General features: G+C 63.0%; 95 protein-coding genes and 2 pseudogenes (1 of these 97 running past the window's edge). 54 read left to right on the top strand and 43 right to left on the bottom strand.

Annotation, left to right across the window (positions count from 1 at the left end):
- From ACIPZH_RS18270 to ACIPZH_RS18260, 3 genes are all read left to right on the top strand, one after another.
- A protein-coding gene (locus tag ACIPZH_RS18270; RefSeq protein WP_241803690.1) for an NADP-dependent glyceraldehyde-3-phosphate dehydrogenase crosses the window boundary here: on the top strand, positions 1–1,580 show its 3' portion. 40 nt of this gene lie to the left of the window's left edge; the window shows 1,580 of its 1,620 coding nt (coding positions 41–1,620); its start codon lies beyond the left edge, outside the window; the stop codon is at positions 1,578–1,580.
- A 121-nt stretch (positions 1,581–1,701) separates the two neighbouring features.
- Positions 1,702–2,169, top strand: a complete 468-nt coding sequence (locus tag ACIPZH_RS18265) for a VOC family protein (protein ID WP_349975659.1) — start codon at positions 1,702–1,704, stop codon at positions 2,167–2,169.
- 63 nt (positions 2,170–2,232) lie between these two features.
- Positions 2,233–3,420, top strand: a complete 1,188-nt coding sequence (locus ACIPZH_RS18260) for a hypothetical protein (protein ID WP_267816419.1) — start codon at positions 2,233–2,235, stop codon at positions 3,418–3,420.
- Between the two features lie 96 nt (positions 3,421–3,516).
- On the opposite strand, the gene ilvA is transcribed toward ACIPZH_RS18260, so the two are convergent.
- Positions 3,517–5,079 carry a threonine ammonia-lyase, biosynthetic gene (gene ilvA / locus ACIPZH_RS18255; protein ID WP_400637197.1) on the bottom strand — a complete coding sequence of 521 codons (1,563 nt, stop codon included), beginning with the start codon at positions 5,077–5,079 and terminating at the stop codon, positions 3,517–3,519.
- A 184-nt stretch (positions 5,080–5,263) separates the two neighbouring features.
- Positions 5,264–5,695: a PACE efflux transporter gene (locus tag ACIPZH_RS18250; protein WP_400637195.1), complete on the bottom strand. Its 432-nt coding sequence runs from the start codon at positions 5,693–5,695 to the stop codon at positions 5,264–5,266.
- 310 nt (positions 5,696–6,005) lie between these two features.
- Here ACIPZH_RS18250 and wecB point away from each other — a divergent pair, with 310 nt between their 5' ends.
- From wecB to ACIPZH_RS18225, 5 genes are read left to right on the top strand one after another with little or no spacing between them, the layout of a single operon-like run.
- Positions 6,006–7,160, top strand: coding sequence for a non-hydrolyzing UDP-N-acetylglucosamine 2-epimerase (gene wecB / locus ACIPZH_RS18245; RefSeq protein ID WP_400637193.1), 1,155 nt, complete (start codon positions 6,006–6,008; stop codon positions 7,158–7,160).
- Positions 7,157–9,331 carry a cyclic di-3',5'-guanylate-activated glycosyltransferase NrfB gene (gene nrfB, locus ACIPZH_RS18240; protein WP_400626481.1) on the top strand — a complete coding sequence of 725 codons (2,175 nt, stop codon included), beginning with the start codon at positions 7,157–7,159 and terminating at the stop codon, positions 9,329–9,331. The genes wecB and nrfB overlap by 4 nt, the downstream gene beginning before the upstream one ends.
- Positions 9,328–12,330 carry a phage receptor gene (locus tag ACIPZH_RS18235; RefSeq protein WP_400637191.1) on the top strand — a complete coding sequence of 1,001 codons (3,003 nt, stop codon included), beginning with the start codon at positions 9,328–9,330 and terminating at the stop codon, positions 12,328–12,330. The genes nrfB and ACIPZH_RS18235 overlap by 4 nt, the downstream gene beginning before the upstream one ends.
- Positions 12,330–13,169 carry a DUF4434 family protein gene (locus tag ACIPZH_RS18230; protein WP_400637190.1) on the top strand — a complete coding sequence of 280 codons (840 nt, stop codon included), beginning with the start codon at positions 12,330–12,332 and terminating at the stop codon, positions 13,167–13,169. Before ACIPZH_RS18235 ends, ACIPZH_RS18230 begins: the two co-directional genes overlap by 1 nt.
- Before the next feature lie 26 nt (positions 13,170–13,195).
- A complete protein-coding gene (locus ACIPZH_RS18225; RefSeq protein ID WP_400637189.1) occupies positions 13,196–14,308 on the top strand; it encodes a diguanylate cyclase domain-containing protein in 1,113 nt (370 codons plus the stop codon).
- Positions 14,309–14,329: 21 nt separating this feature from the next.
- Here the strand turns inward: ACIPZH_RS18225 and ACIPZH_RS18220 are convergent, their stop codons facing one another.
- The 3 genes from ACIPZH_RS18220 to ACIPZH_RS18210 all read right to left on the bottom strand — a co-directional run bounded on the left by ACIPZH_RS18220 (position 14,330) and on the right by ACIPZH_RS18210 (position 17,784).
- The gene (locus tag ACIPZH_RS18220; RefSeq protein WP_400637187.1) at positions 14,330–15,577 is read right to left on the bottom strand and encodes a delta-60 repeat domain-containing protein; all 1,248 of its coding nucleotides are present in this window, start codon (positions 15,575–15,577) and stop codon (positions 14,330–14,332) included.
- Positions 15,578–15,774: 197 nt separating this feature from the next.
- Entirely contained in the window at positions 15,775–17,076 is a 1,302-nt protein-coding gene (locus ACIPZH_RS18215) for an ATP-binding protein (protein WP_400637186.1), read from the bottom strand.
- 6 nt (positions 17,077–17,082) lie between these two features.
- Positions 17,083–17,784: a response regulator transcription factor gene (locus tag ACIPZH_RS18210; protein ID WP_241803706.1), complete on the bottom strand. Its 702-nt coding sequence runs from the start codon at positions 17,782–17,784 to the stop codon at positions 17,083–17,085.
- 171 nt (positions 17,785–17,955) lie between these two features.
- On the opposite strand from ACIPZH_RS18210, the gene ACIPZH_RS18205 reads away from it, so the two are divergent.
- Positions 17,956–19,131, top strand: coding sequence for an efflux RND transporter periplasmic adaptor subunit (locus tag ACIPZH_RS18205; RefSeq protein WP_400637185.1), 1,176 nt, complete (start codon positions 17,956–17,958; stop codon positions 19,129–19,131).
- A gap of 11 nt (positions 19,132–19,142) precedes the next feature.
- Positions 19,143–22,271, top strand: a complete 3,129-nt coding sequence (locus ACIPZH_RS18200; RefSeq protein WP_400637183.1) for a multidrug efflux RND transporter permease subunit — start codon at positions 19,143–19,145, stop codon at positions 22,269–22,271.
- A gap of 60 nt (positions 22,272–22,331) precedes the next feature.
- Here the strand turns inward: ACIPZH_RS18200 and ACIPZH_RS18195 are convergent, their stop codons facing one another.
- The gene (locus tag ACIPZH_RS18195; protein ID WP_400637182.1) at positions 22,332–22,673 is read right to left on the bottom strand and encodes an HU family DNA-binding protein; all 342 of its coding nucleotides are present in this window, start codon (positions 22,671–22,673) and stop codon (positions 22,332–22,334) included.
- A gap of 131 nt (positions 22,674–22,804) precedes the next feature.
- On the opposite strand from ACIPZH_RS18195, the gene mobA reads away from it, so the two are divergent.
- The 7 genes from mobA to ACIPZH_RS18160 all read left to right on the top strand — a co-directional run bounded on the left by mobA (position 22,805) and on the right by ACIPZH_RS18160 (position 33,282).
- The gene (mobA, locus tag ACIPZH_RS18190; RefSeq protein WP_400637181.1) at positions 22,805–23,380 is read left to right on the top strand and encodes a molybdenum cofactor guanylyltransferase MobA; all 576 of its coding nucleotides are present in this window, start codon (positions 22,805–22,807) and stop codon (positions 23,378–23,380) included.
- A 284-nt stretch (positions 23,381–23,664) separates the two neighbouring features.
- Complete coding sequence (locus ACIPZH_RS18185) at positions 23,665–24,993, top strand: hypothetical protein (protein ID WP_241803712.1); 1,329 nt, start codon at positions 23,665–23,667, stop codon at positions 24,991–24,993.
- 32 nt (positions 24,994–25,025) lie between these two features.
- A complete protein-coding gene (locus tag ACIPZH_RS18180) occupies positions 25,026–27,257 on the top strand; it encodes an Ig-like domain-containing protein (RefSeq protein WP_400637180.1) in 2,232 nt (743 codons plus the stop codon).
- 15 nt (positions 27,258–27,272) lie between these two features.
- Complete coding sequence (locus ACIPZH_RS18175) at positions 27,273–27,743, top strand: curlin (protein ID WP_241803715.1); 471 nt, start codon at positions 27,273–27,275, stop codon at positions 27,741–27,743.
- Between the two features lie 16 nt (positions 27,744–27,759).
- Positions 27,760–29,205, top strand: coding sequence for a curlin (locus ACIPZH_RS18170; RefSeq protein ID WP_400637178.1), 1,446 nt, complete (start codon positions 27,760–27,762; stop codon positions 29,203–29,205).
- Positions 29,206–29,484: 279 nt separating this feature from the next.
- Positions 29,485–31,902 carry a glucose/quinate/shikimate family membrane-bound PQQ-dependent dehydrogenase gene (locus ACIPZH_RS18165; protein WP_400637176.1) on the top strand — a complete coding sequence of 806 codons (2,418 nt, stop codon included), beginning with the start codon at positions 29,485–29,487 and terminating at the stop codon, positions 31,900–31,902.
- Positions 31,903–32,013: 111 nt separating this feature from the next.
- The gene (locus ACIPZH_RS18160) at positions 32,014–33,282 is read left to right on the top strand and encodes a carbohydrate porin (RefSeq protein ID WP_400637174.1); all 1,269 of its coding nucleotides are present in this window, start codon (positions 32,014–32,016) and stop codon (positions 33,280–33,282) included.
- Between the two features lie 30 nt (positions 33,283–33,312).
- Here the strand turns inward: ACIPZH_RS18160 and argE are convergent, their stop codons facing one another.
- Positions 33,313–34,473, bottom strand: coding sequence for an acetylornithine deacetylase (argE, locus tag ACIPZH_RS18155; RefSeq protein ID WP_400637173.1), 1,161 nt, complete (start codon positions 34,471–34,473; stop codon positions 33,313–33,315).
- Complete coding sequence (locus ACIPZH_RS18150) at positions 34,466–35,143, bottom strand: DUF1028 domain-containing protein (RefSeq protein WP_241803725.1); 678 nt, start codon at positions 35,141–35,143, stop codon at positions 34,466–34,468. The genes argE and ACIPZH_RS18150 overlap by 8 nt, the downstream gene beginning before the upstream one ends.
- A gap of 303 nt (positions 35,144–35,446) precedes the next feature.
- Here ACIPZH_RS18150 and ACIPZH_RS18145 point away from each other — a divergent pair, with 303 nt between their 5' ends.
- Together ACIPZH_RS18145 and ACIPZH_RS18140 are read left to right on the top strand one after the other, a co-directional pair.
- Positions 35,447–36,766 (top strand): flavin-containing monooxygenase, encoded by a 1,320-nt coding sequence (locus ACIPZH_RS18145; RefSeq protein ID WP_400637171.1) that lies wholly within the window; start codon positions 35,447–35,449, stop codon positions 36,764–36,766.
- The gene (locus ACIPZH_RS18140; protein WP_241803728.1) at positions 36,766–37,182 is read left to right on the top strand and encodes a RidA family protein; all 417 of its coding nucleotides are present in this window, start codon (positions 36,766–36,768) and stop codon (positions 37,180–37,182) included. Before ACIPZH_RS18145 ends, ACIPZH_RS18140 begins: the two co-directional genes overlap by 1 nt.
- Positions 37,183–37,220: 38 nt before the next feature.
- Here the strand turns inward: ACIPZH_RS18140 and ACIPZH_RS18135 are convergent, their stop codons facing one another.
- Positions 37,221–38,126, bottom strand: a complete 906-nt coding sequence (locus ACIPZH_RS18135) for a LysR family transcriptional regulator (protein WP_241803729.1) — start codon at positions 38,124–38,126, stop codon at positions 37,221–37,223.
- 186 nt (positions 38,127–38,312) lie between these two features.
- On the opposite strand from ACIPZH_RS18135, the gene ACIPZH_RS18130 reads away from it, so the two are divergent.
- Positions 38,313–38,699 carry a VOC family protein gene (locus tag ACIPZH_RS18130; RefSeq protein WP_400626515.1) on the top strand — a complete coding sequence of 129 codons (387 nt, stop codon included), beginning with the start codon at positions 38,313–38,315 and terminating at the stop codon, positions 38,697–38,699.
- Between the two features lie 76 nt (positions 38,700–38,775).
- Positions 38,776–39,345 carry a hypothetical protein gene (locus ACIPZH_RS18125; RefSeq protein ID WP_400637169.1) on the top strand — a complete coding sequence of 190 codons (570 nt, stop codon included), beginning with the start codon at positions 38,776–38,778 and terminating at the stop codon, positions 39,343–39,345.
- A gap of 64 nt (positions 39,346–39,409) precedes the next feature.
- On the opposite strand, the gene ACIPZH_RS18120 is transcribed toward ACIPZH_RS18125, so the two are convergent.
- From ACIPZH_RS18120 to ACIPZH_RS18110, 3 genes are all read right to left on the bottom strand, one after another.
- Positions 39,410–41,083 (bottom strand): MFS transporter, encoded by a 1,674-nt coding sequence (locus ACIPZH_RS18120; protein ID WP_400626517.1) that lies wholly within the window; start codon positions 41,081–41,083, stop codon positions 39,410–39,412.
- 195 nt (positions 41,084–41,278) lie between these two features.
- Entirely contained in the window at positions 41,279–41,698 is a 420-nt protein-coding gene (locus ACIPZH_RS18115; RefSeq protein ID WP_400637168.1) for a VOC family protein, read from the bottom strand.
- 65 nt (positions 41,699–41,763) lie between these two features.
- Complete coding sequence (locus ACIPZH_RS18110; protein WP_400626519.1) at positions 41,764–42,690, bottom strand: alpha/beta fold hydrolase; 927 nt, start codon at positions 42,688–42,690, stop codon at positions 41,764–41,766.
- Positions 42,691–42,874: 184 nt separating this feature from the next.
- On the opposite strand from ACIPZH_RS18110, the gene ACIPZH_RS18105 reads away from it, so the two are divergent.
- Positions 42,875–47,752: an NEL-type E3 ubiquitin ligase domain-containing protein gene (locus ACIPZH_RS18105; protein WP_400637166.1), complete on the top strand. Its 4,878-nt coding sequence runs from the start codon at positions 42,875–42,877 to the stop codon at positions 47,750–47,752.
- A gap of 7 nt (positions 47,753–47,759) precedes the next feature.
- Here ACIPZH_RS18105 and ACIPZH_RS18100 read toward each other — a convergent pair whose 3' ends face one another.
- On the bottom strand, positions 47,760–50,264 hold the full coding sequence (locus ACIPZH_RS18100) for a UvrD-helicase domain-containing protein (RefSeq protein ID WP_400637165.1): 2,505 nt from the start codon (positions 50,262–50,264) through the stop codon (positions 47,760–47,762).
- Between the two features lie 186 nt (positions 50,265–50,450).
- Between ACIPZH_RS18100 and ACIPZH_RS18095 the strand changes: the two genes are divergently transcribed.
- A complete protein-coding gene (locus tag ACIPZH_RS18095; RefSeq protein WP_400637163.1) occupies positions 50,451–51,149 on the top strand; it encodes a pirin family protein in 699 nt (232 codons plus the stop codon).
- 39 nt (positions 51,150–51,188) lie between these two features.
- Here the strand turns inward: ACIPZH_RS18095 and pgm are convergent, their stop codons facing one another.
- The 7 genes from pgm to ACIPZH_RS18060 all read right to left on the bottom strand — a co-directional run bounded on the left by pgm (position 51,189) and on the right by ACIPZH_RS18060 (position 61,827).
- A complete protein-coding gene (pgm, locus tag ACIPZH_RS18090; RefSeq protein ID WP_400637162.1) occupies positions 51,189–52,826 on the bottom strand; it encodes a phosphoglucomutase (alpha-D-glucose-1,6-bisphosphate-dependent) in 1,638 nt (545 codons plus the stop codon).
- Between the two features lie 86 nt (positions 52,827–52,912).
- Positions 52,913–55,174: an ATP-dependent DNA helicase gene (locus tag ACIPZH_RS18085; RefSeq protein ID WP_400637161.1), complete on the bottom strand. Its 2,262-nt coding sequence runs from the start codon at positions 55,172–55,174 to the stop codon at positions 52,913–52,915.
- Positions 55,171–56,820, bottom strand: coding sequence for a VRR-NUC domain-containing protein (locus tag ACIPZH_RS18080; RefSeq protein ID WP_400637159.1), 1,650 nt, complete (start codon positions 56,818–56,820; stop codon positions 55,171–55,173). The genes ACIPZH_RS18085 and ACIPZH_RS18080 overlap by 4 nt, the downstream gene beginning before the upstream one ends.
- Positions 56,821–56,931: 111 nt before the next feature.
- Positions 56,932–57,423, bottom strand: a complete 492-nt coding sequence (locus ACIPZH_RS18075) for a GNAT family N-acetyltransferase (protein WP_267816486.1) — start codon at positions 57,421–57,423, stop codon at positions 56,932–56,934.
- Positions 57,424–57,485: 62 nt separating this feature from the next.
- Complete coding sequence (locus tag ACIPZH_RS18070; RefSeq protein WP_400637237.1) at positions 57,486–58,832, bottom strand: aminotransferase class I/II-fold pyridoxal phosphate-dependent enzyme; 1,347 nt, start codon at positions 58,830–58,832, stop codon at positions 57,486–57,488.
- On the bottom strand, positions 58,822–60,201 hold the full coding sequence (locus tag ACIPZH_RS18065) for a hypothetical protein (RefSeq protein ID WP_349975691.1): 1,380 nt from the start codon (positions 60,199–60,201) through the stop codon (positions 58,822–58,824). The genes ACIPZH_RS18070 and ACIPZH_RS18065 overlap by 11 nt, the downstream gene beginning before the upstream one ends.
- A 603-nt stretch (positions 60,202–60,804) precedes the next feature.
- Complete coding sequence (locus ACIPZH_RS18060) at positions 60,805–61,827, bottom strand: zinc-dependent alcohol dehydrogenase family protein (protein ID WP_241803742.1); 1,023 nt, start codon at positions 61,825–61,827, stop codon at positions 60,805–60,807.
- Positions 61,828–62,033: 206 nt separating this feature from the next.
- Between ACIPZH_RS18060 and ACIPZH_RS18055 the strand changes: the two genes are divergently transcribed.
- The 3 genes and pseudogenes from ACIPZH_RS18055 (at position 62,034) to ACIPZH_RS18045 (ending at position 64,124) form a co-directional block, all read left to right on the top strand.
- Positions 62,034–62,948 (top strand): LysR family transcriptional regulator, encoded by a 915-nt coding sequence (locus tag ACIPZH_RS18055; RefSeq protein ID WP_241803743.1) that lies wholly within the window; start codon positions 62,034–62,036, stop codon positions 62,946–62,948.
- Positions 62,949–63,345: 397 nt separating this feature from the next.
- Entirely contained in the window at positions 63,346–63,663 is a 318-nt protein-coding gene (locus ACIPZH_RS18050) for a type II toxin-antitoxin system PrlF family antitoxin (protein WP_400637157.1), read from the top strand.
- Positions 63,663–64,124, top strand: a pseudogene (locus ACIPZH_RS18045) (type II toxin-antitoxin system YhaV family toxin). Before ACIPZH_RS18050 ends, ACIPZH_RS18045 begins: the two are co-directional and overlap by 1 nt.
- Positions 64,125–64,361: 237 nt before the next feature.
- Here ACIPZH_RS18045 and ACIPZH_RS18040 read toward each other — a convergent pair.
- From ACIPZH_RS18040 to ACIPZH_RS18030, 3 genes are all read right to left on the bottom strand, one after another.
- Positions 64,362–64,526, bottom strand: a complete 165-nt coding sequence (locus tag ACIPZH_RS18040) for a hypothetical protein (protein WP_400637155.1) — start codon at positions 64,524–64,526, stop codon at positions 64,362–64,364.
- 12 nt (positions 64,527–64,538) lie between these two features.
- Positions 64,539–66,236, bottom strand: a complete 1,698-nt coding sequence (gene leuA / locus ACIPZH_RS18035; protein ID WP_400637153.1) for a 2-isopropylmalate synthase — start codon at positions 66,234–66,236, stop codon at positions 64,539–64,541.
- A 723-nt stretch (positions 66,237–66,959) separates the two neighbouring features.
- The gene (locus ACIPZH_RS18030) at positions 66,960–67,502 is read right to left on the bottom strand and encodes a DUF3237 domain-containing protein (protein WP_349975751.1); all 543 of its coding nucleotides are present in this window, start codon (positions 67,500–67,502) and stop codon (positions 66,960–66,962) included.
- A 638-nt stretch (positions 67,503–68,140) separates the two neighbouring features.
- Between ACIPZH_RS18030 and ACIPZH_RS18025 the strand changes: the two genes are divergently transcribed.
- From ACIPZH_RS18025 to ACIPZH_RS18000, 6 genes are all read left to right on the top strand, one after another.
- Positions 68,141–68,383 carry a hypothetical protein gene (locus ACIPZH_RS18025; RefSeq protein ID WP_267816548.1) on the top strand — a complete coding sequence of 81 codons (243 nt, stop codon included), beginning with the start codon at positions 68,141–68,143 and terminating at the stop codon, positions 68,381–68,383.
- A 400-nt stretch (positions 68,384–68,783) separates the two neighbouring features.
- Entirely contained in the window at positions 68,784–70,325 is a 1,542-nt protein-coding gene (locus ACIPZH_RS18020) for an ABC transporter ATP-binding protein (protein ID WP_400637151.1), read from the top strand.
- 12 nt (positions 70,326–70,337) lie between these two features.
- On the top strand, positions 70,338–71,438 hold the full coding sequence (locus ACIPZH_RS18015) for an ABC transporter permease (RefSeq protein ID WP_400626555.1): 1,101 nt from the start codon (positions 70,338–70,340) through the stop codon (positions 71,436–71,438).
- 58 nt (positions 71,439–71,496) lie between these two features.
- A complete protein-coding gene (locus ACIPZH_RS18010; protein ID WP_400626557.1) occupies positions 71,497–72,423 on the top strand; it encodes an ABC transporter permease in 927 nt (308 codons plus the stop codon).
- A gap of 74 nt (positions 72,424–72,497) precedes the next feature.
- A complete protein-coding gene (locus ACIPZH_RS18005; protein ID WP_400626559.1) occupies positions 72,498–73,607 on the top strand; it encodes a BMP family ABC transporter substrate-binding protein in 1,110 nt (369 codons plus the stop codon).
- A 56-nt stretch (positions 73,608–73,663) separates the two neighbouring features.
- Positions 73,664–74,626 carry a 2-oxoglutarate and iron-dependent oxygenase domain-containing protein gene (locus ACIPZH_RS18000; RefSeq protein ID WP_400637149.1) on the top strand — a complete coding sequence of 321 codons (963 nt, stop codon included), beginning with the start codon at positions 73,664–73,666 and terminating at the stop codon, positions 74,624–74,626.
- Between the two features lie 11 nt (positions 74,627–74,637).
- Here the strand turns inward: ACIPZH_RS18000 and ACIPZH_RS17995 are convergent, their stop codons facing one another.
- The gene (locus tag ACIPZH_RS17995; protein WP_400637147.1) at positions 74,638–75,822 is read right to left on the bottom strand and encodes a M20 aminoacylase family protein; all 1,185 of its coding nucleotides are present in this window, start codon (positions 75,820–75,822) and stop codon (positions 74,638–74,640) included.
- A 1-nt stretch (position 75,823) separates the two neighbouring features.
- Entirely contained in the window at positions 75,824–77,125 is a 1,302-nt protein-coding gene (locus tag ACIPZH_RS17990; RefSeq protein ID WP_267816559.1) for an MFS transporter, read from the bottom strand.
- A 378-nt stretch (positions 77,126–77,503) separates the two neighbouring features.
- Between ACIPZH_RS17990 and ACIPZH_RS17985 the strand changes: the two genes are divergently transcribed.
- A complete protein-coding gene (locus ACIPZH_RS17985; protein ID WP_400637145.1) occupies positions 77,504–78,643 on the top strand; it encodes a porin in 1,140 nt (379 codons plus the stop codon).
- Here the strand turns inward: ACIPZH_RS17985 and ACIPZH_RS17980 are convergent.
- The 3 genes from ACIPZH_RS17980 to ACIPZH_RS17970 form a co-directional block, all read right to left on the bottom strand.
- On the bottom strand, positions 78,620–79,558 hold the full coding sequence (locus ACIPZH_RS17980) for a LysR family transcriptional regulator (protein WP_241803758.1): 939 nt from the start codon (positions 79,556–79,558) through the stop codon (positions 78,620–78,622). The two genes, ACIPZH_RS17985 and ACIPZH_RS17980, sit on opposite strands and share 24 nt — an antisense overlap.
- Positions 79,559–79,804: 246 nt before the next feature.
- Positions 79,805–81,331, bottom strand: coding sequence for a cryptochrome/photolyase family protein (locus ACIPZH_RS17975; protein ID WP_400637235.1), 1,527 nt, complete (start codon positions 81,329–81,331; stop codon positions 79,805–79,807).
- Positions 81,332–81,339: 8 nt separating this feature from the next.
- Positions 81,340–81,645, bottom strand: coding sequence for a DUF6482 family protein (locus tag ACIPZH_RS17970; protein ID WP_400637143.1), 306 nt, complete (start codon positions 81,643–81,645; stop codon positions 81,340–81,342).
- Between the two features lie 258 nt (positions 81,646–81,903).
- Here ACIPZH_RS17970 and ACIPZH_RS17965 point away from each other — a divergent pair, with 258 nt between their 5' ends.
- Positions 81,904–82,395 carry a DUF1543 domain-containing protein gene (locus tag ACIPZH_RS17965; RefSeq protein WP_241803761.1) on the top strand — a complete coding sequence of 164 codons (492 nt, stop codon included), beginning with the start codon at positions 81,904–81,906 and terminating at the stop codon, positions 82,393–82,395.
- A gap of 45 nt (positions 82,396–82,440) precedes the next feature.
- Here ACIPZH_RS17965 and nikR read toward each other — a convergent pair whose 3' ends face one another.
- Complete coding sequence (gene nikR, locus ACIPZH_RS17960) at positions 82,441–82,857, bottom strand: nickel-responsive transcriptional regulator NikR (RefSeq protein ID WP_241803762.1); 417 nt, start codon at positions 82,855–82,857, stop codon at positions 82,441–82,443.
- A gap of 87 nt (positions 82,858–82,944) precedes the next feature.
- On the opposite strand from nikR, the gene nikA reads away from it, so the two are divergent.
- From nikA to ACIPZH_RS17910, 10 genes are all read left to right on the top strand, one after another.
- Entirely contained in the window at positions 82,945–84,519 is a 1,575-nt protein-coding gene (nikA, locus tag ACIPZH_RS17955) for a nickel ABC transporter substrate-binding protein (RefSeq protein ID WP_400637141.1), read from the top strand.
- A 1-nt stretch (position 84,520) separates the two neighbouring features.
- Entirely contained in the window at positions 84,521–85,462 is a 942-nt protein-coding gene (gene nikB, locus ACIPZH_RS17950; RefSeq protein WP_241803764.1) for a nickel ABC transporter permease subunit NikB, read from the top strand.
- Positions 85,459–86,304 (top strand): nickel ABC transporter permease subunit NikC, encoded by an 846-nt coding sequence (nikC, locus tag ACIPZH_RS17945; RefSeq protein WP_400626576.1) that lies wholly within the window; start codon positions 85,459–85,461, stop codon positions 86,302–86,304. The genes nikB and nikC overlap by 4 nt, the downstream gene beginning before the upstream one ends.
- The gene (nikD, locus tag ACIPZH_RS17940) at positions 86,305–87,075 is read left to right on the top strand and encodes a nickel import ATP-binding protein NikD (RefSeq protein WP_400637140.1); all 771 of its coding nucleotides are present in this window, start codon (positions 86,305–86,307) and stop codon (positions 87,073–87,075) included. It abuts the gene before it with no gap.
- Positions 87,072–87,893 carry a nickel import ATP-binding protein NikE gene (gene nikE / locus ACIPZH_RS17935; protein WP_267816576.1) on the top strand — a complete coding sequence of 274 codons (822 nt, stop codon included), beginning with the start codon at positions 87,072–87,074 and terminating at the stop codon, positions 87,891–87,893. Before nikD ends, nikE begins: the two co-directional genes overlap by 4 nt.
- A 188-nt stretch (positions 87,894–88,081) precedes the next feature.
- Entirely contained in the window at positions 88,082–89,128 is a 1,047-nt protein-coding gene (locus ACIPZH_RS17930) for a diguanylate cyclase (protein ID WP_400637233.1), read from the top strand.
- A gap of 314 nt (positions 89,129–89,442) precedes the next feature.
- Entirely contained in the window at positions 89,443–90,852 is a 1,410-nt protein-coding gene (locus ACIPZH_RS17925; protein ID WP_241803768.1) for a circularly permuted type 2 ATP-grasp protein, read from the top strand.
- Positions 90,853–90,855: 3 nt separating this feature from the next.
- Positions 90,856–91,806, top strand: a complete 951-nt coding sequence (locus tag ACIPZH_RS17920; RefSeq protein ID WP_241803769.1) for an alpha-E domain-containing protein — start codon at positions 90,856–90,858, stop codon at positions 91,804–91,806.
- Positions 91,803–92,582: a transglutaminase family protein gene (locus ACIPZH_RS17915; protein ID WP_241803770.1), complete on the top strand. Its 780-nt coding sequence runs from the start codon at positions 91,803–91,805 to the stop codon at positions 92,580–92,582. Before ACIPZH_RS17920 ends, ACIPZH_RS17915 begins: the two co-directional genes overlap by 4 nt.
- A 78-nt stretch (positions 92,583–92,660) precedes the next feature.
- Positions 92,661–93,395, top strand: coding sequence for a proteasome-type protease (locus ACIPZH_RS17910; RefSeq protein ID WP_349975740.1), 735 nt, complete (start codon positions 92,661–92,663; stop codon positions 93,393–93,395).
- Between the two features lie 18 nt (positions 93,396–93,413).
- Here the strand turns inward: ACIPZH_RS17910 and ACIPZH_RS17905 are convergent, their stop codons facing one another.
- Positions 93,414–93,974, bottom strand: a complete 561-nt coding sequence (locus ACIPZH_RS17905) for a hypothetical protein (protein ID WP_400637232.1) — start codon at positions 93,972–93,974, stop codon at positions 93,414–93,416.
- A gap of 185 nt (positions 93,975–94,159) precedes the next feature.
- On the opposite strand from ACIPZH_RS17905, the gene chrA reads away from it, so the two are divergent.
- Positions 94,160–95,386, top strand: coding sequence for a chromate efflux transporter (chrA, locus tag ACIPZH_RS17900; protein ID WP_400637138.1), 1,227 nt, complete (start codon positions 94,160–94,162; stop codon positions 95,384–95,386).
- On the opposite strand, the gene ACIPZH_RS17895 is transcribed toward chrA, so the two are convergent.
- The 7 genes from ACIPZH_RS17895 to ACIPZH_RS17865 are packed head-to-tail and all read right to left on the bottom strand — an operon-like array spanning position 95,361 to position 101,637.
- Positions 95,361–96,725 (bottom strand): sensor histidine kinase, encoded by a 1,365-nt coding sequence (locus ACIPZH_RS17895; RefSeq protein ID WP_400637136.1) that lies wholly within the window; start codon positions 96,723–96,725, stop codon positions 95,361–95,363. The genes chrA and ACIPZH_RS17895 overlap by 26 nt on opposite strands.
- Positions 96,722–97,384, bottom strand: a complete 663-nt coding sequence (locus ACIPZH_RS17890; protein WP_241803775.1) for a response regulator — start codon at positions 97,382–97,384, stop codon at positions 96,722–96,724. Before ACIPZH_RS17890 ends, ACIPZH_RS17895 begins: the two co-directional genes overlap by 4 nt.
- A gap of 2 nt (positions 97,385–97,386) precedes the next feature.
- Positions 97,387–98,028 carry a hypothetical protein gene (locus ACIPZH_RS17885; protein ID WP_400637134.1) on the bottom strand — a complete coding sequence of 214 codons (642 nt, stop codon included), beginning with the start codon at positions 98,026–98,028 and terminating at the stop codon, positions 97,387–97,389.
- Positions 98,025–98,831, bottom strand: coding sequence for an SDR family oxidoreductase (locus ACIPZH_RS17880; protein ID WP_241803777.1), 807 nt, complete (start codon positions 98,829–98,831; stop codon positions 98,025–98,027). Before ACIPZH_RS17880 ends, ACIPZH_RS17885 begins: the two co-directional genes overlap by 4 nt.
- On the bottom strand, positions 98,818–99,498 hold the full coding sequence (locus tag ACIPZH_RS17875) for a TenA family transcriptional regulator (RefSeq protein WP_400637133.1): 681 nt from the start codon (positions 99,496–99,498) through the stop codon (positions 98,818–98,820). Before ACIPZH_RS17875 ends, ACIPZH_RS17880 begins: the two co-directional genes overlap by 14 nt.
- Before the next feature lie 8 nt (positions 99,499–99,506).
- Positions 99,507–100,970, bottom strand: a complete 1,464-nt coding sequence (locus ACIPZH_RS17870; RefSeq protein ID WP_400637132.1) for an AMP-binding protein — start codon at positions 100,968–100,970, stop codon at positions 99,507–99,509.
- Positions 100,960–101,637 carry a thermostable hemolysin gene (locus tag ACIPZH_RS17865; protein ID WP_400626598.1) on the bottom strand — a complete coding sequence of 226 codons (678 nt, stop codon included), beginning with the start codon at positions 101,635–101,637 and terminating at the stop codon, positions 100,960–100,962. Before ACIPZH_RS17865 ends, ACIPZH_RS17870 begins: the two co-directional genes overlap by 11 nt.
- Before the next feature lie 239 nt (positions 101,638–101,876).
- Here ACIPZH_RS17865 and ACIPZH_RS17860 point away from each other — a divergent pair, with 239 nt between their 5' ends.
- Both ACIPZH_RS17860 and ACIPZH_RS17855 read left to right on the top strand, forming a co-directional pair.
- Entirely contained in the window at positions 101,877–102,302 is a 426-nt protein-coding gene (locus ACIPZH_RS17860; RefSeq protein ID WP_267816598.1) for a potassium channel family protein, read from the top strand.
- Between the two features lie 109 nt (positions 102,303–102,411).
- Positions 102,412–102,981 (top strand): GNAT family N-acetyltransferase, encoded by a 570-nt coding sequence (locus ACIPZH_RS17855; protein ID WP_400637131.1) that lies wholly within the window; start codon positions 102,412–102,414, stop codon positions 102,979–102,981.
- Here the strand turns inward: ACIPZH_RS17855 and ACIPZH_RS17850 are convergent.
- From ACIPZH_RS17850 to ACIPZH_RS17840, 3 genes are read right to left on the bottom strand one after another with little or no spacing between them, the layout of a single operon-like run.
- A complete protein-coding gene (locus tag ACIPZH_RS17850) occupies positions 102,960–103,622 on the bottom strand; it encodes a hypothetical protein (RefSeq protein WP_400637129.1) in 663 nt (220 codons plus the stop codon). The two genes, ACIPZH_RS17855 and ACIPZH_RS17850, sit on opposite strands and share 22 nt — an antisense overlap.
- Positions 103,623–103,641: 19 nt before the next feature.
- Positions 103,642–105,009 carry an MBL fold metallo-hydrolase RNA specificity domain-containing protein gene (locus ACIPZH_RS17845; RefSeq protein WP_400637127.1) on the bottom strand — a complete coding sequence of 456 codons (1,368 nt, stop codon included), beginning with the start codon at positions 105,007–105,009 and terminating at the stop codon, positions 103,642–103,644.
- The gene (locus ACIPZH_RS17840; RefSeq protein ID WP_400637125.1) at positions 105,000–105,926 is read right to left on the bottom strand and encodes a universal stress protein; all 927 of its coding nucleotides are present in this window, start codon (positions 105,924–105,926) and stop codon (positions 105,000–105,002) included. Before ACIPZH_RS17840 ends, ACIPZH_RS17845 begins: the two co-directional genes overlap by 10 nt.
- 184 nt (positions 105,927–106,110) lie before the next feature.
- Between ACIPZH_RS17840 and ACIPZH_RS17835 the strand changes: the two are divergent.
- Positions 106,111–106,659, top strand: a pseudogene (locus ACIPZH_RS17835) (GNAT family N-acetyltransferase).
- A gap of 27 nt (positions 106,660–106,686) precedes the next feature.
- On the opposite strand, the gene ACIPZH_RS17830 reads toward ACIPZH_RS17835, so the two are convergent.
- Positions 106,687–107,613, bottom strand: a complete 927-nt coding sequence (locus tag ACIPZH_RS17830; RefSeq protein ID WP_267816611.1) for a universal stress protein — start codon at positions 107,611–107,613, stop codon at positions 106,687–106,689.
- A 243-nt stretch (positions 107,614–107,856) separates the two neighbouring features.
- On the opposite strand from ACIPZH_RS17830, the gene ACIPZH_RS17825 reads away from it, so the two are divergent.
- The 3 genes from ACIPZH_RS17825 to ACIPZH_RS17815 all read left to right on the top strand — a co-directional run bounded on the left by ACIPZH_RS17825 (position 107,857) and on the right by ACIPZH_RS17815 (position 109,741).
- Positions 107,857–108,045 carry a hypothetical protein gene (locus ACIPZH_RS17825; protein ID WP_400637124.1) on the top strand — a complete coding sequence of 63 codons (189 nt, stop codon included), beginning with the start codon at positions 107,857–107,859 and terminating at the stop codon, positions 108,043–108,045.
- Position 108,046: 1 nt separating this feature from the next.
- Positions 108,047–108,838 (top strand): helix-turn-helix domain-containing protein, encoded by a 792-nt coding sequence (locus tag ACIPZH_RS17820; RefSeq protein ID WP_267816615.1) that lies wholly within the window; start codon positions 108,047–108,049, stop codon positions 108,836–108,838.
- A 66-nt stretch (positions 108,839–108,904) separates the two neighbouring features.
- Positions 108,905–109,741 (top strand): universal stress protein, encoded by an 837-nt coding sequence (locus ACIPZH_RS17815; RefSeq protein ID WP_400637123.1) that lies wholly within the window; start codon positions 108,905–108,907, stop codon positions 109,739–109,741.
- Positions 109,742–109,828: 87 nt separating this feature from the next.
- Here the strand turns inward: ACIPZH_RS17815 and ACIPZH_RS17810 are convergent, their stop codons facing one another.
- On the bottom strand, positions 109,829–110,722 hold the full coding sequence (locus ACIPZH_RS17810; protein ID WP_400626615.1) for a PA4780 family RIO1-like protein kinase: 894 nt from the start codon (positions 110,720–110,722) through the stop codon (positions 109,829–109,831).
- A gap of 614 nt (positions 110,723–111,336) precedes the next feature.
- On the opposite strand from ACIPZH_RS17810, the gene ACIPZH_RS17805 reads away from it, so the two are divergent.
- Entirely contained in the window at positions 111,337–111,627 is a 291-nt protein-coding gene (locus tag ACIPZH_RS17805; RefSeq protein WP_400637121.1) for a YceK/YidQ family lipoprotein, read from the top strand.
- Between the two features lie 578 nt (positions 111,628–112,205).
- Here ACIPZH_RS17805 and ACIPZH_RS17800 read toward each other — a convergent pair.
- Positions 112,206–112,790 carry an MliC family protein gene (locus ACIPZH_RS17800; protein ID WP_400637120.1) on the bottom strand — a complete coding sequence of 195 codons (585 nt, stop codon included), beginning with the start codon at positions 112,788–112,790 and terminating at the stop codon, positions 112,206–112,208.
- Between the two features lie 529 nt (positions 112,791–113,319).
- On the opposite strand from ACIPZH_RS17800, the gene ACIPZH_RS17795 reads away from it, so the two are divergent.
- Both ACIPZH_RS17795 and ACIPZH_RS17790 read left to right on the top strand, forming a co-directional pair.
- Positions 113,320–114,051 carry a hypothetical protein gene (locus ACIPZH_RS17795; RefSeq protein WP_400637119.1) on the top strand — a complete coding sequence of 244 codons (732 nt, stop codon included), beginning with the start codon at positions 113,320–113,322 and terminating at the stop codon, positions 114,049–114,051.
- A 466-nt stretch (positions 114,052–114,517) separates the two neighbouring features.
- Positions 114,518–115,060 carry an AAA family ATPase gene (locus ACIPZH_RS17790; protein WP_400626623.1) on the top strand — a complete coding sequence of 181 codons (543 nt, stop codon included), beginning with the start codon at positions 114,518–114,520 and terminating at the stop codon, positions 115,058–115,060.
- Positions 115,061–115,343 lie beyond the last annotated feature (283 nt).

Here is a 115,343-nt window from a genome sequence, read left to right as displayed (position 1 = left end):
ATGTCCCTACCCCCTGGCAGCTGGATGCCCCCCTGGAGCAACGCGATTACCTGGTCAATGGCGAACTGAGGCGCTGGGACGGCCCGCTGGCCACCGTGCGCAGCCCGGTATGGCTGAAGGAAGGCGGCGGCGAGCGCCAGGTGATCCTCGGCAGCGCCCCGCTGCTCGATGCCGATACGGCCCTGACGGCACTGGACGCCGCGGTACAGGCCTATGACAAAGGCCGCGGCGCGTGGCCGAACATGCGTGTGGCCGAACGCATCCAGCATGTGGAAACCTTCCTGGCGCGCATGCGCGAACAGCGCCAGGCCGTGGTCAAGCTGCTGATGTGGGAGATCGGCAAGAACCTCAAGGACTCCGAGAAGGAGTTCGATCGCACCTGCGACTATATCGTCGACACCATCAACGCCCTGAAAGACCTCGACCGCCGGTCCAGCCGCTTCGAACTCGAACAGGGCACGCTCGGCCAGATCCGCCGCGCGCCACTTGGCGTGGCCTTGTGCATGGGGCCTTACAACTACCCGCTCAATGAAACCTTCACCACGTTGATTCCCGCGCTGATCATGGGCAACACGGTGGTGTTCAAACCGGCCAAATTCGGCGTGCTGCTGATTCGCCCGCTCCTCGAAGCGTTCCGTGACAGCTTTCCGCCGGGGGTGATCAACGTCATTTATGGCCGCGGGCGCGAAACGGTCAGTGCCTTGATGGCCAGCGGCAAGGTCGACGTGTTCGCCTTCATCGGCACGCACAAGGCCGCCAGCGATCTGAAAAAGCTCCACCCGCGCCCGCACCGCCTGCGCGCCGCCCTGGGGCTCGATGCCAAGAACCCCGGCATCGTGCTGCCCCAGGTAGACCTGGACAATGCAGTCGAAGAAGCGGTCACCGGCGCGTTGTCGTTCAATGGCCAGCGTTGCACCGCACTGAAAATCCTGTTCGTCCATGAGGACGTGGTCGAACCGTTTCTGGACAAATTCCAGCGCAAGCTCGCTGCGCTCAAGCCAGGCATGCCCTGGGAGCCAGGGGTGGCCCTGACGCCGCTGCCGGAGCCGGGCAAGGTCGATTACCTCGACGCCCTGGTGGCAGATGCCACGGCCAAAGGCGCGCGGGTGGTCAACGAGGGGGGTGGGCACAGCCGCGGGTCGTTCTTCTACCCTGCCCTGCTCTACCCGGTAACCTGCGACATGCGGGTGTACCACGAAGAGCAATTCGGGCCCGTGGTACCGGTGGTGCCCTATCGCGACTTGCAGACGGTGATCGACTACGTGCTCGATTCCGACTTCGGCCAGCAGTTGAGCCTGTTCGGCAACGACCCGAAGACCATCGGCAGCCTGGTCGATATCTTTGCCAACCAGGTCGGCCGTATCAACCTCAATGCCCAGTGCCAGCGCGGCCCGGACACCTACCCCTTCAATGGTCGCAAGAACAGCGCCGAGGGTACCTTGTCGGTGCATGACGCCTTGCGCGTGTTCTCTATCCGTACCTTGGTCGCGACCCGCTTCCAGGAAGCCAACAAGGAACTGATCAGCGAAATCATCCGCAACCGGCAATCGACCTTCCTCACCACCGATTACATCTTCTGACCCGGCCATGCTTATAGACAAACGATCTAGCGAACCTGTCGATCTTCGAGCGGCCTGACCGACTCTATGCAAAAGGGGCGCAACCCGCCCCTTTCGCATTCATCTCAGAGGAGTGTCGAACATGGCAGCCAGCCCGATTCCACAAGGCCAACACAGCATTACCCCGTACCTGGGCATCAAGGATGCCGCCAAGGCCATAGACTTCTACAAGCAAGCCTTCGGCGCGGTCGAAATGTTCCGTCTAGAGGGCCCGGACGGCCGTGTAGGCCACGCCGAGCTGAAGATCGGCGATTCTTCGCTGATGCTCGCCGACCCATGCGACATGGCCGGAGGGCTGGCGCCCAGCCAGTCACTCAACGGTGTCGCCGTTGGCCTGCACCTGTACGTGGAGGACTGCGACAAGGTCTACGCCCAGGCCATCGCAGCAGGAGCAAGCCCCCTGCATGAGGTAAAGGACCAGTTCTACGGCGACCGCAGCGGCACGTTGAAAGACCCGTTCGGCAACATGTGGTTCGTCTCCACCCATAAAGAAGACCTCAGCCCCGACGAAATTCGCGCCCGCGCGGCAACACTGTTCGCCGGCAACTGAGTGATTGGTTGAAAGCGGCGCAACTTTGCCTGAAGCTTGTGGCTCGTAGCTTGGAGCTGCTTCATGCGAATCATCGACAAAACCGCCGCGCAGGTACGTAGCCTGACCCCGGCCGAAGAGGCACTGCTGCAGGCATTCGCCACCGGCACCCTCACAGGCCCCGGCCTGTTACAGGCTAACCAGTTGCTGATGAAGGTGCGCAGCGCCAACCAGTGGCTGGCATGCGATTGCCGCAAGGACGCCCTGCCGGTGCTCAATGTCACCCTCAATGGCAGCACCGGCACGCTGTTTCTCAAGAACAACCCCGGCACCGCCGAGCATGCACCCGGCTGCCCGTTCAGCAAAGACGAGCGTGAGGGCGCCGACCATGAGCAAGACCCTGCCCCGCCCGCCGCCTGGCTGGCGCCCGATACACCATTGCGCCTGCTCGGCGACTTCCGCAAGGCCAGCGACAGCACGGGCGGCGCCGGCGATGGCAATGAACGCCGCGATCAACAGCGCCTGCTCTCGCTGCTGCTGACCTGGATCGAAACCAGCGGCTTGAACCTCTACGCCACGCACCTGAAGAAAGACCTGACCAGCCAGTTCGCCGAACTGCGCAGCGTCGCCAGCCGTTACCCGCTGCTCGAACGCGTGCCCGCCAGCAACTACCTGGAAACCCGGCTGGACATGAAGCACATGATGATGCTCAAGGCCCGCCTGCGCGAAGCCACGGTGTTCGGCAGCCACCGCCGCCACGGTTTGCTGCTGGACTGCGTCGACCAGATCAAGGGTCGCAAGCTGTTCAACAACCGCAGCGAGGACGGTTTCGACTTCCAGGGGCACCATCTGTACTGGGGCGGCAGTCGGGCATCCGGGCCGCTGCTGGCGCTGACCCTGTACTCGCCCACCAGCGCAGGCAGTCACTTCTATGAACTGATCCACGTGGCCAGCGTGCCGGTGCTGTCGCGCGCTCACCTGTTCCCGGTTTACCGCGACGAGGAACGTGAGCCGCTCAAGGCCCTGGTGTCGTTGATTGACTGGATGGCCAGCAAGGGGGTGAAGGTGCAGATGCGCAGGCCGGTGATCGGTGGCCAGGTGATGGATGAACTGGTGCTGACCTCCGACCAGGACCGCGTGCTGTCGGTGTCGCTGCTGGAGCAGCCGGTGGGGCCGGAACCGGACGCCGAGAACTTCAAGCGCTACGCCGACTTCAAGAGCCTGGAGACATTCCGCAAGTTCGTGGCCGGGTTCTTCATGCGCGAGCGCTGAGCCGGCCGTTGTGGCGTGCCGGCCCATGGTCTGGGTGTTGCGGGGCTGTCGAGATCGCGCGCCCCGTGCGGGGCCTTCGATCTCAACAGCGCCCGATCATCCAAGAAACAGCTTGTAAGCCGGGTTGTCGGTTTCATCCCAATACCGATAGCCCATCTCATCCAGTGCCAGCGGCAGCCCTGCCTGCTCATCCTCTGGCACCTCCAGGGCGGCAAACACCCGCGCCTCGGCCGCGCCATGGTTGCGGTAATGGAACAGGCTGATGTTCCAGCGCTTGCCCAGCCGCTCCAGGAAGCCCAACAACGCGCCCGGCCGTTCCGGGAACTCGAAGCGCAGCACCCGCTCATCGGCCCCCGGCGCCGCATGGCCACCCACGGTATGGCGCACATGCAGCTTGGCCAACTCGTTGTCGGTCAGGTCGAGCACGCTGTAACCCTGCTCGGCCAGCTGTGCCAGCAGGTTCTCCCGCGGGTCGTGCAGCGGGTGCGTCTGCACGCCGACAAAAAGCCGCGCTTGCTTGCCGGGGTAGTAGCGATAGTTGAACTCGGTGATCTGGCGCTTGCCCAGTGCCTGGCAAAAGGCGCGGAAACTGCCGGGCTGCTCGGGGATGGTCACGGCGATGATCGCCTCGCGCTGCTCACCCAGCTCGGCGCGTTCGGCCACGTGGCGCAAGCGGTCGAAGTTGACGTTGGCACCGGAATCGATCGCTACCAGCGTCTGCCCCTGCGCGCCTTCGCGGGCCACGTACTTCTTGATGCCTGCAACAGCCAGAGCGCCAGACGGCTCGGTGATGGAACGGGTGTCGTCATAGATGTCCTTGATTGCCGCACACAGCTCATCGCTGCTGACGGTCACCACCTCATCGACAAAATGCCGGCACAGTTCGAAGCAGTGCGCGCCGACCTGGGCGACCGCCACACCATCAGCGAAGGTGCCGACCTGCGGCAGGATCACCCGCTCCCCGGCAGCCATGGCGGCCTGCAGGCAATTGGAGTCCTCAGGCTCCACGCCGATCACCTTGACCTCAGGGCGCAAGTACTTCACGTACGCGGCGATGCCTGCCACCAGGCCCCCGCCACCGACCGGTACGAAGATGGCATCCAGCGCACCGGGCTGCTGGCGAAGGATTTCCATGCCCACCGTGCCCTGCCCTGCGATCACGTCCGGGTCATCGTACGGGGGGACGAAGGTGGCGCCTTCGCTGTCGGCCAGGGTCAGTGCATGGGCCAGCGCATGGGGGAAGCTTTCACCGTGCAGCACCACATGCCCACCCCGTGAACGCACACCCTCGACCTTCAGCGATGGCGTGGTGGTCGGCATCACGATGGTCGCCTTGATGCCCAGATGCGAGGCCGCCAGCGCTACACCCTGGGCGTGGTTGCCTGCCGAAGCGGTGATCACACCGCGCTCGCGCTGCGCGGTGTTCAGACGCGCCAGCCGGGTGTAGGCACCACGGATCTTGAACGAGAACGTGGGCTGCAGGTCTTCGCGCTTTAGCAACACCTGGTTGCCCAGGCGTGCAGACAACGCCGGCGCCGCTTGCAGAGGGGTCTCGATGGCCAGGTCGTACACCGGCGCGGACAAAATGCGCCGCACCTGCTCCGACAGCAGCTGCTGAGGGCTAAGCGGGGTACGGGGGCTGACGTTGAGGCTGGTCATCGGGTGCAACTCCTTGGCTGTTTTCACGTTGCCCAGGAGTCGAAGAGTGGAAACCCGCCTCCAGGGCGGGTTCGGTGCACGTACGCGCTAGCCCGCCAAACTGATAATGGCGGTAATAATAATGGCGTTCACGTGCGGGAAAGTGTTCATGGGGTGGGAACTTATCCCGCTGTACGTCGGCGTGTCAACACTTGGCTTGCTGTGCCGAGAGCGGCACATCGAAGACCTTGTCGAACCCCCACTGGAACACGAAAGCATAAACGAAGAAGAACACGAACAACGCCATGTTGGTGAGCAACGCTGCCCATAGGCTGACATCCAGCCAGTACGCCACCAGCGGCAGCAGGATCACCACCAGCCCGCCTTCGAAGCCCAGTGCGTGCAGCACCCTGCGCAAGAACGTGCGCTCGCGTTTGGGCTGGCGTGCTTCCCAGCGCTCGAACACCCAGTTGAAGCCCATGTTCCAGCTCATGGCGATGCCCGACATCAGGATCGACAGCACGGTCGATTGCGCCATGCCGGCCCCGAATGCCAGCTGCAGCGCCGGCGCCACGCAGGCCACGGCAATGGCCTCGTAGAGAATGGCCTGGACGATCTTGCGTGCCTTGCCTTGCATGTTCAGATCCCTCTAGAAAAGGCCTCCCAAGTTACAAGAAGCCGCCAGCAAGAAAAAGTCAGAAATACTTTTTTGACTGACCATCCAGTCAAGAAAAACTAGCATGACCGTTTCCGCACCACCCCATCCCCCCCTGGAACTCGGCCGCCTGGCGGCGTGAATCGACCTCGCCTTGATGCGCTCAACGCAGGCCGTTGGCTGCGAACGCGCGTGCATTGGACAACCCGGCACCTGCCTGCTTGTATCTACCCATTGCAGGCGGCGCAAGGTCGTACACCTTCGTCCAGGGAATCGTACGAGGAACTACACGATGGCCAACACCGTCATGATGGTATTCGGTACTCGCCCAGAAGCGATCAAGATGGCCCCGCTGGCCAGGGCTCTGCGTGAGTGGCCCGACATCGATCTGCACATCTGCTCGACCGGCCAACACCGGGAGATGCTTGAACAAGTGCTGACCGCCTTTGGCCTGAGCGTCGATCAGGACCTGAAGGTGATGACCCAGAACCAGACCCTCAATGGCCTTGCCCGCGACCTGCTGGGCTCGATCGACAAGGCCTATGAACAGGTCAAGCCAGCGATCGTGCTGGTCCACGGCGATACCACCACCAGCTTCATCGCCGGCCTTGCCGCCTTCCACCGGCATATCCCCATCGGCCACGTCGAGGCCGGGCTGCGTACCGGCAACCTGCAGCAACCCTGGCCCGAGGAAGCCAACCGGCGCCTGACCGGGGTGATCGCCGACCTGCACTTCGCGCCCACCACCAAGGCCCGCGACAACCTGCTGCGCGAAGGCGTACCGCTGGAACATATCGAAGTCACCGGCAACACCGTCATCGACGCCTTGCTGTGGATGCGTGAATACCTGAAGGAAACCGCATGGCACCCCGCCGCTGACTCGCCCTTGCACAACCTGCAGGACGATCAGCGCATGGTGCTGATCACTGGCCATCGTCGGGAAAACTTCGGCGCCGGTTTCGAACGTATCTGCCTGGCACTGGCCGAACTGGCCCTGCGATACCCCGATGTGCAGTTCGTTTACCCCGTACACCTCAACCCGCAAGTGCAGAAAGCGGTCTACGGCCTGCTCTCGGGGCGTGACAACATCCACTTGATAGCGCCACAGGACTATCAGCACTTCGTATGGCTGATGAACCGCGCCCACATCATCCTCACCGACTCCGGTGGCATCCAGGAAGAAGCCCCGGCCCTGGGCAAGCCAGTGCTGGTGCTGCGCAAGGTCACCGAACGGCCATCAGTGCTCGAAGGCGGAACGGTGAAGCTGGTCGGCACGCAGACCGAGCGCATCGTCAAGGAAACCAGCCTATTGCTGGACGATGACCAGGCCTACGCGCGCATGGCGCGCGTATTCACCCCATTCGGTGACGGCCACGCCAGCGAAATCATCGCCGGGCGCCTGAGCCGCTGGTTCGAGGAAAGCCTGAGCAAACGGGATGACGCATGAGCCTGGCTTTCATCGATTTTCTCACCTACGTACTGTTTGGCCTCAAGATCCTGGCGATCATCCTCGCCGCACTGATGTTCCTGCTCGGGCTGGACGACCTGTTCATCGACCTGTGCTACTGGTGCCGCAAGCTGTTTCGCCATTTGCGTATCTATGACAAGTACGCCAGGGCCGACGAGAAGCGCCTGTTCGAGGTGCCGGAAAAGCCCCTGGCGATCATGGTCCCGGCCTGGAACGAAGTGGGCGTGGTGGGTGAAATGGCGCGCCTGGCGGCCTCGACCATCGACTACGAGAACTACCAGATCTTTGTCGGCACCTACCCCAACGACCCACAAACCCAGGCCGACGTCGATGCCGTGTGCCTGCACTACCCCAACGTCCACAAGGTGGTCTGCGCCCGCCCCGGCCCCACCAGCAAGGCTGACTGCCTGAACAACATCATCGATGCCATCCTGCGTTTCCAGAACGACGCGCGTATCGAGTTCGCAGGCTTCATCCTGCATGACGCCGAGGACGTGATCTCGCCCATGGAGCTGCGGCTGTTCAACTACCTTCTGCCCGCCAAGGACATGATCCAGATCCCGGTGTACCCGTACGCGCCGCAATGGCGCGGCTTCACCGCCGGGCATTACGTGGACGAGTTCGCCGAAAACCACGGCAAGGACGTGATCGTCCGCGAGGCACTTACCGGTCAGGTGCCCAGTGCCGGGGTGGGTACCTGCTTCAGCCGCCGTGCCATCAGCGCCCTGCTCGAGGACGGTGACGGCATCGCCTTCGACGTGCAGAGCCTGACCGAGGATTACGACATCGGCTTTCGCCTGAAGCAAAAAGGCATGAAGTGCATCTTTGCCCGCTACTCGGTCACCGACCCAGCACTGGCCCTCAAGCAGCAATGGCGCCCCGGCATGAGCCGCGAGTTCGCCCAGGTGATCTGCGTGCGCGAGCACTTCCCGCGCGATTGGCAGCATGCCATCCGGCAAAAATCCCGCTGGATCGTCGGCATCGTGTTTCAGGGCACCAGCAACCTGGGCTGGAGCCGAACAGGCGCGCTCAACTACTTCCTCTGGCGCGACCGCCGAGGCTTGTTCGCCTACCTGCTGAGCTTCTTGGTCAACCTGTTGCTGCTGGTGCTGCTGGCGATGTGGCTGGTGACGGTGATTGCTCCGCAATCCTGGCGCTTCATGTCGATCCTCAGCGACAGCCAACTGCTGACCACGCTGCTCTGGCTCAACGGCCTGCTGCTGATCAACCGCCTGTTCCAGCGTGGCTGGTTCGTCACCCGCTATTACGGCATCGGTGAGGGGCTGCTGTCGGCCCCACGGATGATGTGGAGCAACTTCGTCAACTTCTTCGCCAACCTGCGCGCCCTGCGGCAAGTGATGGAGATGGGCGATTCGCGCCGGGTGGCCTGGGACAAGACCACCCACGAATTCCCTGCCATCGCCTCACCGGCCCGTACTCCGCTGGGGCATCGCCTGGTCGCCAAGGGCTATATCAGCGAAGCACAGCTCGAACAGGCCATCACCAGCCCGGTACGGCGGCGTCTGGGCCGCGAACTGCTGCTGCGTGGCTGGTTGACCAGTGAACAGCTGGTGCAGACCCTCTCCGAACAACTCGACCTGCCCTGGGCCCCCCTGAACCCGTTCAAGCTCGATCGGCAACTGATCGCGCTACTGCCACGCCGCCTGGCGACGCACTATGGCGTACTGCCGGTAGCCGAAGAGGGCGACACCCTGGTGCTGGCCAGCGAAAGCCCGGTCAGCCAGGTCTCGCTGGGAGTCATCAGCCGCCAGCTCAAGCGCCCGGTCAACTACCGGCTGGCGCCACAGGGACGGGTAACGCTGGGCCTGCGCTATCACTACCCCAGCCCCTGGCAGCATGCTGAGACCCAGCAGATGCTGGAAGTGCTGGAAAAGCACCAGGACAACGCCGAACTGATCGAGCAGGTCAGCACTCACCAGGTCATGCTCGGTGCCTTGCTGCAGGTGCGCGGCATGGTGCCGGTGACGCTGTTCAACCAGGCGCTGATCGATTTCGACCCCGAGCAGCAAAGCCTCGGCGAGCACTTGATCGCACGCGGCATCATCACCGAGACCGTGCTGGAGCAGGCGCTCGCCGAACAGGCCAGCGAGCAGCAGGCTGCTTTCGACCTGATCAGGGAGGTGGCATGAAGCCGCGTTTGACCCTCACGTTCACCAGCCTGCTGCTGTGCTCCTGCGCCCTGCCTGCCTTGGCGGCGCCGATGACCGATTTTCAGCGCTTTACCAGCTATCCGTTCATGGAGCGCAGTTACCGCGAAGCCAAGAAGGACAACTGGGCCGAAGTCGAGCGCCTGACCCGCCATGTACTGGGCCGGGTGCCGAACAATGACGAGGCCCGCGCACTGCTGGTCGAGGCACTGGCTCACCAGCGCCGCTACAAGGACGCCCAAGCCCTGGCCGAGCAACTCGGTGGCAGCCCCGAATACGCCAATGCCCTGCTGGAACTGCGCCTGACCTGGATCGAACAGGACCCACCGCCCGCCAGCCAGGTGGAAAGCTGGCTAGCCACGGCCGACAGCATGCAGCGGGTACGCCTGTGGCAAGCCTACAGTCTGAGCCTGGCCAAGTTCGGAGGCGCCGGCCGGGCCCTGGACTGGCTCAACCAGCTGCCGCCCCGAGACGACGGCAAAGTGCTGCGCCTTGCGCGGGCCAACTTCGCCGAGCAACTGCGCAACTGGAAGCAGACCATCGAACAGCTGCAACCCTTGGCCGACCACGGCCAGTTGCCGGCAGAGGACTGGCAGCGGCTGGCCAATGCGTACGTTCAACAACTCGATGAAAAGGGCCTGGGCAAGCTCCTGCAAAGCGCTCCCTCGCCCGAGATCGCCGACCGCACCCGGCTGGCGATGGCCAACCGGGCCATCGCCGTGGGCCATAACGAACAGGCCCAGCGCTGGTTGCAAAGCCTGCCCGCCGAGCAATTGCAGGACCCGGCACTGCGCCAGCAGCTTTGGGAGTTGGCCCGTGAAGGCGACGATGCGGCCTTGGTCCGGCGCTTGAGCAACGAACTGCAGCGCCCGTGCCTGGACACCGTCGATTGGCTGTCACGCCACGACCCCGATGTCGCCCGCGCGCAGTTCAAGGGCTGCCAGATCAGCGCGGATCCCCGCGCCTATGCGGTGCTCAAGCAGCGCCTCTATGGCGACCCTGCGCCAGCGCCGCAACCGCGTACTGCAGCCGAATGGGAACAGCGTTACCGTCAAAGCGGTGACCTGGCGGCACTCGAACAGGCCACGTTCCTGCTGTTGCAGCAAGGCCATGGCGACCGTGCCCGAGGCCTGCTGGAGCAGGCCTACGACCGCCGGCAAGGCCGTCTGACGCCTTCGCTGCTGCAGCGCCTGGGCAATCTGTATGCACGCAACGACGGCCCGCTGGGCAACCGGCGCATGCTCAGCCTGGTGCCCAGGGTGGATGCCAGCACCCGCGCCCAGTTGCTCGGCCGCCTGGCCGAGGCCGGCCAGTGCGACACCGTGCGCCAGGCCATTGCGGCCACCCCCACCGAAGCTGGGCAGTACCGCGCCTTGGGTCGCTGCGCGATGCCTGAGCAACCCGGTGAAGCAGTGGTCTATTACCAGGCTGCCGAACGCTTGGGCGACAGGGGTAGTCGCCTACCGCTGGCCTACGCCCTGGAAGCTGCTGGCGACTCCGAAGCCGCCCTGCCCATCTGGCGCAGCCTGCCGGACAGCGCCTGGACTGACAACGCCCGCCTGACCGCCGCCGCCGGGGCCTTGAACGCCGGCGACATCCAGGCTGCCCGCCGTTACTGGGATGGTGCTGCACACGACAGCGCCGACAACTGGGCGCTCGGCGCCGCGATCGCCCAACGCCAGGGCGACCCACAGACGGCGTTGGGTTTCCAGCGCCAAGCGCTGGCGCACAACCCACGCGCTGAGCACTTCTACGCGGCTGCCAGCACCGCGCAGCTGGCAGGCGACCCCGCCCAAAGCACCGCCTGGCTTGCCGAAGCGGTGCGCCTGGCCCCCGACCAGCCACGCTACCGCGCGGACTACGGCATGCGCCTGGCCAGTTCGCCCGACAAAACCCTGCGGCGCCAGTCGATCCCGTACCTGGAGCAGGCTACCCGCGACTACCCTGAGGATTACCGCATTGGCGAAACCCTCGCCCTGCGTTATGACGAAGCCCAAGACAGCGCCTCGGCCCGCCGCGAATTGCGCCGGATCCTCGATGTGGAGCAGCATCTGGTCGACGCCGACGATGAGTTCGGCAGCCTCGAAGCGCGCAAATACCGCCAGCGTCGCGCCCACGAAACCTTGTCGCGCCGTGACAGTGTCTCCCTGGCCAGCACCTGGTCGCCCGCCGGCACCTCGACCAACGACAAATTCCTCGAAAACGGCGAGCGCAGCGGCACTTCCCGCCGGGCGCAATCGCAGAATGTGCAAATGGCCATGTGGGACCACGCCCTGGGCGAAGAACCCAGCCGCGACGGCAGCACCTTGTCGGTGTACGGCCGGGTGCTGTTCGGTGGCCAAAGCCGCACCGATTACGCGCAAAGCATGGGCACCGGGGTTGGCCTGCGCTACAAACCGCTCGGCCAGGCCAACCTCAACCTGTATGCCGAGCTGTACCACCAGCGGCAGATCGACACCGAGCACTACAGCGGCCTGAGCCTGGGCGAGCTGCTGAGCCCGAGCAAGGTCGGCGGCAACTGGGGCGACTTGCGCACCAATGCCGAGTCGAGCAATGACCTGCTATTGCGCGCGACGGCGTCGTTCCTCGACCAGGGCACCTGGCGCAACGACTGGCGGGTCGACGAAGACGACTGGAACGAACGTTTCCTCTACCTGGACGCTGCCTGGTGGACCCGTGCCGGCGACCATGCCTGGCTATCGCGCTACCAACAGGGCCATGCCTGGAAGCTGCCTGGTAGTTCGCCGCAAACCTTGATGCCATACGGATTCGTCGAATTTTCCAGCCAGGACCCGAGCAACGACTGGCGCCAGGATGCCCGCGCCGGTGTCGGCCTGCGCTGGCAGTGGTGGTTCGACGACGATCGCTACAACGCTTACCGCGGCACGCTGAAAGTGCGTGCCGAATATCAGCAGTCGCTGGGAGGCAACCTCTACCAGCGGGCTGACGGTGTGCTGGTTGGCGCGGAGATGACCTTCTGATGCGTACCTTCCTGGCAATCTGCATGCTCGCCCTGTGCCTGCCGGCGCTGGCAGACCAACGCCTGTTCTATCAGCCGCTGAACCGCGATGCCGAGATCAGCCCGGCCCAGTGGCAGCGACTGTGGCAGGCCACGGCGGCGCAGGGTGGCAAGACCCTGATCGTGCAATGGAGCGCCTATGGCGACAGTGATTTTGGCGGCGCCCAGGGCTGGCTGGCCAACAGCCTGCGCCAAGCCCGCGCCCAAGGCCTGGAGCTGGTGCTCGGGCTTTACATGGACCCGGATTATTACAAGCGCATCGAGCAGTCCGACAGCGAGGGGCTGAGCAGCTACTGGAAGGCTCAGTTGGGACGCTCCTTGAGTCACTATCAGCAGCTACGCCAGGACTGGAACCTCAATGTGGTGGGGTGGTACCTGCCGATGGAACTGGACGACCTGCACTTTCGTGACGCCCAGCGCCGTGAGGCGCTGTACAGCCAGCTGCAGGCATTCAACCGGCAGCTGGACAAACCGCTGCACCTCAGTGCCTTCAGTGCCGGCAGGCTGGCGCCGCGGGTCAACGCCGCATGGCTGGATCAACTGGCGCAGCTGGGCTTGACTGTGTGGTGGCAGGACGGCGCCGGCACCGGGCGGCTGCCGCCCCTGGTGCGCCAGGGGTACGAGCAGGCCTTGCCGTGCCGCGTGGGTGTGGTGCGTGAGGCGTTTCGCCAGGTGAGTGGCCCGGGGCAGGCTTTTCGGGCGCAGGCGGCTGAGCCTGTGCTGACCGGCGGATGCCATGCCGAAGCGGTATTCGCGCTGCGTTATCGGCCTTGGGCTCGCGGTGTTCTGTCATTAGAGTGAGTGGCCGTTTGAGCAGGAACTCAGGCATGTTCAAGACCATCGAGGACCACGTTCGCCAGCAGGTCGCGCCCGCTGCACTGCGCGCCGAGTTCCGCCAGCATGAATTCGACAACTCGCGGCGCTTCTGCCAGCTGATTTTCTGCGTCAGCATCGCCGTCTGGCTAGTCTTCGACCTGATTGTCAGCTACTTGGGCAACCAGGGCTTCACCTGGCGTTCCGGCCTGTTCATGGCATTGCTGTGCAGCCTCACGATAGTCCTGGGCTTCACCCGCCGGAGCCACCATTTCGACGTACTCAACCTGCTGTTCATCACCGTCATCACCCTGGGCATGCGCCTGGTCATCGAAGGCCTGCCTATCGCCCTGCGCCCGGTCTGGCTGGTGCTGGGCACATCCACCGTGCTGTACAGCGTCTCGGTTCTGCCAGTCCGGCGCTGGTCTTTCTTCTGCGCCATGGTCATCACCTGGGCCATGCTCAACCCGTTCTACGGTACCAACATCGACCTCGACGAACTTGAAGCCGCCATGCTGCTCAGCTATGCCGTGTTTTTAAGCGGCCTGGTGATCTACAGCTACCTGCGCATCCGCCAGGCCAAGCTGCACAACTTCTACATGTCCAGGTTGCTGCTCGAACAGGCTTATGTAGATGTGCTCACCGAAATCCCCAACCGCCGCTCGTTCATGGTCAAGGCCGAGCGCCAATTGCACCAGGCGCCGCCGGGGCAATACCTGGCGATGATCGATATCGACAATTTCAAGAAGGTCAACGACCGCTTTGGTCATGACGTCGGCGATGAGGTGCTCAAGCGCGTGGCCGCGCACATCAAGACCACGATGCAGGGATATGAATTTGCCCGGCTGGGCGGTGAAGAGTTCGTCATTTTATTCGCCGGGCTCGACCAGCAAGACGCCGAGCGGCGCGTCGCGATGTTGTGCCAACGGGTGCGCAAGGACGTGGACGCACAACCGGTGACGATCAGCATTGGCCTGACCCGAATCATCGCCGGGGACACCTTGAGCAAGGCGTTGATGCATGCCGACCAAGCCCTTTACCAGGCCAAGCATGCCGGTAAGGACCGCTACGTACTCTGGCAGCAGGAGGCCGACAAGCAAGCGCTCGACCCGCAAGGCAAGGGCTGACCAGCCCCTGCCTGTATCGCGTCAAACGAAGTAGCACACCAGGTAGGCCTTGCTGTTCTCACCCGGCACGTTCGCAGTGCCGCCCAGGATCAGGCGCTGATCGTCCGGGCTCAACGCACAGTGTGCAACGTCTGCGCCCGCTTCGATGTTGGTGCGCTTCAGGCCGGTACCGTTGCCGAAGCCCGGGTCCAGTTGCCCATCTGCCAACAGGCGCCCTACCAGAAACTCGGTCTCGCGCTCGTTGTAAGGAATACCGGTCAAGCCAGCACAGACCGTGACTCGGCCGTCCCGCTGCAGGCTGCGGACCCAACGGGAGCCAAAGCTGCTGGCGGCGGTTACCAGCACATCACCGTGGTTGAAGGACGGATCCAACTGCCCCGACGACGTGACTCGCCCGACCACTGCCAGATAAGGCCGGCTGTCGGTGGCACCGGCAACCACCAGGTCGCCGCCCTCACCCTCGACCACGTCATAGAACTCGATGCTGGCCCGCTGGGTACCACGCGGCGCGGTGAGACGCACGCAGCCACTCTCGCCAAAGCCAGCGTCGGGCAGGTCATCCAGGCCCAGGCGCAGCAACAACCCCGCCGCATCGGTCGAGCCCCAGACCACTACCCGGCCATCCTGTTGCTGCAGGGCCCCCTCGAACCACAGGTTGGACGCATCGTTCAAGGCAAAGACAAACACGCCGTTGTCATGGAACGAGGCGTCAAGACTGCCATCGGCCAGCAAACGCACCAGCAGGCCCACGCTGTTCGCCTCATGGTCGAAGCGGGTGATGGCGACCAGCAGCCGCCCATCGGCCAGTTCGGTCAGGCCAAAGGGTTCATCGTTGGCTAGCAGCCCTGGCAGCTTGAGCGTTACCACCCCCGCCTCGCCGAAGCTGCGATCCGGCTCGCCATTGGGCTTGTAGCGCCCCAGGATGGGGAAGCCAGCCGACTGCGAACGGTCTTCAGCCAGCACCACGAAGTCACCACCGGCACTGGCGATGACCTCGATCGGCTTGGCCGCATGGTCTTTACCGAACGGCGCCATGACAAAGCCCTGCTGGCCGAAGCTTGGGTCCACCTGGCCCTGCTCGGTCAAACCGGCAAAGGCGACCTGGCCCGCAAAGCCGTGGCTGACCCGGGCCACCACGAACAGGCGGCCGTTATTCAACGCCATACCGTGCACGCCGCTGGCGACGTTACCGGGGAAGACAATCTCAACTTTTCCGCTTTGACCGAAAGCCGCATCCGGGATACAGCTCTTGCAGGATAATTCAGACATCTATGGACCTCTCAATCCGTCATTAAGGAAGGCACATAAATCTCATCATCCATTGGAAAAAACTAACCCCGTGAATGATTCTAAAAATTTCGGTCGAGCATTTACGGGGGGCGAGAAAAAAGTTCGTTTATTACTTCAGAAAAGTTACCTTCGCTATTACATCCGCGAAGAAATTATTCGCTATTGAAAGTGTAAGTTTACCAAGCTGCTGGCAGACGAATCCTGAACTGCGCCCCACCCAGCGCCGACTGCGCCACGGTCAGTGTCCCACCCTGCCCCTCGATGGCTCGCCGGCTGATCGCCAGCCCCAGGCCGAAGCCGCCGGTATTTCGGTCCCGGCTGCGGTCCAGGCGGTAGAACGGCTGGAAGATCCGTTCGCGCTCTTCGGCCGGGATGCCGATACCGTCGTCCTCGACCGTCAACAGGCAAGCACCGTCCTCTTCCAGGCGCAGGCACAGCAGCAGGCTCTGATCGCAATAGCGCATGCCATTGCGCACCAGGTTCTGCACGGCCCGGGCCGTCAGACGCGGGTCAAGCACAAAACGGGGCAAACCATCATCGGCGCGCACTTCCCAGCGGATGCCCCGGCTATCGAGCTCTTCGGCAAAGCCACCAAGCACACTGTCGACCAATTCCAGCAACGACACCTCGACCCGCTCACGGGCCTGGTCGGCGCTGTACAGCCGGCTGTAGGACAGCAGTTCGAGTACCAGCTCATCCAGCTCGCGTACGTGACCGACCAGCTCCAGCAGGCGCTTGCGACTGGTGGGCGGCACTTCGTCAAACAACAGCACCAGGCCGAAGTCCAGGCGGGTGAGCGGCGTGCGCAGCTCATGGGACACGGCGTTGAGCAGCTCACGCTGCTGATTGACGTGGCGCTCCAAATCGCTGGCCATGGTGTCGAACACACCGGCCAGCTCACCGATGTTCGAATGCGGGGAAATATGCGTGCGCTCGGCCATCTGCCCCTGGCCCAGGCGCCTGGCCGTTTCCTTGAGGCGCTCGAGGTCGCGCCAGTGAGGCCACAGCCACAGCAGCAGGCAGCCGAGCAGTGCGGCGCCGATCAGCACGGTCACCCCCCAGGACAGCACGTTGATGTCCAGTGGGTCCGGTGGCGAGTGCAGGCTTACCAGCCAGCCCTCCTCCAGCGGCGCCAGCACCGTTTGGTAGTAACCCCAGTCGCCGATGCGCACCGCATACAAGCCCTGCGCCAGACGCGCCTGCTCCGGGGCGCTCAAGTTGGCCTGATCGGTACGCAACAGGCTCACCTGCAGCGGCGCGAACGCCTCGGCCAGGTCCTGTTCGACCGCCGGCCATTGCTCGCGCGGGGCCTGGCGGAACTGGCGCACGATCAGTGACTGCACGCCTTTGGCCTGGTCCAGGTTGTAGGCCATGAACCGGTCATGGAACAGGCCGACGATGGCGTCTGGAATCAACAGCAGAGCACCGGCATAGGCGACGATGATCACCAGGTACAGGCGCACCAGAATCTTCAGCATGCTGCTTCAGCACTCCCATTCGACGCGACTGAACAGGTAACCCTTGCCCCACACGGTCTTGATCTTGCGCGCTTCGCCGGCACTGTCGTCGAACTTGCGCCGCAACTTGGAAATGGCCACGTCCACCGAACGGTCAGTGCCGTTGAACTCGATGCCGCGCAGTTGCTGAAGGATTCGGTCGCGGCTGAGCACCTCCCCAGCATTGCGCGCCAGCACCACCAGCAGGTTGTATTCACCGCTGGACAGTTCCACCTCTTCGCCGCGCCAACTGACCAGGCGCTCGGCCAGGTCGATGCGCAAGCCACCGACCAGGATCTGCTCGCTGTCCAGCCGTGGCTCATGGACGCTGCTGCGCCGTAGCAAGGTGCGCACCCGTGCCAGCAGCACCCGCGGCTCACACGGTTTGGTCACGTAGTCGTCGGCGCCCATCTCCAGCCCCAAGACCTGGTCGTGGCTGTCGTCGCGGGCCGTCAGCATCAGGATCGGCAGGCTTTGCGATTCGTGGCGCAGCAGGCGGCACACCTGCAGGCCGTCGATACCCGGGAGCATCAGGTCAAGGATGACCAGGTCGGGTTTATCTTGCCGCAGCGCGTCCAGTACATGATCGCCCCGGGCGATCACCCGCACATGGAAGTCGTTGCGTTGCAGGTAGCTGGCGATCAATTCAGACAGGGCGCTGTCGTCTTCGACCAGAAGAATGTTTGGCATAGGGCTTGGTACGGGCTGAAGGAGGCCAATGAGGCATGTGCGGCAAGAATATAGAATCCCCAGGAGTGCAGGATTTTTCTTCACACTTTTTCACACACGTCCTACAGGTATTAACAGGCACCCGCGCCCCGCCTGCCTTAGCATACAGCCGGTCATCATCGGAAGATCCGTATGCCTATCATTCTTGTCCATCGCCTGCGCCCCGTGGCGCTCGCGGCGCTTCTGGCCCTGCTCCTAGCCGGCTGCAACGATACCGAAGAGCAGGCTACCCAGCCCCCGGTACCCCAGGTGCGGGTGGAAACCCTGCAGCTTGAACCTTTGGCCATCAGCACGGAGCTCAGTGGGCGCATGCTTGCCCCGCGTACCGCCGAAGTGCGCGCACGCGTGGCGGGCGTGGTGCTCAAGCGGGTCTACCGCGAAGGCAGCGACGTCAAGCAGGGCGAGGTGCTGTTTCTGATCGACCCCGCACCGTTCAAGGCCGACCACGATAGCGCCCGCGCCGCACTGGCCAGGGCCCAGGCCAACCTGTACCAGGCCCGCCTGCAGGAGCAGCGCTACCGCGAACTGGTCGACGACAAGGCCGTCAGCCGCCAGGAGTACGACAACGCCCGCGCGGCCTTCCTTCAGGCCGACGCCGAAGTGGCCGCGGCCAAGGCTGCGCTGGAACGGGCGCGCCTGAACCTGGGTTACGCCACGGTTACCGCACCGATCTCCGGGCGCATCGGCCGCGCCTTGGTCACCGAAGGCGCACTGGTGGGGCAGAACGAGGCCACGCCCCTGGCGACCATCCAGCAGCTGGACCCGATCCACGCCGACGTCACCCAGTCGACCCGCGAGCTCAACGCCCTGCGCCGCGCGCTGCGCGCAGGCGAGTTGCAGCAGGCAGGCAAGGGAGAAGCAAGCGCCACGTTGATCCAGGATGACGGTACTGCCTACCCGCTGCCCGGCAAGCTGCTGTTCTCGGACATCAGCGTCGACCCAAGCACCAACCAGATCACCCTGCGCAGCGAGTTCCCCAACCCAAATCTGGACCTGCTGCCCGGCAGCTACGTGCGCGTGCGCCTGGAGCAGGCCGTGCAGCCCAAAGGCATCAGCGTGCCGCAGCGCGCCATCCTGCGCGATAGCGCGGGTGTGCCGAAAGTGCTGGTGGTCGACGCGCAGGCGCGCATCAGCGAACGCCAAGTGGTACTGGGCAACGCCCAAGGCGACCGCTGGATCATCAATGAAGGCCTGGCCGCCGGCGAACGTGTGGTGGTCGAGGGCCTGCAACATGTCAAGGCCGGTGACCAGGTCCAGGTCGACACGGCCCAGGGCAGCCAACCCATCGCCCAGCACAACGGCCAGTGAGGGCCTGACCCATGCCGCAATTCTTCATCGACCGCCCGGTATTTGCCTGGGTGGTCGCGCTGTTCATCCTGCTGGCTGGCGCCCTGGCCATCCCGCAACTGCCGGTGGCCCAATACCCCAACGTGGCCCCGCCGCAGGTGGAAATCTATGCCGTGTACCCGGGGGCGTCCGCCGCCACCCTGGACGAGAGCGTGGTCAGCCTGATCGAGCAGGAGCTCAACGGCGCCGACAACCTGTTGTACTTCGAGTCGCAGAGCAGCCTGGGCAGCGCCACCATTACCGCCACCTTCGAGCCTGGGACCAACCCTGACCTGGCCCAGGTCGACGTGCAAAACCGCCTCAAGGTCGTAGAGTCTCGCTTGCCGCGCCCGGTGACCCAGCAGGGCCTGCAGGTGGAGAAAGTGTCCACCGGCTTTCTGCTGCTCGGCACCCTGACCTCTGAAGACGGCAGCCTCGATGAAACCGCCCTGTCGGACATCCTTGCGCGCAACGTGATGAACGAAGTTCGCCGCCTCAAGGGCGTCGGCAAAGCCCAGCTGTACGGCTCCGAGCGTGCCATGCGGATCTGGATCGACCCGGGCAAGCTGATCGGTTTCAGCCTCACGCCCAACGATGTGGCCAACGCCATCGCCGCCCAGAACGCCCAGGTGGCGCCCGGCAGCATCGGCGACCTGCCTGCCCGCAGCACCCAGGAGATCACCGCCAATGTGGTGGTCAAGGGCCAGCTGAGCACGCCGGAGGAGTTTGCCGCCATTGTGCTACGCGCCAACCCCGACGGCTCGACGGTGACCATCGGCGATGTGGCGCGGGTCGAGATCGGCGCCCAGGAATACCAGTACGGCACACGCCTGAACGGCAAGCCGGCCAGCGCCTTCAGCGTGCAGCTGGCGCCGGGCGCCAACGCCATGCAAACCGCCACCCTGGTGCGGGCGAAGATGCAGGAGTTGTCGGTGTATTTCCCGGAGGGGGTCCGGTACGACATCCCGTATGACACATCACCGTTCGTCAAAGTCTCCATCCAGCAGGTCATCAGCACCCTGTTCGAAGCCATGCTGCTGGTGTTCGCCGTGATGTTCCTGTTCCTGCAGAACCTGCGCTGCACGCTGATCCCGACCCTGGTGGTGCCGGTGGCGCTGATGGGGACCTTCGCCGTGATGCTGGCGCTGGGCTTCTCGGTCAACGTGCTGACGCTGTTCGGCATGGTCCTGGCCATTGGCATCCTGGTCGACGATGCCATCGTGGTGGTGGAGAACGTGGAACGGATCATGGCCGAGGAAGGCCTGCCGCCGAAGGCCGCGACGCGCAAGGCGATGGGCCAGATCAGCGGCGCCATCATCGGCATCACCCTGGTGCTGGTGGCGGTGTTCCTGCCCATGGCCTTCATGAAAGGCTCTGTCGGGGTGATCTACCAGCAGTTCTCGTTGTCGATGGCGGTGTCGATCCTGTTCTCGGCGTTTCTGGCCCTGAGCCTGACCCCTGCCCTGTGCGCCACACTGCTCAAACCGGTGGCCAAGGGCGGCCACCATCAACGCAAGGGCTTCTTCGGCTGGTTCAACCGCAGTTTCGACCGCGTGAGCGACGGCTACCAGCGCTGGGTGGTGCAGGCCCTCAAGCGCAGCGGCCGCTACCTGCTGGTGTATGGCCTGCTGCTGGCGGTGCTCGGCTACGGCTTCAGCCAGTTGCCCACGGCGTTTTTGCCCACTGAAGACCAGGGCTACACCATCACCGACATCCAGCTGCCACCAGGTGCCAGCCGCATGCGTACCGAGCAGGTAGCCGCGCAGATCGAGGCGCACAACGCCCAGGAGCCGGGCGTGGGCAACACCACGGTGATTCTGGGTTTCAGCTTTTCCGGCAGCGGGCAGAACGCGGCACTGACCTTCACCACCCTGAAGGACTGGGCAGAACGCGGCGCCGACGACAGCGCCCAGGCGATTGCCGACCGCGCCAGCGCTGCATTTTCCCGGATCCGCGACGCGGTCGCTTTCTCCGTGCTGCCGCCGCCTATCGACGGGCTGGGTGAGTCCACCGGTTTCGAGTTCCGCCTGCAGGACCGTGGGGGCATGGGCCATGCCGCACTGATGGCGGCACGTGACGAACTGCTGGCCGGCGCCGCGAGCAGCAAGATACTGGTGAACGTACGCGAGGCTTCGCTGGCCGAAAGCCCGCAGGTACAGCTGGAAATCGACCGCCGCCAGGCCAATGCATTGGGCATATCGTTCGCCGACATTGGCGCGGTGCTGGACACCGCCGTGGGCTCCAACTACGTCAACGACTTCCCTAACCAGGGCCGCATGCAGCGGGTGGTGGTGCAGGCCGAAGGCGACCAGCGCAGCCAGGTCGAGGACCTGCTGAAGATCCACGTACGCAACAGCAGCGGCAAGATGGTGCCCTTAGGCGCCTTCGTCCTGGCCAAATGGGTCAGTGGCCCGGTGCAGCTGACCCGTTACAACGGCTACCCGGCGGTGTCGATTTCCGGTGAGCCGGCAGCCGGCTATAGCTCGGGCGATGCCATGGCCGAAGTCGAGCGCCTGGTCGCGCAGTTGCCGGCCGGTGCCGGCCTGGAATGGACCGGCCTGTCCTTGCAGGAGCGCCTGTCCGGCAGCCAGGCACCGCTGCTGATGGCGCTGTCACTGCTGGTGGTGTTCCTGTGCCTGGCGGCGCTGTACGAAAGCTGGTCGATCCCTACCGCGGTGCTGCTGGTGGTACCGCTCGGCGTGCTCGGCGCAGTCCTGGCGGTGACCCTGCGCGGCATGCCCAACGATGTGTTCTTCAAGGTTGGTTTGATTACCCTGATCGGCTTGTCGGCGAAGAATGCCATCCTCATCATCGAGTTCGCCAAAGGCCTGGTGGACCAAGGCGTGGAACCCTTTGACGCCGCTGTGCAGGCCGCGCGCCTGCGCCTGCGGCCGATCGTGATGACCTCGCTGGCGTTCATCCTCGGCGTGGTGCCACTGGCCATCGCCACTGGCGCCAGCTCGGCGAGCCAGCAGGCGATTGGCACCGGGGTGATCGGCGGGATGCTCAGCGCCACATTGGCCGTGGTGTTCGTGCCGGTGTTCTTCGTGGTGGTGATGCGCCTGGCTCGCACCCGTCATGAAACGCCCGGGGCTAAAGAGGCAAGTGGCGACAATACGTGAGACCAGTGGGGCTGCATCGCCAGCCCCCTTGGCCACCGCTGCACTGGGCGGCGCGAGCAGCTAATGACGGTTCGGATCCTGTTCCGCCACGGCGTCTTTCAACTTTTTACCAGCCTTGAATTTGACAACGGGGGCTGCCTTGATGTCGATCTCTTGACCCGTCCTAGGGTCACGCCCCTTGCGCCCTGAACGTAGATCGCGTTTGAAAGTGCCAAACCCAATCAGCTTGATCTCCCCGTCTTTTTTCAATGACTCATTAAAGGCTTCGATCATGGCGTCGACAACTTTGCCAGCTTGGGCCTTGGTAAGGTCAGTTTTATCTGCTACTTGGGCAATCAATTCAGTTTTATTCATGTCCTTGTTCCTTGGCGTAACGGAATGGGCCTGTGCATTGCCTGCCACTCACTACCATTGAATGAACATCGCCCTGTCAGCACAACTGGCAAATATGCCAGGTGGCGCTTACCGGTCAGCCTGGACAATTGCACTGCAGCGTGGGAGGGTGCGCTGGCCTATCTTCAGGAACCAGACCAATGACCGAACCCCTGCCGCCCTTCACCACGTTGATCCTTGCCGGTGGCCGTGGCCAGCGCATGGGTGGCCGTGACAAGGGGCTGGTACTCTGGCGTGGCGAGCCGCTGGTGGCGCATGTGCAGCGGGTGGTGCGCCCCCTTAGTGACGATGTGGTGATCTCCTGCAATCGCAACCACAACCTTTATCGCCCGTTCGCCGACCAGTTGGTGTGCGATGCACAAGCAGACTTCCCCGGCCCGTTGGCCGGGGTGATTGCCGGCCTGACGGCGGCCAGGCATGCGTGGGTGGTGGTGCTGGCGTGCGATGCACCGCTGATCGACCGCCGCCTGATCGAAGACCTGGTGCAGTTGGCAGTGGCCAATGACAGTGCGGCCATGGTGCGTCAGGGCGGGTATTGGCAACCGATGTTCAGCGTGCTGCCGCGCAGCGTGCTGCCGCTGCTGGAGCAGGCCTGGGCGGCGGGTGAACGGAGTTTGCAGAAGGCCCTGTTGCTGGCGCCGCTGCAGGCCCTGGAATGCCCCGAGGGCGACCCGCGCTTGAACAATTTCAACAGCCCTGACCTGTTGCAGGGGTGAGCCATTGGCCGACTGCAACAGCCCTGTCACCGGCAGCCGGCTAGTGCAGCATCGTTGATCCGGGCTTCGATTGCTTTGACGGCGCTGCCCTGCAAATGATCATCCCCAATCCCCCAACCCTGGGGAACACAACCCACCGAAAACACCTCACCAAACCGCCACACCCAAGCTGGAAGCCAGAGAATACGTGGCCTTGAGCTTGTTTCAAACTTTTGGCACGGCTGTTGCCGATCTCCTGTCAGACGCCCCAAGTCCATGGGCCCGTTTGCAGGAGAAAATGACTCATGCACCGACCGATACCCACTCCGCTGGCAGTGGCGATTTTCGCCAGCATGCTCCAGCTCCCGGCTCAAGCAGCGCTGTACGCTGTCGACCCCGGGCCCTATGACCCCGCCAATGGCAATTTCGCCGCCTGGTACCAGGATACCCACGGGCGAACCCTTGACCTGTGCCTGACCAAGACCGTCAGCTCACGTGTCGCCGGCGCCCCTGGTGCACCGGCATACATGTGTACGCTGCTGCCGACGCCGGGTGTATTCGACGACACCCAGCCCATCGTGTTTCCCAGCAACTTCCCCGATGAAGCCTTCTGGTTCACCGCCGACGCCGCCATCGTCGATGCCGCCCGCGGCATCGACCTGAGTTACGGCACGGCAATCGAAGCGGCGTTCGCCGCCGAGGAGCCGGTCGAAGGCGACCAGGTCAGCTTCGCCCGGGTGCGTATCCGCGTCGATGTGCCGACCGCCGGCACCTACATCGTCACGCACCCCTACGGCGTGGACGTGTTCGACGTGCCCGCCGCCGGCGATCGGGCGATCAATATGACCCGCGACATCGGCATCGCCGGCGCTGGTGATTTCAGCGGCGCGCTCAAAGGTGACGTGGGGCCGTTCCTGCGCAGCGTCAACGGCCCCTACACCGAAGGCAGCGAGCGCTTCATCGGCGACCCGAACCTGGAGGAGCCCGTCACCGGCAGCCCGTACAACACCAACTACGTACGTATCGAGGGCCCCGGCGGCATCGACCTGCGCACCGAGCTGTTCTCGATCTCCGGCAAGCTCTCCGACGTTGCCCGGCCAACCCCGGTGATGCCACTGCGCAGTACCTACTCGCGGCATACCGAGGATGGCGACCTGCGTGCCCAGCAGGATGTGTTCGTCATGGCCCCGCCGCCACCGGCCACCGTCACCCTGACCAGCCAGACGCCAAACCTGAGCCTGACCGAAGCCAACAGTACCGGCGCCTGGTATGCCCAGTCCGTCCTCAACCCGCTGTTGCCGACTTCGCTGACACTGACCGCTGACAACAGTGTGGCGATCCCCACCAGCAGCCTGGCCACCGTCAATCTGCCGCTGACCGATCTGGTGACCATCACCCGTGCCGAATTCAGCCTGGCCAGCGGCCAGCTGACCCTGGTGGCCAGCTCCAGTGACGAGACCAGCCCCCCAGTCCTCACCGCCCACACCGGAAACGGCGCGCTGATCGGCGACCTGGCGGGCAGTGGTGCAGTGAAAACGCTGAGCACCTCGCTCTCCCCCATCCCTCCGGCCACGGTGCAGGTCACCAGTGCCAACGGCGGTAGCGACAGCGAAGACGTGGTGCTGGTGCCATGAACAGACAAAGGCTCCGCCTTCAAGGAGGCAGCATGAACACTTGGCAACGCCGTGCGCTGTTGGCCGCCGGTTTCTCCCTCACTGTGACCAGCGCGGCGTGGGCCGCACTGTCGGAGGTAGACCCGGGCCCCTACACCTTTGCCACCGGTGGTTACCCGATGTGGTACAAGGACGCCGACAACCTGTCCCTGGAGCTGTGCCAGTCGCGCGCTACCAGCACGCGGGCCCCGGGTGCGCCGGGCGCACCCGCTTACATGTGTACCCTGTTGCCTGAACCGGGTGTCTACGACGACGCGTTGCCCCTGGTGTTCCCCGACAACTGGCCCCCAGAGATGTTCTGGTTCCTGGCTGAAACCTCGATCCCGCAGGTTGGCAACAGTGGCTATGAGCTGGAAGTCTACGTAGCAGGCCTGGAAGCCGCTTTCGCTGCGGAAAACCCGGTAGATGGTGACCAGCAAAGCTTTGCCCGTATCCGCATCCGCGCCTCGGTCCCGACTACCGGCACCTATGTCATCACCCACCCATACGGTGTAGAGACGGTCAACGTGACCGCCGCCGGTCGGCGGGCGATCAACATTACCCGCGACATCGGTATCGGCGCCCCGGGGGTCTTCAGCGGAGCGCTCAATGGCAACCTCGGGCCGTGGCTGCGCGGCGTCGGTGGCCCTTATACCGAAGTCAACCCGGACACCGGGGCCAGCGAAACCTTCATCGGCGACCCGAACCTCACCGAGGCCGTCACCGGTAGCCCGTTCAACACCAACTTCGTACGCATCCAAGGGCCGGCGGGGACCATCCAGACGAATGTGTTCACCGTATCGGGCAAGGTACTTGACCAGCGTGCGCAAACGCCGGTCACGCTGGAGCGCGCCACCTACTCGCGCAACGGTGCCGGCACCCGGATCGAAGTCTTCGCCAAGGCGCCGAACGACGCTGATGTGTGCATGCGCAACGGCCTGGCCTTGGTCGGAACGCCGCCCTCGCCCTGCCAGTTCAGCCTGCTTGCGGATAACAACGGGCTGTTCTTCACCCAGCAATTGAGCCAGATCGCGCCGCCGCCAGTGGTGGTGGTGACCGGCAGCACGGCTACCGGTGGCACACGCCCCACTTCGCTGTCGAGCAAGCTGACAGACGTGGTGAAAGTGGACACTGCGCGCTACGACTGGACCAACAAGCGCCTGGTGATCGAAGCGCGCTCCAGCGACGAGGTGGTAGTCCCGGATCTGGTTGCCCAAGGCTATGGCCGCCTGTCCAAATCCGGCACCCTGCAGAGCCTGACCGTCAACGACCTCAGCCAGCCGCCAGCCACTGTCACCATCAAGTCCGCCCATGGCGGCAGCGATGTGGAACCGGTTATCGTGGTCGGCAATGCGCCCGTCGAAGCCGAAAACCAGGCACCGCTGGCCCAGGCCGATACCGGCAGTACCAGCGTCGGTGTGCCGCTGACCCTCAACCTGTTGCAGAACGACAGCGACCCGGACGGTGACGTGCCGCTGACCATCAGCGACCTGACCCAACCAGGTACCGGCCTTGGCGGTGTCGTGCTCAACGGCACCACGTCGGTCACCTACACCCCGCCGGCCGGCGCCACGCAACCCCTGGTCGCCACCTTCAGCTATCAGGCGATGGATGCCAAGGGCCTGAAGTCCACCCCGGCCACCGTGACCGTGAACGTGGCGCCGAACCAGCCGCCAACCGTGGCCGCCCAGACCGTCGCGACACTGGGCGTGCCCCTGAGCATCAACGTACTGGCAGGCGCCGCCGACCCGGAAGGCAACGCGCCACTGGTCGTGGACAACGTCACGCAACCCGCTGCCGGCCGCGGAACGGTCAGTACCGACGGCAGCACGGTGACCTACACGCCACCGGCGACGGTCACCGCGGCGTTCACCACCACCTTCACCTACCAGGTGCGTGACTCGCTCGGTGCGCTGTCCAACCCCGGCACCGTCACCGTCAACGTGTCGCCACGCCCGGCCGCTGAAACCTTCGCGGTCACCGCGGCAACGGTCACGGCGCGCTCCAATAACCGCTTCAACTGGGACATCAGCGGTACCTCGTCGGTGACCACCGGCAACACCGTCACCGTGCGCGTGAGCACCACCACGGGTGAGCAGGTCCTCGGCACCGTCACGGTACCGGTGACCGGACGCTGGCGCCTGGCAGTGGGCAACAGCACCACGGCGATCCCGACTGCCGCGCCTACGGCAACCGTAACCAGCAGCCAAGGCACCACACGCACAGTCAACGTCGTTGTGCGCTAAGGCCAGGAGAACGTCATGAAACGCGTGCACCCACTGCTGCTGTGCCTCGCCCTCGCCGGCCAGGTTCAGGCCGATGATCTGATGGACAACGCCGACCTCGCTGCCGGCAGCGACCTCGGTGACCCGGTGATCATCCGCCTGTTACCGGCAGGTGCCGGGCAAATGGCAGTGATCGAGCAGCTGGGGTCGGGCAACCGCGCCGCCCTCGACCAGAACGGCCAGGCCCTGCTGGGCCGCATCGTTCAGGCCGGGGGCGCGCAGGAAGCCTACATCCTGCAAGAAGGTAGTGACCTGATGGCCAGCATCAGCCAACAGGGAAATGGCAACAGCGCGTCGATCCGCCAGAGCGGCACCAGCAACAACGCCAGCATCGAGCAGATCGGTAACGACAACAGCGCCAGCATCGTACAAGCCGGCTCGGGGCTGAGCAGTTCCGTGACCCAGGCCGGCAATGGCCAGCATGTTCAGATCACTCAATACCGATAGACCTGGAGGCACCACCATGTTCAAGCTTGCTCCCCTAAGTGCCGCTATCCTCCTGGCCGTGGCCGGCCAGGTCATGGCGGATGACAGCACCTCGACCCAGTCGCAGACCGGCAACCAGAACATCGCCGAAGTCAGCCAGACCGTCGCGCCTTTCGCCGCAGCCACCCAGACCCAGACCGGCAAAGGCCACAACCACCTGGCGGTGCAGGACACCAGCACCAGCTACATCGACCAGACCGCCAGTGGCTCGTACAACGCCGCCTACGGCGAGCAGTTGTTCGAAAATGGCAGCCAGATCACCCAGCAAGCCGAGGGCACCTACAACGACGCCTTCGCCAGCCAGTCGTTGGGTGAAAACAACCAGGCGCTGCAGATGCAACAAGGCGCCGAGAACCGCTCGACCGTGTGGCAGGACACCCAGTTGGGCAGCCAGGCAACCACCCAGCAAAGCGGCCAACGCAACGAAGCCTACGTCGAACAGCTGTTCGGCGGCAGCAACAACAAAAGCCTGGTGAACCAGGACGGCCAGGACAACTATGCCGCTGCCGAACACCTGACGCACAACGACGGCAATATCGAAATCTACCAGCAAGGCAAGCAGAACTGGGCCTATGGCGACCAGCGCGACGGCACTGGCGGCTTCATCGGCATCGACCAGAACGGCACGGGCAACTCGGTGGAAGTCTGGCAGGACACTCAAGTCGGCAGCCAGGCCACCGTCAACCAGAATGGCCAGCTCAACGAAGGCTATATCGACCAGAGCCTGGGCCAGGACAACACTGCCAGCCTCTATCAACAAGGCAAGTCCAACGCCAGCTGGTCCGATCAGTTCGAGACCACCAACTCGACCACCAGCATTTCCCAGTCCGGCACCAGCAACCTGCACTACACCTACCAGACCGGCGACAACCAGAGCCTGACCGTGACCACTCAAGGCACCGGCAACAAGGTCATGGCCAGCAACTGGAAAGGCGAGAAACTGGGTGGGCAGTTCGGCAGCGACCAGACCGCCGTGATCAACCAGAAAGGCACGGAAAACACCGTCAACCTGACCCAGAACGGTAGCCTGCAACTGGCCACCCTCGGCCAGAAAGGTACCAACAACTCGATGGAAACCAAGCAGGCCGACAGTAACAACGAGCTGTACTTCGAGCAGAACGGCACCGACAACATCCTGATCGCTGACCAGCGCGGTATGGACAACTATGCCACCGGCGACACCACGGGCACCGGCAACACCATCAACCTGGACCAGTCCGGCTACGCCAACCAGAGCTTCACCACCCAGCTCTACGGCAGTGGCAACAGCGCAACCATCAAGCAGGCCGACACCGCCAACGTCGCCTACGTGACACAGGGCGGCGCCGGCAACACGGCGTTGGTCGACCAAAGCGGCGCCAACCAAGCCGCCACCATCACCCAGATGGGCAACGGCAACATGGCCACCGCCACTCAGCGCTAAACAGCTCCCCCTTGAACCGCAGCGCTTCTCTCCCTGGCGTTGCGGTTCCTTTTTTTGTGCTGCACAACCCAGTCGGAGCCAGGCACTCGCGCGGCAGATAATTTTGGATGCCGATTAGCTGAAGCTTTTATGCACTTTTCACTGCCTGATCTAGACTTTTCGCAACAACACAGCAAGTTCAAGCCTGCGACAATCAGACTCAGAACATAATGTACCAACTTGTTAATTAGCTTGCTAAGGGCTTAAACTGCGCACATTCCACCTGCTGAGATCCCTGGCATGAACGAAACACCGCGCGCCTCTGGCGTCACAAACATCATCCTGGTCGGCTTGGGCGTGATCATCGCCCTGCTCGGCCTCCTCCTGGCTGCCGGCGGCGTCAAGCTCGCGGGCCTTGGCGGCTCCTGGTACTTCCTGATCGGCGGCCTGGCCATGGCCATCGCCGGTGTACTCATTGCCCGGCGCAAGAAAGCCGGTGCCTGGCTGTACGCTGTCTTCCTGGTCGGCACCGCACTGTGGGCGCTGATCGATGCCGGCCTGGTGTTCTGGCCGCTGTTCTCGCGCCTGTTCATGTTCGGTGCGATCGGCCTGGTGGTGGCGCTCGTCTACCCACAGCTGGTACGTGCCAATGGCGGTAGCACCGGCCGTGGTGCCTACGGCATCGCCGGCGTGCTGGCCGTGGTGCTGGTGATCGCTGTGGGCAACATGTTCGTTGCCCATCCAAGCGTCGCACCCACCGGCAAAGGCCCGGGCATGACCCCGGTCGAAGCCGGCAAGGAGCAAAAGGACTGGGCCCACTATGGCAATACCGAAGGTGGCAGCCGCTTCGCTGCACTGGACCAGATCAACCGCGACAACGTCGACAAGCTCAAGGTCGCCTGGACCTACCGCACCGGTGACGTCGCCGTGAGCGACGGCAACGGTGCCGAAGACCAGCTGACCCCCTTGCAGGTTGGCAACAAGGTGTTCATCTGCACCCCGCACAACAACCTGATCGCCCTGGATGCCGACAGCGGCAAAGAGCTGTGGAAGAACGAGATCAACGCCCAGTCCAAGGTCTGGCAACGTTGCCGTGGCCTGGCCTACTTCGACGCCACCGCGCCGCTCGCCCAGCCGACCCAGCCAAACAGCTCGCCGATCACCGTCGGTAGCGTCCCGGCTGGCGCCAACTGCCAGCGCCGCCTGCTGACCAACACCATCGACGGCCGACTGATCGCGGTCGACGCCGACACCGGTGAGTTCTGCCAAGGCTTCGGCAACAACGGCCAGGTCAACCTCATGGCTGGCCTGGGTGACGTGCCGGACTCCTACTACCAGCTGTCGTCCGCTCCGCTGATGGCCGGTACCACCGTGGTGGTAGGCGGCCGTGTCGCCGACAACGTCCAGACCGACATGCCAGGTGGCGTGATCCGTGGTTTCGACGTGTTCACCGGCGCCATGCGCTGGGCGTTCGACCCGGGCAACCCGCAAGACCGCAACGCGCCGGCTGACGGCAGCACCTATGTGCGCAGCACTCCGAACAGCTGGGCACCGATGTCCTACGACCCGGCGATGAACACCGTGTTCCTGCCGATGGGTTCGTCGTCCACCGACATCTACGGTGTCGAACGCAGCAAGCTGGACCACACCTACGGCGCTTCGGTGCTGGCCCTGGACGCCACCACCGGTAACGAGAAGTGGGTGTTCCAGACCGTGCACAACGACCTGTGGGACTTCGACCTGCCGATGCAACCCAGCCTGATCGACTTCACCAAGGACGACGGCAAGTCGGTGCCTGCGGTGGTGATCGGCACCAAGGCCGGCCAGATCTACGTGCTCGACCGCGCCACCGGCAAGCCGCTGACCCAGGTTGATGAAGTTCCGGTCAAGCCGAGCAACATCCCGAACGAGCCTTACTCCCCAACCCAGCCAAAATCGGTTGGCATGCCGCAGATCGGCGCGCAGACCCTGACCGAGTCGGACATGTGGGGTGCAACGCCCTATGACCAGCTGCTGTGCCGCATCGACTTCAAGAAGATGCGTTACGACGGCCTGTACACCGCGCCGGGCACCGACCTGTCGCTGAGCTTCCCCGGTTCGCTGGGTGGCATGAACTGGGGCAGCATTTCCACCGATCCGGTCCATGGTTTCATCTTCGTCAACGACATGCGCCTGGGCCTGTGGATCCAGATGATCCCGTCGCAGAACAAAGGCGCGGCCGCTGGCGGTGGTGAAGCGCTGAACACCGGCATGGGCGCCGTACCGCTCAAGGGCACCCCTTATGCGGTGAACAAGAACCGCTTCCTGTCGGTTGCCGGTATCCCTTGCCAGGCGCCACCGTTCGGCACCCTGACCGCCATCGACATGAAGACCCGCCAGGTGGCCTGGCAGGTACCGGTAGGCACCGTTGAAGATACCGGCCCGCTGGGTATCCGCATGCACCTGCCGATCAAGATCGGCCTGCCGACCCTGGGCGGCACCCTGTCGACCCAAGGCGGCCTGGTATTCATCGCCGGCACCCAGGACTTCTACCTGCGCGCCTACGACAGCAGCAACGGTAACGAGATCTGGAAGGCCCGCCTGCCAGTCGGCAGCCAGGGTGGCCCGATGACCTATGTCTCGCCCAAGACTGGTAAGCAGTACGTGGTGGTCACTGCCGGTGGCGCCCGTCAGTCGACTGACCGTGGCGACTACGTGATTTCTTACGCCCTGCCGTAAACCGCGTCGCCTTCATCGCCGGCAAGCCGGCTGCCCCAGGTTCGGCGCAAGCGCCTGGGGCAGCCGGCTTGCTGGTGATGAGCCCCTGAAAGATCAATTCGAGACCCAGCAATGCCATCCGCTATTCGCATCACCTCCCCCCTTCTGCTGGCCCTGGCCAGCACCGCCGCCCTGGCCGACGGCGACCTGATGACCCGCAGCACCATGACCGGAGACTGGGGCGGCCTGCGCCACCAGCTTGAAGAAGACGGCATCAAGGTCACTGGCGACTACAGCGGTGAGACCGCGTACAACGCCCACGGTGGCCTGCACCGCTCGGCGCGCTATTCGCAGAACCTCAAGTTCGGCGTGCAGTTCGACCTGTCGAAACTGTATGGCCTGGACAACGGCGGCAAGGTCCAGCTGACCATCAACGACCGTCGCGGCAACAGCGCCTCGGAAGACCTGGTAGGCAACCGTCTGCCGATCCAGGAAAACTACGGTGGCCTGTACACTCGCCTGACCGAGCTGAGCTACGAACGCACCCTGTTCACCCCGGCGCTCAACGTCAAGCTCGGCTACATGGCCATGGGCAACGACCTCGGCGGCCTGGACAGTGGCATCCTGTGCAACTTCATGAACGCCGGCTTCTGCGGCCACCCGCTGAACATGTCCGGTGGCAGCGGCTGGGCCAACTACCCCAACGCCCACCTGGGCGTGCGTGTGAAGTACGACCTGTCGCCGGCGTGGCAGTTGCGCGTGGCGGTGTTCAACGTCGACCCCGAAAGCAATGGCAACTCCAGCCGCGCCTGGCACCTGGGGCCCAAGCACACCACAGGCACCGTGGTGCCGGTCGAGCTGATCTACAAGCTGCAGGGTGAACTGCCGGGTGAATACAAGCTGGGCTACTACTACGACAGCTCTGACGTCAAACGCATTGGCAGCGACGACGAGGTGTCCGGCCGTGGCGGCCATTACCTGCTGATTGACCAGGCAGTGTGGAACGATGCCGGTTCGCCGGGCCGCAGCCTGCATGCCTTCGGCCAGTACTCGGCGTCGAGCAAGGCAGCCTCGCCATTCACCAAGTGGTATGGCGCCGGTGTGGTGCTGTACAAGCCGTTCGAAGGCCGCCCGCGTGACACCGTGGCGCTGGGTTATGGCCGCGCCGTGCCGAACCCGCGCAGCCGTGACGTACTGGAAGATGCCGCCTTCGATGCCGGGCAACAGTTCCCCGACATCGACAGCGCCGAGCAGTTGATCGAACTGAGCTATGGCTACCAGGCGACGCCGTGGCTGAACCTGCGTCCGGATGTGCAATACATCATCGAACCGGGTGCTTTCTCCGGGCAGGACATCGACAACGCGCTGGTGGTGGGCCTGCAGGTCAAAGCGACCTTCTGACCCCCCAGGGGCCGCTGTGCGGCCCCTTTTTCAATCCTGCCTGAGGTAATCCACCAGCCTCGACAGCATCGCATCACACCCCTGCAACTGTTCGACACTGACGAACTCGTCCGGTTTGTGCCCCTGTTCCATGCTCCCCGGGCCACACACCACGGTAGGGATGCCTGCCTGATCGAACAACCCGCCTTCGGTACCGAACGCCACCGTGCCGAACTCATCCGACCCACTGAGCAAGGCGACCAACCGCGCCGCCTCACTGTCGGCAGGCGTGGCCAGCCCCGGGTACGCACTCAACGGCTCCAGGCGAATGGCACTGGCGGCGCTCACGGTACGCATGCGTGGCAACAGTTCGGCCTCGGCATAGGCCTGCAACTGATCGGCCACCGCCTGCGCTTCGAAGCCTGGCAAGGCGCGCACCTCGAAGTCGAAGGCACATTCCTCGGGCACGATATTCAGCGCCCTACCGCCCTTGATGGTGCCTGTCTGTACCGTCGAGAACGGCGGGTCAAAGCGCTTGTCGTGCTGTTCGGGCAGCGCCAGCGCGTCACCGATCTCGCCCAGTTTGCCGATCAACCTGGCGGCATACTCGATGGCATTCACCCCATAGGGTGCATAGGCCGAATGGCACGCCGCGCCGTGCACCTGGCAGCGCATGGCCAGCTTGCCTTTGTGGCCGAGCACCGGTTTCAGCTCGGTCGGCTCGCCAATCAGGCAAAGCCGCGGCTTGTCAGGCCGCTGTTCGAGCGCCGCGAGCATCGAGCGCACCCCCAGGCAACCCACTTCCTCGTCATAGGAAAACGCCAGGTGCACCGGCACGCGCAGCGGCTTTGCAACGAATGCGGGCACCGCCGCCAACACCGAGGCAATGAAACCCTTCATGTCCGCGGTACCACGGCCATACAGGCGCCCATCGCGCTCACTCAAGGCAAACGGTTCGACCGTCCAGGCCTGGCCATCCACCGGCACGACATCGGTATGCCCGGACAGCACCACGCCGCCAACATCAGCCGGGCCGATGGTGGCGAACAGGTTGGCCTTGGTGCCTTCAGGGTTATGGAACAGTTCGCTGGCCACGCCCTGTTCGGCCAGGTAATCGCGGATGAAACCGATCAACTGCAGGTTGGAATCGCGGCTGACCGTGGCATAGCCGATCAGCCGAGCCAACAGCGCGCGGCTGCTGAACTCACTCATCACCCGGCACCCCATAGCTCGGTGCAGTGGTGGGGTTCAGCGCGCGGGTAACGTAGTCCTGCATCTGCGGGCGGTACGCCTGCCACAAACCCTCGAGCACGCCGATCGGGTCTTCATCGGCCCAGTCCACGCGCAGGTCCACCAGCGGCCAGGTCAGCTCGCCAGCGATCTTCAGCGCCGCCGAGTGCACCGGGCCTGCCTCGCCCCCTGCCGCCATTGCCGCATGCATGGCCGCCAGCAGGCGATCGGCCAAGTGCCCGCCGGCCTGTTCGAAGGCTTGCACCATGGCTTCGATCACTTGTACCGACGACAACAGGTTGCCAGCCGCCGCGCATTGCTCACCGGCCACCGCATTGTGCACTCCCAACGCCTGCTTGCCGGTAAACAGCGCCACCTGGCCATTACTGTCGATCACCGTGACCTGGCGGTACTCGCTCCAGCCATTGGCGCTGAGCACCCGGTCCAGCGCTGCAGCAGGCGGCAACTGGCCCTGCTCCAAGGCATCGAGGATCTGCGGACCAAGCGCCGGCAAGGTGATGTTCTGGGTGGCAACGGCACCGACGCCTGCACGTACCCAAGGGCAACGCGCCCCTACGGCGATGCTCGACGAACTGATGGCGATACCGACCTGGCCGGTTTCCTGGCAGCGTCCGATGATGGAGAAGGTCATGAAGTGGCTCCTGTTGTTCTGGGCGATTGCAGGCATTCTGGGCAGAACCTTTTAGTGAGCGAAACCACCTTTTTCCTGTGCCTTGAGCAGGAAAAAACTAAGGCCGTGCACAGCCCTGCAAACCCGCCTGAAAACCCTCGCCAACTCCGCTGTAGCCCTTGCGCATCAAGGCCTTCGCCGTTTTATCGGCAAGTACTCGTTAAATACTAATTTCGCGATTTTCCGTGCATCCCTAGTCTGGCCCCAGGTAACGGCGGTCCTCCAAACCGACCTGACAAAAACCGCCTGAACAAGGGCTCGGACATGACAATGAACACAATCGAAATCGACACCCTCGTCGTCGGCGCCGGCCAGGCCGGCGTGGCCATGAGCGAACACTTGAGCAAGCTCGGCGTGCCGCACCTGGTGCTGGAGCGCAAGCGTATCGCCGAGGCCTGGCGCACTGGCCGCTGGGATTCGCTGGTCGCCAATGGCCCGGTCTGGCACGACCGCTTCCCCGGCCTTGAATTCAACCTGGACCCCGACGCCTTCGCCGGCAAGGACCAGGTTGCCGACTACTTCGAGCAATACGTGCGCAAATACAACCTGCCGGTGCGCACCGGCATCGAAGTGAAGAAGGTGGTGCGCAATGCCGACCGCCCAGGCTTCACCGTCGAGACCAATGAGGGGGTGATTCGCGCCAACCGTGTGGTGGCCGCCACCGGCCCGTTCCAGCGCCCGGTCATCCCGGCCATCGCGCCCAAGGACGAGCACCTGCACCAGATCCACTCCGCCGCCTATTTCAACCCCGAGCAACTGCCTGAAGGCGCCGTGCTGGTGGTAGGTGCCGGCTCTTCCGGCGTGCAGATCGCCGAAGAGCTGATGCGCGCCGGGCGCCAGGTGTACCTGTCGGTCGGCGCCCACGATCGCCCGCCACGGGCGTATCGCAACCGTGACTTCTGCTGGTGGCTGGGCGTGCTGGGCGAATGGGATGCCGAAATCGCCAAGCCGGGCCGCGAGCACGTGACCATCGCCGTCAGCGGCGCCCGGGGCGGCCACACGGTAGACTTCCGCGCCCTCGCACATCAGGGCATGACCCTGGTCGGCCTGACCCAATCGTTCGACAACGGTGTGGCACGCTTCCAGGAAAACCTGGCCGACAACATCCGCCGAGGCGACGAAAACTACCTGGCCCTGCTGGACGCTGCCGATGCCTACATCGAACGCAACGGCCTGGACCTGCCGCCAGAGCCTGAAGCACGCAAGCGCCTGCCGGACCCGGATTGCATCAGCAACCCGCTGCTGGCGTTGGACCTGGCCAAAGCCAATGTCACCAGCATCATCTGGGCCACCGGCTACGGCGTGGACTTCAGCTGGCTGCAGGTCGACACCTTCGACGCCAACGGCAAGCCCCAGCACCAGCGCGGCGTGTCCCGTGAACCGGGCGTGTACTTCCTCGGCCTGCCGTGGCTGTCGCGCCGTGGTTCCTCGTTCATCTGGGGCGTCTGGCACGATGCCAAGCACGTCGCCGGGCACATCGCCACCCAGCGTACTTACCTGGCCTACCGCGACCGCGAACAGCGTGAAGCGGATGAGCAGCAACCTACCTCGATCAGCAACGTCAGCACCTTCGGAGCCCACTGATGCCTACCCATACCCGCATCCGCATGTTCAACACCAAGGCCACTTACCCTAACCAGACCCTGGACAACGACTTGTGCCAAGCCGTGCGCGCCGGCAACACCATCTATGTGCGCGGCCAGGTCGGTACCGATTTCGAGGGCCGCCTGGTAGGCCTGGGCGACCCTCGGGCGCAGGCTGAACAAGCGATGAAAAACGTCAAGCAACTGCTTGAAGAAGCAGGCTCCGACCTGTCGCACATCGTCAAGACCACCACCTACATCACCGACCCGCGCTTCCGTGAGCCGGTGTACAAAGAAGTGGGCAAGTGGCTCAAGGGCGTGTTCCCGATTTCCACCGGGCTGGTCGTGGCGGGCTTGGCGCAGCCTGAATGGCTGATGGAAATCGATGTGATCGCGGTGGTGCCGGATCAGGCTTGATCGAGTGAGGTGGCTGGGGCGCGCTGCGCCCCGGTCAGCTACATCCTGCCCAGTTCCTCGCGGCAAAACTCCACGAACAATTGCGCCGGTTTGGTCAACTGCACCCGCTTCAACCGCGCCGCTGCCAGCCCCGACAGCGCCACCGGCTCGACGATGTCCACCGTCACCAGCTTCTGCCCGTCATAGGTGCATTCAGAATGCGGCCGGGTCACCAGCAGCGAAAACCCGAACCCCTGCCCCACCATTCCCCGCACCATCTCGATCGACGGCGAACTGAAGACAATGTTCGGCGTCAGGCCCATCTCGTTGAACAGGCTGACGAAGTAGGTTCGGCTCGGTGCCACATCCAGCAGGATCATCGGCTCCGGGCACAAGTCACGCAGCGACACCTGCGACTGGCCGGCAAAGCGGTGTTTTTCCGGCAGTAGCACGTAGGGCTTCTGAGGGGGCATCAGCGGCTCAGCCTCGATGGTGCCATCCAGGTCATGATCGTAGAGGAACGCCAGGTCGAAGGTACCCGCCGTCAGGCCTTGGATCAGTTCCTGCTGCTCGCCGTCGCGCAGGCGGATATCGACCCCCGGGTAGCGTTCGCGAAACCCGGCGATCAGGCGCGGCAGGTACAACGGGGCCACGGTTTCGAAGCAGCCGATGTCGATCTGCCCGGCCACCGTATCGTTATCGGCCAGCGCGTTCTGCTCGAACTCATGGGCCATCTGCAGCAATGATTTGGTCTTGGCGTAGAAGCGTTTGCCACTGGGGGTGAGCGAAACGCCCTGGGCGTGGTGGCGGATGAACAGCTGTACACCAAAGCTTTCCTCCAGGCTCTTGATCGCTGTGGAGATGGACGGCTGGGCGATGTACAGCTGACGCGAGGCCTCGGCGACGCTGCCGGCCTCGACAGTGGTGACGAAGTATTTGAGTTGTCGCAGGGTATAGGAAGCCACAGGCACCTCTCTGGCGCCGGTGGGGGCGCCTTTGGAATTATCCTGCCACTTTACCGCGCCGCCGCAGCCAAGGGCGCCCCGAGGGTGAAGGATTTGCCTATGCCTTGAACATATTCTCGCTCTGCCACGCCCGGCTGCAAAACGTCTTTACTGAAGGGTGAACAGCCACAGGAACGGTGTGAGCCTATGAAAATCGTTGTCACCAGCATCCTCGTCGACGACCAGGCCAAGGCATTGGCGTTCTACCATTACGTACTGGGGTTCGAGCCCAAGGACGACATCCCCATGGGCCAGCACCGCTGGCTCACCCTCACTTCACCCAACGAGCCCAACGGTGTTCAGCTGCTCCTGGAACCCGATGCCCACCCTGCGGCCAAGTCCTACAAGGCCGCACTGCGCCAGGACGGTATTCCGGCAGCCTCGTTCGGCGTGCGCAACATTCAGGCCGAGTACACGCGCCTGTGCAAGGCCGGGGTGAGGTTCACCAAACAACCCACCGACCTGGGCCCGGTCACCATCGCGGTGTTCGACGATACCTGCGGCAACCTGATCCAGATCGCTCAAAAGCATTGACCGTGGGCAATGGCAGGCCAAGCTGCCATTGGCTACAGTTGCCGCTATTCCCGGTGCGCCAGAACAAGGAAAACCAATGCGCCACGAATTCAGCGAAGTACTCAACGACCTGGTCGATTATTTCCTGGTCGGGGACATTCAGTTGCTTGACCGCTTCAAGCATGACAACGACCTGCCTGATGACCTGGCCAGCGAATTCACCCACACCGACAGCGGCGACAGGGCGGTGAGCGAAGGCATCGTCATACCCATGGCCGGGATCGACAACCTGCCCTACCACATCATCTTCACCCTGGAGGGTGATACCCCCGCCTTGCTCGAGCCCGGCAGCCGACTGAAACACCGGCGTGGCGGTTATGTGCTGCAGGTCAAAAACCGTGCGGTGATGGTGTACACCTGGCGCATCCTCCAGCACTTCACCAACAAGACCCTCGGCGACCTGCTGGCCCGCTACCAAGTGCCGGGGCGGCCGATCATCGAGCTGGACAATGGCTGGTACGACGTCGAGGTACTGGGCGGCGCCGTAGTACGCGACGGGCTGTACGAACCGGCATTCGAGTTCGTGCTGAGCAAACGCCTGAGCCGTGGCCAGGCCCAGAACGTGGATCTGGGCTATGCCTTCAGCCTGCGTGGGTATTTCGACTGATTGTGTTCAGTGACCGCCCCATCACCGGCCAGCCGGCGATGGGGCTTGAAAGCGCTGCATCAGGTCACGTGATATCCCGGTCCTTGGTCTCTGGCAGGAAGAAAATCCCCAGCACCGCTGTCATCACCGCGATCACGATCGGGTACCACAGCCCGTAGTAGATATCACCGGTGGCTGCCACCATGGCGAATGCCACGGTAGGAAGGAAACCACCGAACCAGCCGTTGCCGATGTGGTACGGCAGCGACATCGAGGTGTAGCGGATACGCGCCGGGAACAGCTCCACCAGCCATGCCGCGATCGGCCCATAGACCATGGTCACGTAAATCACCAGAATGGTCAGGAGCAACAGCACCATCGGGTAGTGGATCTTCGCAGGGTCGGCCTTCTCGGGGTAACCCGCCTGCTTCAAGGCGCCCGTCAGGTTTGCGGTAAACGCGTCGCTTTGTGCCTTCAGGTCAGCCGCCGCCAGGCTGCTGCCATCGAAGCTCGGGATCACCCGCTCACCGATACGGATCTGCGCCACGCTGCCCGGCTCGGCCGCTTCGTTCGTGTACGGGATCGCTCGCTTGGCCAGCAGGCTCTTGGCAATGTCGCAGGAGCTGGTGAATTTGGCCTTGCCCACCGGGTCGAACTGGAACGCGCATTGATTCGGGTCGGCCATGACGACCACGGGGTTCTGCTCCTGGGCGACGAACACGTCAGGGTTGCCGTATTCGGTCAACGCTTTGAAGATCGGGAAGTAGGTCAAGGCGGCAATGATGCAGCCTGCCATGATGATCTTCTTGCGCCCGATGCGGTCGGACAGGCTGCCGAAGAAAATGAAGAACGGCGTACCGATCAGCAACGAGCCTGCGATCAGCAGGTTGGCGGTCTGCGGGTCGATCTTCAGCGTCTGCAGGAGGAAGAACAGCGCATAGAACTGCCCCGTGTACCACACCACGGCCTGGCCGGCAGTGCCGCCGAGCAGTGACATGAGCACCACCTTGAGGTTGTCCCAGCGGGCGAAGGATTCGGTCAGCGGCGCTTTCGAAGCTTTGCCTTCGGCCTTCATCTTCATGAACACCGGCGACTCATTGAGCTGCATACGGATATAGACCGAAATCGCCAGCAGCAGGATCGACAGCAAAAACGGGATGCGCCAGCCCCAGGCTTCGAAGGCCTCAGTGCCCAAGGCCGTGCGGCAGGCCAGGATCACCAGCAACGACAGGAACAGGCCCAGCGTCGCAGTGGTCTGGATCCACGAGGTGAAGAAGCCACGCCGGCCTTTGGGCGCGTGCTCCGCCACATACGTGGCCGCCCCACCGTACTCGCCACCCAACGCCAGGCCCTGCAACAAGCGCAGGGCGATCAGAATGATCGGCGCTGCCACTCCGATCGTGGCGTAGCTGGGCAACAGCCCGACGATCGCAGTGGACAGGCCCATGATGACGATGGTGATCAGGAACGTGTGCTTGCGCCCGATCATGTCGCCCAGGCGGCCGAACACAATGGCACCGAACGGTCGCACCGCAAAGCCGGCGGCAAAGGCAAGCAAGGCGAAGATGAAGGAGGTGGTTTCATTGACCCCGGCAAAGAAGTGCTTGGCGATGATCGCCGCCAGTGAGCCATAGAGGTAGAAGTCGTACCATTCGAACACGGTACCCAAGGAGGACGCGAAGATGACCTTGCGCTCTTCCTTGGTGATGCCGCGTTGGGGCGCGCTACTGCCCGTGGATGCGCTGTCGAGAACCGCCATGTGTTGCCTCCGGATTGTGGTTGTCGCAGGCCGGAGTACCTCACACCCATTTCACCGTCGCACCCAGGCCTCAGGGGCTTGCTTTGGTTGCGAAGCACGACGAGGCTGACCGCCTCGGATCGCAGCAAGGTATTTCAAGCATAATCGGCTTTGCCGGGATATCCACTTTGCCAGTATTGGCGAATTCCGTTTACTTCAAACCCGACCCGGCACCGGGCCTTTGAGCTCGACCTGGTTGCCATCGGGATCGTAGCAATACAGCGATAACCCTTCGCCTTCGGCGCCATAGCGCACCTGGGCAGGCTCGACTGCAACGCCTGCCGCTTGCAGGTAAGCGGTCAGCGCTTTTTCATCGAATGGCGCTATACGCAAGCAGAAATGGTGCAGGTTACGCCCTTCTGCTCCCGGTGCAGCGCCACCAGGGCGGCCAAGCGGGCCATCGAGGGTGACCAGATCGATCATGGCCGTACCGGTTGCCAAATGGACCATCCCCAGGTCTTCGCGCTCCCGGCTGACCGTGCAGCCCAACAGGTCACGGTAGAAGGCCACGCTACGCTGCAGGTCGCTGACGCGCAGCACCAGGTGGTCGATGTGCTGGATGGCGAAGGGTCTCATGCCGGCGCTCCTTGAGGCGATTGCACAGAGGTCCCGGCCACCATAGCCCAGCAAGGCCCGCCCCGCTACTCGTTCACCAGGCGCTGAAGCAGGCCGGCATCATGCCGGGCCAAGGTCCGTAGCAGCTGCTCGACCACCGTTCGGTCCGGCGCGTCCAAGTGAAAGTGATGCCCACCGGGGTGCCATGACACCCTGGCTTGGCTGGGCAATGCTGCCTGGCGCTGCGCGAAAGCACCGCCCGCAAATGCCCCCTGCCTGCCCAGCATCAGGTACAGCGGGCAGCGGATTTCCCTGAGAAGGTCGCACGCCTCGCGCTCGGTCAGTGGCATCGGTTCGGGCAGCACCAGCCGGGGGTCATGACGCCAGCAGTAGCCATCGGCCAACTGCAGCAGGTCACGCATGGCCAGCAACCGTGCGGCGTCCTCGGCCAGTTCGGCATCGATGCGCTTGCGCCGCTGCTGCAGGGCGGTTTCCAGATCGTCGAAACGGTTCCCGGCGCTGTCGGCAAAGCCGTGCAACCGGCTGCGTTGCACCATGCGCTTGAGCCGATAGGCACGGGCCAGGTGCTGCACGCGATCATTCTCGGCAACCGTGAACGGCGCCCCCATGCCGTCGAGGAAGGTCATGCTGGCGATGCCACTGGTCATGGCGGCCAGCAGCGAGGCGATGCCGGTACCCATCCCGTGGGCAAGCACATGAAACCGCGCCAGCCCCAGGCTGTCGGCCACCGCCAGCATATCCTCGGCATGCTCCCACACGTAGTAACCGCTGTCATGGCGCCGGTGATCGGAGCGGCCGTGACCGACCAGGTCAGGGGCGACCACGAAGCAACCCTCGAGCAACGGGCCCAGCCGCTCGAACGAGGCGGCATTGTCCAACCAGCCGTGCAACGCCAGCACCGGTATCCCGTCTTCGGCGCCCCACGTGCGTACCGCTATTTCGATACCGTCGAGGTCAAGCAGGTGATCCTTGGGACTGCATAGCGAACGCATTGCACTCTCCTTCGCTGAACACTGGCGCCATGCCTTCACCCCACCATCTCGCAGCGTGGCCTGCCTTGCTGGCCTCTTACCGACCCATGCATGCACGAGACCGACCCTTGCGGGCAACTATCTACCGCACGGCCGTTTCGCCAGCGGTGTCGACTACCGCCTCCACAGATACGAGGCTCATGCCATGCACAACGCGATTGCCCTGCACCACGACCTGATCACCGAGGCCCTGCCCCCATGGGCCCGCACCCTGCATCCCACGCACGCCAGAGGCATCGTGCAACGCGCACGCGCGCCCTACGTGGACGAGAATGGCGCGCCTTACAGCTGGTATGCGACCGCGCTGCCAGCGCATCGTGAGCAGTTGCGCACGCTCATCAGGCAACGTGACACCTGCGTTACCCAACTGAGCAACGCACTTGTCGGTTTCAAGGACATCACTGCGTTCTGCAGCCCGCTGCTGAGCCGCCGGCTGGGCCTCAACGTGGCCGTGGACAAGGCCCAGTACAACTTTCAGCCCTTCGAGACGGTCATCAATTACGGGCCGGGCCCCGGCAGCCTGGACGTACCCGGGGATGGGCAACTGCAGGTAGAGGCCTTCGTCACCCGCCCCGTAGGCCCTCGCCAACCCCGCAGCTTGCTCGAAGCCGCCCTGCACAACTTCGAAAGCGCCCAACAAGTCGGGCCTTACAGCGATCTGACCCGCGCGCCCGATGACGACACGCCGCTGGCCGGTATGTCCGCGGTGCAATTCGCGGGGCACTGCCGGGATCTTAACCTCGGGCAGCACTATCAGGACCACCTGCAGGCCATCTATGAGGGCCCGCTCAAGGGGCAGATCAGCCAGCTGTCGATGCGGGCCAGCCAGGAAGAACTGCGCGTGCAGGCCTACATCGCCTGGCTCAAAGGCCTGCTGAGCGCAGAAGGCCTTGCCGCGATCAGCGAGCTGTGCAATGGCGTACCTCACCCCGTTTACGACGGCCATCCCCTGCACAGCTGGCGTTTGAGCCTGCTCGACGTTCCGTTGCACGAGCTGCTGTTCATCGGCGCCGATACGCCAGGTGCAATCACCCCCTGCATCGTCTACCTCCCAGGCGACAGCGAACACCCGGTGCGCGAATACCCCTCCCGTCAGGCTGCTGCCAAGTATTTCCGACAGCGCCTGGTGCACAGCACCTTCCGCCAAACCGTGATCGGGCTCGCCTATAGGCGCGATCAGCCCAGGCTGGCGGGCAGGCTGCGGGACGCACTGTTCGAGACCGATGAGCAAGGCAGGCAACGGCCACGCACCTCGCCCAAGCTCCACGTCGTGCCAGCGCAAACACGAACCGAGTGGTGGCCCACCCTTTACCGTGCCCACCTCGACCGCCTCAAGGCCGACGCCAGGGTCCTGGCGGTCCCCACAGCCGATGTCGACGCCGAGGTTCATCAGAGACACCTGCGGTACTGGCTGGAGATGGGCATGAACGTGCTGAACATCGCCGCGTTCTTCGTGCCCGGCCTGAACGCGGTAATGACCGGCGTGTTCGCTTATCAATTGATGGATTCGGTATTCACCGGTTTTGAGGCCTGGGAAGAAGGTGACACCGTGCAAGCACTGGCCCAGGTTGAATCGTTGGCCATCAATGCTGCCGCGATCGCAGGTTTTGCCGGCGCCGCCAAGGCCATCAAAGCGTCAGGTTTCGTCGATGCCATGCAAGCGGTATGGCATGAAGACCGTCTGCAACTGTGGCACCCGGACATGGGCCCCTATGCCAGTCCGGTCACGCTGCCAACAGAAGGCCAGCCCGATGCGATCGGGCATTACGAGCTCGAGGGCAAACGCTACGTCGTGCTGGAAGGCACGGCCTACGAGACGTTCCAGGGCCCCGACCAGCAATGGCGCATCCGCCACTCCAGCGCCCCAACCGCCTACGCGCCACTGCTACACCACCAGGGTGACGGGCGCTGGCTACTGGCCCACGAGCAGCCTGTGCAATGGGACGATACGCAGGTGCTGCAGCGCCTTGGCCTCACCAGCCGGGGGCTCGACAGCGGCGAGCTGATCACGGCGATGCGCAGTACCGGTGCAGACGCCAGTGTGCTGCGCCGCATGCATGCCAAAGGGCTGCGCCCCCCGGCCTTGCTGGAAGACATGCTGCTGCGCCTACGCCTGGACAACGAGGTGCAGAGCCTGATCCACCGTGTGCGCAACGGCCTTTCAATGGCTGCCCACAAGAACTTCGCACTGCCGGAACTGCTGCGCTTGCCAGGTTGGCCGCAAGATCACGTGCTGAAGGTATTCACCGGCCCCGAACCTTGGGGCGATGCGCTGCGCTATGGTGCGCCCGACACCCCTGGCCAGGTGGAAATCAGCTTGACCCGCACGGACCTGGAGAATGGTCAATTGGGCCACGCCGTCGTCGCACAGCTGGACGAGCGACACGTGCGTGCCATGCTCGGCGACCTGCCCTTGCAGCAGTGGGGCTCGGCCCTGAACGCCAGGCTGGGCGAACAGCTGCAAAGCCAGCGCGAGGCGATTTACCACAGTATGCTGAACTACCATGCCCAGCCAGCCAGTGAAGCGGCACAGCCATTGCGCAGGCAATTCCCCGGTGTGCCACACAGCGCCCTGGAAGAGATCGTCCAGGCGGCCAGCCATACCGAACGTGCACGCCTGGCAACCGGACGTGTGCCGTTACGGTTAGCCGAAGAAGCGCGGCAGTTGCAAGCCCGCACCCGGTTGGACCGCGCGATCATCGGTCTGTACCGCCCGCACCTGGCCAACAGCGATAGCCAGCGGTTGATCGAAGGCCTGCTTAGCCAGCATCCGCAGGCAAGCGCCGAGCAACTGCTTGAACTTGCCCTTGCCAACCGCGAACACTGCGCCGCGCTGATTGGCCAGCAGCCAATCAAGCCTGGCTATCGTTCACCTTTGCGCCTCGCCGCCGGCCGTATTGGCTACCCGCTCAGTGGCCGCGGCGCCGGGCGCGCGGTGCAACGTCTGACCGCGCTCTTTACTGAACTCGACCAAAGAGCGCTCAGGGCGCTGCAGTCCGAACTCGCAGAGGCGGGCAACCTGGGTACACAGATCAGCCGGCTGGAAGCCGAGCAACGGACCTTGCGCCAGGACCTGAGCAGATGGGTCGATGACGCGTCTGGCCTGGACGATCGCTTCGACCGTTCCCACTTCGCCGAGAAGCTGCTCGCCGCCTGGAGCCGCGAAGGTGGCGCCAGCCGGGACACCTTGAGGCTGGACCGCATGCGGTTGCGCACCCTGCCAGCACTGGTGGCACGACTGCCCCATGTCCGCACCCTGGTGCTGGATGGGCTGGAGCTCGAGCGCCTGGAAGGCGGCTTCCTGTCACGCTTCCCTGGCCTGCGCGCACTGGAGGTGAGCGGCAACCCGGACATAGACGCCGAGGGGTTGTTCCAGGCGCTGAAGTCGGCCCCTGGCCTAGAAACGCTCCAGCTCACCGGCAATGCTTTGCCAGCCCTCTCGCCACTGGCCCATGAGGCGTTGGCCGCCATGCCCGGCCTGCGCGAGCTCAACCTGCGCAGGAACCGTCTGCAACTGGACGCTGCCAGCATCGCCTTGCTGGCTGGCCTTCGCCTGGATGTGCTGGACCTTGGAAATAATGCCATTACCCTCGACCAAACCCTGGCCTCGGCTTTCCAGGCCATGGTTCATCCCCAGCAACTGATGCTGGATTTCAACACCCTGGGTCTCGCCCCCGACGTCAGCTACATGGGCCGCCTGCGCACCCTGAGCCTGAACAATTGCGGCTTGCAGCAATGGCCCGAGGGGTTGACCCAGCTGATGAGCCAGCATCAGTACCAACTGCGTCACCTGGACCTGTCCATGAACCGCATTCGCACCCTGCCCAACCTCGCAGACATTCTACGCACCCCATTCGCCCGGGATGTCGCTGCGCAATTACCTGAACGGCGCTGGCACCTCAATTACAACAGGCTTGAAGCGCAAACCCGTGCGCAACTGCGTGCCAGCGGCGTCCGGGTTTTCGAGCACGCACCCGACATGCCTGAATGGCAATCCCTGTGGCGCAGTACCGCCTCCACACATCAGGACCAGCTTTGGAGCGATCTGTTCGACCAAGGCGAAAACGGTGAGCTGCTGGGGATTCTCGAACGCCTGGTACAGTCAGCCGAAGCGCGGCACGAGCCAGATCACCTACGCAGCAGGCTCTGGGCCCTGCTGGAGAAAGCCGGCCGGGACACGGCGCTGCGCGAACGCCTTGCCGACGTCGCCCGTGCGTACCCGCCGACCTGCGGTGATGCCGGTGCCGATGCCTTCAGTGCACTGGAGATCGAAGTGCTGGCCCACGAGGCCGCAGGCCACAGCAGTGACCAGGCCAAGACCTTGCTCGCGCTCTACCGCAAGCTTTACCGCCGGGAGCTGGTCAATGAACTGGCCGACCGCATCAGCCTGAGAAGGACATTACGCAAGCAGGCGCTGCAAAATGGTGTGTTCGATACGGATCTGCCCCGCTACGACTCACTGGATGATCCGGCGGCCTTTCCTGACGTCGACCTGGAACGGGGGCTGGTCGACGATATCGAAGTCCGCCTTGCTTTGCGCCAATCCCTTGCAACGCGGCTGGGCTTCCCTGAACCCAGCCGCGGCATGCTCTACCGGGACACGGCCAGGATCAACAGCACCATCATCGACAGGGTGCACAGCGCTGTGCTTGCCCAGGACGCCGTAACCGACAGGCGCCTGGTATGGATAGTCGGGCAGGCAGGTTGGGTGCACTACCTCAAGCGTCACAATGGCGAAGCCTTCAGCCTGCTCACCGATTTCTGGAGGGTGGGCCATGACTACCTGTTCCATTGCCTGGACGACAGCTATGAGCCAGTCACCCGTCTGGATGCCTCGGTGCTGCAAGCCCTGGTGCCTGTGCTGCCGCACAACCCGCTGGATGAAAACGGCCTGCTGCGGCGTGTGCCGATCAATGAGGGCCAATTCGACCGAGCCATGCGCGCCTTGAACGAGGAGCAGCAAAAGGTCGAGCATGGCCTGTTGCTCAGCCTCACCCGGCAGGCCGAAACCCTCGCCGGCTAAGCCGTGCTCATTGGCCGCGCAGGTCTTCGAAGAACGCCTGCCGGCCATCCACCTGGCTCGAAGCCCGTGGCGCCGCGGCCGCTTCGCCGCTGGCTGCCTCGACGTGCCAATAGCAGTGCTTGGCGGCGCGCGTGACCGCCACATAGGCCAAGCGCTGTACCTCTTCCTTTTGCGCGGTGTCGAACGGTTGGGCATCACCGGCACGGCCAAGGCCAGCCTGGCGATACACCTGGTTCTTGTATGGCGAGCTGGTCAGGTACTGGCAATCGCCAAGCATGAACACGGCATCGGCCTGCAGCCCCTTGGCGCTGTGGTAGGTCAGCTGGCGAAGACGCCGCTGTTCGGGCGGCAATGCCGCTTCGTCTTGCAGCACGCCGGCCAGGTGCTCGCTCATCAAGGTTTTGTCGGCGCCCTTGCGGTACAGCATCATCACCGATTCGCCACGCTGGTAATGTTCGATCAGCGTCTGGCCAAGCACCGCTTCGTCACGTTCGCACACCGTCACCGGCGATACCGGCAACTCGGCGGCAGGGCCCGCGGCCCGGGCCTTCTTGCCGGTGATCGATGGCGCGCCCTTGACCAGATGCTCGGCAGCCTCGATGACCAGTTGCTGAGAGCGATAATTGTCGACCAGCATCACCCGCGTGTTGGCCGGCGACGGGAAGGCCTTGGTGAACTCCATGAAGTACTTTGGCGAACTGCCACGCCAGCCATAGATGGACTGCCAATCGTCACCCACGCATAGCAGAGAAGAAGACTGGGCGTTGCGCCCCGTGTGCATGGCCGGTCCGCGGCGGCGGATCTCCGCCAGGCTGGCACGCAGCCAGCTGACGATCTGCGGCGAAACGTCCTGGAACTCGTCGATCATCAGATGCGCCAAGGGCCTGAGCAACGGGTCTGGCAACAGGTGCAGGTTTTCCGGATTGTTCTCACCGAACAGGGCGAACATGCGGTTGTAGCTCATCACCGGCGGCGACTGGTCGAGCAGATGCGACTCGAGGGCCTTCCAGTACAGTGCCAGCGCCTCGAAGAACAATGCGTCGCTGTCGCCGGAGGGGAACCGCATCGCCGCCACCGCAGTGCTGACCTCAAGGCCGAGGTTTTCGATGAAGTTGGCAGCACCGACAAAGGCATCGAGCAACGGCGCCGGGGCCAGTTCGCCCTTGACCTTGTACTCGAACCCGGGGCCCGCGACCGCGTCGCCTGCCAGCGAGGCGGCCAGGCGCCGGGCCATCGCATAGTTGTCCAGCCAGATCAGCGGCCGGTCGCAGAACGCCTGCAGCAACGTGCGCTTGACCGCCCATTCGGCACGTACGCCAAGCTTGGCACCCGGGCGCTGGTACTGTGCGCTTTCCGACGGGTCGAACCCAAGCACCACCCAGGCATCCAGGCCTTCCAGGCGGCCATGCACATGGAAACGGCTGCCCCGGATGTCGACCGTTTCACGGCACGGCTCGATACCCTTGATCGGCCACACGCCCGCCGCGAACCACAGGTCCTCGATCACGTCGCACAGCTCTTCGTCACGCTGGGCAGCCAGCTGCGTCACCTGCACGCGTTTCTGCACGTCGGGGTGGTCCGGGTCCAGCGGTTTGAGCTGCAGGGCTTCACGCCGCAGGGTCGCGATGATTTCTGCAAAGCGCGGGCTTTCGGCGAGCAGGTCGCGATAGCACAGATTGAGCTGCTGGCGCTGGGCGTCATTCAGGCGCAGGTCGAACAGGTTGCTCTCGGCCTCTGCCTCACGCCCCGCTGGCATGTCGTTGCCCAGGGTCTCGAATGCACGCACCTGGCCGAAGCCCGGCAGGCTGCGGACCAGCGGCAGGATGCGTGAGTGGAAGGTACGTACCAGCTCGCGGGCACGCGCCGGCGGCAGGTCCAGCTGCCACAGCGAGAACACCTGCACCAGGCGCTTGATGAAGTCCTTGCGAGACTCACGGGTGAAGGTGACGACCGTCATCGCGTCCAGCTCGTAGCCCAGGTAATGGCGCAGCAGCAGGATGCGCAACACCAGCGACGTAGACTTGCCGGCCCCTGCCCCAGCCACCACGCAGGTGGAGGGCGTGTCGCTGAAGATCAGCTTCCACTGGGCGGCACTGGGCTGCGCCTGAGCGGGCAACCGCTGGGCTACATCGGCCTTGAAGCGCTTTTTCAGCTCGGTGGTCAGCGGCAGGCGCCAGTCGTCGAACAACAGGTCATCCCGGCCAGGTACTGCGGCGCTATCAGGGCGCGAATCGCGAATCACCAGCACCTGGCGACCCGCCTCATAACCTTCCACCCGCCCACGCTCGAAACCTTCGCGTACGCCATCAGCGTGACCGCTGCGCTGGCCGGTGGCATGGCCCAGAAACCAGGAGTCACGGTGTTGCGCCTGCAAGCGGCTCAGGCCACGGCCCAAAAGCCGTGCAGCCAGGCGGCGCAGCCAGGGCAATTGTGCGGGCGGGGTCAGGTCGGCAGGGGCCTGGGGTTGCTCGTGGGCCACGGTCACTCCGTTGAAAATCGAAACAGCGTGCATGTTCGCCGCATCGGCAAAAAATCGCCAGCGAATGCTTGCAGATCAGTGGATTAGGCGATGAACCGCACAAATCACATCGGCCAAACCCATCCAATTAAACGATCATAATCAGCCGATATTTACGCTTATTTTCGATCTTTCTTTCAAGCATCATGGCCCCATTACACCCATTCAAGGAGCACGATCATGCTGCAACTGCGACCTTTCGAAGGCCTTGGCCATGCCAACCACGGCTGGCTCGATGCCCGTCACCACTTCTCGTTCGCCGAGTACCACGACCCGGCGCGCATGCACTGGGGCAACCTGCGAGTCTGGAACGATGACCTGATCGGCGCCGGCAGCGGGTTCCCACCGCACCCACACCGCGACATGGAAATCATCACCTATGTGCGTGAAGGCGCCATCACTCACCAGGACAGCCTGGGCAACAAAGGCCGCACCGAAGCCGGCGATGTCCAGGTCATGAGCGCCGGTACAGGCATCGTGCACAGCGAGTACAACCTGGAAGACATCGATACCCGTATTTTCCAGATCTGGATCGTGCCGGAACGCGTCGGCGACGCGCCGTCATGGGGCACTCGGCCATTCCCCAAAGGCGAGCGCGCAGAAGGCTTCGTGACCCTGGCCAGCGGCCGTGCGGGGGATGAAGAAAGCCTGCAAATCCGCACCGATGCGCGCCTGGTGGCGGCAACCCTGCGGGCAGGCGAAACGGCCGAGTATCGCTTTGACACCGGGCGCAGAGGGTATCTGGTGCCGGCCAAAGGCCTGGTCGAGGTCAATGGGCTGCGGGCCAAGGGCCGCGATGGGGTTGCGATCGAGCAGGAAGAAGTGCTGCGAGTGACCGCCATCGAGGACAGCGAAATCGTGCTGGTCGATGTGGCTTGAACAAGCAGGGCCGCGCTGCGGCCCTGCTTCACAGGTCAATCAGGCGATCGCGGCATCAACCAGTTGCTGCGCCTCGGCCACCAGGCGTTGCAGGTGCGCCTGATCGATGAAGCTCTCGGCGTAGATCTTGTAGATGTTTTCGGTGCCGGATGGCCGCGCGGCAAACCAGCCGTTGGCGGTCATCACCTTCAGGCCACCGATGGCCTGGCCATTGCCTGGCGCGTGGCTGAGGATCTGCTCGATGGGTTCCCCGGCCAGTTCGGTCGACTTGACCTGCTCCGGCGCCAACTTGCTCAGCAACGCCTTCTGCCGAGCGTCGGCCTTGGCTTCCACGCGGGTAGCGAACGGGGTGCCCAGCGCCGCCGTGAGGTCGGCATAGGCCTGGCTCGGGTTACGCCCGGTACGTGCCGTCATCTCGGCGGCCAACAGCGCCGGAATCAAGCCATCCTTGTCGGTAGCCCAGACCGTGCCGTCCATGCGCAGGAAGGAAGCGCCGGCGCTTTCTTCGCCACCAAAGCCCAACGAGCCGTCGAACAGCCCCTGGGCAAAGTACTTGAAGCCCACCGGCACTTCATACAACTCACGGCCCAGGCGCGCGGTAACGCGGTCGATCAGGCCGCTGGACACCACCGTCTTGCCCACGGCTGCATCGCTGCGCCAGTGCGGGCGGTGGCGGTACAGGTAGTCGATGGCCACGGCCAGGTAGTTGTTCGGCTGCAACAGGCCATCGGCGGTGACGATGCCATGGCGGTCGTGGTCCGGGTCGCAGGCGAAGGCCACATCGAAGCGCTCGCGCAGGCCGATCAGCCCTTGCATGGCGTGCGGCGAGGAAGGGTCCATGCGGATCTGCCCGTCCCAGTCCACGGTCATGAAGCGGAAGGTCGGATCGACCTCGGTATTGACCACTTCCAGGTTGAGTTTGTAGTACTCGGCGATCGCCGACCAGTAGCGCACCCCTGCCCCACCCAGCGGGTCAACGCCCAGGCGCAGATTGGCGCTGCGGATGACGTCGAAGTCGATGACGTTCGCCAGGTCGGCCACGTAATGGCTGACATAGTCGTGGCGCTGGGTGGTCGGGGCCTCAAGGGCCTGCCCATGGTCCATGCGCTTGACGCCGGCCAGGCCTGCGGCCAGCAATTCGTTGGCCTTGGCCTCGACCCACTTGGTCACATCGCTGTCAGCCGGGCCACCGTTGGGCGGGTTGTATTTGAAGCCGCCGCTCTGCGGCGGGTTGTGCGAGGGGGTAATGACGATACCATCGGCCAGCCCGCCATCGCGGCCGCGGTTGTAGCACAGGATGGCGTGGGACACCGCTGGCGTCGGGGTGTATTCATCGTCCTTGGACAGCATCACCTGCACGCCGTTGGCGGCCAGCACTTGCAGGGCACTGGCGGCTGCCGGCGCGGACAACGCGTGGGTATCGGCACCGATGAACAATGGGCCGTCGATGCACTTTTCCTGGCGGTACAGGCAGATGGCCTGGGTGATGGCCAGGACGTGGTCTTCGTTGAAGCTCAGGTCGAACGAGCTGCCCCGGTGGCCCGAGGTGCCGAAGGCCACGCGCTGGGCCGCTACGGCAGCGTCGGGGCGGCCGGTGTAATAAGCGGTGAGCAGGCGGGGGATATCGACCAGCACGCTGGCCGGAGCCGGCTTGCCTGCCAAAGGACTGAGCGTCATGCAGAAACCTCGAGTTCAACGGATGTTGGGGTTGGAACACGCAGTGTACTGGGAGTTGCAACGAGGTGCGAAGGCCTTGCCGAGGATTATTCGCGGGTTATCTGCCACCAGCCAGGGAACATCTGCTGCACGCGCGGCTCGACGAAGCGCTGGTCGATCAACACCAATACACCGCGGTCCTGATCGCCGCGAATGACCCGGCCCGCAGCCTGGATCACCTTGCGCACCCCGGGGTACAGGTAGACGTAGTCGAAGCCAGCGCCGAACTGACGCCCCAGACGCTGCTTGAACTGTTCGTTGACCGGGTTGACCTGGGGTAAGCCGAGGGTGGCGACGAAGGCACCGATCAGCCGGCTACCCGGCAGGTCGACACCTTCGCCAAAGGCACCGCCCAGCACGGCAAAGCCGACACCCTGGCCGTCTTCGGCAAAGCGCGCGAGAAAGTCCTGGCGTGCGGCTTCGTCCATGCCTGGTGCCTGAGCCCAGGCCGAAATCGCCGGGTGTCGCTCGGCCAGCAGCGCATGCACCTGCTGCAGGTATTCGAAACTGCTGAAGAACGCCAGGTAGTTGCCGGGCTGGCGCTGGTACTGCTCGGCGATCAGCGCAACGATCGGTGCCAGCGAGGCCTGACGTTCGTGATAACGGGTAGAGACCTGGCTGGCGATGCGCACTTCGAGCTGCTCGGCGCGAAACGGTGCGGCCACTTCAAGCCATGCTGTATCCGCTGGCATGCCGAGCAGGTCAGTGTAGAAATGCCGCGGGCTGAGCGTGGCCGAGAACAACGTCACACTGCGCGCAGCCTGCATGCGCGGGCCGAGCAGTTTGGCGGGCGTTACGTTGCGCAGGCACAAGGTGGCCAGGCGTCGCTGGCGCGGGCCGGCGCGCAGACTCACGTCGAACAGAAAATGCTCATCGAACAGCTCTGCGACCCGGCTGAACTGCAGCGCCTGGAAATAGAACTGCAGGATGTGTGCATCCACGTCCACGGGCGACTCGTTCAACCGCTCCTGGATCAGCCCGATGCACTGCTGCAGCGAACGCACAAAGGCGTCCGGCAACTGCTCGGTGGCCAGATAGGGCGCTCGCTGCGCCTTGTACACGGCATTCCATTGGCGGTTCAAGCGGTCCAGCGCGCTGGCCAGCCCTGGCGGTTTGCGCTGACGCAACGCCAGCAACTGCCCCTGATCGAGGCTGGCGCTGTACATGCCACGGCCACGCTCCACCAGGTTATGCGCCTCGTCGACCAGCACCGCTACGCGCCATTGGTTGGCTTGGGTCAGGCCGAACAACAGGGCGTGAGCGTCGAAATAATAGTTGTAGTCGGCCACCAGGACATCGACCCAGCGCGCCATTTCCTGCCCCAGGTAGTACGGGCAAACCTGATGTTCCAGGGCCACTTCGCGCAGGTTTGCGCGGTCCAGCAACGGCAACCGGGCTGCAGCCTCCCGCGCCGCCGGCAGGCGGTCGTAGAAGCCTCGGGCCAATGGGCAGGCCTCGCCATGGCAGGCCTTGTCGGGGTGCTCGCAGGCCTTGTCCCGGGCGATCAGCTCCAGTGTACGCAGCGCGGGCTGCGGCGTAGCCTGGGTGATCTGTTGCAGGGCATCCAGCGCCAGGGCGCGGCCAGGGGTCTTGGCGGTGAGGAAAAACACTTTGTCGAGTTGTTGCGGCACCATGGCCTTGAGCAACGGGAACAGCGTGCCGAGGGTCTTGCCGATACCGGTGCTGGCCTGGGCCATCAGGCAGCGCCCGGTGCTGACCGCCTTGTACAGGGTTTCGGCCAGTTGCCGCTGGCCTTGGCGAAACTGCGGGTAAGGAAAGCCCAGGCTCTGCAGGCCGCGATCACGCTCGGCCAGGCGCTGCGTTTGCGCCTGGGCCCAGGCCAGAAAGCACTGGCATTGGGTTTCGAAAAAAGCGTGCAGCTCGGCGGCGCGGTAATGCTCGCTGATCAAGGTCTGGCCGTCGTTGTCCACGTTCAGGTAAACCAGCGCCACCTCGATGGCGGGCAGCTGCCGTGCCTGGCACAGCAACCAGGCATAGACCTTGGCCTGGGCCCAGTGCAGTTGGCGATGATTGGCCGGTTGCCGGGCCAGGTCACCACGGTAGGTCTTGATCTCTTCAAGCCGGTTTGCGGCGGGGTCATAACCGTCGGCGCGACCGCGCACCTGCAAGCCCTGATACGCACCTTCGAGTGCGACCTCCGCTTCATAGCCGGCGGCCCGCCTGGCCACGACACGGCGATGGCCCTCCATGCCCTCCTGGGCAGTGGGCGACGGTGTGAAGCGCAGGTCGAGATCACCGGCCTTGGCAGTGAACTCACACAAAGCCCGCACCGCCACGCGGTAGTTCATTGCTCTTCGCTCCAGCGCACATGGCAGACCGCGACCGGCAGGCCGTGTTCGGCGCAGAATTCCAGCCACCGCAACTGGTTGTCCTGCAGGCGGTCGCCAGGCCCTTTGACCTCGACCATGCGGTAACGCCCCTGCTCCGGCCAGAACTGGATCAGGTCAGGCATGCCGGTACGGTTGTTGCGGATGTCCTGCAGCAAGCGCAAGAAACACTGCTTGAGGTGCTCCGCCGGGAGGCAAGCCAATGCCTGTACGAGCAAAGCATGGCTGAGCATCTGCCAGAACACGAACGGCGATTGCAGCCCTTGCTTGGCGGCATAGCAGTCGAGGATGGCCTGCTGATGCGAGCCGTCGTCGAGCCGGCCCAGGCACGCCTCGAACTGAGCGGCGCGGCGCAGTTGGAAGTCGCAGTCATGCAGGTCTTGCGGTGCAGCCTGGAAGGGGTTGAAGAACGCGCCGGGAATCGGGGCAAAGATCGCATCCCAGCACAACAACCCGAACAGGCTGGTGAGCAGCGTGTTCTCGACGTAGTGAACCTGCCCGCCTGCTTGCGCCAGGTGCTGGCGAACCGCCTCCTCGACACCCAACGCAGCCTGTTCGCGCGGCAGTTCGAGCTCGATCACCGGCGCGGGTGTAACACGTCGACGGCGCTGCGCCGGCCCGCCCAGCTTGCGCACCAGGCGCGGCACCATGCGCTGCAGCGCCTGTACTTCCAGGGCATTGGCAGGCGCTTGAGCCAGCTGCAATGCCAGGGCATGCGCGTCTTGCCAGCGCTCGCTGCGCTCCAGCACGCGCACCTGGCGGATGCGCGCTTGGGCATGGCTGCTCTGGGCATACACCGTCAGTGCCAGCTCCCAGTCGCCAAGGCGCTCGCACTGCTGGCCCAGGGCAAACAGCAAGCGCGCGTGACGCCGGGCCAGCCACGGGTTGTCGCTGCCCCAGCCCACCAATGCCTCAAGGATCGACGCAGGCGCCTCACCCAGCTCCAAGCGCTCGGCGCACTGGTGCAAGGCCATGGCCAGGTCGACGTCGCTGCGCTGCTGCAAGGCCCGCGAGCCGGGGCTGAATGGCACGTGCTCGAAACGCAGCACGCCCAGGTCGGCCAGGACAAAATCAGACCAGTCCTGGTACAGGTTGCCGAAGAACAGCAGACGCATGCGATCGCACAGCGGCTGCAGGCACCACTGGACGATGCGCACCGGTGCACTGGCGAACCAGTCGGACAGTGGCCTGGGCGCCAGCGCCAAGGCTTGCAGTTGCGCGAGCAGATCGCTTTTGGCCGCACGCGGTCGGCTCAGCAGGCCGGCAAAACCGCTGGCCAGCTCTTCCTTGCGCAGCAAGGCGAACAATTGCTCCAGGCTCAACTGTTCGGGTTCGCGCACCCAGCCCAGCGCCTGCAGGGGCTGCAAGGCCACAGACGAATCGCCGATCTCGGCATAATCCAGCCGGTCGCTGCGAAACAGCTCGCCCTTGCGCATCACCATGCGCACAAGCAGGGCCTGGGCTGGCTCCTCGAGCCTGGCAAAAGCCTGGATGAACGCCAGCTCCTGGATATCGAGCAGGTCGGCATAACGGTGTTCGACCCACAGCAGTACCTGGCGGAAGTTATGCAGGTAGTAGAGCGGGTCGTCGACGGAATGGGCGATCACGGGGCGGGTCGGGCAGCAGGAACGGACACTGTTTATACATACAGATAACGCTTGCTGGCAAGCCCCGTGGGTCAGGTCGGCCAGCGCCCGACGAATGGTGCGTGGGCCACCTCAGAGCGTCATGACCATCTCATGCCAGGCCATGCCGCCGTGGTCCGAGGGCGATGGCTTCACGTAGTGATACCCCATCTTGCGGTACAGCTCGACATGCTGCTGCTTGCACATCAGGTGGATGGTGCGCTTGTGCAGCGCGGTCATCCGCTGCACGAAGGTGTCCATCAGCAGCTTCGCGTAGCCTTTGCCCTGATGAGCCGGATCCACCACAACGGACATGATCACCACGTTGGCGGCCGCCGGGTCGTGGCCTACCAGCTCCTTGAAGGCCTCATCGGACATCACCACGTCGTGGGCGCAGCCACTGTTGATGAAGCCAACGACACGGCCGTCGACCTCAAGCAGGAGAAAACCCTCTGGGTACTGCGCGATGCGGGTGCGGATCTTTTCGAGGGTCGCGGCCTCATCGCCCTCGTACGCGCCGATTTCGATCTCGTAGCAGCGTTCGGCATCCTGTGGAACAGGTTGACGGAAATGTGGGGTGCCCATGCAGATGCTCCTGAGTGTGAACGAACAGGGCGCCATGATACGTGACCTGCCAGGGCAGGCGATCAGCTTTTGCTGTCAGCCTGGCGCCCGCGACGCGGTAGCAACAGCTGCTTCAACCGGCGAAGCTCCTCGCTAAGCGCTTCTGGCCGGTCGCCTGCCCAGGTGAAAGCCAGGTAGTGCTGATAACGCCCCTGCAAACTGAACCGCGCACCTGCCAGGACTTGCAAGGCCGGGCCAGACAATGCTGCCGCGATGCGCTCGAGGGCGATTGGCCCAAGCATGCGCACCCACAGGACATACCCCCCGTCAGGCATGTCGAAGGCCACTTGCCCGCCCAGGCAAACAGTGAGTTGATGGCATAACTGCTCCATACGCTTGCGCAGCTCCAGCCGACGCCGGCTCAACTGTCCGTCGACCTCACCATTGCCGAGCATCTGCGCCAATGCCTGCTGACGCACGGGCGGCAGCTGGAACGCCCGTCGGGAAAACCGTTCGGCAAGGGTGCCATGCAGGCCCAGCACATACGCATAGGGCGCCTCGGCACCGACCAACGCCTGCAGCGACCCCAGCACCAACAGCCAACGTTGGTCGACCCAGTCACGCAAACGTGCCACAGGCGGTGTATCGAAACAGTACTCGCTGTCCAGATCGTTCTCCAGCAGCCACACGGGATGCGCGGCCAGCAAGTGGGCAATCTGCCGCTGGACCTGCTGTGACATCAACCGCCCCGTGGGCATGCCAAGGCAAGACGGTATGACCATCATGCGTACCGACTCACGCCCCAGCAGGCGCGCCAGGCTGCCGAGGTCGGGGCTGCCGTGGTTGTCCACGGGCATCTCCAGCACGTGCAGACCAAAGCGCTGCAAAACCCTCAGCAAACGCCAGCAACACGGCGATGCGACCAGCACCGTGCTGCCATGCAATGCCAATGCTTCCAGCAGCGTTTCCAGCAAAGCCTGCACGTCGGGCCCCAGGTGCACATCCTCAGCACGCCAGGATTGCCGGGACGCTCGGGTATAACGTTCGGCCAGTATGTGCCGCAGGCGAACTTCTCCCGAACTCTGGGCGCCGGAGGATGAACAGGCCCGCTGTCGCGCCAGCCGTCGTTCGTGAGCGAACAAGACACGCTCCATCGCCGGATGCGCCAGCACGGCCTGGTCCGACTCGGCAGTGGCCGCTACGCCGGTAATGACTCCCGCGGGCACGAAGTACCCGGACTTGGGTACCGACAGCACCCGCCCTTCATGTTCCAGCAACCCGTAGGCCGTTTGCACAGTGGCCAATGAAACGCGCAGGTGCCGCGAAAGGGCGCGCAGTGAGGGCAAACGGCGCTGCCCTCCCCGCGCGGCCTCATCGATCAGCGCTTCCAGATATCGATACACCGTCTGGTAGGCGAATTCACGCCCCATCAGGTAAGCCCCCGCAGACAATCGAAGCAGCAGCGGGCCGGCAGGCCAGTAGCCCCAGATGCACATCACGTCGCGCCAGGTTGGCCAGCAAGGCCCAGGTGCTGTGATTCAAACGCCCTTCGTAAATGGCCCGCAGTTGGGCGAGGGACAAACCACTGGTGTTCACCAACCAATCCTTGACAGGGTCGGGACACGGCTTGCCCTGCATGACGCGGTGCAGATAAGGCAGAGCCACCAACATATCGGCGTGGCAGCATTGCAGAAAGCGCTCCAGCCCACGCCCCTTGTTGGCGAACGGGCTGTGCAGCATGCAAACGAGCTGAGTTCGCTCAAGGCCATAGGCCTTGGCAAAACGGCTGTGCTGCGATGCTGGCGCCCTTTCGCAATGCAGACGCTGCGCCGGGCTTGCCTGCACAGGCGCATTGCAGCGCGACAGCAATTCATGCAACTGGGCCAAGGCCAGCGGGTCAAGAAAACTCGCCAGGGGCATGGCCTTGTGCACCGCTTCGAAGCGGCATTCCATCATCGAGTCCAGCTCATCGCCACTCAGCAGCTGGGGCATCAGGTCGTCGATGGTAATCAACCTGATCGGAAACTCCGAGCAGCGCCCGGTGCCCGGCTTTTCGGGCTCGCCAAGTGAGGTGCCGGCAGTGTTGTGCAACTGGCTCAACCGCTCGGCAAGCGTCGCCATGCATTGATGCAGGTTTGCCGTCCCCCCGTCACCCGACTGGCGCAGGCCCCTGCGCGCCCATGCCAGGTAACGCAGCCGCTGCCGCGCAGGCATGGCGGTTACCATTGCATCGACTGCCGGCTGGCCTTCAAGCGCCAGCCACAGCGCTGCGCCGAGCTCCAGGTGCGTGCGGCTGCCCAAAAGTGCTTCAGGCCGCGCATCGACAAGATGGCCGAACACAAGCAGAGCATCGCGCGCCAGCGCCCAGGGTGCGACCTCCAGATAGGGCCTTCGGGTGAACGACACCAACTGCCCGGCTTCGAGCATCTGCAACTGCACACGAGGATCGTCATGCAGAAACAAGGCACTGAACACACGCTCATGTTGCTCAAGAAGCGCGCCGCTGGCCGCAGGCAGGCATACAGCCACCACCTGCAACTGAAAGGTGACAGGTGCACGCTGGGCGATGCTCAACTGGGCCGCACGCAAGACCGCCAGCAGCCGGGCGCTATGGCAGTCTGCGCCTAGCAGCACGAGCAACTTGAAGGTACCGATGTATTCCGGGCCACCTGCGGCTACCAGCAGGCGCTGAATGAACAGCTGTAAAGAGGCCCGCTGGACCTGGGACATATGGCCCAGCACGCGATCCAGCACCTGCTGGTAGATATGGTGCATAGCTTGGTCGTGGATATTGCTCACATGTCACCTCACTACTTCATGCTTTCCACCGCCAACGATGCACTTTTGCATGAATGAATAAGCGGCGAATCAAGCCTGAAGAAACTTCCTACAAGTCTTTAAGAGAAACTGAAGTGACGAATTACTGTCGCCATGACATTGATAAAAATGAACCCCCGCGTGAGCCCGGCGCTGCGCCAGAATACCGAAAGCCAGGGTTGTTCTTCTCCATTGCACGCTCCTTGCGTAAAGCATCATTACGCCATTATCAAGCGTTGCTCAACGATTAAAAGATACAGATGCCGGTAAAAAAACCATTCAGCCGAATGACAAGTCACTGTGCGCCAGAGGCCGGGGAGTTTCAAAGACAATGAATTTTCAAAGGATGTGCGGGCACGCGAAGTGGGAATGACTGTTTATGTAGGATGGGTACTAGTTAGTTGTAGGAATAATCCCAAGCAATAGACTATTCACGGAAAGTTGGAGGTAAGGTACTGGAACTACACGCCCTGGGTTTAATGGCGTTGCGGTCAAGGCATTTGCCCGGTCGCATCTTGAACGAGCGGTGAACCTGCAAAAAAAAACCCGAGCCAAGCCCGGGTTTTCTTGTACATCCAACGCCTGTCACGCCACGCCCAGGTCTAGCACCACTCTGCCGCCACAAGGACACTCATCCATGTACCGGTGCGCTTCAACCACCTGATCAAACGGATACACCTTGATGATCTGCGGTGTCAGCAACTGGTCAGCCGTGAACTGGTTGATATCACGCAGGGCGCGCTGCAACGCAACCTGGTCCTGGCTAATGCCCAGTTCCGGCTTGCCGGTGAAGTTACCGATACAGTGAACGTAAAACTGAATGTTCTTCTGGAACGCCGCACAGGCCGGGAAAGGTGTCTGGTTACCCCCCTGCAGGCCATACAGTACCAGGCTGCCGCGTGGCGCGAGCACGTCGCCCAGGAGCGACATCTGCGGGCCGCCCATGCCATCGAGGACCATATCCACGCCGCGCCCATCGGTGTACTTGCCCACCTGCATGAGCAAGTCCTGCTCTTCGGTGACGATCACCTTGTCAGCACCCAGGCCCAGCAGGTACTCGCGCTGCTCCGGCTCCTTGGTGGCAGCGAACACCTTGAGGCCCAGGGCCTTGCCCAACTGCACGAAGGCGGGCCCTGCGCAGTGGCTGGCATCGGTGACCAACGCGGTCTGCCCGGCCTTGGCCCTGGCCAGGTCGACGTAGGCGAAGTAGGCGATCAGCAGCGGCGTGTAATGCACGCTGGCCTCGATCGGCGTGAGGATATCCGGGTAACGGGTAATCGCCGTGCGCGGCAGGACGATCACATCCCCATACACCGGGTGATCATTGGCGCTGGTCGCCGGGAAGCTGGCCACCCGGTCGCCCACTGCAATGTCATCGACACCTTCACCCACCGCAGTCACCACGCCGGCCATCTCGTGGCCGATCCCCGCAGGCAGACGGGCCTGGGATGGCGCCAGGTTCTGCCGCCAGAGCACGTCGTACCAGCTCACGCCAATGGCCTCGACGCGGATCTGCACCTCGCCGACAGCAGCTGACGGTTCGGCCTGCTCCTCGCAGCGGAGCACTTCGGCAGCGCCGAACTTGTGGAACCGGATCATGCGGGACATCGCATACCTCGCCTTTGTGAATCTCGTATTACCACGGACTTTATCCGGGCTTTAGCCGTTAGACCATCAGTGGCTATTAATAGTCGACATGCCTGTCATCGATTGGGCACCTCACATTTCTGTGCATTGGCCCCCACAAATCGGTGCAGGTTAACAGCCTTTGGCCTTAAGATTCACCCCTGCCCCACTTTAGGCGAAGCGCACCGATGAATCGAAACGACCTGCGTCGTGTAGACCTCAACCTGCTGATCGTGTTCGAAACGCTGATGCACGAGCGTAGCGTGACCCGTGCCGCCGAGAAGCTGTTCCTCGGCCAGCCGGCGATCAGCGCGGCGCTGTCGCGCCTGCGCAACCTGTTCGACGACCCGCTGTTCGTGCGCACCGGCCGCAGCATGGAGCCTTCAGCACGGGCACATGAAATCTTTGCCCTGCTGTCGCCGGCGCTGGATTCCATCTCCACCGCCGTCAGCCGCGCCGCCGAATTCGACCCGGCCACCAGCAACGCGGTGTTCCGCATCGGCCTGTCGGACGACGCCGAATTCGCCCTGCTGCCGCAGTTGCTCAAGCGCATCCGCGCCGAAGCGCCCGGTATCGTGCTGGTGGTGCGCCGGGTCAATTACCTGCTCATGCCTACCCTGCTGGCCTCCGGTGAAATCTCGGTGGGGGTGAGCTACACCAGCGAACTGCCCGCCAATGCCAAGCGCAAGGTGCTGCGCCGCAGCATGCCCAAGCTGCTGCGCGCCGACAGCGTACCCGGCAGCATCACCCTCGATGACTTCTGCGCACGGCCCCATGCACTGGTGTCGTTCGCAGGCGACCTGTCCGGTTTCATCGACGAAGCGCTGGAAGAGATCGGCCGCAAGCGCCATGTGGTCCTGGCCGTGCCGCAATTCAACGGCCTGGGCAGCCTGCTGGCCGGGACCGATATCGTTGCCACGGTGCCCGATTACACCGCTGATGCACTCACGGCTGCGGGCGGCTTGCGGGCTGAAGACCTGCCGATAACGGTGCGCAGCTTCGAGCTGCACATGGCTTGGCGAGGGGCGCAGGACAATGACCCGGCGGAGCGCTGGTTGAGGTCGCGGATTCAGATGTTCTTTGGCGACCCTGACAGCCTCTAGGGCTTTGTCCTAGACCGCCTGAAGTCGGCCGATTGCTGCCTGTGTCCATCGGCAGAAATCGGACAAATGCAGCCGTTTGAGAATGGCCCGAGGCAATTCTAAGTCCTCGGTCAGTGGGTACTTGCTCGCCGTTTCAGCTCTTCCAACCTCCCCGACAACGCATCCCTATACTTCCCTGCCTGGCACGACTCAAGCGCTGCCTCCGTTTGCGCGATCGCAGCGTCTGTCGCGCCCAATGCTTCGTGACATTTACTGGATCGTGTCCCAGGAGGTGGTGTAACTCATCCGGATGTGCTTCTGAGCTTTCACCCTGCTTATGCTTGGTCAGCAGAAAACCAAGATTGACCAAGTAAGGATTATTCCTTACCCTCCAATCAATACATCCGGGAGAACGCACATGCCTGCCATCCACGAAATCGCAACGCTAACCTCGAAGGGGCAGATCACACTGCCCAAATCCGTTCGCCAGCTTTTGGGCATAGACACTGGAGGCAAGATCGCATTCGACGTACGCGGGGGCGAAATCGTGGTCAGCCGCGTAGAGACCACCCACGAAGACCCTGCCATCGGTGCATACCTGGGTTTGCTAGAGGCTGATATCCGAAGCGGCCGCAACCTCACCACCCTGCCGGAAGACTTGGCGCAAACCATGCTCGCCAACGCAAACCACTCCGTAAACCTGGACGAAGATATCGATGGTGAGGTCGCGCTCTGATGCTGCGACATGGCTGGACACTGTTGTTCCATGAAGGTGTGATTTTACAGCTACGCAAATTGCAAGAAGCCGCCGCCCGGGCCGAGCAGAACGACCCGCAAGGTTTTGAAAGCAACGCCAACGTGAAGCTGTTTCGGGCATTGAGCCATCTGATCCTGGAGGCTGTGCCTGCCGATCCGGGCCGTGATGAGTTCCGCCAAGGCAATACGCTGGGCACCGCCTACCGACATTGGCGCCGTGCAAAAATCGGCAGGCGCTTTCGGCTGTTCTTTCGCTATGACTCAAGGTCCAAGGTCATCGTCTATGCATGGGTCAACGACGAAAACACGCTACGCTCCGCAGGCAGTAAATCCGATCCCTAAGCCGTATTCGAGAGGATGCTGGGCCGCGGCAACCCTGCTGATGACTGGGATGCGCTGATTACTGCAACGCGAAGCGATTGGGAAGAGGCCAACCCATAGGTTGCCGCAAAAAGTCTGGCCTGACTGTCGAGTGTGCGGTCCTGCACGGGGTCATCGAAGAAGTGTTCACACCAAGCGCGCAGCCTTGCGGGGTGTGGCACCGCTACGAACGCGTTGATCCGCTGCGCCGTTTCCAGCTCGCGCAACAAGCCGGACACCACGGTCATCTGGCAGGGGTCGACCTGCGAGCTCAGCAGGTGCGCAGGGAGACATCGCCTCCCATACGGATCTCCAGGCTTACCCCGCTGGAACAAACAGCGCGTGGCCGTAGGGGATCACCCAGCTGCCACCGTCGCTGCTCACTCGCATCACACCCCTGGCGGCGTAGATGAGCTGATCATCGGCGTGGCAGTGGCTGGCCACCACCTCACCGTGCCCGTAGTCCATTCCTAACGCTTCCATGCCGCGAGTGCCTCAGGCCGTGACGACAGTGTTGCCCAAAGGCTTGAGCAGGCCCTGGCGAGTTGCCCTGCACACGGCACTGACCAGTGCCTGCAGCGAGGCCTGGAGAATGCTGCTGTCTCTGCCAACGCCGAACAGCATCTGACTGTTGACGCGGATCTCCACGTAGGCAATCGCTTCGGCCTGGGCGCCATCACGTACCGCATGCTCATGGTAGTCAGCGATGTCGAAATGCAAGCCGTGCGCGGCGAAGGCGTTGACCAGCGCGGCCAGCGGCCCGTTACCCTCACCGCTCAATGGCAAACGGCCGCCGTCGACGAGCAATTGCGCAGTCACGTAGGTGGTGGCTTCGTCACTGGTGAGCATGGGCTGGCTCAGGATGTAAGGCTGGCCCTGCTGCAGATAATTCTCGTTGAAACAGGACAGGATCATGTCGCTGGTCACTTCCTGGCCCTTGGCATCAGCAACACGCTGCACCAGGCCGCTGAATTCCATCTGCAGGCGGCGCGGCAGCACGATGCCCTGCTGTTCCAGCAGGTACGCCACCCCGCCCTTGCCCGACTGGCTATTGACCCGTATCACGGCCTCGTAGCTACGCCCCATATCAGCGGGGTCGATGGGCAGATAGGGGATTTCCCAATAGCCATCAGGGTTGTCGCGACGGTGCGCGAAGCCTTTCTTGATCGCGTCCTGGTGGGAGCCGGAGAAAGCGGTGAACACCAGTTCACCGGCATAGGGATGGCGAGGGTGCGTGGGCAGCTGGTTGCAATACTCGACCTCACGCTGGACATGGATGATGTCCGAGAAGTCCAGCTCAGGGCTGATACCACTGGTGTACAGGTTCATGGCCAAGGTCAGGATATCGACGTTGCCAGTGCGCTCGCCATTACCGAACAAGGTGCCTTCGACCCGTTGCGCACCGGCCAGGCAGGCCTGCTCGGCAGTGGAAACCCCGGTTCCACGATCATTGTGCGGGTGCACGCTGATGATCACGCTGTCACGATGGCTCACATGCCTGCAGAACCATTCGATCTGGTCGGCGAACACGTTCGCGGTAGACACTTCGACAGTGGTGGGCAGGTTGAGGACCATCTTGTTGGACGGCGTCGGCTTGAACTCGGCGATCACCGCATCACAGATTTCCAGCCCGAAATCCAGCTCGGTGAAACAGAACGTTTCAGGCGAATACTGATAGGTCCACTGGGTTTGCGCATTGGCCTGCATCAGCGCCTTGATCTCACGGGTGGCTTGGGTGGCGATGTCGATACAGCCAGCGCGGTCGACACCAAACACCACCTCGCGGAATACTGGTGCAGTGGCGTTGTAGACATGCACGATCGCTCGCGGCACGCCTTTAAGCGCTTCGAAGGTGCGCTCGATCAGGTGCGTGCGCGCCTGGGTCATGACTTGAATGGTGACATCGTCGGGGATGGCGCCGCTTTCGATCAGCTCGCGCACGTAATCGAAATCAGTCTGCGAAGCGGCCGGGAAGCCAACCTCGATTTCCTTGAAGCCGACTTTGACCAGCAGGTCGAAGAAGCGCCTCTTGCGCTCGGCGTTCATCGGCTCGATCAGCGCCTGGTTACCGTCACGCATATCGACACTGCACCAGACAGGCGCCTTTTGCTGCACCTGACTTGGCCAGGTGCGGTCCGGCAGGTCGACTACGTTGAAATGGCGGTATTTCGTGGATGGATCCTTCAGCATCATGGCGGCGTTTTCCTTGGCCTGTCGATGATTGTAATGGGCCGCCGCATGGGGCAACCGCTCTAATCAAAGTATTGGATCCAATTTATACCTGTTGTGGTTTGCCAGGATTGCGTTGTTTTCGCGAGGACGCCAGCTTGGATTCACTAGATTGCTAAAAACCTCCTAGGAATGGATATTTATTGCGAATCTCTCAGGAAACGTTTGCGTGGATCTTCAGGTAAATTGCAATTCGGGCGATTCACATTCGGTCATGCCCCAGAAATGGTGTAACTCGTCCTGCATCGCCACGTTGACCTCCAAGTGCCAGGTCACAGCGCCCAGGTCCGTCACCAGCTTTGGGCCACGACTCTGGTGGCAGCATCGCATTCGACGTCCGCATGGGGGGCGTGGTCAGCCGCATAGACGCCACCATGAAGCCACTGCCATCGGTGCATTCCTGGATGTGTGGAGGCTGATATCCGAAGCGAACGCAATGTCACCACACTGCCGGGGGACCTGGCGCAAACCATCCGCGCCAATATGGACAACAGGTAAATCTGCACGAAGATATCGACGGTGAGGTCGGGGTCTGATGCTGCGACATGTACCCAACAACACCGGGATAACCTGCGGCTACGGAGTTCGATGCCTTCTGGCATAAGGCGATTGCGGTATGAACCCGGCAGCGCAGCCGCTCACCTGCAACAAGCTGCACAGCCGCAAAACAATAGTTAATATTTATAGCTACTTAACTTCAAAGGCATCGTAGACCACTGCATTGCCCAAGCGCATTGCGCTACCCACGCCGACCGTGCGGTTAAGCCAGGCGTACTGGGGCGCCGAAGTCTCGAAACGCAGTGTGATGCGGAACTGGTAGAGGCTGGGATCGACATCTTCGCCAGCGGCAACTTTCTTCATGACCTCAGCCGGCCCGTAACGGTAGCCTTCGGTGCGCAGGTAGATCAGTGCACCGTCGTCGGTCTGCAGCAGGTAGCGGGTGTCGATGATTGCCACACCCTCGGGGCTGACGATCTGCCAGTCGGCGCCGTTATTGAGGATTGTGCCCTTGAGCCTGGCCCCCTCGAAATGGCCGCCTGTGATCGGGATGATACGCCGCTTGCCCTGCGCGCTGGTTTCGCCCAGCTCCCACACCGGCGCTACCAGGTCCACCGTGAAGCGCGCCAAGGGTTCGAGCTTGAGCGGGGGCGGAGCGTAACTGGCAGCCTGGGCAAGACCTGTACAAACACCAAGCAGCAGCACGAGCAATCCTCTGCCAAGGCTCATCATGCTGCCTCCTGCAGTGAATGGATATTGGAGTTTGTAGGGTTCAGGCCCCGAGATGCGCCACACCACATAGGCGGGAATCCTTGACAGCACCGAGCGGCGACCGCTGAGGGACGTGCAATAAACGCTTGCATGAGCACAGAATATCCTTTGTTATTGTTAGGTGGATAACATTGTTAACGATTATTTTTGTTAACCAATAATTTGTCAAGGTCATAGGGTCTTGCCGCAGAACCTTCAGTACCTTTGAGCTCAGCGCCATGCGGCTGGCACTCGACCTCAAGGGCACTGCGGTAGCCAGAGGGACGCCGGCCTGTGCTACATGCAGTTACAGACGACGAGTGAAGAATTCAGTTTTATTCCCTTTCCTGTAGTCCATTTCCCAAAGATACTCACGGCGCCTGTTTTTCGTTGCGGTCGTTATTTGTCAGTTTTAGGCTCGGTGGGTCGTTGCACATCAACGACCGACTTTGACAGGTCGCGACGAGATACTTGCAGAGCTTTGCCTTTCATGGCGGCTGTGTATGGGGCACGTTCGCGTGCACCGGTTCTGGTATCCGCCGGTCTGTCAACCTATGCACAGCTGCCACCTAACTGTTTGACAGCAGGTAGCTGGTGGCCCTGAAGATGGATACCAAAGCATGCTGAAGATAGTCCCCGACCCACCCCACACTCTCCACTCCCTTGAAGACACGCTGATGATGGCTGCCGACTACGCGCTTTGCGCCGAGGTCGTTGTCCAGCAGGCGATGTTGATGCAGCCGAAAGCACCTGCGTCCGTGATGATCATGACCTCAATCCACGAACTTGATGCCCTACGCAAATTGCTAGAGTCAGCCTTGGCACAGATACAAAAGCCAGCCGATCCGCAAACGCTGCATTAGTCCTCATCATGATTTGCCTGGGCTGCTCGACTTCGGGCTAGCTGCCTCGCACAGCGCCGCCCCTGAGGTTGCACACGCCCCTCAGGCCCCCGGTGAACCTGTCGGAGCCCGGCTTGCCGGCGATCGGGCCAGCCCAGTCACCCGGAGTTTCAAGGCGCCAACACACCCTTAAAGACGTCACTACCCTACTACCCTGGCGCTCCGCCCAAGCCCCTGCTCCCAGCGCCCCAATTTGGCACCTTGGCGCCCCAAAACCACACATACCGCTGCTTGACCACTCACCAAGCGTGCGCCCTTCCCGCCCTGCAGCCCCTCTAACACAAGCCCTTGAACAATAATCTGACCAATTGGCCATGTTTTTGCTGTGCAACTGCTCATCACCCTGACCCCGAGCAGTCCCATGTCCACATCCCCCTCGCAATTGCGCCTCGAGCTGCGTGCCATTACCAAGCGATACCCGGGCACTTTGGCCAACGACCGCATCGACCTGCGCATCGCGCCCGGTGAAATCCATGCCCTGCTCGGCGAGAACGGCGCGGGCAAGAGCACCCTGATGAAGATCATCTACGGCGTCACGGCGCCGGATGCCGGCCAGCTGCTATGGGAGGGGCAGCCCGTGCGCATGCGTGACCCTGCCCGCGCCCGCGCGTTGGGCATCGGCATGGTGTTCCAGCACTTTTCCCTGTTCGAAACCCTGAGCGTCGCGCAAAACATTGCCTTGGCGCTTGGCCGCGATGCCGGTACGCCAAAGCAATTGGCGCCGCGCATCCGCGAAGTGTCCCAACGCTACGGCATGGGCCTGGAACCTGAGCACCTGGTGCACAGCCTGTCGATCGGGGAACGCCAGCGCGTGGAAATCGTGCGTTGCCTGATGCAGCCGATCAAGCTGCTGATCCTCGACGAACCCACTTCGGTGCTTACCCCGCAAGAGGTCGACGAACTGTTCGTCACCCTGCGCACACTCGCCGCAGAGGGCTGCAGCATCCTGTTCATCAGCCACAAGCTCAACGAAGTGCGTGCCCTGTGCCATGGCGCCACCGTGTTGCGCGGTGGGCGGGTCTCCGGCGCTTGCGACCCGGCGCAATGCAGCGATCTGCAACTGGCGCGAATGATGGTGGGCGATGCCGAAGGGCTGGAGGCAAGTTACCCGAAAAGCGCCGGGGGCTTGCCACGCCTGCGGGTGGACGACCTGACCTGGCGCAACAAAGACCCATTCGGCACGTCCTTCGAACACCTGCGCCTGGAAGTACGCAGCGGCGAGATCGTAGGCATCGCGGGGGTCGCCGGCAACGGCCAGGACGAACTGCTGGCCCTGCTCAGTGGTGAAACACGCCTGCCCGCCAGCGACCGCGAACGCATCACCCTCGACAACCGGCCGATGGCCCACCTCTACCCCGACGCCCGCCGCGCCCTGGGGATGGCCTTCGTACCGGCCGAACGCCTTGGGCATGGCGCGGTGCCGGACATGAGCCTGGCCGACAACGCCCTGCTCACCGCTTTCCAGCAGGGCCTGGTCAACCGCGGCCTGATCCGTTCAGGCAAGGTGTTCGCGCTGGCCGAGCAGATCATCCAGCGCTTCGCGGTCAAAGCGCCGGATGCCCGGGCCACGGCACGTAGCCTGTCCGGGGGCAACCTGCAGAAGTTCATCCTCGGCCGCGAGATCCTGCAGGCTCCCAAGCTGCTGATCGCTGCCCACCCGACCTGGGGTGTGGATGTCGGAGCCGCCGCGGCGATTCACCGTGCGCTGATTGCCTTGCGCGACGCCGGCGCAGCAATCCTGGTGATTTCCGAAGACCTGGAGGAGTTGTTCCAGATCAGCGACCGCATCGGCGCGCTGTGCAGTGGCCGCCTGTCGCCGCTCAAGGCCACCGCGCAGGCCCATACCGTGGAGGTCGGCGGTTGGATGGCCGGCCAGTTCGATGCCCCGCAAGACGCCGCCTGACGAGAACCCCTCATGTTGCTATCCCTCGAACCCCGTACCCAGCAGTCCCGTGCCATGCTCGTTGTGTCACCCCTGCTTGCCGCCCTGTTGACCCTGCTCAGCGGGGCGATCCTGTTCAGCGCCCAGGGGCATGCCCCCTTGCAGACCTTTCACACGTTGCTGATCGAACCCATCAGCGACCTTTACGGCCTCTCGGAACTGCTGCTCAAAGCCTTGCCGATCCTGCTCTGCGCCCTCGGCCTGGCTGTGGCCTACCAAGCCCGCATCTGGAACATTGGCGCCGAAGGCCAGCTGCTGATCGGCGCCCTGGCCGGCAGTGCCGTGGCGATCCACCTCATCGAGTGGGAAAGCCGCTGGGCGCTGGTCTGGGTGTTGCTCGCCGGCACGCTGGCCGGTGCGCTATGGGGGGCACTCGCGGCCTGGCTGCGCACGCACTTCAATGCCAACGAAATCCTCACCACCATCATGCTCAATTACATCGCCTTGAACCTGCTCTTGTACTTCGTTCACGGGCCACTGAAGGATCCCGAAGGGTTCAGTTTCCCGCAGTCGGCAATGTTCGGAGATGCCAGCCGCCTGCCGGCGCTGTTCGAGGATGGCCGGCTGCATATCGGGCTGTACTTCGTGCTGATGGCACTGGTGGCGGTGTGGGTGCTGCTGCACAAGAGCTTCCTGGGTTTCCAGATCAAGGTGCTCGGGCAGGACCTGCGCGCCGCTGGGTTTGTCGGCTTTCGCCACAAGCGCCTGGTCTGGCTGGCGCTGCTGATCAGCGGCGGCCTGGCAGGCCTGGCCGGGGTCAGCGAAGTCAGCGGGCCGATCGGCCAACTGGTGCCGCAGGTATCTCCCGGCTACGGCTACGCGGCGATTACCGTCGCGTTTCTCGGGCGCCTCAACCCCTTTGGCATTCTGATCGCCGGGTTGTTGATGGCCCTGCTGTACCTGGGCGGCGAAAACGCGCAGATGAGCCTGAACCTGCCGCAATCGCTGACCGGGCTGTTCCAGGGAATGATGCTGTTCTACCTGCTGGCCTGCGACGTGCTGATCCTCTACCGGCTACGCCTGAAGCTGAACTGGCGCCGGCGCGCGCCGCTGGCAAAACCTGCCAGTGCCTGACTCCCCATGACCTTTTCGTTTACCTGCCGCCCACCGCGTGCAGGCTGAGGCTTCGACTATGGATCTCGATCTGCTTGGCAACATTCTCTACGCCATGGTGCGCTGCGGTACCCCACTGCTACTGGTCGCCCTGGGCGAACTGGTGTGCGAAAAGAGCGGCGTGCTCAACCTCGGCCAGGAAGGCATGATGCTCTTCGGCGCGGTGGTAGGGTTCATCGCCGCCTACGCCACCGGCAGCCTCTGGCTTGGCGTGCTGATGGCGTGCCTGGCCGGCATGCTGCTGGCTTCGCTGTTCGCACTCGTAGCACTCGGCTGCCAGGCCAACCAAGTGGCGACCGGGCTGGCGTTGACCATCTTCGGGGTCGGCCTGTCTTCTTTCGTCGGCACCGCCTGGGTCGGCAAGCCCCTGAGTGGCTTCGAGCCGCTGGCCATACCGCTGCTGGCGGACATCCCGGTCATCGGCCATATGCTGTTCAACCAGGATGTACTGGTTTACCTGTCCTTCGGCCTGTTCGTGCTGATCGCCTGGACGCTGCTCAAAAGCCGCACCGGGCTGATCCTTCAGGCGGTTGGTGAAAACCCCGACGCCGCCAGCGCCATGGGCCTGCCCGTGCTGCGCGTGCGCACCTTGGCGGTGCTGTTCGGCGGTGCCATGGCCGGGCTGGCCGGGGGTTACCTGTCGCTGGCCTACACCCCGATGTGGGCGGAGAACATGACCGCAGGGCGCGGCTGGATCGCCCTGGCGCTGGTGGTATTCGCCAGTTGGCGGGTGTTGCGGGTGCTGCTCGGTGCCTACCTGTTTGGCCTGGCGAGCATCCTGCACCTGGTGGCCCAAGGTATCGGCGTGAGCTTCCCTGCCAACCTGCTGGCCATGTTGCCCTATGTGGCCACGATTCTGGTGCTGGTGGTGCTGTCGCGCGATGCCATCAAAACCCGCCTGTACGCCCCGGTTTCACTGGGCCAGCCGTGGAAGACCGGGCGCTGAGGCCTCGCGCCTACCGCTATCGATGCCCCTCTGCTCTGTTTTCTTGCATTACCAACGCGCCTTACACAGCCAATATGAAGACCTACAGGAGCCACACCTTGAAACCTCACAATAAAAGCAAACACCTGCTGCGCGCCCTGGCAGCCGCCATTGGCCTGAGCACCGCCCTGACCGCCGCCGCCGCCGATCCACTGAAGGTTGGCTTCGTCTATATCGGCCCGATCGGCGACCATGGCTGGACCTATCAGCATGAGCAGGGCCGCCAGGCCCTGATCAAGCAATTCGGCGACAAGGTCGACAGCAGCTTCGTCGAGAACGTGCCCGAAGGCGCCGATGCCGAGCGGGTCATCCGCAACATGGCCAAGGGCGGCTATGACCTGGTGTTCGCCACCTCGTTCGGCTACATGAACCCCACCGCCAAAGTCGCCAAGCAGTTCCCGAAGGTCACCTTCGAACATGCCACCGGCTACAAGCAGGACAAGAACCTTGGTACTTACCTGGCCACTTCCTACGAAGGCCGTTACGTTGGCGGCTACCTGGCCGCGAAGATGACCAAGAGCAAGAAGATCGGCTATGTGGCCTCCTTCCCCATTCCCGAAGTGCTGCGCGATATCAACGCCATCCAGTTGGCGCTGGACAAATACAACCCCGGTACCGAAATCAAGGTGGTGTGGGTCAACTCATGGTTCGACCCGGGCAAAGAGGCCGATGCCGCCAACGCCCTGATCGACCAAGGCGTTGACGTGCTGTTCCAGCACACCGACAGCCCGGCACCGATCCAGGCCGCCGAACGGCGTGGCATCTACGCCGTCGGCTACGCCTCGGACATGGCCCACTTCGGGCCCAAGGCAGTGCTGACCTCCATCGTCAACAATTGGGGGCCGCACTACATAAAAAGCACTCAGGCGGTCATGGACGGCACCTGGAAACCTCAGGATTACTGGGGCGGGCTTGCCGATGGCACCGTCCAGCTGCCCCTCAGTGACCTGGTACCCGCCGAGGTCAAAAGCGGCGCCGAACAGATCATCGCCAGCATCAAGGACGGCACGTTCCACCCCTTCACCGGCCCGATCCTGGACCAGGCGGGTGCGGTCAAGATCCCCGCAGGCGCCGTGGCCAGCAACGCCGAACTGGCAGGCATGAACTACTACGTCAAAGGCATCACGGCGCAACTGCCCAAGTAAACACGGGTGGGAGCGCCAGCCGCTCCCGCTTGCACCGCCCTTTCACGGAGCCATTCATGAACACCCTGCCGATCATCGATATCAGCCCGCTGTACCAGCAAGATCCCACCGCCCGCCTGGCCGTAGCCCGGCAGATCGACGCCGCCTGCAGACAGTGGGGCTTCTACTACATCAAGGGGCACCCCATCCCGGCCAGCCGCATTGGCGCACTGAAAGCGGCCGCCGAACAGTTCTTCGCCTGCCCTGCCGAGGAAAAGCTGCGCATCGACATCACCCAGAGCGAGCACCATCGCGGCTACGGCGCCATCGCCACCGAACAGCTGGACCCGAGCCGGCCGAGCGACCTGAAGGAAACCTTCGACATGGGCTTTCACATGGCCCCGGATCATCCCGACGTGCTCGCGAAAAAGCCACTGCGTGGGCCCAATCGGCACCCCGCCATCCCCGGGTGGGAGACGCTGCTGCAAGCGCATTACCAAGACATGCACGCCCTCTCACTCACCCTGCTGCGGGCGATGGCGCAGGCGTTGGGCATCGAGCAGGATTTCTTCGACCAGCGCTTCGCCAACCCCATCAGCGTTTTTCGCATGATCCACTACCCGCCGCGCCAGGCCGCCAGCAGCACCGACCAACAAGGCGCCGGCGCGCACACCGACTACGGGTGCGTCACCTTGCTGTATCAGGACAGCACCGGCGGCCTGCAGGTGCAGAGCGTGGATGGCCAGTGGATCGATGCGCCGCCGATCGAGGGCACCTATGTGGTCAATATCGGCGACATGATGGCGCGCTGGAGCAACGACAGGTACACCTCAACGCCCCACCGGGTCGTCAGCCCGCAGGGCGCGCACCGTTACTCGATGCCGTTCTTTGCCGAACCGCATCCGGACACGATGATCAGTTGCCTGCCCAACTGCTCCAGCCCCGACAACCCACCCAAGTACCCGCCGGTTTCGTGCAGCGCCTACATGCTGTCGCGCTTCGCCGAAACCTATGCCTATCGCCGTGAGCAGGCCACGTAGCCTGCGCCACATCAGCTCAGGTAGTCTTCAACCCACTTCACCCAGCAATCGGAACCGATCTTCACCAGTGCGTCGTTGAAGTCATAGTGCGGGTTATGGACCGAGCAGCCGTGGAACTCCCCTGTGCCGTTGCTCAGCATGAAGTAGCACCCCGGCCGCGCCTGTAGCATGTAGGCGAAATCTTCGGTTCCCATCACCTTCTTGGGCATCCGCGCCAGCATCTGCCCTTCGGCAAACAGCGGGCGCAGGCTCTCACGCAGCTGTGCGCTTTGCGCCTCGCTGTTGCTCAGCGCAGGCGCCAGCTGGGTAAAGTCCAGCGCGATCTCCACCCCAAAGCTCTCGGCATGCCCCTTGACCAGCGCCTCGATGCGCTGGTTGATCTTCGACTGGGTTTCGGGCGTATCGGTGCGCACGCTGAGCAACATGCTCGCTTCATCAGGAATGATGTTGTAGACCGTGCCCGCCTGGATCATGCCGATACTGATCACCGCATACTCTTCAACGCTCAGGTTGCGCGACTTGATGGTCTGGATGCCACTGATCAGGCTATTCAAAGCCGAGATGGGGTCCACCGCAAGCTCCGGCATGGCGCCGTGCCCGCCTTTGCCGCTGATGCGAATGCTCACCCGCTGGGAAGACGCCATGGTCGGCCCGCTCTGCACCACGCAAGTGCCCACCGGCATGCCTGGCATGTTGTGCAGCGCGTACACAGAATCACACGGGAAACGCTCGAACAGGCCATCATCGATCATGGCCTTGGCGCCGGCCAGGCCTTCTTCGTCGGGCTGGAAGATCAGGTTCAAGGTACCGTTGAAGTTGCGCGTGGCAGCCAATCGCGAAGCCGCCGCCAGCAGGATCGCGGTATGCCCGTCATGGCCACAGGCATGCATGCGCCCCGGGATCTTGCTGGCATGCGCGAAGGGGTTCTTCTCACTCATGGGCAGCGCGTCCATGTCTGCCCGTAGCCCGATGCTGCGGGGGCTGTCGCCCACTTTAAGCACCCCTACCAGGCCGTGCCCGCCCACATTACGGTGTACCTCATAGCCCCAGGCTTGCAGCTTCTCAGCCACCAGGGCAGCAGTGTCAGGCGTGTCGCCGCCGAGCTCTGGCGCGGCATGGATCTGGCGGCGGATCTTGATGAACGCGTCCAGATCTTCGGCCAGCTGCGGCGTTTGATTTCGTTCGAAGGTACCCATGTCATTCGCATCCTTTGTTTTCAGGGAAGTAGTTGAGGCAGACCAGGCTTACCGCACCACCCACCAACAGGTAGTAGGCCGGTGCCAATGGCGTGCCCATTGCGGCAATCAGCCAGGTAGCGATCAGTGGCGAAAACCCACCGAAAAGCGTGACCCCCAGGCTGTAGCTGACCGAGGTGCCAAAGGCACGCTGTGCCTTGGGGAAGCCCTCCATGATCAACGCGAAGTACGCGCCGGCGCCTATGCAGGTCGGCAGAATCAACGCCGCGACACACATCATTGCCAGGCCCATGTGCTGCACGTGTCCAAGCACGTAGAACACCGGCAGCGTCAGCACCACGGGCGCAAGAATGGTCCAGACCAGCAGGCGTTTCCTGAGCTGGTACTTGTCGGCGAACTTGCCGGCCAGCGGGCATATGATCGCCATGCAGCCGCTGCTGATGCCGGCGATCGCCATGGCACTGCTTTGCGGGTAGTGCATGGCGGTCGTCAGGTAGGTGGGCATGTAGAACACGAACAGGTACATGCCGATGGTGGAACTGGCCATCAGGCCGATGCCCAGGCCGATGCGTTTGAGCAACTCCGGGTCCAGCGGCTGCCTGCCCTCCTGTGCCGCAGCGGCCTCATGGGTTTCGGGTAGGCGGTTGCGGATGTACAAGCCTACCGGGCCGATCAGCAGGCCGAAAATGAATGGAATGCGCCAGCCCCAGCTCTCGAGGCTAGCCGGGTCCAGCAACTGGCTCAGGGTGAAGCCGAACCCCGCCCCGACTAGCGCGGCATACCCCTGGCTGGCCGCCTGCCAGCTCACGCTCTGGCAGCGCTTGGCGGCAGTACTGGACTCCATCAGGTAAACGGATGCGGTACCGACCTCGCCACCTGCCGACACCCCTTGAATAAGCCGCCCGGCGACCAGCATGAACGTTGCAAAGATGCCCACCTGCGAATAGGTCGGCGCGAAGGCGATCAAGGCAGTGCCCAATGTCATCAAACCGATCGTCAGGCTCAAGGCGGCTTTGCGGCCATGCTTGTCCGCGTACCGGCCGATGATGATGCCCCCGACAGGGCGCATCAAAAAGCCCACACCAAAGGTTGCCAGCGACATCAGCAGCGAGGCCAGTGCCGACTCCGACGGGAAGAAGTGCCGGCCGATCAGCACTGCGAAGAAGCTGTAGATCGTGAAGTCGTACATCTCCAGCGCGTTGCCCAGTGAGCACGCTATCAGGGTTCTGCGCGAGGATGATGCCTGCGCATGACGCTTTGGCCCGGCCTCCAGGATCGTAGGTGCAGGTAGCGGTCTGTTCATTGTTATCTCCGATGGCGAATCACGGCATGCAGTGACTATCAGCCAATCGCGCTGCCAACACACTTGCGGTTTTGGCAATGAGCTAACCAATGGTTAATTGACCTGGCGCTGATGTGGCCGCTTTGCCTTGGCATGGCGCACAGATGCCCTGGCATCGTCCTTGTGCCCCGATAGGGGTCACCGAAATCGGCCACGCACTGGGCTGGGAACAGGGATCGCGCACTGCCAGGCAGCCGCTTCGTGGCGATCGTTTCCCGGCCCTGCCAAGTCCAACCCACCTTATTAACCAACAGGCATACGTTGGCCAAACAAGCAATCACGCTGCAACCTGATGTTCATCGAATCTAGCGCGACCGTGTCCTGTGCCTGGAGTCGTGAATGAATACTTGCATCACTCGCACCGTGTCGTTGCTGTTGATGAGCCAAGGGATTTGTCTTGCCACGCAGGCTGAGGCCGAGGGCTTCCCTACCCTCAACCGGCTGGCTTCCGGGTTCGGTTACTACGGGGTAGATCAGGGTTTCGATGACAAGCTGAAGGTCTACGGTACCGTGGATGCATTCGCCAGCTACCACGACTCCGAGCACCACTCAGGTTTCCAACTGGCAGGCGGCGGCGCCTGGACCAACAAGCTCGGGTTGTATGCCCGCAAAGCAGTTGCCCCTGATACGGTGCTGGAACTGGACGTCGAAGAAGGCTTCAATCTGAACGGCAAGGCCATGGAGGGGACCTGGGACACTATCGGCACGCTGCGCCTGGCAACGGTCGCCCTGCGTTCGCGCAGCCTGGGCAGGCTTGAGTTCGGCAAAACCTACGGGGTGAGCACCCCGACCTACGCCGACCCGTTTCTGGCGGCATACGGCTCACCGTACACGTTTCTGTCCATACCTGCTGCCGGCAGAGGCGCCTACTATCTCGACCTGCGGCCCAAGCACACCCTGGCCTACACCAGCCCGAGCATGAACGGCTTCAGCGTCGCAACGGCCGTGAGCTTCGGCTTCGATGATGTCGGCAGCCAGGGTCGTACGGTGCGTGGTGGGGGTGCGAAGCTGCAGTACCGAAACAGCCGTGTGCTGCTGCTTGGGTCTTACAACCTGTATTACAGCGACCCGTGGGACGATGGTGGCAACTCGCGACAGACTGCCAACCACTTCACAAGCCTGTCGGCGTTCTATGATTTCGGCCCGCTGTCCACCAGCCTGACCTGGCAACGCCAGGAGGTAGACCAAGCCGGCACACCCAGTACCACGGTTTACACCTTCGGCCTGATGGCCCCGGTGGGCAAGCTTGACGTGCTCAGGCTGGCGGTGGTCCAGCGGTCGGTGTCGGCCCGCGACAAAGACGCGCTGGGCGTGATGCTGGGCTACGACCATTTCTTCAACCCGCGCTGGGCCGCCTATGCGCGGGTGGGCATGATCGCCAACCAGAGCGCGTCATCGGTGACCTACGCAGGCACCCCTGTCGATCAGGTGGGCGATGACCCAAGCAATGTTTCACTAGGCATGTACTACCACTTCTGAAACGTCACGCGGCAGCGTCTTGAGGACTCTTGCGCGCAAGCTGTGGAAGAGTTCTTGAGCCGGAGCCGTGAGGCTATCGCGGTCGATGCAGACCAGGTTGATCGGATAGTCGGGGACCAACTCCTGCACCGCCACTTGAATGAACTCTGGCCGGATGGCAAAGGTGGTGGCGTCGTTCACGGCCAGTTCACTGATGGTCATCAGCGACTCGGTGTTTTTCAAAAGCTTGAGGGCCATCATTATCGACGTGCACTCCACTGCGTTCGGCGGCACCCGAAGGCCGTTGACTTCGAACAACTGGTGGAACTGCGATGCCTGATCGCTCAACTCGTCCAGGCTGATCCAGTTGGCGTACTGCAGCGAACGCAGCGACTGGGAAAACTTCTGTTGGTTGGACGCATGGCAGATCACCTTGCCCTTGATGCTGCCCACCGCCTCCCAATCCAGATTCAGACGGCTCAAGGGTTGCTGGGAGGTGATGGCAAAGTCCAGGCTACCGTCGCGCAGGCGTTGCAGGATCTGGCTGGGACGCAGGTCGGTGATGGTAATTTTCACCCGCGGGTACTTGCGCCGAAAAGCCAGGATGCTTTCATCCACGCCGTCAAGCATCGCCGTCAGCGAGGTGACGCCGATCGACACCGCCCCCAATGCGGCATCCTGAATGCTTGCCGCCTCGATCTGCAAACGGCGGATACTCTCCACCACCAGGTTGGCATGGCGGATGATGCGCTTGCCCTCATCGGTCAACGCCATGCCCTTGTACGACCGCTGCAGGAGGGTGAACCCAAGCTCCCGCTCCAGTTCCTTGATCGAACGGCTCAGGGCAGGTTGGGTGATGTGCAGGATCTTGGAGGCCTCGAGAATGCTCCCCCCCTGGTGAATGGCGACAAGCGCCTTGAGCTGATGAAGTTTCAAGCGTGAACACCTTATCGAGAGCGGCGGGTTTCAGGTTGCAGCTCACCTTGAACTGCAAAAAGAAGGCCCGGAATCGGTTCATGATCAGCCCTAGCCTGGCGCTGAACGCCCTGCTGCCGGGCTTGGCATCCAGAACCTGCGAGCACTGCGCCGAGCGGTTGATCTGCGACCATCACAAATGTGCATGATGGCTGCCCAGCGGTAGCTGCAGATCATGGAAAAGTGGTCGCTTATCGAACGGTTATTTCACAGGCTCTGGCCATTGTCGAGGCGGGCCAACAAGGCTTCGCCCCGCGCCCACACGCCTTCACGCCTGGCTACCGACATGCGCTCAAGGCTGCGATAGACCAAGGCCAGGCGGGGGTTGCCGGCCAACAGGTCACGATGGCGGATGATGAAGTGCCAGTACAGCGCATTGAATGGGCAGGCATCCTCCTCTACCGCATGTTCGACCTTGTAGCTGCAAGCCTTGCAATGGTCGGACATGCGCTGGATGTAACGGCCACTGGCGCAATAGGGTTTGGACCCCAGGTAGCCGCCGTCGGCGTGCATCACCATGCCGAGCGTGTTCGGCAGCTCGACCCAATCGAAGGCATCCATGTACACCGCCAGGTACCACTCGCATATCGCGCTGGGCACAATACCGGCGAGCAGTGCGAAGTTGCCCGTGACCATCAGCCGCTGGATGTGATGCGCGTAGCCCAGTTGCAGCGTCTGGCCGATGGCCTGCGCCATGCAGCGCATGCGGGTATGCCCGGTCCAGTAGAATTCCGGCAACGCACGGTCGTTGCCAAGGTAGTTGAGCGCGGCATACTCAGGCATGCGTAGCCAGTAGATGCCGCGCACATACTCGCGCCAGCCGATCAGCTGGCGGATGAACCCTTCAGCAGCGTTGAGCGGTATGCGCGCCTCACGCCAGGCATTGTCCACGTCGTCGCACAACTGCCGCACATCCAGCAGCCCGATGTTCAGGGCCGCACTGATTCGCGCATGGAACAGGAACGGCTCGCCTTCGGCCATGGCGTCTTGATAGTCGCCGAACGCGGCCAGGCCGAACTCGAGGAAATGTTGCCAGAGCTGCTGGGCCTGTTCATGGGTCACGGGATAGTCGAACCCTTCGACCGCGCCATAGTGGTCTTTGAAGCATTCGCCGACCAGCGCCACGACCGCCGTGGTGATTTCGTCGTGCTCAAAGCGCGCCGGGAATGGCCCACGCAGCCCCCGTGGCAAGGGTTTGCGATTGTCACCGTCCAGGTTCCAGGTCCCACCCACAGGGCTGCCATCGAGCTCCAGCAGAAGGCCGCAGCGCTTGCGCATGCCGCGGTAGAAATGCTCCATACGCAATTGGCGACGGTCTTTCGCCCAACGTGCGAACGCCTCGCGCGAGCACAGAAAGCGTGTATCGCGATGCCATACCAGCGGTAAGCCGGCATCGTTCAACGCCTGCTCCAGGCGCCACTCACCACACTCGGTCAGGTGGATGTGCGTCGCCCCCAGGGCCTGCTGCCACCGGCGCAACTCACCGACGATGCTGCCGCTGTTGCCGGGTGCGTTCAGCTCCACATATTCCACCCGCCAGCCGCGATCACGCAGCGCCTGGGCAAAATGGCGCATGGCGCTGAAGATGAGCACGATCTTTTGCGGATGGTGGGGCACATAGCGCGCCTCGCCCTGCACTTCGGCCATCAGGATAACGTCGTGTGCAGGGTCCAGCGTGGCCAGGCTCGCCAGGTCGAACGACAGCTGATCCCCCAGCACCAGGCCCAGGCGCATCGCACGGTCTACCACTGGCCGGCCAGCGTCACCGGTACGCGCAGGGGCTCGACAGGGCCGTTGCGCTGGCCGCACATCTCGTCATGCACCACCTGTTGCACCAGCATGCAAGGCACGGGCGGCAGATCGGCCAACAGTTGGCGCAGCTCGGTCGTCGAGCGCAAGCGCAGTGCCTGGCCGTTCGCATCGCTGAGGGTGAGCGGCCCTTCTTCGGTCAGCGCGCGCAGGATGTAAAAGCCGCCTTCCAGCGACAGCAGCTCAAGTTCTCGAACGTTACCGGCTGCGGCCAGCTCCGTCAGGTTGTGCAGATTCATGGCGTGTACTCCATCAGGCAGGCTTCAGCTGCGCAGGGCGGCATTTGCAAATGTCAGACTCAGTAAATCCTATACAATAATAGACTGATGTATAGGTTTTGGTTTTTATTGTATAGATTTCGGCTGATATTTAGTGATCGCCCGTGGGCCGCTGCGACCGGCGCCAGAGCCGGCAGGTAATGGTGAGTCGAGAGACGATGGTCGACCGGCCTCATAACCCGCAGAATAGGTGGCTCCGGCCCTGTGAAGGAATTGCTCATGCTGTACGTAGTCATGCTCGGTGGCCGCCACCCACGGGCCAGTATCGAGGTGCACGACGTGCTGTTCGCGCAGGCGGACTCACTGCAGCAGGCGTACCCGCAACTGCGCGAAGGCTGGTTCGGCAGCCGTGCAGGCCTGCATATCGACTCGTGGCTGGAAGTCGACGGTATCGACCGCTACCGTGTCGCGTTCAGCCCCCTGGCGCCAGGCCCGGACGACATGCGGCTGTTCTTCATCAACCTGGGTGGCTACGAGCCACAGGTGTTCGGTGAGGCGCATCGCTACCTGCTGGTAGTGGCCAGGGACAAGGCCCAGGCCAAGCAACTGGGCAAGCAACGCATGCAGGCAGGCTGGCTCAAGCCGCATACCGATGCAGTGCTTGAGGTCGACGATTGCCTGCCAGTCGACCTGGTGGGCGGGCGCTATGTGCACTTGATAGAAGGTGCGCATGGCGGGCTGCGGCAATACAGCGACTACATCCTGCTCTGAGGTCCCGGCTGCCTGGCCTCGGCGCTGGGGCAGCGATCCCGTTCCTCAGCGCACCTTGGCCTGACCCGGCGCCGGCATCACCTGCACCTGGCCATGCTCCACCCCACGCTCGACCATCAATTGCCGAGACAACTCGCCAATGCGGCCACTTTCGCCCTGCAGCACCGAGACCTCCAGGCAATGGCCGGCGTCCAGGTGCACGTGCAAGGTGGACCGGGTCAGGTCGTGGTGGGCATGCAGGGTCTGGTTGAGCCGCCTGGGCAGTTCGCGGGTGCTGTGGTCGTACAGGTAGCTGACCACGGCCACGCAGGCGGCATCGTCCGGCAACGTTTCAGACTCGCGCATGCCCGCACGCAACAGGTCGCGAATGGCCTCCGAGCGGCCCTGATAGCCTTGGCTCGCCACCCGCCGGTCGATGACGTCGAGCAGTTCCTCATCCAGCGTGATGGTGATCCGTTGCATTTGGTAACTTCCGGTAAGATGATTTTACATAGACATCATACCCACTGCGCTTTAGCCTACGGCCTCCGTGAAAGTGGGGAACGCAGTGTGAAGCAGCAGCCAGGTAAACGAAAGCCCGCCCTCCTGGGCCTCCTTTTTCTCGCTGCGTGCACGGTTGCACCGGCCAGCAGCGCCGCCGAGCAAGGGCCACGGCTGGTGTACTCGTGGCCTGTGAATGCCGGGCCGCTCGACCCGCGTGGCTACTCCCCGAACCAGATGTACGCCCAGGCCATGGTCTATGAACCCCTGGTGCGCTATACCGCGGCCGGTACGCTGGAGCCTTGGCTGGCTGAGGCCTGGCAGGTGTCGAATGACGGCAAGACCTACACGTTCACGCTGCGTGACGGTGTGCGCTTCAGTGATGGCACGCCGTTCGATGCGCCTGCAGCCAAAGCCAACTTCGACGCAGTGCTGGCCAACACTCAGCGCCACCGCTGGATGGAGCTGGTGACCACCCTGGACCACGTTGAAGCACCTGAGCGCCTGACCCTGCGCCTGGTACTCAAGCACCCCTACTACCCGACGCTGATGGAACTGGCCCAGGTTCGCCCCTTACGCTTTGCCTCGCCTCAGGCCAAACCTGGCCAGCCCGCCGGGACCGGCCCGTGGATGCGCGCCGAATCGCGCCTGGGCGAATACGACCGCTTCGTGCGCAACCCTCATTACTGGGGGCCAAAGCCGGCCTATGCCGAGGTCATGGTAAAGGTCATCCCAGACCCCAACAGCCGCGCACTGGCGCTGCAGGCCGGCGAAATCGAGCTGATCCAGGGCGCCGCTGGCGAGATCACGGCCGGCACATTCGTGCGCCTGCGCGAGCAAGGCTTCGCCACCGCACTGTCGGCGCCGCTGGCCACCCGCACGCTGGCGATGAACACCGGCCGTGGCGCCACCCGCGACCTGGCGGTACGCCAGGCGATCAACGAGGCGGTGGACAAGCAAGCCATCATCGACAAGATCCTCTATGGCCTTGAGCCACGGGCAGACACCCTGTTCGCCAGCAACATGCCGTACGCCGATATCGGCCTCAAGCCCTACCCTTATAACCCTGCCCTGGCCGCACGCGCGCTCGACGCTGCCGGGTGGGCCCTGGCGCCAGGCGCTTCAGTGCGTAGCAAAGGCGGCGAAGCGTTATCCATCGAGCTGGTGTTCCTCGGCACCAGTGCCTTGCAGAAGAGCCTGGCCGAAGTGCTGCAGGGGGAGTTGGCGAAAATCGGCATCCACATCGATCTGCGTGCGGTTGAGGAAGGGGCGCTGGTGCGGCGCCAGCGCGACGGCGACTTCGGCATGATCTTCGCCGACACCTGGGGTGCGCCCTACGACCCGCACTCGTTCGTCAGTTCCATGCGCTACGCCGGCCATGCCGACTACATGGCCCAGCGTGGGTTGGCCATCAAGGACGAACTGGACAAGCGCATAGGCCAAGTGCTGGCCAGCACCGATGAGCAGCAGCGTGCCGAGCAGTACCGCTTCATCCTCACCACCTTGCACGAACAGGCCGTCTACCTGCCCATCTCGCACCTCACGGCCATCAGCGTGCGCCGTGACTCGGTGGCCAAGGTCCAGTTCGGCAGCACCTTGTTCGACGTGCCGTTCGAAACCATGACACCGAAACAGGAAGACTGACATGTTGCGCTACATCCTGCTGCGCCTGGCGCTGCTCGTGCCGGTCATGCTTGGCGTGTCGTTGCTGGTGTTCGTACTGCTGCACCTGGGCAGCACCGACCCGGCGCTGGACTACCTTCGGCTTTCGCACATTCCACCGACCGACGCAGCCATCGCCGAAGTTCGCCATACCCTGGGGCTGGATCGCCCGTTGTATGCGCAATACCTGAGTTGGCTGTGGAACGCCGTGCACCTGGACTTCGGCATCTCCTACATCACCGGCCGGCCAGTGCTCGATGACCTGCTCTACTACCTGCCCGCCACCCTGCAACTCGGCGGCCTGGCGTTGGCCTGCACGCTGCTGCTGTCGATCCCGCTGGGGCTGCTGGCGGCCCGTTGGCAAGGGCGCTGGCCCGACCACGCCGTGCGGGCAGTGACCTTCCTGGGGGTGTCCATGCCCAATTTCTGGCTGGCATTTCTGCTGATCGCGCTGTTTTCCCTATGGCTGGGCTGGCTGCCACCGCTGGGGCGCGGGGGGGCCGGGCACCTGGTAATGCCAGTGCTGGCGATCGCCCTGATGTCGATGTCGATCAATGCCCGTCTGCTGCGTGCCAGCCTGCTGGAAGCCGGCGGGCAACGCCACGTCACCTATGCCCGTGCCCGCGGCCTGCCCGAGCGGCACGTCTGGCGCGACCATATCCTGCGCAATGCCTGGTTGCCGCTGGTAACGGCCACTGGCATGCACATCGGCGAACTGATCGGCGGCGCACTGGTGATCGAGACCATCTTCGCCTGGCCCGGCGTTGGCCGTTTTGCGGTGTCAGCAGTGCTGAACCGCGACTTCCCGGTGATGCAGTGCTTCACCCTGCTGCTGACCGGCCTGCTGATGATCTGCAACCTGGTCGTCGATGTCTGCTACGCCTGGCTTGACCCTCGCAGCCGGCTGGAAGGGGTGAACGCATGAGTACGCCGTCTGCCCTGCGTCAGCCCTGGCTGCTGCGCCGCCCCAGCCTGACGATCGGCCTGGTCCTGGTCGGCCTGCTGGCAATGCTGGCGCTGTTCGGCCAGTGGATCGCCCCGCATGACCCCGACCTGGTCGACCTTGGCCGGCGCTTGCAGGCGCCCGACGCCAACCACTGGCTGGGCACCGACCACCTCGGGCGCGACCTGCTTTCACGACTGATCGTCGGCACGCGGCTGTCCTTGGGCAGCGTGATGCTGACCCTGGCGCTGGTGCTGGCGCTTGGCCTCGCGGTCGGCGGCGTGGCCGGGTTCGTCGGGGGGCGCACCGACCTGCTGGTGATGCGCGTGTGCGACATGTTCATGACCTTCCCCACCCTGGTACTGGCATTCTTCTTCGTCACCTTGCTGGGCACAGGTCTTAGCAACGTGATCATCGCCATCGCACTGTCCCACTGGGCCTGGTATGCGCGCATGGTGCGTGGCCTGGTGATTGCCCAGCGCGGTCGCGAGTACGTCTTGGTTGCACGCCTGGCCGGCGCCTCACGCTGGACGCGGCTGCGCCAGCATGTGCTGCCCAACATCGCCGGCCCCCTGCTGGTGCTGGCGACCATGGACATCGGCCACATGATGCTGCACGTCTCCGGCCTGTCGTTCCTCGGCCTTGGGGTGGCGCCGCCCACCGCCGAATGGGGCGTGATGATCAACGACGCCAAGGAGTTCATCTGGACGCACCCGCAACTGCTGCTGTTGCCAGGGCTGATGATCTTCTTCTCGGTGATGGCCTTCAACCTGTTGGGCGATGCGCTGCGCGACCGCCTGGACCCTACACAGGAGCGCCATTGAATGAACCCGTCGGTCCTTGAAATCCGCGGTCTGCGCATAGAGGCGCAGGCCGGCGTGCTGGTGCACGGCGTCGACTTGCAACTGCGCCGCGGCGAAGTCTGCACGTTGGTCGGCGCCAGTGGCTCGGGCAAATCCCTCAGTTGCCTTGGTGCGCTCGACCTGCTGCCACCAGGCCTGTCGCGCACCCAAGGGCAGTTGCTGCTCGATGGCCAGCCGCTGGCTGCCAGCAGTGCCCGTGGCCGCCTGGCCAGCCTGGTATTGCAAAACCCGCGCAGCGCCTTCAACCCGGTACGCAACATGGCCAGCCACGGCCTGGAGACGCTCCGGCAGCGCGGAGTCACCGGTACGCAAGCCCGTGCGCGGATGGCCCAGTGCCTGGATGCGGTGGGCCTGGCAGACCGTGAACGGGTCCTGCAATCGTTCGCCTTTCAGCTCAGCGGGGGCATGCTGCAACGGATGATGATCGCCCTGGCGCTCATGGCCGAAACCCCGTTCCTCCTGGCCGATGAACCCACAAGTGACCTCGATGCCCTGAGCCAGGCGCGTTTTCTCGACTTGTTGATGGAACTGGTGCAGGTCCATGGGCTGGGGGTATTGCTGGTCACTCACGACATGGGCGTGGTGGCGCGCTGCGCAGACCAGGTGGCGGTGATGGAAGCCGGCCGCGTCGTCGAGTACCAGCCGGTGCATGCGCTTTTCCAGCGCCCTGCCAGCGCCACTGCCCGTACCCTCCTCCACGCCCACCAGATACTTTGCGGGAGCCAGCCATGAGCCTGCTGCACGTCCACCACCTGAGCCATCGCTATCGCACCGGGGGGCTGTTGCGCAAACGGGGCTGGCTGCAGGTGCTCGACGGTATCGAGCTGCAACTGCATGCCGGTGAGTCGGTCGGCCTGCTGGGCAGCAGTGGCAGCGGCAAAAGTACGCTGGCGCGGCTGCTGCTCGGGCTGGAAAAACCGACCCAGGGCCAGGTGAGTTTTGCCGGGCAGGATGTCAGCCAGCTACGGGGGGAGCAGGCGCGCGATTTCCAGCGCACCGTGCAACTGGTGTTCCAGGACGCCCCCGGTGCCTTCAACCCGCAGCGCAGCATCGGCTGGAGCATCGCCGAACCGTTGCGCCACCTCACCGGCATGGATGAAGCCCAGCGGCAAGCGCGCACGCTCGAACTGCTGCAGGCCATGGGCCTGCGCGCCGAGCATGCGCAACGGCTGCCGCAGCAGTTGAGTGGCGGCCAGTTGCAGCGTGCCAACATCGCCCGGGCGCTGGCCGCCTCGCCGCAGCTGGTGGTGCTCGACGAAGCGTTGTCGAACCTGGACCGGGTATTGCAGTTGCAAACGCTGCAGCAGCTTGAGGCGTTACGCCAGCGCAGCGGCACCGCCTTCGTGCTGATCAGCCATGACCTGAGCCTGGTGCAGTACTTCTGCCAGCGGGTCGTACTGCTGGACGCTGGCCGCATCGTCGAGGACCGGCCCGTCGAGCACGGCACTGTTTTCGAGCATCCCGTTGGAAAGCAGCTACAGTCTGCCATGTTGCCCGTACGGCCCGACAAGAGGCAGGCAAGACAAGCGCTGCCACTCGGCATGCACTGACACCAACTTGAGGGTGCATCCGGCGTGAACGCCAGAACGCTTTTCCAGTGCGCAGGCAAAGTGCCACAATGCGCCACCGATCACGAATTGCGGCCGATGCCATGACAGAGCTCAATCCAGGCGATGAGATAGCGCACTGCGTTAGGACGGATCGCCTGCACCAGCTGTTCGTCCAGTCGGCACCCGCTGTGCTTGGCAGTTTCCTGGCGGCGGCAATGCTGTGCTGGTTGGGCTGGGAGCGTTTCGACCAGCAAACGGTAGCCGTCTGGATGACAGTGCTGAGCCTGTCGACGGCCCTGCGCACCGCGATGTTCGTCGCCTACCTGCGAGCACCCGCCAGCCAACGCACGGCCGAACGCTGGGAGTGGCGCTACTGGGCAACCCTGGCGTTGTCCGCGGCAGTCTGGGGCTTGGGCGCACTGGCGGTGATGCCTGCCGACGACCTGTTGGGGCAGGCATTGATCATGCTGTTTGCCGTGGGCATGTCCGTCAGCGCAGTCTCGTGTTACTCCTCGTACCGCAACATGACCCTGGTCTCGATCGCCTTGGTACTGCTGCCTTGCACCGGCTGGCTGCTGCTGCAGCCATCCGCGCTGCAACAGGGCATCGCCCTGGCGGTGCTGGTGTTCGCCTCGTTCGTGGTCAATGCAACGAACAGCCTGTCTTCAGCGCTGGTCACCGCCTGGCGCCTCAGGCATGAAATGGAGCGCGCACACCGCCTTGCCATCGTGGCCTCATGCACGGACGAACTGACCGGCTTGAACAACCGGCGTGCCTTCTTTGACTGCGCCCTGGCGCAGCACGCCCTGTGCCAGGAAGCGCAGACGTACGTAGCCGTGCTGATGCTGGACGTCGACCATTTCAAACAGATCAACGACACCGCCGGGCATGCGACGGGCGACCAGGTGTTGCAACGGATCGGTGCAGCCATCAGCGCCAGCCTGCGTGCTGACGATATCGCCGGCAGGCTGGGCGGCGAAGAATTCGCCATCCTGCTACCCGACACGCCTCTGGCCACTGCCAGCGAGATCGCCGAGCGCCTGCGGACCTTGATCGCAAAGCTGAGCGTCAACAGCGAACACGCCGTTACCGCCAGCATAGGCCTGGCCTTCGCCAAAGCCCCCGCCAGTGAACTCGATACCTTGCTCAGCAGTGCCGACAAGGCCATGTACCGTTCCAAGGCATCGGGCCGCAACCGCGTGACGGTTGTCGACCACAGGCATGCAACCGCCTGATGGTACGGCTGGCCAGGGCCTGACGCCTGACCGCTTGCCCTGATTTGGTTCGACTTTTCCAGCAAACCAGGGCGCGCACCCATTTGATGCAGCAACCTGTGGCCGGCGGCGCGCCCTGCCCACGCCAACCTCCGCCAAATCGCCTGATATTGTCGCGATATTGATAGCAACAAGCGCACTCACGCTGTTCCAGAGCCATTTTTGTTCCTGACGCTTGCGACCTGCCCGTTCCGGCATCGTCATTGCAACGCCCTCTCCCGATCGCTTGGCAAGCGAGAAACGAAACTGCCGACGAGTCGTGGCAAGGAGTGGGTATGTCCCGGGCTTTTTTCAATGAAATGTATGAGGCAAACGGAAGTTGCCGCCCGCACTATCAGGAGTTCGCCCGCTGGCTGGCGAACACACCGCTGGAACTGTTGGAACAACGGCGGCATGAGGCCGACCTGCTGTTCCACCGGGCCGGTATCACCTTCACCCTCTACGGTGACCAGCAGGACACCGAGCGGTTGATCCCCTTCGACATCATCCCGCGCAGCATCCGCGCCAGCGAATGGCGCATCGTTGAACGTGGGTGCATCCAGCGGGTTCAGGCGCTGAACCTGTTCCTCCAGGACATCTACCACGATCAGCGCATCCTCAAGGCCGGCATCATTGCGCCAGAGCAAGTGCTGGCCAACGAGGGTTATCAGGTCGCCATGCAGGGCCTGAACCTGCACCGCGGGCTGTACGCCCATATCGCCGGCGTTGATTTGGTACGCGACAGCGATGGTACGTATTACGTACTGGAAGATAACCTGCGCACCCCCAGCGGCGTCAGCTACATGCTCGAAGACCGCAAGATGATGATGCGCCTGTTCCCTGAACTGTTCGCCGCCCAACGCATCGCACCGATCGACCACTACCCCAACCTGCTGCTCGACACACTTAAGAGTGCCAGCCCGCTGGACAATCCGACCGCCGTGGTGCTCACCCCCGGGCGCTTCAACAGTGCCTACTTCGAGCACGCCTTCCTGGCGCGGGAGATGGGCATCGAGCTGGTCGAAGGCGCCGACCTGTTCGTGCGCAACGACCACCTCTACATGCGCACCACCGCAGGCCCGCAGCAAGTGGACGTGATCTACCGCCGGCTGGACGACGAATACCTCGACCCCCTGTCGTTCAACCCTGATTCGATGCTGGGGGTACCGGGGCTGATCTCGGTGTACCGGGCAGGCAACGTCGTGCTGGCCAACGCGGTGGGCACCGGCGTTGCCGACGACAAGTCGATCTACCCCTACGTCGACGAGATGATCCGCTTCTACCTGAGCGAGGAGCCGATCCTGAAGAACGTGCCCACCTGGCAATGCCGCAAGCCACAGGACCTGTCCCACGTTCTGGCCCACCTGCCCGAGCTGGTGGTCAAGGAAACCCAAGGCTCCGGCGGCTATGGCATGTTGGTCGGCCCTGCTGCAACGGCGGCGCAGATCGAGGACTTCCGTGCCCGCATCAAGGCGCGCCCGCACGCCTACATCGCTCAGCCCACGCTGTGCCTGTCCACCTGCCCGACTTTCGTCGAAAGCGGTATCGCGCCGCGCCACATCGACCTGCGTCCGTTCGTGCTGTCAGGCAGCGAAACGCGCCTGGTGCCGGGCGGCCTGACCCGCGTTGCACTGCAGGAAGGCTCGCTGGTGGTCAACTCGTCGCAGGGCGGCGGCACCAAGGACACCTGGGTGGTGGAGGACTGAGCCATGCTTTCGAGAACCGCTTCCGACCTGTACTGGATGTCCCGCTACCTGGAGCGCGCCGAAAACCTCGCGCGCATGCTCGAGGTCAGCTACTCGCTGTCGCTGATGCCGCAAGCCGGCCGTTCGGATGGCCACACAGAGCTCGCCATGTCGCTGCTGGCATCCGGCACGCTGGACGATTACATCCGCAAGCACGCCGAGCTGGACACCGAGCGCATGCTGCACTTCTTTGCGCTGGACGCGAACAACCCCAGCAGCATCTATTGCTGCTTGCAGGCAGCGCGCACCAACGCCCATGCGGTGCGTGGGCGCATAACCGCCGACATGTGGGAAAACATCAACGCCACCTGGATCGAAATGCGCAACATCGCCAGCAATGGCCTTGGACGCTATGGCATCAGCCAGTTCTGCGACTGGGTCAAGGAGCGCTCCCACCTGTTCCGCGGCGCAACCGCTGGCACCATCATGCGTAACGATGCCTACAGCTTCATTCGCCTGGGCACCTTCCTGGAGCGGGCGGACAATACCCTGCGCCTGCTCGATGCCCGCTACGAAATGTTCGGCGAAACTTCCGAGGAGGTCAGCGACGACTCGGCAAGGGGTTACTACCAGTGGAGCGCCTTGTTGCGCGCCCTGACGTCCTACGAAGCCTTCAACGAAATCTACCGCAACGCGCCCAGCGCACGGCCGGTGTCGGAACTGTTACTGCTGCGCGTTGACGTGCCACGGTCATTGCATGCCTGCATCGAAGAGCTCGACCAGATACTCGCCGCGCTGCCTGGCACTACCGGCCGCGCTGCACAACGGATGGCCGCCGAACTCAACGCGCGGCTGCGCTACACCGCCATCGATGAGATTCTCGAGGCCGGGCTGCACGTGTGGCTGACCGACTTCATCGGCCGCATCCACCAACTGGGCCAGACCGTGCACAATTCCTACCTGGAGGTCGTATGAAACTGTCCATTCGCCACGACACCACCTACAGCTACGCCAGTGACGTGTGCAACAGCATCCAGTTCCTGCGCCTGACACCACGCAGCAGCGAGCGCCAGCGCATCCTCGAGTGGCAACTGGACCTGCCCTGCAAGGTGAACAGCCAGATCGACCCGTATGGCAATATCCTGCACGTACTAACCCTGGACAAACCCCATGGCCACCTGGCCCTTACCGCCAGTGGCCAGGTGGAAATCGACCCGGGCTGTGAACACGAGGCCGGCGGCCAGTCGCCCCTGCCTTTTCTGCGCAGCAGCCACCTCACACAGGCCAGTGACGCACTCAAGGCCTTTGCCACCCAGCAGTGCGGCGAGCGCCGCGACCGGGGCGCGCTGACCGCCCTGATGCAAGGGCTGGCCGACCATATGCCCTACAGCCCGGGGGCTACTTCGGTGGGCACCACCGCCAGCGAGTCATTTGCCGGCGCCGCCGGGGTGTGCCAGGACCATACCCACGCCTTCCTGGCCTGCGCCCGTAGCCTGGGCGTCCCGGCGCGCTACGTGTCTGGCTACCTGTGTACCGAAGACGAAACCCACCTGGCCAGCCACGCCTGGGCCGAAGCCTGGATCGATGATGCCTGGTACAGCTTCGACGTCACCAACCGCCTCACCCGGCCCGAACGGCACCTGAAACTGGCGGTCGGCCTGGATTACCTCGACGCCTGCCCGGTCCGGGGCGTGCGCCGCGGTGGCGGCGTCGAATCCATGCAGGCCAGCGTCCACGTGCACCGCCAGTAAGCGCCTGGCGCAACGCTAGCGGGCCCCGTCGCGCCCTGCGCGGCGGGGCCGCTCCATTCCAAGAACAAGGTAGAAAACATGACCTACTGCGTCGCTATGCATTTGGCGGACGGGCTGGTATTCATCTGCGACTCCCGCACCAATGCCGGGATCGACCAGATATCCACGTTTCGCAAACTGTTCGTTTTCAGCGTGCCGGGGGACCGGCTGATCGTCCTGCAGACCGCCGGCAACCTTGCCACCTCGCAATCGGTGGTCAACCTGCTTGAGCAACGTAGCCGAGGTACCGGCAGCCACCTGCTGAACGTCGGCACGCTCTACGACGCGGCGGCACTGGTGGCCGAAACCCTTCGCGAAGTCATCACCCGTGACCGCAGCAAGCTGACGGCGCAGATCGACCTGAGCGCCTCGTTCATGGTGGGCGGCCAGATCGCGGGCAGCGCCATGGGCATCTACAACGTCTACGCCCAAGGCAACTTCTTCCAGGCAACGCCGGACACGCCGTTCCTGCAATTGGGCGAGAGCAAGTACGGCAGACCGATTCTCGACCGCAACCTGACCTACGACACGCCCTTGGACGAAGCGCTGCGCTGCGGCTTGATCTCATTCGACTCGACCATTCGCAGCAACCTGTCGGTCGGCATGCCGCTGGACCTTTTGGTGTATGGCAAGGACAGCCTCACGGCCAGGGAGCCGGTGCGCATCCATCAAGACGACCCCTACTACAGCCATATCCGCAAACAATGGGGTGATGGTTTGAAAAGCCTGCTTGGCGAGCTTACCCCGCCACCGCCGGGCTTCATGGCCAAATGAGCCGGGGCCAACCCTCGGTCACGCCAATAGCGTTATCACCAGATCCGCAATGTTGATAGGCACGAATACCACGGTCAGCAGCGAATAGACCCTCCGCGAGCGGGCTGCGAACACGCACAGGGGAATCACGATCATCACCACGTCAAAAGCGCCCCAAAGCGCCAGCGGCGAGACGCCGAACAGCAAAATGTTGACGATGAGCCCAAGCAGGTAATAGCCCGACAGGAACAGCAGCGCGTACCGGCCATCCTGCTCGAAGTACAGGCGCAGCCCTTCCACTTCGTCCTCGCTTCGGCTGGGCAACATCAGCGCCGAGGAGACGAACAGCGAAAGCGCCAGCAGCACCAGCAGCAGAAATTCCTGGAACGAGAAGGTCGCCCTTACTTGTGGCAGTGCATTGACCGCCCACCAGAAATCCATCTGTGTGGTGAAGAGCATGACCGCCCAGACCAGGGCCACCCAATCAGGGGCAGCGCTGCGCCGAATACGAAAGACCGTCAGCGCGCCCAGCAGCAGGCGGGTGACCGACAGCCCCAAGATCATCGAGAGGACGGTAGCAACGATAGGGAAATTGCTCATGGTGCTTCCTGCCAGCCACTGTTCTGGACAGCGTAGGCGGCGCACAGCAAACTTTGAAAAAATGAGTCGGTAGTTTGGGCTTGGCGTGGGATTTTCAGTGCCTGTGACCCCGAACGCCACCCTGCGCTCGACGCAGGTGGTTGCGCCCCAGGAAAACAGCGGCGACATCAATCCAAGGAGCCTGCATGTCAGAACGCAGCAACAGCGAGGTGAAGTCTTGCGACTCTGCCTGGTCGGTCTTTCTGATTTTCCTGCGCCTGGGGCTGACTTCTTTCGGTGGCCCGATTGCGCACCTGGGCTACTTTCGCGAAGCGTTGGTATCGCGCCGCCAATGGCTCAGTGAACGCAGTTACGCCGAACTGGTCGCCCTGTGCCAGGTGCTTCCCGGCCCGGCGAGCAGCCAGGTCGGGATAGGCCTTGGCCTCTCACGCGCAGGTTTTGCGGGCGCCGTGGCAGCCTGGGCAGGCTTCACATTGCCATCGGCCATCATGCTGATCCTGTTGGCCCAGGGCATCTCGGCATGGGGCGGCGCCGCCCCTGGTGGTTTGCTGCACGGCCTGAAGATCGTTGCAGTCGCGGTTGTCGCCCAGGCGGTGTGGGGCATGGCACGCAGCCTTTGCACCGATGTTCCGCGTGTGACCATCGCCTTGTGCGCCACCTGCGCGGCGCTTGTGTGGCCCTCTGCGCTGGGGCAGACCGGCGTGATTGTGTGTTCTGCCTTGGCAGGCTGGGTGCTGTTCAAGTCCACGCCACCTCCGGCAGCGGAAAAACTACCGTTTTCAGTCAGCCGCAAAACCGGCCTGATCGCGCTGACAGTGTTCTTTGCTCTGTTGCTCGGGCTACCGCTGCTGGCCCAGGTCTGGCCGTCGCAGGTCCTGGCGATGGTGAACGCCTTCTACAACGCAGGCTCACTCGTCTTCGGTGGCGGGCATGTGGTGCTGCCGTTGCTGCAGTCGGCGACAGTGCCCAACGGCTGGGTCAGCAACGACACCTTCCTGGCGGGTTATGGCCTGGCACAGGCGGTACCGGGGCCCCTCTTCACCTTTGCGGCATTTCTGGGGGCATCCATGACCGTGCAGCCCTCCGGCTGGGTGGGCGCTACGGTCTGCATTCTGGCCATTTTCACTCCCTCCTTCCTGCTGGTGGTCGGCGTCTTGCCCTTCTGGCAAACACTGCGGCACAGCGCGCGTAGCCAGGCCGCGCTGGGTGGTGTGAACGCAAGCGTGGTAGGGCTGCTGTTAGCCGCCCTGTACCACCCGGTCTGGACGAGCGCCATTGCCAGGCCATCGGACTTCGCTTTTGCGCTCACAGCCCTCGTGGCCCTGATGTTCTGGAAGATGCCACCCTGGCTGGTGGTCCTGGGCTGCGGCCTGTTTGGCTGGCTGCTTACTGCAATGCAAACGCCAGGGTAGCTGCCAGCCCGCCGCTGGCCCTGTTCTCAAGGCGCACCTGGCCGCCCAGGCGCTCGGTGATGGTAGCCACGATCGAGAGCCCAAGCCCTGCCCCATTGGGGCTATTGCGGCTGTAGAAGCGCTCGAACACCCGCCCGAGGTTGGCCTCGTCGATACCCGGCCCTTCATCTTCGACAACCAGCTCGAGGCGATTGGCCAGACGCTTGAGTGATACGGTGATGCGCCCACCGGGCGGTGAATGCTCCACTGCATTGGACACCAGGTTCTGCAGGGCGATGGCCAACGCACCAGCATCGATCAGCAGACCGTGGTCACCCTCGCTGATATCCAGCGAGGGCTCCAGGCCGCGATCCAGTATCCAGGGTGTGAGATCCGCCAGCACATCGGTGACTACTTCGCTCAGGTCGACAAGGGCGGTGGGACGCTGACCGAGGCGCGGCTCGACACGGGCCAGGGTCAGCAACTGGTTGACTACCCGGGTCAGCCGGTCCACACCGCCAATCAGAAAGCCCAAGGCTTTCTGTCGCTCGGCATCGGTACTGGCGGCCTGTGCGTTTTGCGCATGCAGGCGCAGGATCGCCAGCGGGGTGCGCATCTCATGGGCGGCGTCTGCGATGAACCGATGCTCGCGCCGCAACAGGTCCTCGATCTGCGCCAGCAGGCGGTTGATGGCAGCCTGCATGGGTTCCAGTTCGGTCGGCAACGGCACCAGTTGCAAAGGCTCCAGGGAGTCGGCATGGCGCGCACGAATCACATCGGCCATGTTCTGCAACGGCCGCAATCCCCAGCCGATGGCTGCCCAGACCAGCACTACCAGGCCCAGGCTGCCGAGCAGAAACGGTAACAGGGTATGGCGCACGATGCGGTCGATCAGGTCATAGCGTACATCGTCGCGCTCACCCACCCAGATCACCCACTGCTTCTCGGGCACCGGTAGAACAAAGCCACGCCATTGCTCGCCACCGCTGGCGAAATCATAAAAGCCAGGGGCCGTGGGCGGTGCGTCGAGCGTCGGCGCACTGGGCGTGTGCACCAGCAGCCGCCCTCCCTCTCCCCATACCTGGAACGCCAGCTTGCTTTCATAGGGGTGGCCCACGCGATGGCGCCCGGCCTTGCCCAGCGCTTCGTTGAACGCCCGATACAGTTTTTCGCGATTGCCATCCTGCACCGGCAGGTTCATGACACCCTGCAGCAGCCGGGCATTCTGAGCCATGTGGGCATCGTAGACTTCGTTGATCTCGCGCCGGCTGTCGTGATAGTTGTACAGCGCCAACAAACCGGTGCCGAGCAGCATCAGCGCCATCACCCGCCACAGCGTACGCTGGCGCAGCGAGCTCATACCTTGCCCTCGACCAGATACCCGATACCGCGCACCGTGCGGATCAGGCCGTTGAACAGCTTCTTGCGCAGGTGATAGATGTTCACTTCCAGCGTGTTGCTTTCAGGCTCCTCGTCCCAGCCGTACAGCAACTGGGTCAGCCGCTCACGGGTAAACACTTTGCCCGGTTGCGCCAGCAGCTCGTGCAGCAGCCGATACTCCTTGGGCGTCAATACCACAGGTACGCCGTTGTAGTGCACCTGCTGAGTGGCAGGGTCAAGGCTTACGCCTGCGTGCTCGATGAGCACCGTGGCCCGGCCGGCACTGCGCCTGAGCAGGGCGCGCAGCCGAGCCTTGAGCTCGTTGAGGTCGAAGGGCTTGACCAGGTAGTCGTCGGCACCGGCATCCAGGCCGATGATGCGATCCTCGGTAGCATCGCGCGCGGTTAGGATCAGAACCGGCAGGCTGTCGCCCCCTGCCCTGACCCGTCGCAGCAACTCGATGCCACCCAGGCGCGGCAGGCCGAGGTCGAGGATCACCAGGTCGAACATTTCGTTTTGCAGGGCATGCAGCCCGCTCAGGCCATCGCGCAACCAGTCGAGGGTATAGCCCTCCTGGCGCAACCCGTCGCAGATCCCCTCACCCAGGGCGGTATCATCCTCAACCAGCAGCAGCCGCATGTTCAGTCCTGTTTGTCCTTGATGGCCTTGAGTAAAGCATCGATATCACTGCGCCGGCCTTGGTCGGCCAACTCGCGTCCCGGGCGTGGCGGCGCCTGCCGGGCTTTTTCCAGGGCGGCAGTGGCCTGCGCATAGCGCTTTTGCCGGAACAGATGATCGGCCCAGAAGTAGTTGCTGTCGATACCATTGGGGTTGATCTGCAGCGCCTTGCGCAACAAGGTGTCGGCCTTGTCGCTGTCACCAAAACCGATAGGCCAGCCGGGCACCTGGTCATACAAGGTACCCAGGCTGGTATACGCCGAGCCCTGCAGGGCACTGGGGTCGAGTTTGATCGCCTCTTCCAGGCTGGCCTTGGCCGACTTGACCTTGCCCAACGCCCCCAGGCCGCCAATGGCACCTGCCCAACTGCTGTTGATGATGCCCTCCCAGATCAAGGGTTCGGCCGAGCCAGGGTGCTGATGAACCAGCGTGGAGGCGTCGCTTGCCAGTCTCTCGAACGCCTCGGCGCGCTTGCCTTCAGGCATCTGGTACTGAATCTGCGCCCAGCGCTGTTGCAAGTCAGCCAGTTGTTGGCTGCCAGCCTGGTCCAGCGCCCAGGTGAGCGGTGCGAAGGCCAGCAGGCCAGCGATGAACAGACCTTTCATTTGAGCGACTCCTTGGAATGACTGGCGATGTATCGATGGATCACCGGCAGTTGCTTGCGCAGCGCACGGTCGACCACACCGGGCAACATGCCGTTGATGCGCACGAAGAGCTTTTCCGGCCACCCCAGGTACAGCTCGTTGCGTTCTGACTGCACGGCCTTGAGCACCGCGCGGGCGACATCCGCAGGGTCGTCCATGCCGACCTTCAGCGCCTGGTTGAGCGCCGTGGCGGCGGTGCTGTTCATGGCGGTGCGGGTTGCCCGGGGTGCGGCGTACATGACATTCACCGAGGTATCGGCCAGCTCCCGGCGCAGCGCCTCGGAAAAACCGCGCAGGGCGAATTTGCTGGCGCAGTAGGTGGCGTAACCTGGGTAACCGATCGAGCCGTAGGTGGAGCCGACGTTGACCACCATCGCCCGGGGTTGTTCGCGCAGCAGCGGCAGGCACACACGGGTCAGTTGCACCGCGGCCTTGAGGTTGATGTCCAGCAGTTCGTCCAGCGCCTGCTCGTCTAGCTGATCAAGCAGGGCAAAGCGGTTCACGCCTGCGGCATTGATCAGGACGTTGACGCCCCCCATCGCCCGGGCGCGGGCAAGCACCTGTTCACGCCCCTGATGGCTGCGCAGGTCGGCCGACTGCCACAGCAGCCTGTCGTGGTAACGGTTCATCAGGCCGGCGAGTTTGCCCATCTGCCGGCTTACCGCCAACACCCGGGCACCGGCTGCGCACAACTGTTCGGCCAACTCCAGGCCGATGCCTCCGCTGGCGCCGGTGAGTATCACTACGCACTCAGGCAAGCGCATGACGCACCTCATGCAGGCCCGCACGCGGCAGCCCCTGGAACATGTCGGTATACAGGCGGTAAACCACTTTCGCCGCATGGATCACAGCGCACTGGTCATCAGCGTCATCAAGGCGGTCCATCAGGCGCTTGTAAGTGACCATATGGTCCTGGTCCAGCGCACCGTGGGAGCTGAGATAACTGAAGGCCCGGTCCGGCAACGCCAACGTGCTCTGGATCGTGCCGGCAGCCTGGGTGGCCAAGGCAACGCTGGTGCCTTCGAGCACGTTGACCATGCCAAACAGCCCGACCGGGTTGCCACGGGCGATCAGGTCGTAAAGGTACGCGACCATCAGCTCGATCGGCAGTGCTGGCCGAGCGTCACGCACCGCTTCCCAGTCACCGCCACAGGCATTGATGTCATTGAGGATCCACTGCTCGTGGCCATACTCCTCCTCGATGTATTCGCACACAGCGCCGCGCAGCCATTCCAGGCGCGAAGGCAGGCGCGCCCCGCACGCCATCATCAGCGGCACGGTGTGGCGTACATGGTGGTATGCCTGGGCCAGGAAGGCCACATAACTGTCGAGGCTGACGTGGCCCGCCAACGCATCGCGTATGACCGGCACGGCGAACAGGGCCTGGCGCTCCTGGGTGGTTTGCAGTTGCAGCGTGTCGAAAAAAGACATGGCAGCCCTCACAACGGGGTATCGGATAACAGGGAGTGGTAACGCCGCAGGATGGCCTCGCGTCGCGGGCGGCCGTTGGCGGTCAGGGTGTCGTCGGTACTGGACAGCGGGCACGGCAGGCGACGCCAGGCATGTACCCGGGCATAGTCCGGCAGCAAGGCATTGCACTGCTGTACGGCCTGGTCGATGAGGGTGTCGGGGGTGGCAGGGTCCAGCGGCCAGAGCAATGCCAGGTTCTTTGGCAGGGCCTCGCCATGCACGAACGCCTGGGCGATCACACCGCCCTGGGTCAGTTCGGCCTCGACCCATTCCGGGTTGACGTTGCGCCCAAAGCTGGTGATGAACTGGTGTTTCTTGCGGCCATCAAGGTACAGGTAGCCCTCCTCGTCGAGGTGGCCGAGGTCGCCTGTAGCCCACCAGCTATCGCAGACGGATGGTTCCTCCAGGTAGCCGAGCAACACTGAGCCCGCCACCAGCACCTCCCCGTCCTCGGCGATACGCACCTGCACATGGGGCAGCGGTTTGCCGACACTGCCCCGGCGGGTTGCGCCTGGCCGGTTCAAGGCCACCACCGAAGCGCACTCGGACAAGCCATAGCCTTCGAACACCGGCAGGCCGATCGCTTCGGCGCGGGCCAACAGGCTGGGCGCCACCCGGGCACCGCCGACCGCAACGAAGCGCAGCGCCCCCACCCGCATCAGCCCGCGCTCGATGGCAGTGATCAACCCCATCAGTAGCTGCGGCACCAGGATCAGGCTTTGCGCGCCGCTCAGGGCGATTGCCCCCAGCAAGCGCTTGAAATCGACCTGGCTGGCCCCCCCCATCCCCAGTTGTGCCTGGGGATACAGCAATACACTCGCGCCAGCCATCAGTGCGGCATAAACACCAAGGTTTTCCAGCAGCACACCCAGCGGCAGCACCACCAGGTAACGCTGCGGTTCACTGGGACGGCTGGCCACTTCCAGTTCCCGGGCTACCCGCAACAGGGCTTCGGCAGACAGGCACACGCCTTTGGGCTTGCCCGTGCTGCCAGAGGTGTAGGTGATCTTGGCGGTACCGGGCGGCAGCGCCGCAGTGGCGTCTGCCTCGCGAACCCAAAACCCATCCTGTTGGGCGAACCCAAGCTCGGCGAGCGGAGCGCACCATTGCGGGCCGCACAGCACATGGCTGGGGCCGCTCTGCGCGATGCAGTGGCTGAATTGGGCAACGCTGAAGAACGGGGGCACGACCACGCAGGGGCGCTGGGTAAAAAGCGCCGCCAGATCCCAGAAGAGCAACTGCGGGCCATTATCCAGGGCCAGTACCAGCGTGCCTGGCGAACGCGTGCGCAAATCCTGGATGCGCAAACCCACTTCTGCCAGTAGTTGCCTGAATGTGAAGCGCTCTGTCGAATCTTGTACGGTGATTGCGTCACCGTGGTCGCGGGCATACGAGACCAGCAGCTGATGAAAACGCTCCAGCTCATGCGGCATGGCCAGTTTCCTCAAAAACCATTGGCAAGCCCAGGCGCTGGAACACCCCTGCCCTGCTCAAGGCATCGAAGCCACTACCGATATTGCCGGCAAAGACTTTCGGGTGCTGAGCGTAGTAGGTCCCCCACTGGTCCACCTGCCCGTTCAACCGGGCTGGGTCGGCCGACGCCAGTACCGATGGCACCAGCCCCAAGCGCTGAAAGCTGTTGATCAATGTCGTCGCGCCGGTGAACGCCACCCACCTCAAGCCGCGCAGGGCCAGCAACCAGGTCACCGCGATGATCATGATCCGCGCGCTACCGGCACTGAGCGCGGCCAGGTTGCCGACTTCGACCATGCATGCGCGCTCAAGGGTGCAGCCCGCCACGCGTGAAACTGCAGCTTCCAGCGGTTCATCCAGGTAGTGCTCCAGAAACAGCGGCCCGCTGCTGGCCGGGCGCATGCCTGCGGCAGCGACCAACCGCCCCTGGCTGTCATGCAACGCCAGCAGTTCGGGCAGGTAATGGTGCACATCAGCGTGATGCACGTTGGCAAAACACTGATGGATGAAATGCTCAAGCTCATCGCGCCCCGGGTCCTTGTGCAGATGAAGCGACAAGTGAGCCTGGTGGTCGACGTGGCTGCCGATAGGCAATGGGAGCAGGCTGCTCCACTGAGACTGGGTCATGAAACTCCCCCCGTTTGGGCTTGATGGGGTGAGTATCTGTGGTCAATCTGAAGGTAGTCTGAAGTTACGGAGATGACCTGCGTTGTTGGGCTGCTCCCCCACCATCGCCATCGGCGGCAAGCCAGCGGCTAATTGGCAGGTGGGTGATCTTTATCAATCCCCTGCTGATTTTCAGTTGTAGAACCGACACGATGGCCATTACCGGCCACACTTCTCTCAAAGCCGCAGGGGAGCCGTCGATGCTGACCGTCACGCTGATCAACGCGCTGGTCGTGGTGCTGGTGGTGGTGATCCATTACGAATGCCTGCTGCGCCTGAACGACTGGCTGCCGCGGCTCAAGCTCTGGAGCCGGTTCCGCATCGTCATCGGTGTGCTCGGCGCGCTGGCGGCCCATGCACTGGAAGTCTGGTGCTTTGCCCTGGCCTATTACCTGATGGCCAGTACCGAAGGCTGGGGCACGCTGAGCGGCAACTTCGACGGCACGTTCATGGACTGCGTGTATTTCTCGTTCACCACCTATACCACTATCGGTTTCGGCGACATCACGCCCAGCGGCGACCTCAAATACCTCACAGGCCTGCAGGCACTCACGGGGCTGGTGATGATCACCTGGACGGCCTCCTTTCTGTTTCTGGAAATGCAGAAATACTGGAAGGCCAAGTAGCGAGGCGTGGGCCTATCAACCCGGCAATTGACAACGATCAAGCGCGCCAAAGGCAACGCGTTGAAACTGAACCTCCTTTGAACACCCGCAAACTGTAAGGAGGCTTGCCATGGCATCCGCCGAAACACCCCGTCCACAAGCAGCACCGGCATTTCCTGCGACCACCGGCGAACACTGGATCGAAGCACTCGACAATGGCACCCATGTGCTGATCAGGCCCTTGCAGCCCAAGGATCGTGAACGCGAAAAGAACTTCATCGAACGCCTGTCTCCTCAGTCGCGCCACTTCCGTTTTCTGTCCCAGCTCAAGGAGCCTGGGGACGCCCTGCTGGACCAACTGATGGTGGTCGATCAGGACCAGCATATGGCCTATGTGGCCCTCGCGCATGTCGACGGTGAGCTGCAGGAAGTCGGTATCTCCCGCTACGCCACCGGTGCCGATAACCAAGCATGCGAATGCGCCGTTACCGTGCTCGACAGCTGGCAGCGTCACGGCCTGGGCACATTGCTGCTCCGGCACCTGATCGACCACGCACGGGCCAAGGGCCTGCGCCAGATGTATTCGATTGACGCTGCGGCCAATGTGGCGATGCGCGACCTGGCCCAGGCAGCTGGGTTTACCACTGCCAGAGACCCGGACGACCCAAGCCAGGTGATTCACCGGCTACCGCTGGCCTGAGGCGGCGCTGCGGCGGTAGCCTCGGGCAGCAGGTCCAGTTGCTCCAGGCACCGCCGCTCATCAGCCTCGGTCAGCCCTTTGAAAGCACTGACCTCCAGCAACGGCGTATTGAACAGCGCCAGCCGAAGAACGCCATTGCGCTCCAGAAACGTCTGCGCCAGGCACTGACAGACGGGCTTGGCGATCAACGCGGCGAGCGCTTGGTCCTCTGGCAGATCGACCTGTGCCTGCAGGTTGGTCTCGCAGCCGTTGACGATGCCTTGCACGGAGCGGCTGGCGAGCCCTAGTGTGCCGACGCCCAGCATCGCCAGCAGTAGCAGCATGCCCAGCAGAATGTTCGACTCTCTGGCCACATCCCGGACAATGGCAAGCCTTGCCTGCCAACCTGTGGCCTGCCCGGAAAAAATGGTGGTGCCCACTGTTTTCTTGAAAACCCGGTGCACGCCCCACCCGACCGCCGCGCTCAGCGTCAGCAGCGTCAACGCAATGGCCGGCTCATGCATCGGCAGGCGCCAGGCTGGGCCCAGTACCTGGTAAACCGAGGCGGCAATGGCCAATGTGGCGATGGCCGCGACCCACCCAATGCTGCCCTTGGGCCGTCTTGCCCAGGCGCTTAGCCTGACCCTGGTTTGCATGTTCATGAAAGCCTCCAGCCCCGGGTCAACGCACAGGGTCTATGGCAACGGTTTCCATGTGCTCGGGCACGCACACCTGCCAGCCGAGTTCAAGGCTTATCCGCCGACGCAAGGTGTCCGCAGCATGCGGTTCGCCATGAATGACGTAGGTTTGCCGCGGTGGCCGGGTGAAACCGCGCAACCACTCCATGATTTCGTCCGCGTCGGCATGGGCCGACAGATTGTCCATGGCGAAGACGTGCGCGCGAATCGGCACGTCTTCGCCATGCAGGCGCACGCTGCGCGCCCCGGCAACGATATCGGCGCCCCGGGTCCCACCCGCCTGAAAACCAGAGAACAGGATGCTGTTGTGCGCGTTGGGCGCCAGCGCTTTGAGGTGATGCAACACCCGCCCCCCCGTGGCCATGCCGCTGGCGGCAATGATCACCGCAGGTTCGCGCAACTGGTCCAGGCGCCTGGACTCATCGACCGTGCGGATGATCTGCGTACCCTTGCACATCTGTGCGCACTCCAGCGCCGTCAGGCGGTGCTCACGCCTGAACTGCTGGTACAGGGCGGTGGCATCCGTGGCCATCGGGCTGTTCAGGTACACGGGGATGTCGGGTATCAGCCCGTCACGCTTGAGCCTGTACAGGTAGTACAGCAACAGTTGCGCACGGCCCACCGCGAATGACGGCACCAGCGTGATGCCATGGCGCAGCAGGGTCTGGTTGATCACGTCGGCCAGGTAGCGTTCCGGGGCTTGGGCGGGGTGTGAGCGGTCACCGTAGGTCGACTCCACCAGCAGCACATCGGCCGCACCGATCAGCTCGGGTGCACGCATCACGGGATCGTTGGGCCGCCCCAGGTCACCTGATGACACCAGCGTCTGACCATCCACCGTCAGTTGCACGGTCGCCGCGCCCAGAATGTGCCCGGCCGTGCGCAGCAACAGTTCGACACCCGGTGCGATCGGGGTACGCTGGTGCAACTCGACGGGCCTGAACAGCTGCAGCGCACGTTTGGCATCCTGCTCGGTGTACAAGGGCCGGGCCGGCGAATGCTTGGAATAGCCATGACGATTGGCATGTTCGGCCTGTTCCTCCTGCAATCGGGCGCTGTCGAGCAACAGGATTTCAGCAAGGGCACAGGTTGCCGGGGTGGCATACACAGGCCCGCTGAAGCCCTCGCGCGCCAGCACCGGCAGGTAGCCGCTGTGGTCCAGGTGGGCATGGGTGAGCACTACCGCATCGACCGCCCGCAGCGCCGCCGGCAGTGGCTCCCAATTACGCAGGCGCAGTTGCTTGTAACCCTGGAAAAGACCGCAGTCGATCAGCACCCGTGTCGAATCACGCGTCAGCAGGAACTTGCTGCCCGTCACCGTGCCCGTACCGCCGAAGAAGGTCAGTTGCATGGTGGCGGCTCCCAAGTATCGATCACGCAGGGGTGAACGGACAGCACGCCGCACGGTGGGTCGCTCACAATGCGCTCGGTGGTGTCGCCCAGCAGCTTGCTCAACCCCCTGGGCTGCACAACCCCCATAACCACCACGTCGATGTCCAGGGCCGCCACTTGCTCGCGAATCACTTGCACTGCCCCTCCTTCCTTGAAGTGCCGGCAATCGTGGGGCACACCTTCGGCATCGGCCAATGCATCGAACGACACCTGCAAGGCATCTCGCATCTCCTCGACCCAGGTCTGCGTCACCAGCATTTCTGGGGCGAACACACCCGCCAGGTCATATGCACCCAGCAGATGCAACTGCGCATCGCATTGCAACGCCAGGGCATCGGCTGCACGGATGAGGGCGCGATTGAACAGCATCTGGTCATGGGGTTCATCGTGCAGGGCGGTGTCCACGGCGACCAGTATGCGTTTTGGCAAGGACGCGGCTGCCCGAGGTACGAAATGCAGCAAGCACTGGCACGCTCGCAGCAGCGCGCAGTCCAGGGGCGTGGCGAAAAACCGGGCCAGTGCCGGTGTTTTTTCGGTGTCCTTGATGACCATATCGGGCTTGAGCTCGCGGATGTAATCGGCGGCCTGCTCGCGCAGGTCTTCTGCCTTGACGGTATCGAACGTCAGGCAGGTATCGCTGGGCCGGTGACGCTCGACCAGGGCCTCGAGCTGCTCGCGATAGCGCCCGTATTGGCGCTGCATCTCGGCTTCGTTCAGCTGTTCCTGGCGTAACGAATGGTCCGCGTGTGGCTCGAACAGCCCAACGATATGCACCGCTGCGCCGCTGACATGCGCCAGGGCAAGCGCCCGGCGCAAAGCCGCCGAGTGCGGGTCGATGTCGGTAAGCAGCACCAGCAGTTGTCGATACTGACCCATGGGAAACCTCCGGCCGCACGCGGCGATGGCAAGTAACATCGATATTCGAACCCCCTGCCATAGCGCGTTTGATGCAGATCAGAAAGTCACCACTGGCGCACCAAGTTGATCAATGTCAGAACCCTGACGCCGTCTCACGGTACAACCAGTACAGCCCACGTTGGTCGAGCCCTCTGGAGGCCCTATGAACAAGCCGTTGCTGGAAACCGAAGATTCAAGCGAGCACTGGGTCGACACCCTTGCTGACGGCACAGCCGTGCTGATTCGGCCGCTGCGCAATGATGATCACGAACGGGACCGGCGCTTTGTGAGCACGATCAGCCATGAGGCCCGCCGTTTTCGTTTTCTCGCCGGGCTCAGCGGTGGCTTGCCCGGCCTGGACGCGCAGCTGATGCCGGTCGACGGTCACCAGTAGATGGCCTACGTAGCGCTGGCCCATGACAATGGCCAGCTGCATCAGCTTGGCGTCAGCCGCTATGCCGCAATACCGGGCAGCCACAATTGCGAATGCGCCGTGGCTGTCGACGAGCGCTGGCAGCGCAAGGGGCTGGGCAAGCTGTTGCTGCAGCACCTGATCGCCGCGGCACGGCGCAATGGATACCAGTGCATGGTGTCCAGGGACCTCTCGAACAATTACGCCATGCACCGGCTGACCAAGGCGCTGGGGTTCACCTCGCGCTACCTGGGCGGCGATGTCAGCGAAATCCTTCATGAACTTGACCTGCGCAGGTGAAACAAGGCCCTTGCGGGCCTTGCCCCTCTAACCTTGCGAATGTTCGGGTGATAACACCAGCACACTGGTGCTGAGCCGGTGCAGGATCCGCTCGGCCGTACTGCCAATGAACCAGCCGATGCCGTGATGGTGGTAGCTGCCCATCACCAGCACATCGATGTCGTTGTTGTCCATGAACAGCGCCAGCACCTTGGCCGGGTCCCCCACCCGCATGTGGCGGTGCTCGAAGGCAATCCCGTTGCGCTCGGCCAATGCCTGAAAGGCATCGGCCTGGGCCTCGTGAAGTGTCCGTGAACGGTTCGAATCGAACAGGAACGAATGCTCCCGAGTGCCTTCGGCGTTCAGGTACATCGCGCCCATATCGTAGGCATACAGCAGTTCTATCTGAGCGTTGCATTGCAGGGCCAGCTTGAGCGCTTCGCTGATGATCAGGTCGTTGAAGCCTTCGAACTGATCCTCCGGGCGCGACAGGTCGACCGCTGCCAGTATCCGGCGCGGCAAGGCATTACTGGCGTTGTGCACCAGGTGCAGCGCAATCCGGGTGTCACGCAGCAGCTGCACGTCCAGCGAGGTGAACATGGCTCGTATCCACCAAGGCTCATGTTCGAGCCCCTTGATCAGCATGGCGAACGGCTGTTCACGTAGATGCACCTGGATCTCGTCCAATGGGTGCTGTACCCACAACACCTCGGTAGTGACCGTCACACCATTGCGGCGCATCGACGATGCCTGGGTTTCCAGCCATTGACGATGTTGCTGCACATACCCCTCGCGCATGACCGCCAAGGCCTGGTCGTTGACCAGGCCGGCAGTGGCCAGGCCCTCAAGGTAGTCGAACGCGACGATGTGCAATGGCATGCCCTTGGCTTTGGCCAGCGCCGCCGCTCGATCAAAGACCGGCGTGCGGCGCATCAAGGGCGAAGCGATGAAAAGAAGTCTTTGCGAGTTGGTCATGGCACACCTCTGCGGGCTTGATGAGTACCTCGATGCTCTGCTGCCGGCGGCTGCCCGGTTTGATGTATGTCAACAGTGCAAGCGAGCAGACCAACGGCTGTTGCCGCTTACCGGGCAATTGACACGGATCAAGACTTATTGGTTTTTTCGGCGCACGCTGTACCTAGCCTCGCTGCTGACAAGGACGCCATTGCGCCTCGAATCAATCGCTATTGCTTGCCCATGCAGGCACTGGAGGTTCCGATGAACGTCTACGTCGAGAAAAGCGCCAATGACAACCGCTGGTGGGTCCACATGGACGAATGGCGGGTGAGTTTCAGAACCCCCATAGAAGCCGAACAGTTCGTCGGCGTGCTGACCGCCCGGCTTAACGCGCCCCATTCACTGAGCAAGATCGCCACCGTCGCTTCCAGAACGGCGAGGGAGGCCTGAGATGTCGGGCCTGATCGACGTTCAGTCGCTCGGCGAGCCGGTACAGCTGCGCCCGCCCCCACCCATTCACCTGCAACCACTGGCATCGCGCTGCAATGGGTGCCGGGTCAATGGCTTGTGCTTGCCCACGGGTTTGCCCCTGCGCGACAACAGCAGCCTGGGCACATTGATCGGCCCGCGCATCCGCATCAGGAAGGGTGCTGCGCTCTTCAATGCCAATATGCCCTTGAGCGCCTTGTATGCCGTGTATTCAGGCAGTTTCAAGACCAACCTGAACAATGCCGAAGGCCAGGGTGTGGTCATCAATTTCTGGATGCCGGGCGACGTACTGGGGCTCGACGCCATCGCCACCGAGCACCATGTCTGTGACGCCATTGCCCTGGAAGACAGCGAAGTCTGCCCCGTCCCATACCATCGCCTGCAGGCCCTGGCGCGTGATTTTCCCACGCTGCAGCAGAGCTTGAACCGCCTGATGAGCAGGGAAATCATCCGCGAGCATGAGCGCGTGCTGATGCTGTGCAACCTCTCTGCCGAGCAGCGGCTGGCCAGTTTTCTGCTGGGTTTGTCCCGACGCTTCGTCAGCCGCGGCTATTCATCCCACGGCTTCATGCTACGCATGTCGCGCGAGGACATGGCCTCCTACCTGGGGCTGCGCCTGGAAACCATCTGCCGCTCGGTCGCCCACTTGCGCGCCCTGGGTATCGTCAACCTGCACGGCCGGCTGGTGGAAATTCTGGACATGCCTGCGCTGATGGCACTGGAACTGGGTTACCCAAACAGCCCGCCTCACTGAACTGCCAGTTGCCTGCGTGCACCTGGCTTGCAGCGCATCGCCTCGCAACAGCTGAAGGTATCGGACATGGCAAATTTTCATCTGGCTTACCTGCCGTTGGTCACCTATCCGGATGTGCTCCCCGATGACGCTGTGGCAGCCGGTGTACACCTGGCCGTCGCGCTGGGGTATGACCTGCATGTCATGACCTTTGCGGTGAAGATCCCCTACCTTTCGCCGTCCATTGGCAGCACCCTGCTGAATATCCCCGACATGATTCAAACGACCGAAAGCAACAGTCGAACGCAGTGCAAAGCGCTGCAGGCCATGGTGGGCGGCCTGGACCACGGCCAGAGCAGTGTGGAATTCTCCACCAGAGCGGTAGTGCCCGGCCTGACGGGTACCGCAGCGGCAGAGGCGTCAAGGTATTTCGACCTGACCTTCCTGCCGTGGGCAGTCGACAAACCCGTCATCCAAGAGCTGGCAGAGTCGGTGATTTTTGGCGCTGGCAGGCCATGCGTCCTCGTTCCCCCTTTGCCCAGCAAGCCCATCAGGCACATGGCGTTGGCCTGGGACGGCAGCCGCGTCGCGGCGCGAGCACTCGCTGACGCGTCACACCTGATGGCTGCCGACATGCTCATCACGGTCCTGACCGTGCAGGGCGAAAAGCCACTCGAGCACGCCGACATCGCGCAGGACATGGCCCATGCCTTACAGCACCGAGGCCTGAACGCTCGGCCGCTGAGCGTGAAGCTGGCCGGGCGACCGATCGCTGAGTGCCTGCAGCAAGAAGCACTCACCGTCGGCGCCGACCTGTTGGTCATGGGCGGGTTCGGTCATTCGCGCTTGAAAGCATTCGTTCTGGGGGGCGCTACCCGCGGGGTTCTGCAAGCCCTTCGAATGCCCATACTGCTGTCGCACTGAACCCCGGCGATCAGTGCCTTCGTCACAACATGAGATACACGGAAAATCGTGTAGCCCAGAAAGCGATGCTTTGCCTGGGCTGACAGATCATTGCAGCCAAGGCGGCGGCGGTTCTTCGCCCTTGACCGGCCCATGCTCGGCTTCGGTCCGTGCAGCTCGGCGGCGGGCATCGTCCAAGCGGGCAGCGTCGATTTCGCGCATCACGCCCCCCACGTCCGCGACATGCTCATCGTCCTCGAATTCGCCTGTCAACGGGCTGTCCGCACGCAGTTCACCGGCCTCGTACAGCGCCCACATTTCCTGGGCAAAGCGGGTGTCTTTCAATTCCGGGGCAAAGCGCCCGAAATAGTGAGCCATGTTCGCCACGTCACGCTGCAGCATGCTGAATGCATGGTTGTTGCCGGCTGCATCCACCGCCTGTGGCAGGTCGATGATCACCGGGCCGTCCGGGCCCAGCAGCACATTGAATTCGGAGAGGTCGCCATGCACCAGGCCGGCACACAGCATCAGCACGATCTGGCGGATGACGAAGGTGTGGTACTCACGCGCCTCCTCAGCTTCCAGGTGCACGTCGTTCAGGCGCGGGGCCGCATCGCCATCGGCGTCGGTCACCAGCTCCATCAGCAGTACGCCATCCTGGAAATCATAGGGTTTGGGCACCCGCACACCGGCATTGGCCAGGCGGAACAACGCCGCCACTTCAGCGTTCTGCCAAGCGTCCTCGGCTTCCTTGCGGCCGTACTTGCTGCCCTTGGCCATCGCCCGGGCCTGGCGGCTGTTGCGTACCTTGCGGCCTTCCTGGTATTCGGCGGCCTGGCGGAAACTGCGCTTGTTGGCCTCTTTGTAGACCTTGGCGCACCGTACCTGGGCGCCGCAACGCACCACGTAGACGGCTGCTTCCTTGCCGCTCATCAAGGGTCGCAGTACTTCGTCGACCAGTCCGTCTTCAATCAGCGGTTCGATTCGTTTTGGCGTCTTCATCAGGCTTGTGTTCGGGGTCCTGTCTGGCCTTATGGCTTGGTTGGCGAACATCCTCTCACAGGCTGATGCGTCTTGCTCGTTTGTCTGCTCAGGCGGCGGCCCAGCGCTGCGTTATCCAGTGCCGAAGCACATGTGTAACCGGGGCCGCTTCGCGGCCCATCGCCGGCAAGCGCGGCTCCCACAGGTATACGACATGCTTGAAGGCTGGTGGCATTCCTGGACTGCCCACAAGGATCGGATGGGGTCCAAGGTCTTGGATGCGGTCCATTTTGTGGGAGCCGGCTTGCCGGCGATGAGGCCGGTACTGACTCATCAGGGCGTGAGGCGGACGCTCGTGGTAAATGGCTAGCGGCCAATGGAGGCCTTCAATTGAAGATGGTTCGCGAGCAGGTAAGCATCATGGCCTTTGCAGCAATCGTGCTTCTTGGCATATGGCCTGAGCGGCATATCGACAGGAATCATGGACGTCCTTGTAATTCCTAATGCAGACCACGCAAAATCAACCAGCTCGCACTGATGCACCACGCCCGACCCTGGAAGTCGGATGTGTGCTGCCAGGGCGCCCTGATTGAGCTTCATCGCCACGGACGACAACTAAATCTACAAGGGAATGTATGCCGGGAAAAATTCTGTTGCTTTTAACCGTGTTATCGCTAGGCGGCTGCTTCAGCACGATTGGCCACATGAGCGGGGAACGTTGCGTTTATCACGGTACCCGCGCATCCTGGGCCTGGGCAAATCACCCAGACACGTTGAGCAGTTGGCCATTTCTAATCGATACGCCGTTTTCTTTTGCGTTGGACACCCTGTTGCTGCCCTATGACCTGACGGCCTTTTTACCCGACAGCCTGGGTGGTGACCGAAGCGAATGCGTGATCAAGGGCGGGTTGAACGTCATCATGTAATCTGCCCCTTAACCCACGAACACGGGTAAAGCCCGTGCCGTCGTCCGAGTTACCTGCTTTCCCGTGAACCAAAACAGGAGTGACGATGAAAGAACACAACTACGCTGTAACCATCAATGGGAAAGGCAACACAGGTGAGGGTACTGCCAGCTATTGGTAGCCAATCAGATAAAGAGCTTGCAATGCGCTTGCATGACGATGCTCACCACGAGTGTTTCATTGCCAACTCGGTCAACTTCCCAATCAAATGCAGGCCTGTTATCAACTATCGAAGCTAACGAATGTCTAGGGCTACGGGGATGGTACAAATCTCTGCGTAGCCCCTCTGGAATCCACCATGAGTCACCTGCGATAGCATCGTCGATAACAGCGACTCTTGCGACTTGGCTTTCCTTTAGAAATGCCAACCTTGAAAAGCATTGATGGAAGGTAGGCGGTGGCAGCTTTTGATCAAATGATCATAGCGCTGCGACCTACTCACACCTCTTAACGAGACGGTGCCTTATAGAAGCTGGGAGCGAATCGCCGAGCTTCTGCCGAATCAGTGGAACCCGCTCAGAAATCGTCCCTCCCGATGGCTATCGACGCGCCGTGCAGTGCATTTCCGGAGCCTGATAGCCCCATACTACGGTGGCCTCACCTTGGTGCTCCCATAAACTCTCATTTTGCCCCTTGTAGCGCGCGCCGCTGGCGCTCTGTTCTATGTACATCAGCGAACTGCGGTCACCGAACTCCACGATAGCCGTGGGCGGCTCGGTGCGGAAGAAGCTGGCAACCACTTCCTTGGCCGGGTTGCCGTCACACTGGTAGGACACCGGACCGGTGGCCTCGACCAGCCGATAGCGGGCCTGCAGTTCGGCGATGCGCAGGCGGTAGCTTTCGGCGATGCAAGTGGGCTGGTCCGCGCTTTTCCAGCAATCGTTGCGACCCTTGATCCAGCCCCGTTGCTCGGCCTTGAGCACCGGCGGATGTTCATTGCCGGCCTTCTGCTGTGCGGCTGTGTAGACCTCGGCCATTTGCCGGTCCAGTGCCGAGAGCGACTCGCTCTGGCAGATCTGTTGTTCGATGCTGCCGGCCTCGACCTGAGTGCAGTTGAAGGCAGGTCCCGCAGCCTGGGTGTGCGACAGAGGCAAGGTGAGCAGCAGGGGAAGCCAGTACTTCATGGGAGCCACCATTAGCGATTTAGAATACTGGGCTCAGTCTAGCGCTGTGCTCAATTGCGTGGAGGATGCCCCAGCTTTTGTCGGCGGCTAATGACTGCTAATGGCCATAGCTCCCTCCATGAAGGGCAGCTATGGGCCGTTGGCAGTCATCCACCGCCACCCGCGATAGCACGCTGCACATTCGACAGTGGTTGGGCGTCGCTGATGTCGCTGCCTGACCGTTCGAACGAGGAAAACCGACGATGTGCCATTGGTCGCAAAGCCGAAGCGCTCGGGCTATTCAATAGAATCCGAAGAATAGTCGGCATCCAATTGTCACTACAGACATTATTGCAGCATCCATTTGCATGGAAACAGCCATTGCATAATCAGGCAAGATAAATGGCTTTTAGCCATATTTCACTAATCGCCAATGATTCTAAATGGGCGATAGCCATTTTTTCAAGCGTGACTAAGCTCGTAAGCGCGCAACGGATATTAGGGATGTACGCGCGCTTACCATGACGGATCTATTAAAGGAGTATGAAAAATGGAAAGCTTCGCTATCGCCGCATCACAAATCAACTGGAATGGTGGCCAACGGATTACGTTGAGCCCTGGTGATACCGCCACCTGCACGACGTTACGTCCGGGCCAGATATACGGGATTTTCCTGTATAACTCGGCGGGGAGTGACAATAATGCCACCGTCAGTGTGGTATGGAGCAATAGCCAGCCTCCGGCACGGATTACCGTGCCAGGTACCACGGCTAATGCAGGTTTGGCCTCATTGGGCTTCGTTTCGGGCACCGACACCCAGACCATTTCGGTCTCCTTACCAAGCAACAGTGGCATAGCCCAGGTCGAACTGTGGTTGGGCAGTACCAGCATGCCGACCAACACCAGCGGGATTAACAATAACCCCTTGCAGGCCAATGGCGAGCAATACCCTTTCAACAAATACAGTCGCTATTATGCGGTGCCGCCATCAAAATGGATGAATCTGACCATCGCCAGCAAGATCACCCAGTTTATCTCGTGCCAGTTCCGCGAAGCCGCTGCGACGGTGTTTGTTGTAAATGAAACGTCCAACGGCTTACTGGCTGGGCAAGTTACCAATATTGGGCCTACCGCTTCGGAGGCCGGAGCGGTTAGCATTGTGGCGACACAGATTCAAAGTGTCAGCACTAACTTGCAAGGTGACGGTACGCAGTGGGTCTGGATGGACGCTGATAGCCCACAAGACTCTACGAGCGCCAGTATTTCCCTGCAGTCGCTGTAAAAACGCAGCCCGCTGAAATAAAAGAGTCATGCCCAGCGTGGCTCTTTTTGTTTTGCGTCAGTGGCCTCATAGTGCCTTGTCAACACTAAGCTCCAGCCGGTTACTTGCACCTTCACCGAAAGTAATGCACGAATTTTGTATGGCGTGCGGCTCTCGACTTTATTCTGGTCACGCTCTGAAGGTGAATATGCCGGCTGGATATCCATAGCGCTAGGAACGCTTGATACCTCCCCGCGTGCCGACGCATCAAAGACATGCGCACGTCGACTACGCTTCGCCCTGGTAGACACAGGCCAGCATTCGGTCTCGGCTCGGCTCACCGATATAGGTCGATACTCGCTATCAACAGCAGTTGCCGATTTGCACCGAACGCCCAGCACATAAGTGTGCTTGCGGTTGACCTCCTCGCCCATTGCCGTAAAATCCCGCGCCCGAAATTTAGCAGGCATGGCGAGAGGGAGCTTCAATGCAACGGGTGATGATCATTGGTCAGCCAGGTTCTGGGAAAAGTACCCTGGCGCGCAAGCTCGGTGAACGTACAGGCTTGCCGGTCGTGCATATCGACACGATTCATTGGCAGCCAGGGTGGGTTGAGCGGAGCCGGGACGAGAAGACGCGTCTTTGTCATGTGGTCGAGGCCCGTGAGCGCTGGATCTTCGAAGGCGGGCATTCGGCCACATGGAACAACCGGCTGGCCCGGGCTGACATGTTGATTTGGATTGATCGCTCGGCACCGCTTCGATTCTGGCGCGTTTTCCTCAGAGCGATGTGGAACCGCGGTCGCACCCGACCCGACTTGCCGGACAACTGTCCGGATTTACTGGCCAACCTGCCGGAGTTTTTCAGGTTCATGTGGCGGACGAAAACCTCGTCGCGGGAGGCGATGAAGCGATTGGTGCTAACAGCCCCGTCGAGCTGTCGCGTGGTCTGCCTGCGGAGTAATCGAGATACCGATGTTTTTCTCGCGAGTGTGGGCACACAGCCTGGTCAGGTTACCCCAGGTCATTAGATGCTAAATCGCGAGTGAAGCGCTGCTGCGTGACCGCCAAGAATTTTTGGTGGATCGCTAATGAAAGCGTAAGGAAGACACCGAGTAGCTATATGCTCGTGTGAAACAGCGATCAGTCTGAAGCCGTGTCCGGAATGTCTGCAATGTATCGATAGCAGCCAGCGACTCAACGCTCTGTGGTCAGTTCCGGCCTCATCGCCGGCAAGCCGGCTTGTATGGTTAGACTTGAAGGGGTGGTGGGACTAAATGCCGGATTCTGACTGTTGACGCAGTACAGACTGTG

Source organism: Pseudomonas sp. NPDC089758 (assembly GCF_044748705.1).
Taxonomy (GTDB): domain Bacteria; phylum Pseudomonadota; class Gammaproteobacteria; order Pseudomonadales; family Pseudomonadaceae; genus Aquipseudomonas; species Aquipseudomonas putida_X.
This window is presented reverse-complemented; position numbering and strand designations above follow the sequence as displayed.

Excerpts from the sequence above, each read along its gene's own strand:
- ACIPZH_RS18180 (WP_400637180.1), top strand. The coding sequence starts at position 25,026 with ATGAACACTTGGCAACGCCGTGCGCTGTTGGCCGCCGGTTTCTCCCTC.
- ACIPZH_RS17925 (WP_241803768.1), top strand. The coding sequence starts at position 89,443 with ATGTCCCGGGCTTTTTTCAATGAAATGTATGAGGCAAACGGAAGTTGC.
- ACIPZH_RS17850 (WP_400637129.1), bottom strand. The coding sequence starts at position 103,622 with ATGAACATGCAAACCAGGGTCAGGCTAAGCGCCTGGGCAAGACGGCCC.
- ACIPZH_RS18105 (WP_400637166.1), top strand. The coding sequence starts at position 42,875 with ATGCACAACGCGATTGCCCTGCACCACGACCTGATCACCGAGGCCCTG.
- ilvA (WP_400637197.1), bottom strand. The coding sequence starts at position 5,079 with ATGACCAGCCTCAACGTCAGCCCCCGTACCCCGCTTAGCCCTCAGCAG.
- nikD (WP_400637140.1), top strand. The coding sequence starts at position 86,305 with ATGAACCCGTCGGTCCTTGAAATCCGCGGTCTGCGCATAGAGGCGCAG.
- ACIPZH_RS17995 (WP_400637147.1), bottom strand. The coding sequence starts at position 75,822 with ATGGGTACCTTCGAACGAAATCAAACGCCGCAGCTGGCCGAAGATCTG.
- argE (WP_400637173.1), bottom strand. The coding sequence starts at position 34,473 with ATGAGTGAGTTCAGCAGCCGCGCGCTGTTGGCTCGGCTGATCGGCTAT.
- ACIPZH_RS18205 (WP_400637185.1), top strand. The coding sequence starts at position 17,956 with ATGCCTATCATTCTTGTCCATCGCCTGCGCCCCGTGGCGCTCGCGGCG.
- ACIPZH_RS18095 (WP_400637163.1), top strand. The coding sequence starts at position 50,451 with ATGCTGCAACTGCGACCTTTCGAAGGCCTTGGCCATGCCAACCACGGC.
- ACIPZH_RS18210 (WP_241803706.1), bottom strand. The coding sequence starts at position 17,784 with ATGCCAAACATTCTTCTGGTCGAAGACGACAGCGCCCTGTCTGAATTG.
- ACIPZH_RS18235 (WP_400637191.1), top strand. The coding sequence starts at position 9,328 with ATGAAGCCGCGTTTGACCCTCACGTTCACCAGCCTGCTGCTGTGCTCC.
- ACIPZH_RS18230 (WP_400637190.1), top strand. The coding sequence starts at position 12,330 with ATGCGTACCTTCCTGGCAATCTGCATGCTCGCCCTGTGCCTGCCGGCG.
- ACIPZH_RS18145 (WP_400637171.1), top strand. The coding sequence starts at position 35,447 with ATGACAATGAACACAATCGAAATCGACACCCTCGTCGTCGGCGCCGGC.
- chrA (WP_400637138.1), top strand. The coding sequence starts at position 94,160 with ATGTCAGAACGCAGCAACAGCGAGGTGAAGTCTTGCGACTCTGCCTGG.
- ACIPZH_RS18130 (WP_400626515.1), top strand. The coding sequence starts at position 38,313 with ATGAAAATCGTTGTCACCAGCATCCTCGTCGACGACCAGGCCAAGGCA.
- ACIPZH_RS17790 (WP_400626623.1), top strand. The coding sequence starts at position 114,518 with ATGCAACGGGTGATGATCATTGGTCAGCCAGGTTCTGGGAAAAGTACC.
- nikR (WP_241803762.1), bottom strand. The coding sequence starts at position 82,857 with ATGCAACGGATCACCATCACGCTGGATGAGGAACTGCTCGACGTCATC.
- leuA (WP_400637153.1), bottom strand. The coding sequence starts at position 66,236 with ATGATGCTGAAGGATCCATCCACGAAATACCGCCATTTCAACGTAGTC.
- ACIPZH_RS17885 (WP_400637134.1), bottom strand. The coding sequence starts at position 98,028 with ATGAAAGGTCTGTTCATCGCTGGCCTGCTGGCCTTCGCACCGCTCACC.
- ACIPZH_RS17975 (WP_400637235.1), bottom strand. The coding sequence starts at position 81,331 with ATGCGCCTGGGCCTGGTGCTGGGGGATCAGCTGTCGTTCGACCTGGCG.
- ACIPZH_RS17970 (WP_400637143.1), bottom strand. The coding sequence starts at position 81,645 with ATGAATCTGCACAACCTGACGGAGCTGGCCGCAGCCGGTAACGTTCGA.
- ACIPZH_RS17855 (WP_400637131.1), top strand. The coding sequence starts at position 102,412 with ATGGCATCCGCCGAAACACCCCGTCCACAAGCAGCACCGGCATTTCCT.
- nikE (WP_267816576.1), top strand. The coding sequence starts at position 87,072 with ATGAGCCTGCTGCACGTCCACCACCTGAGCCATCGCTATCGCACCGGG.
- ACIPZH_RS18055 (WP_241803743.1), top strand. The coding sequence starts at position 62,034 with ATGAATCGAAACGACCTGCGTCGTGTAGACCTCAACCTGCTGATCGTG.
- ACIPZH_RS17845 (WP_400637127.1), bottom strand. The coding sequence starts at position 105,009 with ATGCAACTGACCTTCTTCGGCGGTACGGGCACGGTGACGGGCAGCAAG.
- nikB (WP_241803764.1), top strand. The coding sequence starts at position 84,521 with ATGTTGCGCTACATCCTGCTGCGCCTGGCGCTGCTCGTGCCGGTCATG.
- ACIPZH_RS18110 (WP_400626519.1), bottom strand. The coding sequence starts at position 42,690 with ATGCGTTCGCTATGCAGTCCCAAGGATCACCTGCTTGACCTCGACGGT.
- ACIPZH_RS17915 (WP_241803770.1), top strand. The coding sequence starts at position 91,803 with ATGAAACTGTCCATTCGCCACGACACCACCTACAGCTACGCCAGTGAC.
- ACIPZH_RS17865 (WP_400626598.1), bottom strand. The coding sequence starts at position 101,637 with ATGACCCAGTCTCAGTGGAGCAGCCTGCTCCCATTGCCTATCGGCAGC.
- ACIPZH_RS17905 (WP_400637232.1), bottom strand. The coding sequence starts at position 93,974 with ATGAGCAATTTCCCTATCGTTGCTACCGTCCTCTCGATGATCTTGGGG.
- ACIPZH_RS18060 (WP_241803742.1), bottom strand. The coding sequence starts at position 61,827 with ATGTCCCGCATGATCCGGTTCCACAAGTTCGGCGCTGCCGAAGTGCTC.
- nikC (WP_400626576.1), top strand. The coding sequence starts at position 85,459 with ATGAGTACGCCGTCTGCCCTGCGTCAGCCCTGGCTGCTGCGCCGCCCC.
- ACIPZH_RS18050 (WP_400637157.1), top strand. The coding sequence starts at position 63,346 with ATGCCTGCCATCCACGAAATCGCAACGCTAACCTCGAAGGGGCAGATC.
- ACIPZH_RS18075 (WP_267816486.1), bottom strand. The coding sequence starts at position 57,423 with ATGGGCACCCCACATTTCCGTCAACCTGTTCCACAGGATGCCGAACGC.
- ACIPZH_RS17840 (WP_400637125.1), bottom strand. The coding sequence starts at position 105,926 with ATGGGTCAGTATCGACAACTGCTGGTGCTGCTTACCGACATCGACCCG.
- ACIPZH_RS18020 (WP_400637151.1), top strand. The coding sequence starts at position 68,784 with ATGTCCACATCCCCCTCGCAATTGCGCCTCGAGCTGCGTGCCATTACC.
- nrfB (WP_400626481.1), top strand. The coding sequence starts at position 7,157 with ATGAGCCTGGCTTTCATCGATTTTCTCACCTACGTACTGTTTGGCCTC.
- ACIPZH_RS17870 (WP_400637132.1), bottom strand. The coding sequence starts at position 100,970 with ATGCCGCATGAGCTGGAGCGTTTTCATCAGCTGCTGGTCTCGTATGCC.
- ACIPZH_RS17985 (WP_400637145.1), top strand. The coding sequence starts at position 77,504 with ATGAATACTTGCATCACTCGCACCGTGTCGTTGCTGTTGATGAGCCAA.
- ACIPZH_RS17895 (WP_400637136.1), bottom strand. The coding sequence starts at position 96,725 with ATGAGCTCGCTGCGCCAGCGTACGCTGTGGCGGGTGATGGCGCTGATG.
- ACIPZH_RS18200 (WP_400637183.1), top strand. The coding sequence starts at position 19,143 with ATGCCGCAATTCTTCATCGACCGCCCGGTATTTGCCTGGGTGGTCGCG.
- ACIPZH_RS18070 (WP_400637237.1), bottom strand. The coding sequence starts at position 58,832 with ATGGGGCGTGAATTCGCCTACCAGACGGTGTATCGATATCTGGAAGCG.
- ACIPZH_RS17820 (WP_267816615.1), top strand. The coding sequence starts at position 108,047 with ATGTCGGGCCTGATCGACGTTCAGTCGCTCGGCGAGCCGGTACAGCTG.
- ACIPZH_RS17810 (WP_400626615.1), bottom strand. The coding sequence starts at position 110,722 with ATGAAGACGCCAAAACGAATCGAACCGCTGATTGAAGACGGACTGGTC.
- ACIPZH_RS17860 (WP_267816598.1), top strand. The coding sequence starts at position 101,877 with ATGCTGACCGTCACGCTGATCAACGCGCTGGTCGTGGTGCTGGTGGTG.
- ACIPZH_RS17990 (WP_267816559.1), bottom strand. The coding sequence starts at position 77,125 with ATGAACAGACCGCTACCTGCACCTACGATCCTGGAGGCCGGGCCAAAG.
- ACIPZH_RS17890 (WP_241803775.1), bottom strand. The coding sequence starts at position 97,384 with ATGCGGCTGCTGCTGGTTGAGGATGATACCGCCCTGGGTGAGGGGATC.
- ACIPZH_RS17910 (WP_349975740.1), top strand. The coding sequence starts at position 92,661 with ATGACCTACTGCGTCGCTATGCATTTGGCGGACGGGCTGGTATTCATC.
- ACIPZH_RS18220 (WP_400637187.1), bottom strand. The coding sequence starts at position 15,577 with ATGTCTGAATTATCCTGCAAGAGCTGTATCCCGGATGCGGCTTTCGGT.
- ACIPZH_RS18120 (WP_400626517.1), bottom strand. The coding sequence starts at position 41,083 with ATGGCGGTTCTCGACAGCGCATCCACGGGCAGTAGCGCGCCCCAACGC.
- ACIPZH_RS18160 (WP_400637174.1), top strand. The coding sequence starts at position 32,014 with ATGCCATCCGCTATTCGCATCACCTCCCCCCTTCTGCTGGCCCTGGCC.
- ACIPZH_RS17825 (WP_400637124.1), top strand. The coding sequence starts at position 107,857 with ATGAACGTCTACGTCGAGAAAAGCGCCAATGACAACCGCTGGTGGGTC.
- ACIPZH_RS17880 (WP_241803777.1), bottom strand. The coding sequence starts at position 98,831 with ATGCGCTTGCCTGAGTGCGTAGTGATACTCACCGGCGCCAGCGGAGGC.
- ACIPZH_RS17965 (WP_241803761.1), top strand. The coding sequence starts at position 81,904 with ATGCTGTACGTAGTCATGCTCGGTGGCCGCCACCCACGGGCCAGTATC.
- ACIPZH_RS18100 (WP_400637165.1), bottom strand. The coding sequence starts at position 50,264 with ATGCACGCTGTTTCGATTTTCAACGGAGTGACCGTGGCCCACGAGCAA.
- ACIPZH_RS18085 (WP_400637161.1), bottom strand. The coding sequence starts at position 55,174 with ATGAACTACCGCGTGGCGGTGCGGGCTTTGTGTGAGTTCACTGCCAAG.
- ACIPZH_RS18030 (WP_349975751.1), bottom strand. The coding sequence starts at position 67,502 with ATGATGAGCCTTGGCAGAGGATTGCTCGTGCTGCTGCTTGGTGTTTGT.
- ACIPZH_RS18150 (WP_241803725.1), bottom strand. The coding sequence starts at position 35,143 with ATGACCTTCTCCATCATCGGACGCTGCCAGGAAACCGGCCAGGTCGGT.
- ACIPZH_RS17800 (WP_400637120.1), bottom strand. The coding sequence starts at position 112,790 with ATGAAGTACTGGCTTCCCCTGCTGCTCACCTTGCCTCTGTCGCACACC.
- ACIPZH_RS18040 (WP_400637155.1), bottom strand. The coding sequence starts at position 64,526 with ATGGAAGCGTTAGGAATGGACTACGGGCACGGTGAGGTGGTGGCCAGC.
- ACIPZH_RS18250 (WP_400637195.1), bottom strand. The coding sequence starts at position 5,695 with ATGCAAGGCAAGGCACGCAAGATCGTCCAGGCCATTCTCTACGAGGCC.
- ACIPZH_RS18165 (WP_400637176.1), top strand. The coding sequence starts at position 29,485 with ATGAACGAAACACCGCGCGCCTCTGGCGTCACAAACATCATCCTGGTC.
- ACIPZH_RS18175 (WP_241803715.1), top strand. The coding sequence starts at position 27,273 with ATGAAACGCGTGCACCCACTGCTGCTGTGCCTCGCCCTCGCCGGCCAG.
- ACIPZH_RS17920 (WP_241803769.1), top strand. The coding sequence starts at position 90,856 with ATGCTTTCGAGAACCGCTTCCGACCTGTACTGGATGTCCCGCTACCTG.
- ACIPZH_RS18010 (WP_400626557.1), top strand. The coding sequence starts at position 71,497 with ATGGATCTCGATCTGCTTGGCAACATTCTCTACGCCATGGTGCGCTGC.
- mobA (WP_400637181.1), top strand. The coding sequence starts at position 22,805 with ATGACCGAACCCCTGCCGCCCTTCACCACGTTGATCCTTGCCGGTGGC.
- ACIPZH_RS17830 (WP_267816611.1), bottom strand. The coding sequence starts at position 107,613 with ATGACCAACTCGCAAAGACTTCTTTTCATCGCTTCGCCCTTGATGCGC.
- ACIPZH_RS18115 (WP_400637168.1), bottom strand. The coding sequence starts at position 41,698 with ATGAGACCCTTCGCCATCCAGCACATCGACCACCTGGTGCTGCGCGTC.
- ACIPZH_RS18025 (WP_267816548.1), top strand. The coding sequence starts at position 68,141 with ATGCTGAAGATAGTCCCCGACCCACCCCACACTCTCCACTCCCTTGAA.
- ACIPZH_RS18265 (WP_349975659.1), top strand. The coding sequence starts at position 1,702 with ATGGCAGCCAGCCCGATTCCACAAGGCCAACACAGCATTACCCCGTAC.
- ACIPZH_RS18125 (WP_400637169.1), top strand. The coding sequence starts at position 38,776 with ATGCGCCACGAATTCAGCGAAGTACTCAACGACCTGGTCGATTATTTC.
- ACIPZH_RS18260 (WP_267816419.1), top strand. The coding sequence starts at position 2,233 with ATGCGAATCATCGACAAAACCGCCGCGCAGGTACGTAGCCTGACCCCG.
- ACIPZH_RS18015 (WP_400626555.1), top strand. The coding sequence starts at position 70,338 with ATGTTGCTATCCCTCGAACCCCGTACCCAGCAGTCCCGTGCCATGCTC.
- ACIPZH_RS17795 (WP_400637119.1), top strand. The coding sequence starts at position 113,320 with ATGGAAAGCTTCGCTATCGCCGCATCACAAATCAACTGGAATGGTGGC.
- ACIPZH_RS18185 (WP_241803712.1), top strand. The coding sequence starts at position 23,665 with ATGCACCGACCGATACCCACTCCGCTGGCAGTGGCGATTTTCGCCAGC.
- wecB (WP_400637193.1), top strand. The coding sequence starts at position 6,006 with ATGGCCAACACCGTCATGATGGTATTCGGTACTCGCCCAGAAGCGATC.
- pgm (WP_400637162.1), bottom strand. The coding sequence starts at position 52,826 with ATGACGCTCAGTCCTTTGGCAGGCAAGCCGGCTCCGGCCAGCGTGCTG.
- ACIPZH_RS18170 (WP_400637178.1), top strand. The coding sequence starts at position 27,760 with ATGTTCAAGCTTGCTCCCCTAAGTGCCGCTATCCTCCTGGCCGTGGCC.
- ACIPZH_RS18140 (WP_241803728.1), top strand. The coding sequence starts at position 36,766 with ATGCCTACCCATACCCGCATCCGCATGTTCAACACCAAGGCCACTTAC.
- ACIPZH_RS18215 (WP_400637186.1), bottom strand. The coding sequence starts at position 17,076 with ATGCTGAAGATTCTGGTGCGCCTGTACCTGGTGATCATCGTCGCCTAT.
- ACIPZH_RS18225 (WP_400637189.1), top strand. The coding sequence starts at position 13,196 with ATGTTCAAGACCATCGAGGACCACGTTCGCCAGCAGGTCGCGCCCGCT.
- ACIPZH_RS18005 (WP_400626559.1), top strand. The coding sequence starts at position 72,498 with ATGAAGACCTACAGGAGCCACACCTTGAAACCTCACAATAAAAGCAAA.
- ACIPZH_RS17815 (WP_400637123.1), top strand. The coding sequence starts at position 108,905 with ATGGCAAATTTTCATCTGGCTTACCTGCCGTTGGTCACCTATCCGGAT.
- ACIPZH_RS18000 (WP_400637149.1), top strand. The coding sequence starts at position 73,664 with ATGAACACCCTGCCGATCATCGATATCAGCCCGCTGTACCAGCAAGAT.
- ACIPZH_RS17805 (WP_400637121.1), top strand. The coding sequence starts at position 111,337 with ATGCCGGGAAAAATTCTGTTGCTTTTAACCGTGTTATCGCTAGGCGGC.
- ACIPZH_RS17875 (WP_400637133.1), bottom strand. The coding sequence starts at position 99,498 with ATGTCTTTTTTCGACACGCTGCAACTGCAAACCACCCAGGAGCGCCAG.